Source organism: Defluviimonas sp. SAOS-178_SWC, from assembly GCF_039830135.1.
Classification (GTDB): Bacteria; Pseudomonadota; Alphaproteobacteria; order Rhodobacterales; family Rhodobacteraceae; genus Albidovulum.
Genome location: NZ_CP156081.1, coordinates 55,754 through 167,868 on the forward strand (window position 1 = coordinate 55,754; position 112,115 = coordinate 167,868).

A 112,115-nucleotide genomic window follows, 5' to 3' on the forward strand; every position below is an offset into this window, starting at 1 on the left:
CCGCGATTGCGTCCTCGCTGCTGGAGACCGGCGATGAGTTCGTGGTTCCGGCCGAGACTGAAGCGATTCTGAACGAAGCCCGGCATGTTCTCCGTTCTTCTTCCATGGCGGCCTTGCTGGTGCCGGGTGCGCTCAGCGAGGTTGAAGTCACGGCAGCTCTCGACGAACTCGGGGGGCGGGTCGTGCACGGGACGATCGACCGGCTGCTGATCGACGCGGACCGCATTCTGGCCGTTGACTACAAATCCAACGCGGTCGTTCCCGCGCGCGCCGAGGAGGTGCCCGACGGGCTTCTCCGGCAGATGGGCGCCTATGCGGCGGTGCTGGAACGGATCTATCCGGGGCGCCGGGTCGAGACGGCGATCCTCTGGACGAAGACCGGCGATCTGATGCCGCTGCCTCGCGACATCGTGAGGGACGCCCTGTCGCGCACCACCATCCCTTGACGGCACCCTCGGCCGTTCATACGTTCTTGCCAACGCATCCCGAACCTGGAGAACTGATATGGCCACCGTTGCCGTAACCGACGCTACCTTTGACACTGAAGTCCGGCAATCCGACATTCCCGTCGTCGTCGATTTCTGGGCGGAATGGTGCGGCCCGTGCAAGCAGATCGGCCCCGCGCTTGAAGAGCTTTCGGCGCAGTATGAGGGCAAGGTGAAGATCGTGAAGGTGAACGTGGACGAAAATCCCGATTCGCCGGCGCAGATGGGTGTGCGCGGGATTCCGGCACTCTTCATGTTCAAGGGCGGCCAGATCATCTCCAACAAGGTCGGCGCCGCACCGAAGGCCGCGCTGCAAAACTGGATCGAATCGGCGATCTGATCCGGGCTGGGCCCGTTTGGAAGGGCGCCTCCGGGCGCCCTTTCGCATGTCCGGTTGCGGGCGGCGGCCCGCGCCGCCATATAGGACCGGACAAACGGAGGGTTTCATGGCGGACGACAGATTCCCCGGCTGGCATGGCACGACGATCATCGGCGTGCGGCGCGGCGGCGAGGTCGTGGTGGCGGGCGACGGGCAGGTGAGCCTCGGCCAGACCGTGATCAAGGGCACCGCGCGCAAGGTGCGCCGGCTTTCCCCCGGCGGGCGCGACGTGGTCTGCGGCTTCGCCGGATCGACGGCAGATGCCTTTACCCTGTTGGAACGGCTGGAGAAGAAGCTGGAAGCGGCGCCGGGGCAGCTGATGCGGGCCTGTGTGGAGCTTGCCAAGGACTGGCGCACCGACAAATACCTGCAAAAGCTCGAAGCGATGCTGATCGTGACCGACGGGACGACGCTGCTGGTCGTGACCGGCGCGGGCGACGTGCTGGAGCCGGAACACAACGTGGCCGCCATCGGATCGGGCGGGAATTTCGCGCTCGCCGCCGCACGGGGGTTGATGGAGACCGACCTTCCGGCCGAAGAGATTGCCCGGAAGGCGATGGCCATCGCCGCCGATATCTGTGTCTACACGAACGGGAACCTGACGGTGGAAACCATCCGTGCCTGACGAAGCGGCCATCTTCGGCCCCGCCGACTTGCGCGCGGCTGTCGCTGCCGGCCTCGTGACCGAGGCGCAGGCGGCGGGCATCATGGCGCTGGCGCATGACCGTTCGGGCAAACGCGCCGCGTTGCCGGGCGAGGACGAGCCATTTGAGTTCTTTCGCGGCTTCGCCGAGATCTTCATCGCGCTTGGCCTTGCCATCCTTCTTGGTGGCATCGCGCTTTTGCTGACGATCCTCGGCGGCGTCACGATGCTGATCGCAATTCCGGCGATCCTGGCGCTGATCGCATGGTGGATGGCCGGATATTTCACGCTGAAACGGCGGATGAACCTGCCTTCCATGCTGCTCGTCAGTGCCTATTCCGGCGGAATCTACGTCTCGGCCCTGACCTTCCTCGGGCAGTCGTCGATGGGGATCAAGGGCGTTGCCTTCGCCGCCGCCGCCCTTACCGTGGGTGCGACGGCGCTCTGGTTCCGGCGCTTCCGGCTGCCCTTCGCGATGTTCGTCCTTGGCCTCTTCGCGCTTCTCGCGACGTACGCTCTCTTCGTCCGCTACAATCCCGGCAGCGACCTGTCGTCCGTCGATGGCTGGGCCCGGACCTTCGTGCCCCGCGCCAATCTGTCGCTCGCCTCGCTAACCTTCGGCGTCGCCGCCTTTGTCGGCGCGATGTCCTTCGACCTGCGCGACCCGCACCGGATCGGGCGGCATTCCGCAACCGCCTTCTGGCTGCACCTTCTGGCGGGGGCCGCTCTGGTCAACACGATCGCCGGCAACCTCTATTCCGGCGGCGGGTCGCAGAACATCCTGCCGACGGCCGCTGCCCTTCTTGCCTTCGCGCTCATCGCGCTGATCATCGACCGCCGCTCGATGTTGACGGCCGGCGTCGCCTATATCGCCGCGCTGATCTACTGGGCCGTCGCCGGTGACGGCCAGGCGAGCCTGCGCGACTGGGCGACGATCATGATCATCCTCGGCACCTTCTTCACCGTCCTTGGCACCTGGTGGGTTCAGCTGCGGGCCGCATTGATGCGCGCCCTGCCAAACTTCCCCGGCAAGGACCGGCTTCCGCCCTATTCGGAGACCCCATGACCAATCTTACCCCGCGCGAAATCGTCTCGGAACTCGACCGTTTCATCATCGGCCAGAAGGACGCCAAGCGCGCCGTCGCCGTGGCCCTGCGCAACCGCTGGCGGCGCAAGCAGCTGCCCGACGACCTGCGGGAGGAGGTCTACCCGAAGAACATCCTGATGATCGGCCCGACCGGCGTCGGCAAGACCGAGATTTCGCGCCGTCTCGCCAAGCTCGCCAAGGCGCCGTTCATCAAGGTCGAGGCGACGAAGTTCACCGAGGTCGGCTATGTCGGCCGCGATGTGGAGCAGATCATCCGCGATCTGACCGACGCCGCGATGATCGAAACCCGCGAACGGATGCGCGAAGAGGTCAAGGCTCGCGCCCATCAGGCCGCCGAGGATCGCGTGATCGAGGCGATCGCCGGCACCGATGCCCGCGAACAGACGCGTGAGATGTTCCGCACACGGCTGAAGAAGGGCGAGCTCGACAAAACCGTGATCGAACTGGAGCTTGCCGATACTTCGAGCCCGATGCCGATGCTCGACATTCCCGGCCAGCCTGGCGGCATGGGGGCGATGAATCTCGGCGACATATTCGGCAAGGCCTTTGGCGGCCGGAAGATCCGCAAGAAGATGACCGTGGCCGAGAGTTACGAGGCGTTGATCTCGGAAGAGGCCGACAAGCTTCTCGACGACGAGGCGGTCAAGGCCGCCGCGCTGGATGCGGTGCAGGAAAACGGCATCGTCTTTCTCGACGAGATCGACAAGGTCTGCGCCCGGGCGGAGACGCGCGGCGCCGATGTCAGCCGCGAAGGTGTTCAGCGCGACCTCCTGCCGCTGATCGAGGGCACGACCGTCAGCACGAAATACGGGGCGGTGAGAACCGACCATATCCTTTTCATCGCCTCGGGCGCCTTCCACATCGCCAAACCCTCTGACCTCCTGCCCGAATTGCAGGGGCGTCTGCCGATCCGGGTCGAATTGCGCGCGCTGACGGAAGAGGATTTCGTCCGCATCCTCACTGAAACCGACAATGCCCTGACCCGGCAATACGCCGCCTTGATGGGAACCGAAGACGTCACGATCTCCTTCACCGAGGACGGCATCGCCGCGCTTGCGCATATCGCGGCCGAGGTGAATCGGAGCGTCGAGAATATCGGTGCAAGAAGACTCTATACCGTCATGGAACGCGTGTTCGAGGAGCTGTCCTTCGTCGCGCCTGATCGTGGCGGCGACAAGGTGACGGTCGATGCCGATTTCGTCGAAAAGAATCTCGGCGACCTGTCGCGTTCGACCGATCTCAGCCGATACGTGCTCTGACCCGCTGGCGTGCTCGCATCGGTTGCGGTATCCATGAGGTGGCAGTGAAGAGCGGGCGGGGAAATGGGACGGACCGTTGCGGCAATACTGATCGTCCTCGGCCTCGCCGCCTGTGAACCACGCGGCGAAATCGTCGTCGTCCCCGAGGCTGCACGCGCCAATGCGGTGGAAAGCGTTTACGTCGGCACCACGCGAGCGGCAGACCCGCAGACAGGCGACGCGTTCAGCAAGGACCGTAGCCAGGTCACCCGCTACGCCCGCCTCGACGTTGCGATTCCACCCGACCGGAAGCCCGGCGAGATCCGCTGGACCCCGCCGCGGCGAAAGCCGGATCCGCGGACCGATTTCCTGACGACGCACGAAGAACTCTATTCGGACGCCCCGACCTTTCGCGCCGACCTCGCCCGCGCGCTCGCGAAGGAGCGTCGCAATACACGCGAAGCGGTGATCTTCGTCCACGGCTTCAACACCACGTTCGCCGAAGGCGCCTACCGGCTCGCGCAACTCGGCCACGACCTCGGCCTGCATGGCGCTCTGGTGCACTATTCCTGGCCGTCGCTCGGCCATCCGCTGGGCTATGCCTACGACCGCGACAGCGCGCTTTTCGCCCGGGACGGACTCGAATCCCTTCTCGACGAGGTCGTCGCGGCCGGGGCGGAGCGGATGGTGATCGTCGCCCATTCGATGGGCTCGGCCCTGACGATGGAAACACTGAGGCAACTCGCAATCTCGCGAAATGCCGCGGTTCAGAGGCGGATTGCTGCTGTCGTCCTGATATCGCCCGATATCGACGTGGACGTATTCCGGGCCGAGGCTATGCGGATCGGGACGCTGCCGAAGCCATTCCTGATCTTTACGTCGAAGAAGGATCGCGCGCTGGCGCTTTCGGCACGGCTTTCGGGTCAACGGGACCGGTTGGGCAACGTCACGGATGTGACCGAAATCGCCGATCTCAACGTGACGCTTCTCGACACCACGGCCTTTTCCACCGGCACGGGCCACTTCAATGCCGGCAATTCGCCGGCGCTTCTCGCGATCCTCGGCCGCATCGCCGATGTCGATGCGGCCCTCGCGGCGAGTCAGGTCGGCCGGCCGGGGCTCCTTCCCGGTGCGGTCCTGACGGTGCAGAGCGCGACACAGATCGTCTTGTCGCCCGTGGCAGCGATATCGGGCATCACACCCTAACGCGCACGCCGCAGATAAACATAGAACGCGCCGCCGCCGCCGTGCTTCAGGTGCGCCGGCATTATCTGAAGCACCACCGCGCCAAGCGGCGGTTGCGTCAGCCATTGCGGCACCTGATGGCGCAGCACACCGACGCGCTGAGGGATCGGGCCTTGATCGTCACTGCGCTTGCCCTTGCCGGTGATGATAAGGACCAGCCGTTTGCCGGTGGCGTGGGCCGTCATGACGAAGCGGATCAGTTCGGGATGCGCCTCTGCCAGCGTCATTCCGTGCAGGTCGATCCGCGCCTCCGGGCGCAACTTGCCGCGTGTCAGCTGCTGATGGGTGCGCCGGTCGATCCGAACCGGCTGCGCGGCCAGCCTCTCCTCCAGCGCCGGCACCAGGTCGTGCGCCGCCGTCATCGGGCGGGCCATCTGTCCGATATGAAAGTCGGACGGAAGCGGCTTGGAATGAACCGGCTTCGGCTTCGGTCTGGATCCGGCATCGGGCGCGGGCGCATGAGCCGGCCGAATCGGCCGGGCGGAGGCCGCGACGCGCCCCCAAAGCTCCGCCTCTTCGGACGTCAGGCCCCGCTTGCGACGGCTCACGGGGCGATCCTTTCGGCGAGCGCACGCGGCAGAAACGTCACTAACCTGCCTGAAACGTGCATCGTTCCGGCACGCTCCCCCGCAGCCGGACCGGACCCGCAGAAGATATCCCCACGCTGCGCCCCCTTGATGGCGCTGCCCTGGTCCTGTGCCACCATCAAGGATCCCGACGCCCCGGCCTCGACCCAAACCGGGGCGCCGAGCGGGATGAATTCGGGATCCACCGCAAGGGTCCGTGCTTCGGTCACGGGGCGGCCCATGCAGCCGAGCGGACCGGAGCCGTCGGGCAAATCGAGCGCGCGGAAGAAGACGAACGACGGGTTGCATCGGAGGAGATCCTCGACCCTCTCGGGAAAGCGCGCGCACCAGTCGCGGATCGCATCCGCCGTCATCTCTGACGCCGCGATCTCGCCTCGCCGGATCAGTTCGGCACCGATCGACCGGTATTCGTGCCCGTTCCTGCCGGCAAAACCGAACCGCCGGATCCGCCCGTCCGAAAAATGGACGCGAACGGACCCCTGGACCTGTGCGAAAAACGCCTCAACCGGGCTATTCAGCCAGACCAATTCCCGCCCGCGCAGAAGGTCTCCGGCTTCGATTTCGGCGCGAGTGTGCCACGGGCGGTCGGCGGGCAGGTCGTCGGGCTGCGCATAAAGCGGATACTGAAACGCCCCTCCCAGTGCGTCGGCGCCCAGAATTTCGGGTTCGTAGTAGCCCGTCAGAAGCGCCGGGGGCGTGCCGGTCAGGATCGGGCAGAAATGCCGTTCGAAAAACGCGCGTGGGTCGCCCCCATCGGGGCGCGGCCAATCCGGCCCAAGCTGATCGGCCGTCACCGCATAGACCGCCAACGCCGCCGCGTGATCATCCACGGCCCAGCCAGCCAGCCGGGAAAATGCCAGCCGCCGCGCCGTCTCCATCACTCGCCGGTGGCGACGAGCTGCCAGTTCGGGTCATTCGACCCCATCTTGCGGGCAAAGGTCCAGACATCCCGCTGACGACGGACTTCCTTGGGATTGCCCTCGATCACCTCGCCGTCGGCATTGCGGGCGGAAGATACAAGCTCGCTCGCGAAACGGACGGTCACTTCGCCTTCGCGGCTGACCGGATCGAATTCGGCAGTCTGCAATGTCAGTTCGCGAATCCCCATGAATTCGGCGGTAACCGAAAGGCCGCGCGCGGAACGGGCGGCCACGACCTCTGCAAAGGTGTCATAGACCTCGTCGGACAGGAACGGCTTCACCCTGGTCAGATCGCCCTTCTCGAAGGCCATCAGGATCATCTCATAGGCACCGCGGGCACCGCCGAGGAATTCGGAGACGGAAAAGCTCGGCTCCACCTGCTTCATCGCCGCAAGCGCGCGCGCGGCATCGCTGCCCTCCGGAACATGATCCGTGATGTCGCGGTCCGGCCCTCCCTCGATCACCTCGAACTTGCCTTTGCGGGCATCGGGCAGGCGCGTGGGAACCGGCGGTTTTTCGAAACCCTCGCGCGTGCCGAGCACACTCTTCAGCCGCAGGATCAGGAATATTGCGATCCCGGCAAGGACGAGCAGCTGGATGACGGCATTGGACATTTGTCAGGGCCTTTGTTGTCGCGAGCGGATGGCGGCAGGGTTGGTATCTTTCCAACACTCCACTTATGTAAGTTACGGGTGGGGTCAAGTCCACTCCACGAGCCGGAAAGGGCATATCATGTGGCTTCTGATCGCGTTCATCGCGGTTCCGCTGATCGAAATCGGCCTCTTCATCAAGGTGGGCGGGGTGATTGGCCTATGGCCAACGCTCGCAATCGTCCTTCTCACCGCGATCGTCGGCAGCTGGCTGGTGCGGATGCAGGGCGCGCTCGCGCTGGCGCGGCTGCGCACCTCGCTGAACGAGCTTCGGGATCCGACGGAGCCCATCGCGCATGGCGCGATGATCCTGCTGGCCGGTGCGCTGCTGCTGACGCCGGGCTTCTTCACCGATGCGATAGGAATCCTGCTGTTGATCCCGCCAGTGCGATCGGCGGTGCTGCGCTATCTCGCCGCCCGGGTCCGGGTGGAACGGTTCACGGTCGGCGGCGGTCCGCCGCGGCAGGAGCCCTACAGGCCGGACGTCATTGACGGCGAGTTCTACGAGGTCGATCCGGAGGACACCCCGCCGCGTCGCCCCTCGGGCTGGACACGGCATTGAGGCGGCCACCGCAAGGTGCTACACCCACCGCCGACTTAGGTTTCCTTGGGAGAGCATGACATGGCCGAGAACGGCAACGGGGCCGCGCCCGAACAGGCGCCGCAGGTGAAGATGCACGTGCTGGGACAGTTCATCCGCGACTTGTCCTTTGAAAACATCGTGGCGCAGAAGGGCATTTCGAACCCGGAGGTCCAGCCGGACATCCAGGTTCAGGTCAGCCTCGATGCCCGCAAGCGCGCCGTCGATCATCAGTATGAGGTGGTGAGCAAATTCAAGGTCACGTCGACCAACAGCGCCGACAAGGCGCCGCTCTTCCTCCTCGAGCTTGATTACGGCGCGATCTTCCATGTCGAGGGCGTGCCGGAAGAGCAGATGCATCCGTTCCTTCTGATCGAATGTCCGCGCATGGTGTTCCCATTCGTGCGGCGGATCATTTCGGACGTGACGCGCGATGGCGGCTTCCCGCCGCTCAACATCGACACCGTCGATTTCGTCGCACTCTATCGCCAGGAACTCGCCCGCCGCGCGGCGGCGCAGAAGCCCGCCGAACAGGTGTCGTGACGACGTCTTCCGACCTGATTCCGGTCTGGATCGAGGGGCGGCTCGCGCCCTACGACAAGCTCGCCGCGCATCTGGAAGGCCGCCGCCACAAGGCGGTGTCGGTCTTCGTGCTTGACGGCGACAACGTGCTGATCCAGCGTCGCGCCCTTGGCAAGTACCATACGCCAGGGCTCTGGGCGAATACCTGCTGCACCCATCCGCATTGGGACGAGGCGCCCGAGGCGTGCGCCTTGCGGCGGCTCCGCGAAGAGCTGGGGATCGACGGGCTGACCCCCGTCTTCGCCGATCAGGTCGAGTACCGCGCCGATGTCGGCGGCGGCATGACCGAGCATGAGGTGGTGGACATCTTCACCGCCCGCGCGCCAGCCGACCTCGCCGTCGCCCCGAACCCCGCCGAAGTGATGGAGGTGCGCTGGATCGCGCTGTCAGCGCTGCTGGAGGAGGTCGCCACCGAACCCGAACGGTTCACGCCGTGGCTGCGGATCTACCTTGCCGATCACCGCGGCCGGATATTCGCTGCCTGACCTTGCGTCTTCCTGCATCGCGCAGGCAGGCCGGGGACCAGCCCCCGGACCCCCGGGATATTTTCGGCAAGATGAAGCAGTCAGCCGATTTCCAGTTCTTCCAGCAAGACGGCCCAGGCGGCGCCGTGCATGTCGCGATCGGCACGGGTGCCCTGCACGGCCGGGCGCGGGAGGGAGAACTTCACGACGTTCAGCTCGGCGATGTCGAAACGCTTGAGCTGGTCGGGGTCGAGATGGAACAGGGCGGCGACGCGGGCGCTGTCGAGGCCGGTCGAGATCCGCTCGAAAGCGGCTCTGTTCCCGCAGAAAATGTCGATTGTCAGCCAGAAGGGGCCGGCGTTTTTCGACCGGACCTTTTCGGCGATTTCGGCAAGTTCAACCATGTCCGACCTCGTCGGTAACCAGCCGGAACGCGTCCATCGGCGCATCGAGCGTCAGGACGTGGTGCAGGCAGAATTCGTAAAGCGCGCCACGGTTCATCTCTGCCGGCGAGAAGGGGAACGCGAAGGTTGGCATCGGTTCTTCCTCGGTCAGCGCGTGGTGGAGGAGGTAGGGGTTGAGAATCTTGCCGATCTCGCCCGCCTGCGCTTCGGTCGGCGCCGTCGCGATGGCAAGGACACCGATTTCCGACGGCAGCGCGCCACCGGTCTCCATCCGGCCGAGCGTCGCGTCGACGCCGATGAGCCGCAGTTCTATCGTGTAGTCGGTGTCGCCAAGGCCCATTCGCGCGGCCACGTCGGCCCGCGCGCGTGCGGCGACCTGCTCGGTCCAGGCCCGCGCTTCAGCGACATAGCGCCGGTCGCGCAGGAGGGTGAGGCTGACGGTCTGGTAGCCGGCGATCCGCGCGCCTTCGAGCTTGACCGTATAGGGGCCGGGCCGCCAGACCGAGCCTTCGACCCGCACCCGGCGGCCGTCGAGCGCTTCGTAGCGTGCGCCGGTCACGTCGAGGATGCCGCCCGGTTCGTGCAGCAGGAAGGGGTCGGAGTTCTCGTAAAGCATATGAGCCGAGACGGTGTAGGGCGTCGCGCGGGCGATGGCGCCAAGCGGTTCGACGGTAAATCCGGTCTCGTCGAAGTCGATCTGGATCGTGCCGGAAGCGGGGTTGGTGGTCGCCAGCGCGCCGCATTCGCCGATCTTGGCGCCGTGCCAGGCACCGCCCGGATGGCAGCCTTGGGCAAGCGGCAAGGCCGCGATGATGGCGGTGTCGGTGGTGCGGCCGGCGATGACGATATCGGCGCCGGTCGCGAGCGCCGCCTGCACCTGCTCGACCCCGGCGAGGGCGACGATGTTGGTGCAGGCGCGGATCGTATCGGTATCGATTCCGGGCGCCGCCGGCAGGCCGGAAATACGGCCGGCGGCGAAGTCTTCGGCGATCTTTTGCGGGTTCTGGCCGGAATAGAGCCTTGTCACCCGCACTTTTTGCCCAAGCTCCCGGGCAAGTTCGCACGTGATCTCGTACAGCCAATCCACGACGGAGTCCGCCCCGCAGGTGCCCGCCGTGCCGATCACCAGCTGCACCCCGGCCTCTGCCCGCGCCAACATCAGATCGCGCCATTCCGCCTTGGTGGTGGCGCGTGAATATTTCGACACGCCGCGCCCGAGATAGGCCGGCCCGCTATCGGTTGAGCCGCCATCGACAGCGATGATATCGGGGCCTGACGCGACCCCGCGGGCCAGCGCCGCGCGGTCATAGACCAGGCCGAGCGCGCCGGTGGGGATGAGGACACGTGTCACTTCAGTCCTCGACCAGTTGCGGCTTCTTCAGGAACCGCCGCAGGAAGATCGGCGCGAAGAAACCGAGGATCGCGGCGATCCAGAGGCCCGCGGCGATCGGCGACGAGAAGAGGTAGGTCCATTCACCCCCCGAAAGCGTCATCGCATGGCGCAGGTTGTTCTCCATCTGGTAGCCGAGGAGAATGCCGAGGATCACAGGCACCGTCGGAATGTCCATCTTTCGGAAGGCATAGCCCATGATGCCGAAGAGGATCATCAGCACCAGGTCGAAATAGCTTCCCGAAAGCGAGTAAATACCGACGAAGGAGATCATGGTCACTGCCGGCAGCAGGATCGCCGGCGGTACCATGAGAATCTTCACGAAGACCTTCACCATCGGCACGTTCATCGCCAGAAGCACGAAGTTCGCGAGGAGAAGCGAGGCGATGAGACCCCAGACCACGTCCGGCCGGTCGGCGAAAAGAGTCGGCCCCGGCGTGATGTTGAGCGTCATCAGAACCGCCAGCAGCACCGCCGTCGTCCCCGATCCCGGAACGCCGAGGGTCAGCATCGGCACCAGCGCGCCCCCGGCGGCGGCGTTGTTGCCGGCCTCGGGCGCGGCGACGCCTTTGGCGACGCCGGTGCCGAAGCCGGCCTTCTCTCCGGCAATGCCTTTTTCCATCATGTAGGTCATGAACGACCCGAGCGACGCCCCGGCCCCGGGCAACACGCCGGCCACGAAGCCGACGCCCGACGATCGGAGCATGGTCCACCGCGTCTCCCACAACTCCTTCCACGGCACCGTCACCTTGCCGAGCGTGACACCGACCGCGCTCGACTTGCCGTGGGTCTCGATGAAGACGAAAACCTCCGACACCGCGAAAAGCCCGACGATGGCGACAAGGAAATCCACCCCGTCCGCCAAGTGCAGGTTACCGCCGGTGAAGCGGGTGAAACCGGAATTGTTGTCGAGGCCAATGAGCGCGATCGCGAGCCCGATAAACGACGCGAGCGCCGCCTTGGCCTGGTTGTTCGACGCCATCCCGCCGAGCGTCGCGAAGGCGAGCGCGTAAAGCGCGAAATATTCCGCCGGGCCGAACTTGTAGGCGATCCGGGCAAGGTAGGGCGCAACTAGTGCCAGCGCCAACGTGGCGAGAAGCGCCCCCACGAACGACGCGACGCCGGAAATCACCAGCGCGTCGCCCGCGCGGCCGTTCTTGGCCATCGGATACCCGTCGAGCGTCGTCATCATCGCCGGCTCGTCACCGGGAATGTTGAGCAGGATCGAACTGATCCGTCCGCCATACATCGCGCCGTAATAGACCGAGGTCAGCAACACGAGCGCGGCAGTGGCATCGAGGCCGAGCGTGAAGGTGATCGGGATGAGGATCGCCACGCCGTTCGACGGCCCGAGTCCCGGAAGCGCGCCGATGATCGTGCCGAGAAAGCATCCCACGACCGCCAGAAACAGGGTGAGAGGCGAAAGCGCTACGCCGAAACCGAGCGCGAGGTTCGAAATAAGGTCCATGGATCTTCCCTCAGCCCATCAGGCTACGCGGCAATGCGAACAGGCTGAGCCCCAGCGCATATTTGAAGATGACGAAAAGGCCGACGGACAGGCCAACGCCCGTCAGAATGGCAGGCACGCGCTTTGGGCTGATCTGATAGCTCAGGACCGATGCGGCGATCGCCGTTGGAAACAGAAAGCCAAGCGGCTTCAGCGCATAGGCATATCCGATCAAAACCGCCGTCGCGAAACCGAGCGCGAGGAGCGTCGGCATGCCCGGCCAGTCCGGCTCGGGATCCGGCTTGATGACCAACATCGCGGCGCTCAGGATCATCCCTATCCCCACGATGATGGGAAAGGCCTTCGGGCCAAGCTTGTCGAAGATGTTTCCGGCCGGAAGGTTGTAGGCGCTCACGATGAAGGTGAGCGCCACAAGAATCACGACCACTCCGAAGACGCGGTCGGTTTTCATCACTGGATCACACCGATTTCACGGCTGAGGTCCGCGGTCTCGGCGATCACGCCATCGATCCAGGACTGGAAGTCGCCGCCGACTTTGGTGAAGGGCGCAAGACCGTTGGCGGCCATGGCTTCCTTCCACTCGGCGCTGTCCGCCACGGCCTGAAGCCGGTCGGCCCATTTCTGGAAATCAGCGTCCGAAATGCCTCCCGGAACGTAGAGCCCGCGCCAGTTCACCGCGACGACGTCGAAGCCCTGTTCCTTCGCGGTCGGGATGTCGTCGAAGCCCGGCACGCGCTCCTCGGTCAGAACCGCCAGCGCGCGGACCTCGCCCGACTTGATGAAGCCGACGATCTCGGACATGTCGCCGGTCATCGCTTGGGTGAAGCCGCCAACGGTCTGGGTAATCGCATCCGCGCCGCCATCGACGCCGATATACTTCACCGCGGTGATGTCGTCGAAGCCCGCGGCCTTCAGGACCTGCAGAGGTTTCATGTGGTCGAAGCCGCCGGCCGCAGAGCCCCCGGCGAAGGCGACGGATGCGGGATCTGCCTTGATCGCCTCGACCATGTCGCCCAGCGTCTGGAACGGGCTATCGGCGGCAACGACGATGACACCGGGATCGGCACCGATCGCGCCGACGAACCGGACCTGATCGGCCGTCGCGTCACCGAAGGCCTTCTGGGCCAGGCGGGTCGTCGTCGCGGACGAGGCCGCCACGATCAGGTCGGCATCGGTGTTGCGCTCGGCCACGACGGTCGAGAAGGCAAGGCCGCCACCGGCGCCCGCCATGTTCGTCACCTGGACCGGCGCGTCGACCTGACCGATGTCGAACAGGATCTTGCCGACCTGCCGGCAGGTGAAGTCCCAGCCGCCGCCGGGATTGGCGGGCGCGATGCACTCGGTCGACCAGGCCGACGAGGCTGCCATGAGGCTGATCGCGGCGCTGGTGCCCAGCGCCTTCAGAAGGGTGAATTTCATTGGTGTCCTCCCAGACAGTTCTTCGTGCCAGGCAGCCCCCGGCGGACAATTCCACCGTGACCGACCCCCTTGCATGCGCCACGATTCGCGGGAAAGCTGACAGGAACCTGTCATAGCCGTAGAGAAGGAAGCTCGTGCGGTTTCTCCTCGTCGAAGACAATCCCGATCTGGCGCAATCCGTCGCCGACCGGCTAAGCCTCGACGGTCATGCCGTCGATCCCGCCGCCTCGCTCGCCGAGGCGCGCGATTGCCTGGCGGCGGCGCCTTATGACTTGATCCTGCTCGATATTTCCCTTCCCGATGGCGACGGGCGCAGCTTCCTCGCCGCCGAGCGCCGCTCGGGCAGGGATACTCCGATCATCGTCATGACCGCGCGGGCCGAGGTCTCCGACCGGGTCGACGTCCTCGACCTCGGGGCGGACGACTACGTGACCAAGCCCTTCGACTTCGCCGAGCTGGAGGCCCGCTGCCGGGCCGTTCTGCGCCGCAAGGGCGCCGCGTTGCAGACCGTGCAGCATTTCGCCGGGCTGACCTTCAATCCGCTGAACGCCACCCTGTCCGTCGGCGGTGAGCTTCGCGAGTTGAGAAACCGGGAGCTTCGCCTTTTAGAGATTCTCCTCGCCGCGCCGGAGCGTATCTTCTCCAAGGGCCAGATCTGCGACCGGCTCTTTTCCTATGCCGAAAGCGTGACCGACAACGCGATCGAGGTTTATGTCGCGCGGCTCCGCAAGAAGCTTGAAGGATCGGGCGCGCGGATCGAAACGGTGCGCGGCATCGGTTACCGGCTGACATCGGGATGAGGCGCGCGCCTCTTTCCCTCCGTCTCCGGCTGGTGCTCCAGCTTCTCGGGATCGCGGCGGTTCTGGCGATCGTTCTCTATTTCACGGTCCGAACCGTCGCCGATCAAGCGGCCGAGGCGACCCAAGACGGCGTCCTTGGCGCGGCGACGCTTGCCATCGCCGAACGCCTTCAGGGTGGCGACGATGACGTCGACGTCGATCTTCCTTATGAGGCATTCTCAATCCTCGGTTCGATATCTGCCGACAGGGTGTTCTACCGGATCGACGCTGCCGGGCAGACCTTGACGGGTTACGACGACCTGCCCTTGCCGGACGCGGCAGGCGCGGCTGTGGCGCCGGTCTTCTACACGCGGGCCTACCGCGATACCGAAGTGCGCATAGCCGCCGTCAGCCGAATGGTTCTTGTGGCGCGCAAGCCCGTTCCCGTCCTCGTTCTGGTCGCCCAGACCCGGCAGGGGCAAGAGGCCATCGCCCAGCGTGTCGCGCAGCGCGCGGCGGCGCTCGGGCTCGGGTCTTTCGCTCTCGCCGCCGCGCTGTCGCTTCTGACTGCGGGCAGCGTGCTTCGCCCGATCAACCGGCTTGCGGATTCGGTGGGCCGGCGCGGTCCGCGCGACCTGCGCGCGGTCGATCACCCGACGCCTGCCGAACTTCGCCCTTTACTGACCGCGCTGAACGGATTCATCGCCCGCCTGCGGGGCGCGCTCAGCCGGACCGAAACCTTCATCGCCGAAGCCGCGCACCATATCCGCACACCCCTGGCAACCGTCCGGGCGCGCGCCGAGATCGCCATGCGGCAGAGCAATTCCGAAGAGACCCGGGACACGCTCCGCGCCGTCATCCGGGCGGTCGAGGAAAGCAGCCGCTCTGCGGGGCAGCTCCTTGACCACGCCACCGTCGTCTATCGCTCCGACCGGATGGCGGATGAAACGCTCGACCTTGCAAAACTCGTCGAGGCGCAGGCCGAGGCATTTCGGCCGACCGCCGACCTCAAGGATCTGACGATCCGCGTTACGGGCACCGACCGAGCGGTTGAAGTGCGCGGCGACAGGGCGTTGATCGAGGCGGCGCTCAGGAACCTTCTCGACAACGCCGTCAAGTATTCGCCCGACGAAACGACAGTGGACGTGTCCCTGACCACCGGCAGCGACGCGCGGATCGAGGTCGCCGACCGGGGGCGGGGCCTTTCCGGACAGGCGCAGGCGCGGCTCGCCAAGCGGTTCGCCAGGGGGGAAAACGTCGGCGACGTCATCGGCTCCGGCCTCGGTCTGACCATCGTGGAAGAGGTGGTGGCCGCGCATGGCGGGCGGTTCGAACTGACGGAACGAGAAGGAGGCGGCGCATGCGCGCGTTTGTTCTTGCCCTTGTCCTGATCCTCGATGCGGCCGTCGCCGCCGGCTTTCCGGTCGAAGAGGAAACTCTTTTCCCTTCAGCCGAGCCGGAACTCAGGGTGCTTTCGATCCTCTCGACCACCGACACGTCCGTCCTGCAACCCCTGATCGCCGACTTTCAGAGCCGCGAGCCCGGCGTAGCGGTGCGCTACACCGTTGCGAACTCACAGGCCGTCTTTTCTGCCATCCACGACGAGGGGCTGGCCTTCGACCTCGTCATCTCCTCGGCGATGGATTTGCAGATGAAGCTCGCGAATGACGGGTTCGCCGCGTCCTACGGCTCGGGCCCGACCGCCCAGCTTCCGGCGTGGGCGCACTGGCAAAACCGGCTTTTTGCCTTCGCACAGGAGAATGTCGTGCTGATCGCCTCCCGCTCGGGTTTCGGCGGCCTTCCTCTGCCGCAGACGCGCCGCGATCTGATTGAGGTCCTGCGCGATAATCCCGACCGGTTTCGAGGGCGGATCGGCACCTACAATCCGGAACTCTCGGGTGCCGGCTATCTTTTTGCCACTCAGGACGCGCGCCAGTCGGACAGTTTCTGGCGTCTGGCAGAGGTGATGGGCGGCCTCGCGCCGCGCCTCTACACCACGTCGAACGAAATGATTACCGATTTGAAACAGGGGCAGCTCGTCCTCGCCTATAACGTCCTGGGCAGTTACGCCGAGCCACGGCTTGACGGTGACCCGGACGCCGAGGTGATCGAACTGGAGGACTACACTCTGACGCTGTTGCGGACCGGGCTTATCCCGGTCTCGGCGCGGGCGCCCGATCTCGGCGGCCGGTTCCTCGATTTCCTGCTCGGTCCTGACGGGCAGAGGCTGCTTCGAGACAAGGCCGGACTTCCGCCGATCGACGAAGTGGCGCTGTCGCGTGGCCCGCATCTGCGACCGATGCGGCTTGAGCCGGGGCTGCTCGTCTTCCTCGACAGGCTCAAGCGGCGTGGCTTCCTCGATGAATGGACCGCCGCGCTCAGCCGGAACTGACATCACAATTTCGCGGTGGATCGGCCAAATGGTGCGTGAATTGTCTTTGAACTCTGGAAATCAGCGCCATTTGCTGCGACTTAGGAAATTGTAGGGAGTTTAGGGTGGGGAGTGTTGTGAGACTGGTGCAATCGGGTTTGCGGAAGACTGGCTGGGCCGCGCTCCTTTGCCCGTTTCTTGCTCTGCCTCTCGAACCTGCCTACGCGCTTGACCGGTTCGTTCTGACGACACCCGGCGCAGACAAGGACCTGACCGACCGGCTTCGTGCCGCCTCGCTCGTTGCCGACGCGGAACGAAGCGGCCAGACCGACAGTCAGAGTGTCTTCGCGGCCGCCCGCGCCGACTATGCACGGCTGATCGGAGCGCTTTACACCGAGGGATTCTATTCCGGCGTGATCCGGATCCGCATCGACGGGCGCGAGGCGGCCGAGATTCCGCCCCTCGACGCGCCCTCCACGATCAGCAAAGTGGAAATCAGCGTAACCCCGGGCCCGCGCTTCACGTTTTCGAAGGCGCGGATGAAACCCTATGCCAAGGGCACGAAACTGCCGCCCGCCTACGGCGATACCAAGATCGCGCGATCGGGCGCGATCGTGGATGCAGCGGATGCAGGCGTGGAAGGCTGGCGCAACATCGGCCATGCGAAAGCCGAAGTCGCGGATCAGATCATCGTCGCCGACCACCGGAACGCCACCCTGTCATCCGAAATCCTGCTCGACCCCGGACCGCGCTTGCGGTTCGGACAACTTTCGATGTCGGGCTACCAACGGATGAAGCCGACGCGGATCGCGAAGATCGCCGGGTTTCCGACCGGTGAGGTCTTCGATCCGAAAACGCTCGACAAGGTGGCGACGCGACTTCGCCGCACCGGCGCGTTCCGCTCCGTTGCTCTGACCGAGGCGGAACAGCCGAACCCCGATGGCACACTCGACATCGACCTTGTCGTGTCCGAGGAAAAGCTCCGCCGCTTCGGGTTCGGCGCCGAGGTATCGAATTCTGAAGGTCTGAGCCTGTCCGGCTACTGGCTGCATCGCGATCTTTTCGGCGGGGCGGAACGGCTTCGCGTCGACGGTGCGCTCGAGCGTATTGGCGGCCAGGATATCGACGGGGTCGGCTATGAAGTCGGCGTTCGCATCGACCGACCGGCGACGCCCGTCACCGATGCCTCGGCATTCGTCGAAGTGCGCGCGGCGCGGGCCGAGATCGTCGATCTGACGGTCGACGGGCTTGAGTTCAATTTCGGGCTGACCCGGCAGTTCGGCGACCATATCACCGCAGAGGCCGGGATCTCTTACATCACCGCGACCGCCAAGTTTGCGACGGGCAGCATTGATTACGAACTTGTCGCGCTGCCGCTTTCCCTGACCTGGGACAATCGCGACAAACCCCTCGATGCGCGCAAAGGCTATTACCTCGATGCCGACGTAACGCCGTTCTACGGCTTCGGCACGACCGGTTCCGGCGGTCAGATCAAGGCTGACGCGCGGGCCTACCGGGCGTTTGGCGCGGATGACCGCATCGTCCTGGCCGGCCGGCTTCACCTTGGCACCGTGATCGGATCCTCGCTGGGTCAAACGCCGCCCGACTACCTCTTCTGGTCTGGCGGCGGCGGGACGGTCCGGGGCCAGCCCTACCAATCGCTCGGCGTACCGCTGGCAAGGACCGCGACCATCACCGTCGAGACCGGGGGTCTAAGCTTTGCTGGCTTCTCGGGCGAACTCCGCGCCAACATCACCGAGAAGATCGGCGCTGTCGCATTCTACGACGCCGGCTTTGTCAGCGACGAGGAGCTTTTCGGCGGCAATGGCGAATGGCACTCGGGGGCGGGCCTGGGCCTTCGCTACAATACCGGGATCGGACCGATCCGGTTCGATGTCGGGATGCCGGTGTCGGGTTCCACCAATGACGGCGTGCAGCTTTATGTCGGCATCGGGCAGGCGTTCTGATGCCGCGCTTTCTCCTCAGCCTTCTCATCGGACTCCTGACCTTCGCCGCCCAAGCGCAGGATACGGCTGAAACGACGGAACGGGACCGCGATTTCCTGACCGCCTTTCTTGAAGACAACCTGTCGGCCCTCGGCCGGACTGTCCGGATTGATGGTTTTGCGGGCGCATTGTCGTCCCGGGCGACGTTCGACCAGTTGACCATCGCCGACGCGGACGGCGTCTGGCTGACGATCCGCGATGGCGCCATCGGCTGGAACCGCACCGCGCTCCTGTCCGGCCGTGTCGAGATCAGCGAGATGACGGCGGCCGAGATCGAGTTGCCCCGACGTCCCAGCGCCGGCAAACCCGCGGCCGAGGCGTCAGGCTTCAGCCTTCCTGAGCTGCCGGTCGCGGTGCAGATCGGGTCGATCCACGCGAACCGGGTGGTTCTTGGCGAGGCGCTTTTCGGTGCGGCGGCCGAGGTTACGCTTGACGGCACGATGCAGCTTGAACGCGGCGAAGGTTCGGCCGATCTCTCGGTCAGCCGGATCGACGGGCGCGACGGCCGGGTATCGCTGACCGGCAGCTACGCCAACGCGACGCGCAAGGCGACGCTCGACCTTCTCGTTGCGGAAGAGGCCGACGGGATCGCGGCCAACTTGATCGGCTTGCCCGGCACCCCGTCGATCGAGCTTGCCGTGCATGGTGCCGGCGTCATCGACGATTTCCGGACCGACATTGCGCTGACGACGGATGGCGCGCCAAGAATGAAGGGCACCGTCACACTGCTGGCCACTGCAACGGATGGTGCGGCACCGGAGCGGAGCTTCAGCGCGGTTCTCGGTGGCGATATCGCACCGCTGCTTCTGCCGGAGTATCAGGATTTCTTCGGGACCGATGTCACGCTCGAAGCCGACGGAAGGCGCGCACCCACGGGACAGCTCGACCTCACCCGGCTCGTCCTCGGATCACGGGGTGTCGACGTCACCGGGCGCCTCAGCCTCGCGCCCGGCGGGCTGCCGTTGCAGGCGGCGCTGACCACGCGGATCGGGTTGGCTGCCGGCGGGGACGTGCTGCTGCCGATTCCGGGCGAGAAGACCTATCTCAGGTCGGCCGAACTGACCTTCCGCTACGATCAGGCGCGAGGGGACGGCTGGAAGCTTGCGGGGACGATGCGTGGTCTCAGGCGCGCAGAAATTTCGATCGGCGCCGTGACGCTTGACGGGTCGGGCCGTATCGGGCGCCCCGGCGAAGGCGGCGTCGATGCGGCAAGGGTCGGTGGCACGATCACGTTTGCAGCCAACGGACTTGAACCGACCGACGCCAACCTTGCCGACGCGCTCGGGCCAGAATTATCCGGTCGTGCTGTTTTCCACTGGCAGCAGGGCGCGCCGCTCAGAGTACCGGTTTTCGATGTGACCGGACAGGGCTACGGCGCGAAGGGCGGGCTCACGCTTGCCGGCCTGGAGGACGGCGCCGTCCTCAGCGGCCAGGTCGAAGCCGACGTTGCCGACATGGGCCGGTTCTCCGGCCTCGCCGGCCGTCCGCTCGGCGGCAGCGCGGCGCTGGCGGTTTCAGGCTCGGGCGGCATCTTGTCGGGACTTTTCGACGTCGAGGCGACCGTAAAGGGCCGCGACCTAACCGTGGACCAGCCCGAACTCGACCGGCTTCTGCGCGACGAAACCAGCATCGTGACGTCCGTCCATCGCGATACGGAGGGGATCGAGATCCGGCAGCTCGACCTTGTCGCCGCGACTCTGGGCATGTCCGCCACCGGGCGGCTTCGCACCGGGGCGAGCGATCTGACGGCGACGCTCGATTTCGGCGACCTCTCGGTTCTTGGCGACCGCTACCGGGGCGCGATGACCGGGGAGGCACGGCTTTATGAAGACGGTCGCGTCAGGCACATAACCCTGAGCGCCGATGCCGCCGGTCTCGGTGTTGGCCAGGCCGAGGCGGACCGCCTTCTTGCTGGTGCCTCCGAGCTCCGGATCACCGCCGAAGAGCGCGACGGAAGGATCCGCCTCGACACGTTCCGGCTTTCGAACCCGCAACTTACACTGACGGCCGAAGGGCTGATCGAAGATGAGGTGCGCCGCATCGACCTTTCCGCCCGCCTCGCCGACATGGCACTTCTCGCACCCGGTTTCCCTGGCCCGCTGACCGCTGAAGGCCGGGTTACCGAGACGGCCGAGGGCTACACCGTTGATCTGAGCGGCGAAGGACCGGGCGCCACGTCGGCCCGTGTCTCCGGGACGCTCGCGCCCGATTTCGGAAGTGCCGACCTTTCGATCGCGGGTGGAGCGCAATCGGCGATCATCAACCCCTTCATCGCACCCCGCAACGTCGAGGGGCCGGTGTCTTTCGATCTTCGGCTTAACGGACCCCTGCGGCTTGCGTCCCTTTCCGGACGTGTCGGGTTGGACAATGCCCGGCTGGTCGCGCCAACCTTCGGGTTCGAGCTTGAGGCGATGGGGCTTGCCGCCGATCTCTCTGATGGACGGGCGACACTATCCGGCGGCGCCAATGTGCGCGGCGGCGGGCGGATCGACATTTCAGGCCCGGTGACCCTCTCCGCGCCGTTTGACGGCGATCTGTCGATCGGGATGAACGAGGTCCGTCTTCGCGATCCCGACCTTTACGACACCACCGTCAGCGGGGCGGTTTCGGTGCGCGGACCGTTCGTTGGCGGCGCGCTGATTTCGGGCGCAGTCGCGCTTGGCCGGGCCGAGGTCCGGGTCCCGTCGACCGGGCTCGGCGGCAACGCGGCGCTCACCGACATCCGCCATGTGAGCGAACCCGCCGCGGTCCACCAGACCCGCGTCCGTGCCGGCCTTGCGCAGGCCGATGGCGCCGCCCGCGACCGGGGGCCTGCCTACGGACTCGATCTGGCGATATCCGCGCCGGAGCGTATCTTTGTCCGTGGTCGCGGCCTCGACGCCGAAATGGGCGGCGCACTACGGCTGACCGGGACGACGGCGGACATCGTCCCTTCGGGCCGCTTCAGCCTGATCCGCGGCCGACTCGACATCCTTGGCAAGCGCTTCACCATCGACGAGGGATTGATCGAGCTTCAGGGTGCGCTCACCCCCTATATCCACTTCTCCGCCGCGACCAATACCGATGGCATCACCGCGACCATCGTGATCGAGGGCGAAGCCTTGGCGCCCGAGATCCGGTTCCTGTCCTCGCCCGAATTGCCGGAGGAAGAGGTCATCGCGCATCTGCTTTTCGGGCGTAGCCTGACGAGCCTGTCGCCGTTCCAGGCCGCGCAACTTGCCTCGGCCGTCGCGACTCTTGCGGGCAAAGGCGGCGAAGGGATCGTGTCGAAGCTGCGCAAGGGGTTCGGTCTCGATGATTTCGATGTAACGACGGATGAGGACGGGGGGGCCGGACTTCGGGCCGGCAAGTACCTTTCCGAAAAGGTCTACACCGATGTCACCATCGGTTCGGATGGCAAGAGCGAGATCAACCTCAACCTCGATATCCGCCCAGGCGTGAAGGCACGCGGAACGCTTGGATCGGATGGCGATACCGGAATCGGGATCTATTACGAGCGCGATTACTGAGCGCGCGACAGCCTCTCCCTCTCTGCGTTCAGCACTGCGCCGAACAGCACGATATAGGCCGAGATATAAAGCCACATCAGCAACGCGATCACTGCGCCGATGGAGCCATAGATACGGTTGTAGCTGCCGAAATTCGTGAGATAGGCGGAAAATGCCATGGATGCGCCCGCCCAAAGAAGCGCCGCAAGGATCGCACCGGGCGTAAGCCACGAATGGCGCTCATCCTCCATGTTCGGGCCCCAGCGGTAGAAGAGGCCCAGAACGATCATCAGCACGAGGAACATGACCACCCACGGCAGATAGCGGAGAATGAACCCTTCCGCCGGCCCCAGGGGGATCACATTCAGAAGGATCGGCACAAGCACCACGACGACGAGCGCCGAGAGGACCAGCGCGATCAGCGTCATCGTAAGAAGGATCGACCCCAGGATTCGCATCAGCCCCGGCCTATGACGGCGGGCGTGGATCGCGTTCAGCCCGGTCACCAGTGCCGCGACCCCGTTGTGGACGGAGTAAAGCGCCACGGCGAGCGATACGGCCGTCGTCCAGCCCAAGGTGCTCGAATTCGTCGCGAGGAGGGTGGTCAACTGGTTCTCGATAACGCCGTAGGCGGCGTCCGGGATCAGCCCATGTATCTGGTCGAGATAGTCGCGCATCACCACCGGGTCCGCGAAAAAGCCCCAGATCGCGATCGTCGCCGCCATCCCCGGGAAGATCGCGAACATCGTGTAGAAGGCCACCCCCGCCGCGATCAAGCCGAGGTTGCGTTCGTCCATCGCATGCCAGACCGCGTTGGCGAGTCTCAGGAGATATGCGGGATTGATCACGTTATCCTGACTCCGGTTGGTCGTGGCATGTTCGCCCGCCCGCCCCATCGCCGCAATCCGATTGTGGTCTTGGGTCCCGGCCGGCGCTATCACTGTCAACGGGAGGATTCGCCGTGCGGCTTGTATTCGCTCTTGTGGTGATCGCCGGGGCCGCGCGGGCAGAGGTGCCCGCGCCGGTGACGGACGCGGACTACATGCCGGTTTCGGAGGCGGAGGCGCGGCTTGGCCAGCTTCTCTTCTACGACCCGATCCTCTCCGGCAACCGCAACATATCCTGCGCGACCTGTCACCATCCGCGTTTCGCGACCTCGGACGGGTTATCCCTCGGCCTCGGTGAGGGCGGGATCGGTCTCGGGCCGGAGCGGCGGCCGGACCCCGCGAACCTGCCCGAGCAACGCATTCCCCGTAATGCGCCCGCGCTTTTCAACCTCGGTGCGCGCGAGTTCACCATCCTCTTCCATGACGGCCGGATCGAAACCGATCCATCGCGCCCCTCTGGCCTCAGGACTCCGCTGGAGGACGAGATGGTCACGGGCTTCGCCTCGGTGCTTTCGGCCCAGACGATGTTTCCGGTCCTGTCACCGGACGAGATGGCCGGGCACTATCAGGAAAACGATGTCTCGACGGCGGTGCGAGAGGGCTTGCTCACCGGACCCGGCGGCGCCTGGGACATCCTTTCGGCGCGGGTAGAGGCGATCCCGCAATACAAGGCGCTGTTCGATGCGGCCTATCCTGAGATCGCGGTCGGTCGGCCGATCGCCTTCACCGATCTTTCCAACGCCATCGCCGCCTTCATCGCCCTCGAATGGCGCGCCGACAACTCGCCCTTTGACCGGATGTTGCGTGGGGGCCCGGCGTTGACGGCCGATGCGCGTGAGGGCATGGACCTCTTCTATGGCGAAGCCGGTTGTGCAGCCTGCCATTCCGGAAAGTTCCAGACCGATCAGGGCTTTCACGCAATGGGGGAACCGCAGCTCGGACCGGGCAAGGCCGAGCGTTTCGAAAGCCATTCCCGCGATCTCGGCCGGATGCGTGTTACGAACCGGAAAGAAGACGCCTACGCATTTCGAACGCCCTCGCTCCGGAATGTGACGGCGACCGGGCCTTGGGGGCACAGCGGCGCCTGGTCCGATTTGTCTTCCTTCCTTTCTCATCATGCCGATCCGTCAGTGGGGCTTGGCGGGTATGACCGAAAGCTTGCCATCCTTCCGAAAGCTGACCTCGCCAAGCCCGACTGGGTGATCCTCGACTCCCCGGATGAAGTCGCGGCCATCGAGGCGACTGCCATTACGGGCAAGCCGCTCGATCCTGCCGAGATCGCCGCGATCATCGCCTTCCTGGAAAGCCTGCGCGATCAGGGCGCCATCGACGGCCGGCTCGGCGTGCCGGAGCGTGTGCCGAGCGGGTTGCCGGTCGACCGTTAGGGGGCGATCTTCAGTGCGGTTCCGTCCCGGCGCACTTCGGTGATCCGGTCTACGGGGATCGGCGTCCAGTCCGACGCGACGCCGTCTGGCCAGATCACGCGCAGTTCTGCCGCCGTTTCTGTGCCGAGCCCGAAGTGCACAGGCCCAGTTTGTCCGCCGGCATGCCCGCCCCCGACGGTGACTTCTTTCGCACTGACCCTGCCACCCGCCCTCAATTCGACCCAGACGCCGATGGCGCGGGTATTACCCTTCAGATGCGGGTCTATTTCCGCCCAATGACCAGTAACGGCAGTCTGGTTCTGCCAGATCTCCATCGGCGCCCGCCGGTTGATCACGACGATGTCGAGGCGCCCGTCACCGTCGAGATCCGTGAGCGCCGCGCCCCGCGACCGCTCCGTCGTGGCAATCCCGGCGGTATCGGCCTTTTCGGCGAAGGTCCCGTCCGGCTGCTGCATCAGAAGGTTGTTCGGGTCGCGGATCGCGTTCGAGGGCATTTGATCGACATTGCCCTTGGCGATGAATAGGTCGGCGCGCCCATCGTTGTCGATATCGCCAAACTCGGCATGCCAACCGGTCGACGGCCTGCCATCGTCGCCAAGGAATGGCCGCTGCGCATAAGTGCCGATGGAATAGGGTGCATTGCGGAAGCCGGACCCGGTGTTGAGCTGGAGAAGCTGGTCGCCCATCGAGGTCATCATCACGTCCGGCAGCCCGTCGTCATTGATATCCTGGCTGGCGATTCCCATTCCCCAGAGGGAGACGTGCGGCCAGTCGCTCGTCCGCTCCGACAGGGGGTTCAGGCGGAACATTTGCTCATAGCCGCCTCGCACATAGTAATGCCGGTCATTCGAGATGCGGAGTTCGGCTTCGCCCTTCCGCTGCCAATCGGTCATGAGCATAGACAGCGCGCAGAATCCGGGTGAAATGATTTCCGGGGCTCCGTAGTGCCGACCGTCCGGACGAAAGAGGTCGGATGTATCGCAAGCCTCGAACGGTCCGTCCGGATCCGCGCGGTCGACATAGTGGCCGAAGGCCAGGGTAGGCATGTCCTGCCCGGCTTCCCATGTTGCGGTGAAGGCGGTGGACCATGCGTCGCGCGGATGAAATCCCCAATCCTCCGAAGCATCCGAGAAGGTGCAGTCTGGTCCGCCACGCAAAAGCAGATCCTGACCGACCCGCAAAATCGCAAGGTCCAGCAAACCGTCGCCGTCGATGTCCAGCGGATAGGCACCCGTAACGTGAGTCAGGTCGGGCAGGCCGCCTTCGGTGAAACGGATCGCTGCACCAGGGGCCTCGGTGGCGTTGACAAAGAGATGTGTGGCGTTCGCTCCGCCGGCAGCGAGAAGGTCGGGCTTCCGGTCGCCATTGCAGTCAAAGACCGCAACGCCGCCGCCGACGAAATGCTCCCAGCCGCCGCCATAGACATGCGGGTCGGGCAGCCCCCCTGAGCGGTCCACAAAAACAGGGTCTGCGCATGCCGGATTTGTCAAAAGTGCGACGGCTGCCAGGATCCTCATTGCGCTGCCATTTCCCGCGTTGCGCCGAGGACCCGTTCCGTCACTTCCGAAAGCGCAAGTGCGGCCGCCCCATGCGCCCAAAGGAGATCGCCCCAAGCGTGGATCTCGATCTTCGGCACCGGTCTTCGGGTGTTGAGCGCCATTTCCTTGATCTCGGCAAGTGTCTCGTTGGCATAAAGGTAGTCGTAGCGCATCCGCTCCCCGGACAAGATGATCAGTTCGGGGTCGAAAAGATTGACGACGTTGGCGAGGCCCAGCGCCAGGTAGCGGCCGGCACGGTGGAAGATCGAGCGCGCTGCGGAATTGCCGGCCTTGGCATGATCAAAGAGACTTTCGAGCAGGATGTTGACGGACTGCGTCTCGCGATTGGTCAGGTTCAACGCCGTCGTCGCTTCGCGGACAAGCGCGTAATCCGCGACATAGGCTTCAAGACAGCCGCGCTGCCCACAACGGCAAAGCGCACCATCGAGCTTCACCTTTGTGTGGCCAAGCTCCATCCCCATCCCGTGCGCGCCGCGATAGATCCGGTGATTGAGGACGAAGCCCATGCCGACACCATGCTCGATGGTGACCACGGCGAAATTCGACAAGCCGCGCCCTGCGCCAAACCATTGTTCGGCCAGCGTCACGAGGTTGGCGTCGTTGTCGATATGGACCGGAACCTTCAACCGTTCGGTCGCGGCGGCAGCCAGTGGAACGTAGCGGGAGGAGAGCACCGGGGACCAGTGGACGTATCCGCTGTGGGAATCGACGAACCCCGGAACACCAAGGCCAATGGCGCTCAACTGCTCCACCGGGATGCCGGCGCGGGCACAGATGCGGTCGATCAGCGCCTCGGTGGCATCGACCAGATCCGACAGTTCCATGCTGCCCGGATTGCGCGGAATGGCCTCGTCCGCAACGAGGTTTCCGGCGAAGTCGACGATCACAGCCGTATGTTCCCGGTCCGACAGCTTGATGCCCGCGACCAGTCGCGCATCAGCCTTCACCCCGAGAGCGACCGCCGGACGGCCCCGGCCGGTATCGGCGGTATCGCGTCGCGCCGAAACTTCGATCAAAAGCCCCATTTCGATAAGCTCGGACGTAAGCGTGGTGACGGAGGCGGGGCTGACGCCCAGCTCCTTGGCCACCAGAACACGCGGCATCAGCCCTGCCGCCCGCACACGTTCGAAGATCTGCTGCCGCAGGGGCCGCGACGATTCCGAAAGGGACGGGATCAGCGGCCCGCAGCCGCGCGCCGCGGTCCCCATCCGCTGTATGTTGCTCAACTTCCGGTGGTTCATTATTTAGTCGACCTAATAAAAAGCGGGTTTTCTCTTGCGCGGCCTGAAAATATCGCAAGATATTTCGCCATTTTGCGCAGCTTTCGTGCCCTGCGCCAGTCTGATCCGGCTTTTTTAATTTGACAAGCGAAATTATTATCGGCAGCGTTGGTGTAGTTCGGCGAATCCGCCGATGCGGGCGGCAAAGCCCATCAAGGGAGGAACTTATGAACAAGTCCATTCTGGCGGCCGTCGCCCTGGCGGCCGGTTTCGTTGCCAATTCGTCCTGGGCGCAGACCATCGGCGTCAGCTGGTCCAACTTCCAGGAGGAGCGCTGGAAGACCGACGAAGCGGCGATGAAGGCGGCAATCGAGGCGGCGGCCGGCACCTACATTTCGTCCGACGCGCAGAACTCGGCGGCGAAGCAGCTTACCGATGTCGAAGCCCTGATCGCACAAGGCGCCGAAGCGCTTGTCATCCTGTCGGTCGACAAGGACGCCGTCGGCCCCGCCATCGACAAGGCCGCCGCAGAAGGCATCCCTGTTCTCGGCTACGACCGCCTGATCGAGGACAACCGCGCCTTTTACCTGACCTTCGACAACAAGGGCGTCGGCAAGATCATCGCCGAGCAGGTCAAGGCCGCGCAGCCCGAGGGCAATTACGCCATCATCAAGGGCGACAAAGGCGATCCGAACGCAGCCTTCCTTCTCGAAGGCATGATGGAAGTGATCGGCGCCGATGTTGACGCCGGCAAAATCAAGATCGTCGGCGAAACCTTCACCGACGGCTGGAAGCCGGACAACGCCCAGAAAAACATGGAGCAGATCCTGACCGCCAACAACAACGCGGTGGATGCGGTTCTGTGTGAGAATGACGGCATGGCCGGCGGTGCGATCGCGGCCCTTGCGGCGCAGGGCCTCAACGTTCCGGTCGGCGGGCAGGACGGCGATCTCGCCGCGATCAACCGGGTCGCGCGCGGCACGCAGACTGTGTCGGTCTGGAAGGATTCGCGCCAGCTTGGCAAGGCCGCGGGCGATATCGCCGTCGCCATGGCCAAGGGCACCGCGATGGATGCGGTCGAGGGCGCGGTAAAGTGGTCCGGCGGTGAGAAGGGCGTCGAGATGAACGCGATCTTCCTCGCGCCGACACCGATCACCAAGGACAACATCGGCGTCGCAATCGAAGCCGGCCACATCTCGAAAGAGCAGGCCTGCGAAGGCGCGATGGCTGGCGTGAACGGCTGCTGATGTCATGCGAGGCCCGGCGCCGATAGGTGCCGGGCCTTCCTGCGGGGCGCCGGCCCCCGATCCGGCATCCGAATTCCCGGCGCTGGCACCCATCGGCGCGAAGCGTCGCGATTCCACCCCTGACATGGCGGATGAGGACATGAACAAGCCCACCTCCACGACTTCCGGTATCCAGCCCGCCGGTTCGCGCTCCGACGACGGTCCCGTAACCCGCTTCCTGCGGGCCACCGAACTCGACACCCGACTTCTCGGCATGGTCGGCGCGCTCGTACTGATCTGGATCGGGTTCCATCTTTACGGGCAACTGGTGAACGGCTTCGGCGCGTTCCTGACGCCCCGCAACCTGTGGAACCTGTCGGTTCAGACGGCGTCCATCGGGATCATGGCGACCGGCATGGTGCTCGTGATCGTCACGCGCCACATCGACCTGTCGGTGGGCTCGATCCTCGGGTTCTGCGCGATCGTCATGGGTATGATGCAGGTCTATGTCCTGCCGAAATACCTTGGTCTCGGCCATCCGCTGATCTGGGCCATCGCCGTTTTCTGCGGTGTCGCGATCGGGGCCGCGATCGGAGCGTTCCACGGGTTTCTCATCGCCTTCGGCGGCATTCCCGCCTTCATCGTGACGCTGGGCGGTCTTCTGGTCTGGCGCGGCGCCGCCTTTCTCGTGGCTCGGGGCGAGACGATCTCGCCGGTCGACTCGACCTTCGCTCTGCTCGGCGGCGGGCCCTATGGCGCGGTCGGCGCAACCGGAAGCTGGATCGTTGGCCTCCTGGCCTGCGCGGGGATCGTGTTCCTCATCCTCAATGGGCGGAAGCAACGGCACAAGTTCGAGTTCCCGCTGCGCCCGGTCTGGGCCGAGGTCTTCCTGGCCGTGGTCGGCTGCGGGATCGTGATCGGCGCGGTACTTCTGGTGAACGCCTATCCCTGGCCCAAGGGGATCGTGAACCAGTACGCGCAGAGGAACGGGATCACTGTTCCCGAAGGCGGGCTCTTCATCAGCCACGGCTTTGCCATTCCGGTTCTTATCCTCATCGGCGTCGGCATCGCGATGACCTTCCTGATGACAAAGACCCGGTTCGGCCGCTACGTCTTCGCCATCGGCGGCAATCCCGAGGCGGCGGAACTCGCCGGGATCAACACGCGCTGGATGACGGTGAAGATCTTTGCGCTGATGGGGTTCCTCTGCGGGCTCTCCTCCGTGGTCGCCTCCGCGCGCCTGAACTCCGCGACCAACGCGCTCGGCACACTCGATGAGCTTTACGTCATCGCCTCGGCGGTCATCGGCGGCACCTCGCTTGGGGGCGGGATCGGCACGATCTACGGCGCGATCATCGGCGCTCTGGTGATGCAGAGCCTTCAGACCGGCATGGTGCTGATCGGTTTCGACGCCGCGATCCAGCAGGTGGTCGTCGGCTCGGTCCTCGTGCTCGCCGTCTATCTCGACAAGCTTTACCGCAGCCGCTCGAAGTGAGGGTGCCATGAACGCACATGACAGACAGACCCCGCTCGTCGAGATGCGCGACATCTCCATCGCCTTTGGTGGCATCAAGGCGGTCGATCACGTTACGGTCGATCTCTATCCCGGCGAGGTCGTCGGCCTTCTCGGCCACAACGGCGCGGGGAAATCGACGTTGATCAAGTGCCTTTCGGGCGCCTACCATGCCGACAGCGGCGAGATCTTTATCAGTGGTGAGAAAGCCACGATCGAGAACCCCCGTGACGCCCGACGCTACAACATCGAGACGATCTACCAGACGCTCGCCCTGGCCGACAATCTCGACGCCGCCTCGAACCTCTTTCTCGGGCGGGAGCTGACGACCCCGATGGGCCTTGTCGACGAGGTCCACATGGAGGCCGAGGCCCGCAAGATCATGGGGCGCCTCAATCCGAACTTCCGCAAGTTCAACGTGCCGGTCTCCGCGCTTTCGGGTGGCCAGCGCCAGTCGGTCGCCATCGCGCGTGCGGTCTATTTCAACGCCCGGATTCTCATCATGGACGAGCCGACCGCCGCGCTCGGCCCACACGAGACGCAGATGGTCGCGGAGCTGATCCAGGAGTTGAAGGCGCAAGGCCTCGGCATCTTCCTCATCGAGCATGATATCCACAACGTGATGAAACTTTGCGACCGGGCGAGCGTGATGAAGAACGGCCAGCTGGTCGGCACGGTGAATGTGAACGAAGTGACGGACGAGGACATCCTCGGGATGATCATACTTGGCAAGAAGCCCGAAATGGCGGCCTGACGATGTATCTCGGCCTCGATCTTGGCACATCCGGCCTGAAGGGCGTTCTCATCGACGACGGCCAGCGCGTCGTGGCGGAGGCGACGGCGCCGCTGTCCGTCTCGCGGCCGCAGGATGGTTGGTCGGAACAATCCCCCGCCGACTGGATCGCTGCGGCCGAGTCGGTGATCGGCGCGCTTCCCACCGAAGGGCGCGCCGCGATTCGGGGCATCGGCCTTTCCGGGCATATGCACGGGGCGGTGCTTCTCGACCGGTCGGACAACGTGCTTCGGCCGTGCATTCTCTGGAACGACATGCGAAGCCACGCCGAGGCTGCCGAGCTTGATGCCGATCCGCGCTTTCGCGCGATTACCGGCAACATCGTGTTCCCCGGCTTCACGGCGCCCAAGCTCGTCTGGCTGAAACGGCACGAACCGGAGGTCTTCGCCCGCGTGGCGAAAGTGTTGTTGCCCAAAGATTACCTGCGGCTCTGGCTCACCGGAGAGCGTGTGGCCGAGATGTCCGACGCCGCAGGGACAAGCTGGATGGATACCGGCAGACGCACCTGGTCGGAGGAGTTGCTCGCGGCGACCGGGCTGGGCCTAGGCGCAATGCCGCGTCTCGTCGAGGGGTCCGAGGTTTCGGGCCGGATTCGACCCGAGATCACTGCTCGGTTCGGCATTGCTGCGAAAGCCGTGGTGGCTGGCGGCGCGGGGGACAATGCGGCGGCAGCGATCGGCGTCGGCGTCGTTTCGGCCGGGCAGGCCTTTGTCTCTCTCGGGACGTCCGGCGTTCTTTTCGCCGCGAATGACGGGTATCAACCGGACCCGGCGACGGCGGTTCACACGTTCTGCCACGCGCTTCCTGGAAAATGGCACCAGATGGGGGTCATCCTCGCCGCAACCGACGCGCTCAACTGGTTCGCGCGGATCGCCGGAACGGATGCCGGGGCGCTGACCGACGGCCTTGGGGTGCTTCGGGCGCCCGGCAAGACCCGTTTCCTGCCCTATCTCGGCGGTGAGCGGACGCCCCTGAACGACGCGGCAATTCGCGGGGCGTTCATTGGCCTCGAACATGCGACCGATCGGGAAGCGGCAACCCGCGCCGTCCTCGAAGGCGTCGCATTTGCGATCCGCGACTGCCGCGACGCGCTCGCGGCAACCGGCACGAAGATCGAGCGGCTTCTCGCCGTCGGCGGAGGATCGAGATCCGCCTACTGGCTTTCGGCCATTGCGACGGCGCTCAGCACGCCGGTCTCGGTCCCGGTAGCCGGCGATTACGGCGGGGCGTTCGGGGCTGCGCGCCTCGGCCTGATGGCCGCGACCGGAGCGGCGGCAGAGATCGCGTCGGCCCCCCAGATCGACCGCACCTTCAACCCGGATCCCGCGCTGACCGCAGCCTTCGACGAAGGCCATGCCCGTTTCCGCGCCGCCCAAACCGCCATCAAGGGACTGACATGACCGATTTTTTCAAAGACATTCCACAGCTTCGCTACGAAGGGCCGGACAGTTCGAGCGACTTCGCCTTCCGCCACTACAATCCCGACGAATTGGTGATGGGTAAACGGCTTGAGGACCACCTGCGCTTCGGCGTCGCCTACTGGCACAGTTTCGCCTGGCCGGGGGGCGATCCCTTCGGCGGCCAGACCTTCGACCGGCCGTGGTTCGGCGACACGATGGCGCGCGCGAAACTGAAGGCGGACGTGGCGTTCAAGATGTTCGACATCCTGAACGCCCCGTTCTTCTGCTTCCACGATGCGGACGTTCGCCCGGAAGGGGAGAGCTTCGCGGAGAGTTTGAGGAACTTCGAAGAGATCGTCGATTACTTCGCCGCAAAGATGGAAACCCATCGCACCCGGCTGCTCTGGGGCACGGCGAACCTCTTCTCGCACCGCCGGTTCATGGCGGGCGCTGCAACCAACCCGGACCCGGATGTCTTCGCCTGGTCGGCCGCCACTGTGAAGGCTTGCATGGATGCGACGAAGAAGCTCGGTGGGCAGAATTATGTCCTTTGGGGCGGCCGCGAGGGGTACGAGACGCTTCTCAACACCGATCTTTCGCGCGAAGCCGAACAAGCCGGCCGCTTTCTTCAGATGGTTGTCGATTACAAGCACAAGATCGGGTTCGATGGGGCGATCCTGATCGAGCCGAAGCCGCAGGAGCCGTCGAAGCACCAGTACGACTATGACGTGGCGACCGTTTATGGTTTCCTCAAACGTTTCGGGCTTGAGACAGAAGTAAAGGTGAATATCGAACAGGGCCATGCGATCCTCGCCGGTCACTCGTTCGAACACGAACTCGCCCTTGCGTCGTCCCTCGGTCTCTTCGGGTCGATCGACATGAACCGCAACGACTACCAGTCGGGCTGGGATACCGACCAGTTCCCCGACAGCGTACCGGAAATGGCGCGCGCCTATTACGAGGTCATCCGCGCCGGCGGCTTCACGACCGGCGGCACCAACTTCGATGCCAAGCTCAGGCGGCAATCGCTGGATCCCGAGGACCTGATCCTCGCCCATGCCGGCGCGATGGATGTCTGCGCGCGCGCGTTCAAGGCGGCGGCTGCGTTGTTTGAGGACGGATCGCTCGAACGGGCGCGGGCCGAACGCTATGCGGGGTGGGATGATCCGGCGAATATTGCGATGCTGTCGTCTGGAACGCTGGACTCGATATCGGCCAGGGTTCTCGCAACCGATCTCGATCCGCAGCCGCGATCTGGTCGACAGGAGCGATTGGAGAACCTCTGGAATCGTTTCGTCTGAGAGCGAATCGGCCGGAATGGCCGTTTTAACGTTGTAAAGCGCCGTCCTTGAACCGATGAGTTTTTGCGCTCATTTCCCGCCGCTTAGGTGATTTCGGCGTTCAAACCGGCGTATTGGCACCGATTCCGCGAAGTTTGGCGGCATGAATCCGCCGTTCTTTGGCGTTCTCCGCGTTCGGAAAAAATTATGCTTAACGAATCTGTAACAAATCAACTCATAGTTTAACTCCTGTCACCGGAGAGTGGGGGTTTTCCGGAGCAACCTGGCAAGGAGAGTTCCGGAATGGCTGCCCCCCTGTTCGAGTTTGGCGACGATGTCGTACACGTTCAGTCGCGCCGACTTTACCCCGCTGCCGGAAAGCGCCTTCTAGACCTGACGCTTCTAGTCCTGATGATGCCGGTAGTGGTGCCGTTGATCGCGCTAATACTCGTGGTTTCGTCAGCCGGCGGGGGCCAGGCGCTGTATTCCCAGCCTCGTGTTGGCCGTCATGGGAAGTTGTTCCGGTGCTGGAAGGTTCGCACGATGATACCCGACGCCGATGCGGCGCTGGCGCGGATCCTGCACGACGATCCGGCTCTGGCCGAGGAATGGAGAACGACCCAGAAGCTCGTGTGCGACCCCCGAGTGACCCGGTTCGGGGCGCTCCTCCGACGTACCAGCCTCGACGAGTTGCCGCAGCTCTGGAATGTCCTGAATGGCACGATGAGCCTTGTCGGGCCACGGCCGTTCACGCCGGACCAGCGCGGGCTTTACCGAAACGGACGGGCCGATGCCGACTATTACCGCTTGCGTCCGGGCATTACCGGGCTCTGGCAAGTCAGCCGCCGCAATCGCGGGTCATTCTCGGAGCGGGCGACCTATGACAGCGTTTATCGAACGCAACTGGGCGTCTGGACCGACCTCGCGATCCTTGCCCGCACCCTCGTCGTTGTCTTTCGCGCCACCGGCGTCTGATCAGGCGAAGCGCTTCCAGATCGCCGCGTCGCCCAAACCCGCGACGAACGCCGCATGGGCTTCTGCCTCCTCGGCGCTCAGCCTCGGGGGCAATGGGTTCGGCCTCGGACCCGGACGCCAGCTTTCCGCCGCTGATTGTCCGGGACCGCCAACATCGACCGACAATCCGAAATCCGGCTGGCGACCCCCGATCAGCTCCAGGTAGACCTCCGCCAGAAGCTCGCTGTCGAGAAGGGCGCCGTGCTTCTCTCGCGCCGAATTGTCGATCGCGAAGCGCCGGCAGAGCGCATCGAGCGAGGCAGGGGACCCGGGGAATTTCCGCCGCGCGATCGCGACTGTGTCGAGGGCGCGGTCCATGGCGATGATCGGCAGGCTGGCCCAGCCAAGCTCGGCATTGAGGAACTTCATGTCGAAGGCGGCATTGTGGATCACCAGCCGGGAATCCGCGCCGATGAAGTCGAGGAATGCCGCAGCCACGGCGGCAAAGGGCGGCTTGTCGCGAAGGAACTCATCACCGAGGCCGTGGACGTCGAACGCCTCTTTCGGCATCGCGCGCTCAGGATTGATGTACTGGTGATAGACCCTGCCGGTCGGCATGTGGTTGAGGAGTTCGATGGCGCCGATCTCGACAATGCGGTGGCCTTCGGCGGGTTCGAATCCGGTGGTCTCGGTATCAAGGACGATTTCACGCATTTGGGCCTCCGATCTTCCTGATCACGTCTCGGACTGCGGCGCGGGCGGCGTCGAGGGTCAGAGTCTCGACCACGAATGTGGCGCGGGCACGCTTTTCGGCGTCGGGCATCTGGCGGGCGAGGATGGTGGCGAATTGCGGCTCTGTCATCCCGGGGCGGGCGAGAACCCGGGCGCGCTGGGTCTCCTCCGGCACGGTGACGACGAGGGTCGCATCAAGCTTTGCCTCGGCGCCGGTCTCGAACAGAAGGGGGATGTCTAGGACGACCAATCGGGCGCCTGCGGCGGCGGCCTTCGCGATGAAAGCGGCGCGATCGGCGGCAACAAGCGGATGGATCACGGCTTCGATCCGGGACAGGGCGGTTGAATCAGCGGATATCCATTCCTTGAGCCGCGCCCGGTCGACAGCCCCTTCATGAAGCGCTTCGGGACGCAGCGCCATGATCGCCTCCACCGCCGCACCGCCGGGCATATAGAGCCGATGGACGGCGGCGTCCGCGTCCCAGACGGGTACGCCTTCTTCGGCGAACATTGCCGCGGTCGTGGACTTGCCCATGCCGATCGAGCCGGTGAGGCCAAGCAGGAACGGACGTGTCATTCCGCCAGAACCGCGTCGCGCACCGACTGATCTACTTCGGGCCGGACACCGAACCAGCGCTCGAAGGCCGGGGCGGCCTGATGGATGAGCATGCCGAGCCCGTCGACGGTGACGCAGCCAATCTCTGCCGCTTCCTCGAGAAGCTTCGTGCGGAGAGGCGTATAGACGAGGTCGGTGACAACGGCGCTTGGCGACAGCGCATCTAGCGGCACCCGGAAATCGGGTTTCCCGGTCATGCCAAGCGAGGATGTGTTCACCACCGTCGCCGCGCCTTCCATCATGTTCCCGGCCTGGACCCAGTCATGGACGACGACCTTGGCGCCGAATTCCTGGCGAAGCGCCTCAGCCCGAGTGCGGGTGCGGTTTGCCAGACGGATCTCAGGGACGCCAACCTCGATCAGCGACGCGATCACGGCACGCGCGGCACCGCCCGCGCCGATGACGGCGGCGGGCCCGGCAGCGGGAGTCCAACCGGGGGCATTTTGCCGCAAATTGGCGATGAAACCGTAGCCGTCCGTGTTGTCGGCGTGGATTCGGCCATCCTTGCGGAAAATGAGGGTGTTCGCCGCCCCGATCAGCGCCGCGCGATCGGTCACGACGTCTGCCAGTGCGAGCACGCTTTCCTTGTGCGGAATGGTAACGTTGACGCCGACGAAGCCGGCCTTCGGCAGTGTCGCGATGACCTCCCGCAGGTCGGCCTGGGTGACATCCATCGGGATGTAGTAGCCGGCTATCCCGTAACTTTTCAGCCAATGGCCATGTAGCCGCGGCGATTTCGAATGCGCGACGGGTGAGCCGATGACGCCGGCGAGAGGAATGCGGGGATGATCGTTCATGAGGCGATGTCGCCCCGAATGCCGAGCCAGGTCAAGAGCTCGATCAGTGGCAAGCCGAGAATGGTGAAGTAATCGCCTTCGATGCGGGCGAAAAGCCGCACGCCTTCCTCCTCGAGCTTGTAGCAGCCGACGCTGTGGCGGATGCTTTCCCAGTTTCGCTCGACATAGTCATCAATGTAACTGTCCGATATGTGCCGCATCGTCAGCCGTGCCTGACCGACGTGGCGCCAGAGTGGCTCTCCTGCCTGAAAGACGACCGCGGCCGAATGAAGCCGATGAGTCCTGCCGGACAGTGCACGGAGCTGGGCGCGCGCCGCTTCCGGATCATCGGGTTTCGAAAAAACCTCGCCGCCGCAATCGAGGATCTGGTCACAGCCGAGAACGAGCGCTTCGGGATTTCGGTCACTTCCCTTGCGGGCCTTCATCTCTGCCAGGGCGTCGGCAAGATCGCGCAGCGATGCATTTTCTGCGGTGAAGGATGCCCGGATCGTCTCTTCGTCGATGCGGGCCGGGCGAGCCTCGAACGAAAGGCCGGCGTTCTTCAAAAGCGTGGCGCGAATTTCAGAGCCGGAGGCAAGGATGAGAAGCGGGGTCATGGATGACTCTGTGGGTAAGGCGCGGGGAAAGCAGCGTAAGGATGTCGGGATAGGTTTATGTCTGGCGGGAACTGGGGACAGAAGGGGAGGCCTGTCAAGAACCGCGGGAAATCCTGCTCATGTGCAAAGTGGAGTCCGCGTGGTGTGGAAAAGGAACTGTTCCCCGGTATTTTCCCATCAGTCATGCACAGCCGATCAGGATGGTTATGATAATTAACCATTTGTTTCGTATATGTATTTTTCATCAAGTTTAGAGTCAGACGAGTTCGCCACGAATTCATCCACAGGGGTTCGTGAGTGTGTGGCATTGACCGGGAAACCCGGAAATCCACATCATCCACAGGGCCAATAACATCATCCTCTCTTTCTTTTTTCTTTTCTTTTATAAGAGGAGAACCTGGCAACGTTGCGAAAGGACCTGTCGTGATCGGCGATTTTCTAGCCTCGGTCTATCCCTGGACCAAAGCGCTTCACGTGATGTCGGTGATCTCCTGGATGGCCGGTCTGTTCTATCTGCCGAGACTGTTCGTCTACCACGTCGAGCAGATCGAGCAGGGCAGCGAGACGGACAGGCTGTTTCAGGTGATGGAGAGGAAACTCCTTCGGCTGATCATGAACCCGGCGATGACGGCGACGTGGATCTTTGGGCTCGCGCTCGTTTTCACGCCCGGGATCGCGGATTGGTCGGAGGTCTGGCCCTGGACCAAGGCCGTGTCGGTCCTGACAATGACCTGGTTTCACCATTGGCTTGGCTACCGTCGAAAGGACTTCATGGCAGGCGCCAACACGCGAAGCGGCAGAACCTACCGGATGATGAACGAAGTTCCGACGGTCCTGATGATCATCATCGTCGCGTCCGTCATCGTGAAATTCTGACCCTCGGTTGACTCGGGGCTCTCCCCGGGTGTATTCGCGCCGAAAGCCCCGCCGTCCGGACCGGGGTTATTCCCCTGATGATATATCGCGCCAGCTTCCCGTTTGCGCCTGATCCGAGTGGTTTTTTCAAGATGACCCATGAACGCCTGAACCTTGCCGATCTCAAGGCCAAGAGCCCTGCCGACCTTCTGTCGATGGCGGAGGAGTTGGAGGTCGAGAACGCGTCGACCATGCGCAAGGGCGAGATGATGTTCTCGATCCTGAAGGAGCATGCCGAGGAAGGGTGGGAAATCGGCGGGGACGGGGTGCTGGAAGTGCTTCAGGACGGGTTCGGGTTCCTGCGCTCGCCGGAAGCGAACTACCTTCCGGGTCCGGACGATATCTATGTCAGCCCCGAGATGTTGAGGCAGTATTCGCTGCGCACCGGGGACACGGTGGAAGGCGTCATTCGCGCGCCGGGTGAAAATGAGCGCTATTTCGCGCTGACGAAGGTGACAGCGATAAACTTCGAGGTTCCGGAAAAGGCGCGTCACAAGGTGGCGTTCGACAACCTCACGCCCCTTTACCCGGATGAACGGCTGAAGATGGAGATCGAGGATCCGACGATCCGCGACCGTTCGGCCCGCATCATCGACCTTGTAGCGCCGATCGGGAAGGGCCAGCGCGGTCTGATCGTTGCGCCGCCGCGGACAGGCAAGACGGTGCTTCTTCAAAACATCGCGCATTCGATCGCATCGAACCATCCGGAATGCTACCTCATCGTTCTCCTGATCGACGAACGGCCGGAAGAAGTTACCGACATGCAGCGGAGCGTGAAGGGCGAGGTGGTGTCCTCGACCTTCGACGAACCGGCCACCCGGCACGTCGCGGTCGCGGAAATGGTCATCGAGAAGGCCAAGCGCCTCGTTGAGCACAAGCGCGATGTCGTGATCCTGCTCGACTCGATCACGCGTCTCGGCCGAGCGTTCAACACTGTCGTGCCGTCTTCGGGCAAGGTGCTGACGGGCGGTGTCGATGCCAACGCGCTTCAGCGGCCGAAGCGGTTCTTCGGGGCGGCGCGGAACATCGAGGAGGGCGGGTCGCTCACCATCATCGCTACCGCGCTGATCGATACCGGCAGCCGGATGGACGAGGTGATCTTCGAGGAATTCAAGGGGACGGGTAACTCCGAAATCGTCCTCGACCGCAAGGTGGCGGACAAGCGGGTCTTCCCGGCGATGGATATCCTCAAGTCGGGAACGCGGAAGGAGGACCTGCTGGTCGACAAGAACGACCTGCAGAAAACCTATGTCCTGCGCCGCATCCTGAACCCGATGGGGACAACGGACGCCATCGAATTCCTGATCTCCAAGCTCAAGCAGACGAAGACGAATTCGGAATTCTTCGACTCGATGAACGCCTGACTTGTTGTTTTAAAACAATAGGTTATTAGTATGGATACGATCTATGCCCTGGCCTCGGCGCGGGGGAAGGCAGGTGTTGGCGTCATCCGCATCTCGGGGCCTCAGGCATGGGAAGCGGTGATGGCTCTGGCCGGGCGCCTTCCCGGACCTCGGTATGCCGGGCTGCGCCGGTTGCGGCTTGGCGGCGAGGCATTGGACGATGCCCTTGTGCTGACCTTTGAGGCCGGTGCCAGCTTTACCGGAGACGAATCGGCGGAGCTTCATGTCCACGGAGCGACTGCGACCGTGCGGGCTGTGCTTTCAGCCCTTGGCGCGCAGCCGGGTTTGCGTCTGGCGGAAGCGGGAGAGTTCACCCGGCGGGCGCTGGAAAACGGACGACTGGACCTGGCGCAGGTGGAGGGGCTCGCCGATCTCATCGAGGCCGAGACGGAGGCGCAGCGCAAACAGGCGTTGAAGGTTTTGTCGGGCGCGATTGGGGCATGCGCGGAATCTTGGCGCCGCGACCTGATCCGCGCGGCGGCCCTTCTTGAGGCGACGATCGACTTTTCCGACGAGGATGTTCCCGTCGATGTGACCCCTGACGTCCTGAAGCTGATCGAAACGGTTGCCGACGGTCTGAACAGAGAACTGCGCGGCTTCGGAGCGGCGGAACGGATTCGCGACGGATTTGAGGTTGCGATCGTCGGGAGGCCGAATGCCGGCAAGTCGACGCTGTTGAACGCCCTGGCGGGGCGGGAGGCCGCGATAACGTCCGAGGTGGCGGGGACAACGCGGGATGTGATCGAGGTCCGGATGGATCTGGACGGTCTGTCGGTCGCGCTGCTGGACACGGCTGGTCTGCGCGAGGCGACGGACGCCATTGAGGAGATTGGTGTGCGACGCGCTTTGGAGCGGGCAAGGTCCGCCGACCTACGAATCTTTCTTCTCGATTCCGATGAGGCCGTTCCGATGCTCGACCCAAAGCCGGGGGACATTCTGGCACGGAGCAAGGTCGATCTTGGCTCGAATGGGGGGGAGGGCGTTCTCAGCCTTTCGGGTATTACCGGCGAAGGTCTCGCGGATCTGATCGAACGGGTTACTGGTGAGTTGGGTGCGCGCGCGGCATCCGCCGGGGTGATGACGCGGGAAAGGCACCAGCAAGCAATTCTGAACGCTATTTCATCTATGGAATCGGCCAAGGATGAAGTAAGGAACGGCGCAAACCGAACCGAGTTTGCTGCGGAACATTTGCGGCGAGCGATCCGGGCCCTTGATTCGCTGGTCGGCCGTGTCGATGTGGAGCATCTTCTGGACGATATCTTCGCCAGCTTCTGCATCGGCAAATGAGGAGTGTTTCACGTGAAACATCTTGATGTCATTGTCGTGGGCGGCGGTCATGCCGGCACCGAGGCCGCGCATGCAGCCGCGCGACTGGGCGCGAAAACGGCGCTTGTCACGTTACGGCGCGATGCGATTGGCGTCATGTCCTGCAACCCAGCGATTGGCGGTCTGGGCAAGGGGCATCTCGTGCGGGAGATTGATGCGCTTGATGGGGTCATGGGCCGCATCGCTGATCGCGGAGGTATCCAGTTCCGTCTTCTGAATCGGCGCAAAGGGCCGGCCGTTCAGGGTCCACGCGCGCAGATTGACCGCCGGATCTATCGCGATGCGATGCTGGCGGAAACCGAAGCGCGCGAGAATTTGAGCATTATCGAAGGTGAAGCCGTTGACTTTCTGATGGACGGACAGCGGGTTGGCGGGATTCGTCTCTCAGACGGGAGCGAAATCCGCGGCCGCTGTGTCGTCCTTACATCGGGAACGTTTCTGCGCGGCGTGATCCATATTGGCGATGTCCGCCAGCCCGGCGGACGCATGGGTGATCGGCCATCGGTTGCGCTGGCAGAGCGGATTGATGGATTTGGGCTGCCACTTGGCCGTTTGAAAACCGGCACACCGCCGCGGCTAGATGGGCGCACCATCAACTGGGACGAGTTGGACATGCAGCCCGGCGACGATGATCCGGCGATGTTTTCCTTCCTGAACGACCGGCCTTTTGTCCGTCAGATCAGTTGCGGGATCACGCATACCAACGAACGAACGCATGCGCTCATCCGCGATAATCTCGAGCGGTCTGCGATGTATGGCGGTCATATCGAAGGCGTCGGCCCGCGCTACTGCCCGTCGATCGAGGACAAGGTCGTCCGCTTCGCCGACAAGACCTCGCATCAGGTCTTCTTGGAACCCGAGGGGTTGGACGACCCCACGATCTATCCGAACGGGATTTCGACGTCGCTTCCGCAGGACGTCCAGGAGGCCTATGTGCGATCGATTGCGGGGCTCGAGAACGTGACGATCCTGCAACCCGGCTACGCGATCGAATACGATTATGTCGATCCGCGCGCCTTGCGTCCGACGCTGGAGCTCAAGGATGTTCCCGGCCTCTATCTTGCGGGTCAGATCAATGGAACTACAGGATATGAGGAAGCGGCAGCGCAAGGACTCGTCGCCGGCCTTAACGCGGCGCAATCCGCGCGGGCGGGCGAGGACGTGGTTTTCAGCCGATCGCAAAGCTACATTGGCGTGATGATCGATGATCTGGTGACGCGGGGAGTCTCGGAGCCCTACCGTATGTTTACGTCCCGCGCCGAGTTCCGACTGTCTCTGCGGGCCGATAATGCCGACCAACGTCTAACAGCGCTCGGGATCGACGTTGGTTGCGTCGGGGCGGAGCGGCGCCGGGCCTTCGATGTCAAAATGGAAGCACTCGACACCGGCCGTGCGGCGCTTGATGCCCTCTCTCTGACCCCAAGGGAGGCTGTGGCCTATGGGATCAACGTCGGCCAGGACGGTCAGCGTCGGTCCGGATTCCGGCTCCTTTCGTTTCCGGGGATCACCTTCGACGATCTGGAGAAAGCTGCGCCGGAACTGTCGTCAATCGCTTCCGATATCAAGGAACAACTCGCGCGCGACGCAACTTATGCGACCTATATCGACCGGCAAACGGCCGATGTCGAGGCCATGCGACGGGAAGAAGCGCACGAGATTCCCGACGATTTCGACTACACGGCCCTGACCGGCCTTTCGATTGAACTGAAGGGCAAGCTATCGCATGCCCGGCCGCGGACGCTCGCGCAGGCGGGGCGGATAGACGGGATGACGCCGGCGGCGTTGACGTTGATCCTCGCGTCGCTTCGGCGATCCGAAAGGCAGCGATCGGCAGGATGACGGAATCGACAGCGACCCTGCCCGGGCGGGATGTTTCACGTGAAACAGCAGAAAAACTGAGGCGGTTTGAAGCGCTGATCCGGAAATGGAACCCCGTTATCAATCTCGTGTCCCGGACCACCATTGAAGATCTGCGCACCCGCCACTTCCTTGATTCCACGCAGATTTTCGATCTTGCTCCGGCAGGTGCAAAACATTGGGTCGATCTTGGCAGCGGTGGCGGCTTCCCGGGCTTGATCGTCGCCATCCTTGCGGCGGATGAGCGGCCGGACCTTTCGGTGACGCTCATCGAAAGCGATCAGCGTAAGGCTGCGTTTCTGACGACCGCCGCGAGAGAATTGGGGATCTCCCCCAGGGTCATCACCGAGCGGATCGAAACTGTCGCGCCAATAGGCGCCGACGTTCTGTCCGCGCGCGCCCTCGCGCCGCTCGATACGCTGCTCTCCTTCGCGGAGCGTCATCTTGCCCCCGGCGGTACCGCGATCTTCCCGAAAGGGGCCAATCATCAAGCCGAGCTCGAACAGGCGCTTGAACATTGGCGGTTCTCCTATCAAAAGGTACCCAGCAAGACCGACGCGGCAGGCGTCATCCTGATCATCGGAGGTATTTCTCGTGTCTGACCCGACCCGTCCGCCGGGCCCGAGAATTATCGCTGTCGCAAATCAGAAGGGCGGCGTCGGCAAGACCACGACCGCGATCAACCTAGCTGCAGCCCTCACGGAGGACGGGTTGAGCGTCCTTCTTGTCGATCTTGACCCGCAGGGCAACGCGTCGACCGGCCTTGGGGTGGAGCCGGCACAGCGGGAAAAGACGACATACGATCTTTTGATCGAGGATGCGGCGCTCCTCGACGTCATCCGCCCGACCCAAGTGGAGGGGCTGTGGCTCTGCCCGGCAACGACCGATCTTTCGTCCGCGGATATCGAGCTCGTCGCCAATGAAAAACGCAGCTTTCTTCTCCACGATGCGCTCCGCCAGCCCGCGATCGACAGTTTCGAGTTCGACTACATCCTGATCGACTGCCCGCCCTCGCTTAGCCTTCTGACGGTCAACGCAATGGTGGCCGCGCACTCCGTTCTCGTTCCGCTTCAGGCGGAATTCTATGCGCTTGAAGGCTTGTCGCAGCTCATGCTGACGATTCGCGAAGTCCGACATTCCGCGAATCCCGATCTGAGGATCGAAGGCGTCATCCTCACGATGTACGACAGCCGCAACAACCTCTCGCAGCAGGTGGAGGCGGACGCCCGCGCCAATCTCGGCGATCTCGTCTACAGGACGGTGGTGCCACGCAACGTGCGCCTCAGCGAGGCGCCCTCCTATGCGGTGCCGGTCCTGAGTTATGATACGATGTCCAAAGGCAGCATCGCCTATCGCGCGCTCGCACAGGAGATTCTCGCGCGGCACAAGAGGAACTAGGGGGCATTCATGGCCGACAAGAAAATCGAACGGCGCGGACTTGGGCGCGGGTTGTCGGCCCTCATGGCCGATGTCCATCTGGGGGCGGGCGAAGATCGAAACAGCGACACGCTGCGGCGCGCCGATACCCGTCTCCCCGTCGAGAAGATTGAACCCAACCCCGATCAGCCCCGCCGCGATTTCGCCCCGGACGCACTGGCGGAACTGGCCGAATCCATCCGCGTCAAGGGCATTATCCAGCCGCTGATTGTTCGGGAAAATCCAAGAAAAACAGGAAGTTACGAAATCGTTGCCGGCGAACGCCGCTGGCGCGCCGCACAGTTGGCGCAGTTGCACGATGTTCCGGTCCTGATCCGGGATTTCGATGACACGGAGGTTCTCGAGGTCGCCATCATCGAGAACATCCAGCGCGCCGATCTCAACGCGATCGAAGAGGCGCTCGGCTATCGCCAGCTGATGGATCGCTTTGGCCACACCCAGGAAAAGCTCGCCGAGGGGCTCTCCAAAAGCCGCAGCCATATCGCGAACCTCCTGCGTCTTCTGACGCTGCCGGAAGATGTGCAGACCTGGCTCCGCGAAGGCCAACTATCCGCAGGCCATGCCCGGGCGCTTATCACCACCGCCGACCCGGTGGCGCTTGCCCGGCAGGTCATCGCCAAAGGCCTCTCCGTCCGCGAGACGGAACGGCTGGCCAAGGCGCCCCCAAAACCCGCCGCGCCCCGTACTGATCGCCGGCAGGAAAAGGATGCGGACACCCGGGTTCTCGAACAGGATCTGTCGGCCAATCTGAAAATGAAGGTCGTCATCGACCACAAGGGCCATGACGGCGGGCATCTCGTGATCACCTACAAGACGCTTGAGCAACTCGATGAACTCTGCCAGCTCCTGTCACAAACGAACTGACGGTCAGGTGTTCGGCCGAGTCCAGATGAAGACCGAGACCGCGAACAGCACCAGCGCCTGAACGCCGAGCACCCAGGCCTTCAGCCCGAGCGCGACGGAGACCAGAAACGCCGCCGCGATGGAGCCTGACGCCAGCCATTTCGCCCTCCGGTCAATCGCGCCGCGCTCCCGCCACGCCGAAGTCGGCGGACCAAAAACCGGATGCGCGAGGAGCCAGTGGTGCAGGCGTTCCGACGACCGGCTGAACGCAAAGGCCGACAGCAAGAGAAACGGCACCGTCGGCAAGAGTGGCAGGAAGATCCCGGCAGCGCCAAGCGCCAGGGACGACGCGCCGAGAATAAGCCAGGCCACCCGGATCACGGCATCAGTTCCCGAATGACGGCATTGAGGACAGCACGCCCCTCACGCGTCGCCACCAGACGCGACCCGGTCCGGCGGACCATCCCGATTTCATCCAGCCTGTCTATCGCGGCCTCGGAGAGCGGTTGGCCCGCCAACGCCGCATAGCGCTCAATATCTAGCCCCTCCGTCAACCGCATGCACATCATCAGGTATTCACTGGCTTGATCCGCCGCCGTCAGTGGTTCACGCGGCGACTCGCCGTGACCCGCCGTCTCCACCTGCCGCAACCAGGCGGACGGGGCCCTCGGCGTCTCTGTCGCAACCCGACGCCCATTCAGGGTCAACCGGCCATGCGCGCCCGGCCCGATACCGGCATAGTCGCCATAGCGCCAGTAGACGAGATTGTGCCGGCTCTCCGCCCCCTCTCGGGCGTGATTGGAGACCTCATAGGAAGGCATCCCGGCTTCTTCCAAAATTTCCTGCGTTTTCAGATACATATCTGCTGCGAGGTCGTCTTCCGGCAGCCCCTTCAACCCACCCGCGGCATGACGCGCACCAAAGGCGGTGCCATCTTCGATGGTCAATTGGTAGAGCGACAGATGATCCACAGCCATTGCCAGCGCTTCGCGCAGCTCCGTCTCCCAACCCGCCAGGGCCTGGTCCTGCCTTGCATAGATCAGGTCGAAACTTACCCGGTCGAACGCCCCTCGTGCCACATCAAACGCTGCCCGCGCTTCTGCCACCGAATGGAGCCGGCCAAGACGCCGAAGATCGGCGTCATTCAGCGCCTGAATGCCCATCGAGACGCGGTTGACCCCGGCCTCGGCATATCCCCGAAAGCGGCCGGCCTCGACGCTGCCCGGATTGGCCTCCAGCGTAATCTCGGCGTCGTTCGACATCGGCCAGGTGGCGCGGATCTTTTCGATGATCGCGGCGACAAGATCCGGATCCATCAGCGACGGCGTGCCGCCACCAAAGAAGACCGTGTTGAGAATCCGCCCTTGGGTCTCGTTGCCGACCCGTTCGATCTCGCTCAGATAGGCGTTTTGCCAACGGGATTGGTCGATCTCCGCCGCGACATGGGAGTTGAAGTCGCAATATGGGCATTTGGAGGCGCAGAACGGCCAATGCAGGTAAAGCCCGAACCCGCCGTGCCGCCAGTCCTCCACAGTCAGCCCTTGAACGCCGTGACTTCGATCTCGACGTTCATTTCCGGCCTGATCAGACCCGCTATGACCATTGTCGCGGCAGGACGAATCTCGGCGAAGGCTTCGCCCAAAGCGGGGACAAGCTCGTCGACCAGAGCCGGGTCGGTGACGGTGTACTGAACACGCACGATGTCCTCCATCTGGAAGCCCGCTTCGGTCAGAACGCTGCGAATCGTGTCGAAGCAATTGCGCGCCTGATCGGCGATCCCGTCCGGAATCACCATGGTCTTGTAATCATATCCGGTTACGCCCGAGACAAAGCACCAATCGCCCTTCACGATGGCCCGGCTGTAGCCCATCGTCGCCTCGAAAGGTGAGCCCGTGGAAATTCTCTTCATGCTTTTGCACCCTCGAAACAGGCAACCAGTTTTCCGAACGCATCCGCGCGGTGGCTGATCCGGTTCTTCTCGGCCGAGTCCATCTCCGCAAAGGTGATGTCGTAGCCGTCGGGCTGGAACATCGGATCATAGCCGTGGCCCTGCATGCCGCGCATCGGCCAGACGACCTGTCCCTCGACCTTACCGGCGAAGACCTCGTCATGCCCGTCCGGCCAGGCCAGTACCATTGTCGCGCGAAACCGCGCCGTTCGGGGGTAGGGGGCGTTCGCCGCTTCCAGTTCGCTCCACGTCCGGGTCATCGCCTGGACGAAATCCCGCCCCGTCTGTGTCACCGCCCAATCGGCAGTGTAGACGCCCGGCGCGCCGCCAAGCCCGTCCACCTCGATGCCGCTGTCGTCGGCGAGCGCCGGCAACCCCGTCGCCTTCGCCGCTGCATGGGCCTTGATCCGCGCATTGCCGGCGAAGGTGTCCTCGGTTTCTGCGGGCTCCGGCAACCCCATCTCGGCAGCACTCACGCAGGCAATGCCATAGGGCTTCAGAAGCTCGGCAATCTCTTCGAGCTTGCCTCTGTTGTGGGTCGCCACCAGAAGCCGCTTGCCCGAGAATGTCCGCATCAGACCGCCGCCTTTTGCGCCTCGACCAAGGTCGCGATACCACTCTCGGCGAGGTCGAGGAGCTTGTTCATTTCATCGCGGGAAAACGTGGCGCCCTCCGCTGACATCTGGACCTCGATCAGCCGGCCACGACCGGTCAGGATGAAATTCCCGTCCGTCCCGGCTTCGCTGTCCTCGGCGTAGTCAAGGTCAAGCACCGACTGCCCGGCGTAGATCCCGCAGGAGACGGCGGCAACGTGGTCGACGAGCGGATCGCTGATGACCGCGCCGGCCTTGATCAGCTTGTTGACCGCCAGACGCAAAGCCACCCAACCGCCGGTAATGGAGGCGCAGCGCGTGCCGCCATCGGCCTGGATCACATCGCAATCGACGACGATCTGCCGTTCGCCAAGCGCGACGCGGTCCACGCCGGCGCGCAGCGCGCGACCGATCAGCCGTTGAATTTCCTGCGTTCTACCGGATTGCTTGCCCGCCGCCGCCTCGCGCCGGTTGCGTGTGTTGGTAGCACGCGGCAACATCCCGTATTCGGCCGTTACCCAGCCGAGCCCGGTTCCCTTCAGGAACGACGGCGCCTTGTCCTCGACGGTCGCGGTGCACAAGACGTGCGTATCCCCGCAGCGGATCAGGCAAGATCCCTCGGCGTGTTTCGTCACGCCCGTTTCAATCGCGATCTCGCGCATCGCGTCGAGCTTCCGGCCAGAGGGTCTCATGTCTTGTCCTTTCGTCCGTTCGCCGCCAATTACAGGCCCCCCGCGCGCCGACGCAACCCCGATTGACGTCGCCACCACTGGCTCTTTTACTGGCGGGGACCATATAGATAGGGCGATGACCGACCGACCGAACATCCTTGCCGAATTGAACGACCGCTCGCGGGAGGTTTTCCGCCGGGTCGTCGAAGGCTACCTCGACAGCGGCGGACCGGTCGGATCGCGGACCCTCACCCGGTCGATGAGCGAGCAGATCTCTGCCGCGACGATCCGTAACGTCATGCAGGACCTTGAATACCTCGGCCTCCTCGACAGCCCGCACACCTCTGCGGGCCGCATTCCGACGCAACTCGGCCTTCGGATGTTCGTCGACGGATTGATGGAGGTTTCGACCCTGTCCCTGCAGGATCGAGAGGCGATCGACGCGACTGCGAGCGCGAATGAGCCCGGCATCGCGACCATGCTCGACCGCATCGGCCAGGCGCTTTCTGGCATCACACACGGGGCGAGCCTCGTCCTGACTCCCAAGCACGAAGCCCCGATCCGCCATATCGAGTTCGTCAGCCTCGCCCCGGATCGGGCGCTTGTGGTGCTTGTCTTCGCCGACGGTCATGTCGAAAATCGCGTCTTCGCGCCGCCTGCCGGTCAGACGCCGTCATCGATGCGCGAAGCCGCGAACTTTCTTAACGCGCTCGCTGAAGGCCGCACCTTTTCCGAACTCCGCGTTCAGATGAACACAGAAATCGCGCGGCGCCGGCAGGAGCTCGACAGTGCCGCCCGGGCGCTCGTCGAAAGCGGACTCGCGGTTTGGGAAAACCCCGGCGAATCCCATGAACGGCTCATCGTCCGCGGCCGTGCGAACCTGATCGACCAGGCCGACGAGGCCGATCTGGACCGCATCCGCACCCTCTTTGACGACCTCGAGCGCAAGCGCGACATCGCCGAATTCCTCGAACTTGCGGAGGCCGGGGAAGGCGTGCGCATTTTTATCGGGTCGGAGAACAAGTTATTCTCACTTTCGGGTTCCTCTCTGGTGGTGTCTCCCTATATGAACGCTGACCGTAAGATCATCGGCGCCGTGGGCGTGATCGGTCCGACGCGGCTCAATTACGGGCGCATCGTTCCGATCGTCGACTACACGGCGCAGCTTGTCGGGCGGATGCTGTCCGGCGAGCGAAAGGGATAGACCATGAGTGAGATGAAGAAAGACGAGATTGCCGAGGATCAGGCGCTGATGGGCGAAGAGGGGCTCGAGACCGAGGTGATGGCCGATGAGCTCGAGGCGCTCCGGGCCGAACGCGACGAGATGCGCGACCGATTCATGCGGGCGCTCGCTGACGCGGAGAATATCCGCAAGCGGGGCGAACGCGACCGTCGCGAGGCCGAGCAGTATGGCGGCTCGAAACTCGCCCGCGATCTCCTGCCGGTCTACGACAACCTCAAGCGCGCGCTGGATGCGGCGGGGGACGAGACGCGCAACATGGCCAAGGGGCTCGTGGAAGGTGTCGAGCTGACGATGAAGGAACTGATCGCGATCCTTGGCAAGCATGGCGTGCAGCCGGTCGCGCCGGCGGTCGGTGACGCCTTCGACCCGCAGGTTCATCAAGCAATGTTCGAAGCCCCCGTGCCGGGCACCAAGGCGGGCGACATCATCCAGGTGATGACCGAGGGCTTCATGCTGCACGAACGGCTTCTGCGCCCCGCGCAGGTCGGTGTTTCCTCGACGCCGAAATCGTGACCTTTCCGTAAGGTGGGTTTTTTGCCCACCTTACTTCGTCAGACATCCCCGCAGATCATAAAGCGCCGCGAGCGCCTCCAGCGGTGTCATCTCATCGGGATGCAGCGCGGCAAGGCGATCTTCCAGCTCCGACGGACCTTTCTCGGCGCGGGGTGGGGCAACCGGGGCCACGCTGAACAGGGGCAGGTCGTCGATCAGCGTGTGTTTGCGGGTGCCGCCCTCGCGTTCGCCTTTCTCAAGCGCCTCCAGAACCACCTTCGCCCGTTCGACGACCGCAGCGGGCAACCCGGCAAGGCGCGCGACCTGCACACCGTAGCTGCGGTCGGCGGCGCCCTTTCGGACCTCGTGCAGGAAGATCACTTCGCCTTCCCATTCCTTCACGGCGACCGTCGCGTTCTCCACGCCGCCGAGCTTCGCGGCAAGCGCCGTCATCTCGTGGTAATGCGTGGCGAAGAGCGCCCGCGCGCGGTTCACGTCGTGCAGGTGTTCAAGCGTCGCCCAGGCGATGGACAGACCGTCATAGGTCGCGGTGCCGCGACCGATCTCATCGAGGATGACCAGCGCGCGGTCGTCGGCCTGATTGAGGATCGCTGCGGTCTCCACCATCTCGACCATGAAGGTGGACCGCCCCCGGGCAAGGTCGTCGGCCGCACCGACCCGGCTGAAAAGCTGGCTGACGAGGCCGATATGCGCGCGGCGCGCCGGGACGAAGCTGCCGGCCTGTGCCAGGAGGGCGATGAGGGCGTTCTGGCGCAGGAAGGTGGATTTACCGGCCATGTTCGGTCCGGTCAGAAGCCAGATCGCCGGGGTGTCGCCCCCGGTCAGGTGGCAATCATTGGCGATGAAGGGCTCGCCTGTCCGTGTCAGCGCGCGTTCGACGACCGGGTGGCGGCCGCCGTCGATCACGAATGCGCGGCTATCGTCCACCTGCGGTTCGGACCAGTCCTCGCCCCGCGCGAGATCGGCGAAGGCCGCCGTCAGGTCGATCTCGGCAAGCGCCCGCGCGGCATCGGAAATCAGGGTGGACGCATCGAGGATCATGGCTTTCAGGCCGTCATAGAGCCTTTTTTCGATCTCGAGCGCGAGGTTCCCGGCATTCAGGATCCGGGTCTCCATCTCCGACAGCGGCACGGTGGTGAACCGCACCTGGTTGGCCGTCGTCTGCCGATGGATGAAGACTTCGTTCAGCGGCGCGGAGAGCATCTTTTCGGCATGGGCCGCCGTGGTTTCGATGAAATAGCCGAGCACGTTGTTGTGCTTGATCTTCAGGCTCTGGATTCCGGTCTGCTCGACGTAGTCCGCCTGCATCCGGGCGATGACGCCGCGTCCCTCGTCGCGGAGCTGGCGCGCCTCGTCGAGTTCCGCATTGTGGCCAGCCGCGATGAAGCCACCGTCCCGAACGAGAAGCGGCGGATCGGGAACGAGCGCCGCACCGAAATAGGCGACGAGGTCGTCATGCCCGGTGAGCGCACGGGCCGCTTCGGTAAATCGCGCCGGCACCTCGCCGGACAGCCGTCGTGCGACGGATCCGGCCTCGGCGAGGCCGGATCGGATCGCGACCAGATCGCGAGGCCCGCCGCGGTCGAGCGCCAGCCGTGAAAGCGCGCGGTCCATGTCCGGCGCTTTCCTCAGATCATCGCGCAGCGAAGCGCAAAGCCGCGACTCCTCCGTCAGGAACCGCACAGCGTCCAGCCGCGCGCGAATTTCCGTCAGATCGCGGGAGGGGGCGGAGAGCCTGCGTTCCAGAAGCCGCGCGCCGGCAGCCGTAACGGTGCGGTCGATGGCGGCGATCAGCGAGCCGTCGCGTCCGCCCGAAAGGCTTTGGGTGATCTCCAGGTTCCGCCGTGTCGAGGCGTCGATCTGGACCGAACCGCCGGGCAGTTCCCGGACCGGCGGGCGCAAAAGCGGCAGCTTCCCTCGCTGGGTCAGTTCCAGGTATTCGACGATGGCGCCCAGGGCCGATATCTCGGCCCGGCCGAAGCTGCCGAAAGCGTCGAGCGAAGCGACATCGTAAAGCGCGCAAAGCCGCTTTTCCGCCCCGGCGCTGTCGAAGGAGGCCCGCGACAGCGGCGTCATCGCGGCGCCGGAATCAGAGACGATTCCGGCCAGATCCGCCTCTTTCGTCTCACTCACCACGACCTCGCGCGGGGCGAGCCGCGCCAGTTCGGGGCCAAGCCGCGCAATCGGGCAGGGGATCACCCGCACCTCGCCCGTCGAAATGTCCGCCCAAGAGAGCGCGGCTTCGTCCCGCACCTCGGCCCAGGCGGCGAGGAAGTTGTGCCGCCGCGCCTCGAGGAGCGATTCCTCGGTCAGGGTCCCGGGCGTCACCAGCCGCACCACGTCGCGCGCGACCACGGATTTCGACCCACGCTTCTTCGCTTCGGCCGGGTCCTCCATCTGTTCGGCGATGGCGACGCGGAAGCCCTTGCGGATCAGCGTCAGCAGGTAGCCCTCGGCCGCATGCACGGGCACGCCGCACATCGGGATGTCCTGCCCCAGATGCTGGCCGCGCTTCGTCAGCGCGATGTCGAGCGCGGAGGCCGCCGCCTCGGCGTCGTCGAAGAACATCTCGTAGAAATCGCCCATCCGGTAGAAGAGAAGCGCGTCCGCGTAGCGCCCCTTGATCTCCAGATATTGCGCCATCATCGGCGTCACATTGGCGTCGGCAGACACGCACACCCCCTAGAACTGCTGGCGGACCCTACAAAACGCGACAACCGGGGAAAAGCGGCAAATCCTTTGGATTGTGACAACCGTGAAGGGACGCTATGACGACTGGGCTTCGAGGAGGATCAGGGCCCCATGCCGACGAAGAACCGCGTCACGCCGGAAGAGGCGCTCGCCTACCATTTGAATCCGGTGCCGGGGAAGTACGAGGTCGTGGCCTCGAAACCGATGGCGACACAGCGCGATCTGTCCCTGGCTTATTCCCCCGGTGTCGCGGTTCCGGTCCAGGCGATCGCCGATGCGCCGGAGACGGCCTATGACTACACGACCAAAGGCAACATGGTCGCCGTCGTGTCGAACGGAACCGCGATCCTTGGTATGGGCAACCTTGGGGCGTTGGCGTCCAAACCGGTGATGGAGGGCAAGGCGGTGCTCTTCAAGCGTTTTGCCGACGTGAACGCCATCGACATCGAACTGGATACTGAGGATCCAGACGAAATTATTCAAGCCGTGAAGCTCATGGGGCCGACTTTCGGGGGCATCAACCTCGAAGACATCAAGGCGCCTGAGTGCTTCATCATCGAAAGCCGGCTGAAGGAGATCATGGACATCCCGGTGTTCCATGACGACCAGCATGGAACGGCGGTAATCTGCGCGGCCGGCCTCATCAACGCGCTGGAAATTTCCGGCAAGAAGATCGAGGACTGCAAGATTGTCCTGAACGGCGCCGGCGCGGCCGGGATCGCCTGTCTTGAGCTTATCAAGACGATGGGGGCGAAGCACGACAACTGCCTCATGTGCGACACCAAGGGCGTCATCTATCAGGGCCGGACCGAGGGGATGAACCAGTGGAAATCGGCCCATGCGGTGAAGACCGGCGCCCGCACCCTTGAAGAGGCGATGAAGAATGCCGACGTCTTCCTCGGCGTCTCGGCCAAGGGCGCGGTGACACCCGAGATGGTGTCGTCGATGGCGCCGAACCCGGTCATTTTTGCGATGGCGAACCCGGATCCGGAGATCACGCCGGAAGAGGCGCATGCGGTGCGCGAAGATGCGATCGTCGCGACCGGCCGGTCTGACTACCCCAACCAGGTCAACAATGTCCTCGGCTTTCCGTATCTCTTCCGGGGCGCCCTCGATATCCACGCCCGCGCCATAAATGACGAGATGAAGATCGCCTGCGCCGAAGCGCTGGCGCGCCTCGCCCGCGAGGATGTGCCGGATGAGGTGGCGATGGCCTATGGCCGCAAGCTCAGCTTCGGTCGCGATTACATCATTCCAACACCCTTCGACCCGAGGCTGATCCACGTGATCCCACCAGCGGTCGCGAAGGCCGGGATGAAGACCGGCGTCGCCCGGCGGCCGATCATCGACATGACGGCCTATGAACTCAGCCTCAAGTCCCGCATGGACCCGACCGCGTCGATCCTGCAGGGCATCCATGCGCGTGCGCGCCAGGCCCAGGCCCGGATGATCTTCGCCGAGGGTGACGATCCGCGCGTCCTGCGCGCCGCGGTCGCCTATCAGCGCGCGGGGCTTGGCAAGGCGATTGTCGTGGGTCGCGAACAGGACGTGAAGGAGAAACTCGCCGCCGAAGGTCTTGGCGACGCGGTGAAAGAGCTTGAAGTCACGAATGCCGCCAATACGGCACATCTCAACACCTACAAGGATTTCCTGTACGCCCGTCTGCAACGGAAAGGCTTCGACCGGCATGATATCCACCGTCTCGCGGCACGTGACCGGCACGTCTTTTCGGCGCTGATGCTGGCGCACGGCCACGGCGACGGTCTGGTGACCGGGGCGACGCGGAAGTCGGCGCATGTGCTGGGGCTCATCAACCATGTCTTCGACGCGCGGGCGGAAGATGGGGCAGTTGGCATCACCGCCGTCCTGCATCGGGGACGCATCGTGTTCATCGGCGATACGCTGGTGCATGAATGGCCGGATGAAAATGACCTTGCCGATATCGCAGAACGTGGTGCCGCTGTCGCGCGGGGCCTCGGGATCGAGCCGCGCGCGGCGTTCCTGTCGTTCTCGACCTTCGGCTATCCGGTGTCGGAGCGTGCGACGAAGATGTACGAGGCCGCGCATGTGCTCGATAGGCGCGGGGTCGATTTCGAGTACGACGGCGAAATGACTGTCGACGTGGCGCTCAACCCAGCACAGATGGCGTATTATCCCTTCTGCCGGCTCACCGGCCCGGCGAACGTGCTTGTCGTTCCGGCACGACACTCGGCCTCGATATCGGTCAAGCTGATGCAGGAAATGGCGGGCGCCACGGTGATCGGGCCGATCCTGACCGGCATCGACAAGCCGATCCAGATCTGTTCGATGGGCTCGACCGTCAATGACATTCTGAACATGGCGGTCATCGCCGCCTGCAAGCTTGGGCGCTAGATCCCGACCGTCAGAATTGGGATGCCGCCCTCAATGCGTGAAAGCGGCCTGATCGCCCCACAATGCCCGCACGCGCTGATCGCGGCCACAGGCGTTGCGGTAGAACTTGTAGGCTGACGACTGCTTCTTCGGCCCGGCCCGGGTCAGGACGAGATTGCTGCCCTTATAGTAGTCCTGGTGGTAGTCCTCGGCGACCCAGAAAGTCGAGGCCGGGAGGATCGGCGTCACGATCTTCTTGCCAAGCGATTGCGCGGCTTCCTTCTTGGCGAGTTCGGCGATGCGCTTTTGTTCGTCATCCTGAACGAAGATCGCCGTGCGGTAGCTATCGCCCCGGTCGCAGAACTGCCCGCCCGCATCCGTCGGATTGACCGAGCGGAAAAAGAGGTAAAGCAGCATGTCGTAGCTAACCTTGCTGTCGTCGAACGTGATCTTGACGGCCTCGTAATGCCCGGTGCCGCCGGCGCTGACCTGCTTGTAGGTGGGGTTGTCGGTCTTGCCGCCGGTATAGCCCGACACCACGGACGTTACGCCCGGCACCTTTTCGAAATCCGCTTCCACACACCAGAAGCAGCCCCCGGCGACGATCGCGGTTTTCGTTGCGGCGAATGACGGCACCGCAAGAAGGCAGAGCGCCAGGATGAATTTCCACATCTCGATCCCCCCTTTCGCCCCAGAAAACGATGGGAAGGGCGGATGAGGCAACTCATCTTAGCGTGAGGTTTCGTGAACAGCCGCTTCGGAACCGGCGCGGCTCACCTCGTTGAACACCCGGCAGAAAAAGAAATCGGGGACCCAGAAGGCCCCTGATATCAATCGCTTGACTGGATGCGTGCGGTTGGGCCGCTCAGGATTTCACACGCTCGTTCCGGGTCGCGATCAGCTTCAGGCGCAGCGCGTTCAGGCGGATGAAGCCTTCGGCGTCCTTCTGATCGTAGGCGCCGGCATCTTCTTCGAAGGTGACGTGCTTTTCGGAATAGAGCGAATGGTCCGACCAGCGCGCGACGGTGCGCGCCGCGCCCTTGTAAAGTTTCACGCGGACGGTCCCCGAGACGTGCTCTTGCGACTTGTCGATCAGCGCCTGCAGCATCTCGCGCTCCGGGCTGAACCAGAAGCCGTTGTAAATCAGCTCCGCATAGCGCGGCATGATCGAGTCCTTCAGGTGGCCCGAACCGGCGTCGAGCGTGATCTGCTCGATCCCGCGATGCGCTTCCAACAGGACCGTGCCCCCCGGCGTCTCGTAGACGCCGCGCGACTTCATGCCGACGAAGCGGTTTTCCACGAGATCGAGGATGCCGACACCATGCTTGCCGCCAAGCTCATTGAGCCGCGTCAGGATCGTGGCGGGCGACAGCGCCTCGCCATTGATCGCGACGGCGTCGCCCTTGGCGAAGGTGATTTCCACGAATTCCGGCGCATCGGGCGCATCTTCGGGGCGGGTAATGCGTTGCAGGACATAATCCGGGGCCTCTTCGCCCGGGTTTTCCAGAACCTTGCCCTCCGACGAGGTGTGCAGAAGGTTTGCATCGACCGAGAACGGTGCCTCGCCGCGCTTGTCCCTAGCGATCGGGATCTGGTTCTGTTCGGCGAATTCCAGCAGGCGGGTGCGGCTGGTCAGATCCCATTCGCGCCAGGGCGCGATGACCTTGATATGCGGGTTGAGCGCATAGGCGCTAAGTTCGAACCGCACCTGGTCATTGCCCTTGCCGGTCGCGCCATGCGCCACCGCGTCGGCGCCGGTTTCGGCGGCGATCTCCACGAGGCGCTTGGAAATCAGCGGGCGTGCGATCGAGGTGCCAAGAAGATAGAGCCCCTCGTAAAGCGCGTTCGCACGGAACATTGGGAAGACGAAGTCGCGCACGAATTCTTCGCGCACATCCTCGATATAAATGTTTTCGGGTTTGATCCCGAGAAGCTCGGCCTTCTTGCGCGCCGGCTCCAGTTCCTCGCCCTGACCGAGGTCGGCCGTAAACGTCACGACTTCGCAGCCGTATTCGGTCTGCAGCCATTTCAGGATGATCGAGGTGTCGAGGCCGCCGGAATAGGCGAGGACGACTTTCTTCGGGGCGGACATGGGAAACTCCATCGGCCTGAGGCAATCGCGCCGCGATTAACGGAGTTTCCGGTCAAGGGCAAGAAGCGCCGGTTTGCCGGAAGGGCTCGGCGCGCGGACAGATGCCGCGCGCCGGCTTTCGTTCAGAGGCCAAGCTCGCCGCGCAGATAGTCAAACGCCGGCTCGGACAGGACGCGTCCGTTCGAGGCGCTCATCAGCGCTTCTTCCTCAACCGTTTCGGCTTCGGTCAGCGCGGTCTCCGCGTCGGTCACGCCGGTTTCGGCTTCCGTGACGGCGTCCGAAGCATCGGTGATCTCGGTCTCAAGCGCCGCGCGATCGGTCTCATAGGTTTCGGCGCCGAGCCGTTCTTCGTTCAGCGCATCGACCTGGTTCTGGTAGTCGGCGGCGGTGGGATCGAGACCAGCGATTTCCTCGTCAATTTCGGCGGTGGTGCGGCCCGTATATGCATCGTCGAGCGCCTGAAGCTCCGCCTCTTTCGCGCTGAGTGCTTCGGTCGCTTCGGTCAACGTGCCGTTTGCCTCTTCCAGCGCATCGGCGGCCTCGTAGGTTTCGAGCGCGGCGTCGCGATAGGTGGCGATACGGCCGACCTGGCTGTTCGGGCTGGCATTTGCGAATGCGGTTTCGCTTGCATGGTACGCGTTTAACCCCTTCAACTCAGAGGCCAGCTTGCCGTGGGCGTTCGCGGGCTGCGTGGTCGTCTCGGTCACGACGGTGTTCTTGGCCGACGCTTTCGGTTTCGAGGCGCCGGACGGTTTGCCGGATTTCCCGGCGCTCTTCCCTTTGCCGCCCTTCTGACCACCTTTGCCGCCGCCGTTCCCTCCGCCCTTGTCGTTCTTTGCGAAGGCCGGGGACGCGCCAAGCTCTGGCACGATCGGGGCGAGGGGGCCAAGGATCAGCGCCGAAAGCCCCAAGGCCGCAATCAGTGTATTCTTTCGCATCGTGTAAATCCCTCCGGAACGCCGCACCCGCGGGTGCGGAGAAAGTCGGGTCCCATTTGCCCGCGATTTCATGGCAGAAGTGTGGCAGATCAGTGGCTTTCCCCTGTGACTGCCCAACGCTTGCCTTGACAGAAGGCAGAGTTGGTGGCGCAACGGCCGTCGAATACCCGGAGGAAGCGAAATGACTGGATTTTCAGATGCGGCCCGTATGGCGTCCGAAGCGCTTCGGGATCTCTTTCCGCCGACGCCGCTTCAACGCAACGATCACCTCTCGGTGCGATACGGGGCTGATATCTGGCTGAAACGCGAAGACCTTACCCCTGTTCGCAGCTACAAGTTGCGCGGTGCGTTCGCCGCGATGCGGAAAGTGCTGGCCACGGATCCGGCGCACGGCCATTTCGTCTGTGCGAGTGCTGGCAACCACGCGCAGGGGATGGCCTATGCCTGCCGTCATTTCGGCGTGAAGGGCACGATCTTCATGCCGGTGACGACCCCTCAGCAAAAGATCGACAAAACCCGCGTTTTTGGGGGTGATAGTATCGAAATTCGTCTGGTAGGCGACTATTTCGACCAGACGCTGTCGGCGGCGCAGCGTTTCTGCGCCGAGGTTGATGCGCATTTCCTGTCGCCCTTCGACGACCCCGACGTGATCGAAGGGCAGGCCAGTGTGGGCGTCGAAATCCTCGATCAGCTCGGCACCCCGCCGGACCTGGTGATTCTGCCGGTCGGCGGCGGCGGCCTTGCCGCCGGGGTGACGGGCTTCATGGCCGAGGAAGCGCCCCGGTCCGGGTTTCGCTTCGTGGAGCCTGCCGGTGGTGCGAGCCTTGCGGCAGCCGTCGCCGCCGGGGAGCCGGTCACCTTGAAACGGGTGAACAGTTTCGTCGACGGCGCCGCGGTTGCCCGGATCGGGGCCGAACCCTTCGCACGGCTCCAGGGCGTCCGCGCGGAACACATTCTCGCCGCACCGGAAGACCGTGTCTGTATCACGATGCTCGAAATGCTGAACGTCGAGGGCATCGTATTGGAACCGGCCGGCGCGCTGTCGGTCGACGTCCTGCCGGAGTTGGCAGGGGACATTCGCGGCAAGACGGTCGTTTGCGTGACCTCCGGCGGCAACTTCGACTTCGAACGGCTGCCCGAGGTGAAGGAACGCGCACAGCGTTATGCGGGGTTGAAGAAATACTTCATTCTCCGGATGCCGCAGCGACCCGGCGCCTTGCGCGAATTCCTGTCGATGCTCGGTCCCGAAGACGACATCGCCCGGTTCGAATACCTGAAAAAGTCCGCCCGGAACTTCGGCTCGGTGCTGATCGGGATCGAAACCAAGGCGGCCGACAACTTTTCCGAACTGACGCGCAAACTCGACGAGGCTGCCTTTTCGTATCGCGATATCACGGACGACGAAGCTCTGGCTGAATTCCTTATCTGACGCCTATTGCGGGCACGGTCACGCGGCGAAGACGCCCGAACGGCCGCGATCCGTCAGACCGGCAAGGAAGATGTCGCGGGACGTGAAATAGACGTCCACGATCCGAGGGATGTCGATTCCGTCGCGATGCCCCAATGCCGCCTTGCGCTCGCCATCCTGGCACAGGGCCCCGAATTCGGCGAAGCCGAGATTCCAGGCTCCGCCCTTCAGGAAATGCAGATCGGACTCGAACCTTGCCGGGTTCGGCTGGGTTTTCAGCCGCATGACGACGCCTTCAACTTCGTCGAGAAACAGGTCCACAACCTCCGCGAAGCTGTCGCTTCCAATTTCGAACCGCAATTCGTCCACGCGCGCCCAATCAATCATCTTCATCTCCACCAAAAAAGCCCTTCAATGGGCAGAGATTACGAACTCGACCTTGCGGAGCGGTTAACTCCCGGCCGGAGCGGCAACGCGTTCAAGGCATCTTAACCCGTGTGCGGATAACTGGCCCGCACGACCGGATGAGGCCGGACGGAAGGTGTTGATGGTGCAGCCAATTGCGATTTCGGACGACTGCTCTCTGCCCGATGAGCCCGCGACCGGACCGCGCCGCGTTCTTGTGGTCGACGACAGCCGGATGCAGCGCAAGATCCTGTCCACGCAACTTGCCCGATCGGGCTACGCTGTGATCGAAGCCGGCAGCGCCGAAGAGGCGTTGCGGCTCCTCGAACATCAGGCACCGGACATCGTCATATCGGACTGGATGATGCCGGGCATGACCGGGATCGAGTTCTGTCAGGCACTCCGCAGCCGCGCGCAGGAAAGCTATGTTTATTTTATCCTGCTGACCTCAAAGACCGAATCGGCCGAGATTGCACGCGGATTGGATGGCGGCGCGGACGACTTCCTGACCAAGCCGGTCAGCGGGGATGAATTGCGTGCCCGCATCACGGCCGGGGAGCGAATCCTGAGGATGGAGCGCGAACTGACGGACAAGAACCGGCTCTTGTCCTCGACGCTAGGCGAATTGCAGGCGCTCTACGATTCGGTCAACCGCGACCTGATGGAAGCGAAGAAGCTCCAGCAAAGCCTCGTCCGCGAACGGCACCGGAGCTTCGGCAATGCCGAGGTCAGTCTCCTGTTGCGCCCGTCTGGCCATGTCGGGGGCGACCTCGTCGGCTTCTTTCCGATCAACGCGTGCCGGGTCGGGTTCTTCTCCATCGACGTATCGGGCCATGGTATTACCTCGGCGCTGATGACGGCGCGGTTGGCGGGGTATCTGTCAGGCAATTCGCCCGAGCAGAACATGGCGCTCGTCCTGACCGAGTTCGGTACCTACGACGCCCGCGATCCCGGCGACCTCGCCCGGCAACTGAACCGCGTCGTGCTGAAAGAGATGCAGACGGAGAACTACTTCACGCTGGCCTATGCGGATGTGGACCTCATTACCGGCCGTGCCTCGCTGGTGCAGGCGGGACACCCGCATCCGGCGGTCCAACGCGCCGACGGCCGCGTCGATTACCTCGGCTCCGGCGGATTGCCGATCGGGCTGATCGACGGCGCGGAATACGAAAGTTTCGACGTTCAGCTCGATCCCGGCGACAGGCTGTTTTTGATGTCGGACGGTATTACTGAAGCAGAGGATGCCGACGGAATCCAGCTTGGCGAGGAAGGTCTGACCCGCATCATGGACCGCTGCGCCAACCTGCGCGGCACCGGATTCCTCGAAGCGTTGGTCTGGCAGCTCAGCGACCATTCCGGGGCGGAATTCGGCGACGATGTGTCCGGTGTCTTGTTCGAGTTCCACCGCGCGAAGGGAGACGCCGGCTAGAGGCTCCGCCGCACCACGTCAAGGAAGTGCCGGTCGCCGTCATTGCCGAGAAGGGGCGCCGCAGCCTCGATCGGCATCCACACGGCTTGATGTCCGGGCTCCGTCGGCGGGCCTATCCGCCGGGTCGGGCGGGCCAGGTAGATCGTACAAAACTTTTCCGCCCATTTGTCATATTCGGGCATGTAGACGAACCGCCGGAACGCGCCAATGCGGCGCGGCGCGGCGATCGTCCAGCCGGTTTCTTCCCCGACTTCGCGATGAAGCGCGCGCAAAGGCGATTCGCCGGGATCGATACCGCCGCCGGGCAGCTGGAACTCCGGTTCCGGCTCCGCCTGGTGGGTCAAAAGCACGTTGCGGTCACGCAAAAGGACGGCATAGACGCCGTGCCGAATGCCGTATCGCTGCCCTCGCACAAGCGGTTCCCCAAACCGTCTGATCATCGCCGTCCCTTGGCCCCCGGGTTGTCGTCCCCATATTGTCGGGGTATGGCAGGGCGCAAGCCGCAAGGAAACCCCATGACACAACTGTCGCAGATCGCTTGGGACGATACCGTCCTCCCGTTTCAGCTCGACCGCTCGGACATCCGGGGTCGGGTGGCACGGCTTGACGGTGTGCTCGACAAGATTCTGTCGCAACACAACTATCCCGGCATGGTCGAAGCACTGGTCGCGGAGGCCGCGCTGCTGACGGCGCTGATCGGGCAGACGATCAAGCTGCGGTGGAAGCTGTCCCTGCAAATCCGTGGCGATGGACCGGTGCGGATCATCGCGACCGATTACTATGCCCCCGCGAAGGAGGGGGAGCCGGCGCGCATCCGCGCCTGGGCCTCCTACGATGCGGAGCGCGCGGATCCAGCGGCCCCTGGTTTCGGCCAGATCGGTCACGGCTATTTCGCGATCCTCATCGACCAGGGCGCCGGAACCACTCCTTATCAGGGGATTACACCCATTGCCGGCGGTTCGCTTTCCGCCTGTGCAGAGACGTATTTTGCCCAGTCCGAGCAGCTTCCCACCCGGTTCGCCCTGTCGTTTGGCCGCTCGCGCCTCCCCGGTGAGGGAGAGCGTTGGAGAGCGGGTGGGGTGATGCTTCAGCACATGCCCAAGGCATCGCCCTTCGTTGCGTCGGAAGGTGGCAGCGGGGAGGGCGGGCTTCTGGCGGCGGGCGACATGCTCGACGGCGATGAAAGCGAGAATTGGTCGCGCGCCAATCTTCTTCTCGACACGGTCGAGGAGCTGGAGCTTATCGGCCCGCAGGTCGCCCCGACCGATCTTCTCGTTCGGCTCTTCCACGAAGAGGGTCCGCGCGTCTTCGATGCCCAGTCGGTCAAGTTCGGATGCTCCTGCTCGCCGGAGAAGGTGCGCGAAAGCTTGTCGATCTACTCCGCCAAGGATATCGCGCACATGACGACGGACGAGGGCATCGTGACCGCCGACTGTCAGTTCTGCGGCGCGCATTACACCTTCGATCCGCAGACACTTGGCTTCGAAGCGAAGAAAACCCCAGATGACGACAACTGATCCGCTCGGACCGGTTTTGCAGGCGCTGAACCGTCCGGGGCGGGATACGTCGGACTACGACCTCAACCCCGGCACGGTGCTGGCCGAAGGCAGGACGCTGCGTCCGGCCGGGGTGCTCGTGCCGCTCATGCCGGGCCCGCGCGGGATGGAGGTGATCCTCACCAAGCGCTCTTCCCGGCTGAAGCATCATCCTGGCCAGATCGCCTTTCCGGGCGGCAAAGTTGACGAGGGTGATGCCGACCCCGTCGCCGCGGCCTTGCGCGAGGCGGAGGAAGAGATTGGCCTGCGGGCGAAAACCGTCGAGGTTCTCGGCACGACGGGCGCGCACGAAACGGTGACGGGGTTTCTCGTCACGCCCGTTTTCGGTCGGGTCAGAGACGATTTCAAGCCAGTTCCAGAAGCGGGCGAGGTCGATGAGGTGTTCTCGGTTCCGCTTGCCCATGTCGCGAACCCGGGTAACTTCCGGGTCGAAGGCCGGCAGTGGCGCGGGCAGGTCCGGCGCTACTATGTGGTGCCCTATGGGCCCTATTACATCTGGGGCGCAACAGCGCGTATCCTGAAGGCCCTGGCGGACCGGATGGCGGAATGAAGATCGAAGGCGAATGGATCGAGGCGGAGGGGGTGCAGCAGGTTCTCCACCTTCTGACCGATGCCGGCCATCAGGGATTGCTGGTGGGTGGCTGCGTCCGCAATGCGCTCCTCCATCAGCCGGTGGCCGATATCGACATCGCGACCGATGCCGTCCCGGAACGTGTCATCGCGCTCGCAAAGGCCGCCGGGCTAAAAGTCGTGCCGACCGGGATCGAGCATGGGACGGTGACAATCGTTGTCTTCGGCGAGCCGCATGAGGTGACGACCTTCCGGCGTGATGTGGAAACGCATGGCCGCCACGCCACCGTCGCGTTCTCGACGCGGGTTGAGGAGGACGCGGCAAGGCGCGATTTCACGATGAACGCTCTTTACGCTGATGCCGGTGGGCAGGTGGTCGATCCGCTTGGCGGGTTGCCGGATCTTGAGGCGCGGCGCGTCCGCTTTGTCGGCGATGCTTGCGCACGGATCCGCGAAGATTACCTGCGCATCTTGCGGTTCTTCCGTTTCCACGCCTGGTACGGCGATCCGGACGCCGGGATGGATGCCGAGGCGCTTGCGGCATGCGCTGATAATTCCGCCGGAACAGAGACGCTTTCGCGCGAACGGATCGGTCATGAAATGCGCCGGCTCCTCGCGGCCCAGGACCCGGCACCTTCGGTCGCGGCCATGCGGGCGACGGGAGTCCTCGGCCATGTCCTGCCGGGTGCCGACCCGCGTGCGCTGGCGCCGCTGGTGCATCTGGAACCGCCATATGCGCCCGACTGGCTGCGCCGGCTGGCCGCGCTGGGCGGCCCGGACCCGACCGATTCCCTTCGCCTGTCGCGCGATGAGGCACGAAAGCTTGCGGTGCTGGCCGACGGGGTCGGGTCGATGTCCGGCGCGGGGGAGCTTGCCTACCGGCACGGCGCGGAACTGGGCCGCGATATCCTCCTCTTGCGGGCGGCAGTCTTGGAGATGCCGATGCCGGCTGACTGGGAATCCGCGATTGCGCGGGGCGCCGTCGCCGAATTCCCGCTGAAGGCCGCCGATCTCATGCCTGGGCTGTCCGGCGCCGAACTCGGCGCGCGGTTGAAAGACCTCGAGGCGCGGTGGGTCGGGTCGGGCTTCGAATTGTCACGGGAACAATTGCTGTCTTGAATCCGGACGACGGCAGAGGGCAGGATGGCCCGCCGAACCGACGGACAGGGCAAAAATGACTTTCGATACTTTCCCCGCGCTTGTCGCGCTCGCGCTTGCCACGCTTTTCACGCCGGGGCCGAACAACGCAATGCTGGCCGCATCGGGCGCGAATTTCGGCTTTCGCCGCACCGTGGCGCATCTTCTGGGGGTGGCCACGGGTTTTCCACTGATGCTTCTGGTCGTCGGCCTCGTGCTGGGCGGGCTTTTCCAGACCAGTGCCATCCTGCGCGAAACCTTGCGCTGGGGCGGGGCGCTGCTGCTCCTCTGGATCGCTTGGAAAATCGCGACTTCAAGTGGAATAGGGTCGAAATCCAGCGGCGCACACCCGATGACCTACCTTCAGGCCGTGGGTTTTCAATGGATCAACCCCAAGGCCTGGTCGATGGCCATTGCCGCCACGTCGCAATTCATCCTGCCCTCTGCGCCCGTGATAACGGCGGCGGTCGTGGCCGTTACCTTTCTCACCCTCGGCATAGGATCCGGCGCGACCTGGACCTATGCGGGGCAGGCGATCGCGCGCTGGCTGACCACGGACAGGCGCCTGAAGATTTTCAACGTGATCATGGCCGGCCTGATCGTGCTCAGCATCGTGGAGCTTGTCCGGCACTGAGTTCCCCTTTTCGCCGGACCGCGCTATATCCGTTCGGCAACCCGAAAGGCGCCCGCGATGTTCCGGTTCTTCGAGAACCTCGTCGATCCCTATGTCCCTTATCAGGAGACGGACACGCCCCCGCGGCGTCTGCTGCCGTTCCTGATGGACTATGCCCGGCCCTTCCACCGCGTCTTCGCGGCAACCGCAGTGCTGACGACCGCGGTCGCGGCGATGGAGGTCGGCCTGATCTGGTATGTCGGGCGGATCGTCGATCTTTTGAACGACGGGACGCCGGCCGAGGTCATGCGCACCCACGGGATGGAGTTCCTGTTTGCGGCGCTGGCGGTCCTCTTGGTCCGTCCGATCATTTCGGGTGCCGATGTTGCGCTTCTGCACAATACGATCCTGCCGAATTTCGGGGCGCTGATCCGCTGGCGGTCGCACAAGCATGTGTTGCGACAGCCGGTCGGGTGGTTCGAGAACGACTTTGCCGGCCGGATCGCCAACCGGATCATGCAAACGCCGCCTGCCGCCGGGGACGCCGTCTTCCAGACCTTCGACGCGGTGGCCTTTGCGGTCACGACGCTTGTCGGGTCCGTGGCGCTCCTTCTGAATTCCGATCCGCGTCTCGTCGTTCCCTTGCTGATCTGGATCGTCCTTTACCTGGCACTTCTGCGCTGGACAGTGCGCCGCGCTGGTCCGGCCTCGACCGCCGCTTCGGACGCGCGTTCGCAGGTCACCGGCCGGGTTGTCGACAGCTATTCCAACATCCATTCGGTGAAGATGTTTGCCCATCACGACCGCGAAATGGCCTATGCTGGCGAGGCGATCGAGAATGCCCGGAAAACCTTCCAGCACGAGATGCAGATCGTCACGAGGATGGATATCGCGCTGACGATCCTGAACGGGATGCTGATCGTCTCCGTCACAGGGCTCGCGTTGAAACTCTGGTACGACGGCGAGGCGACGGTCGGGCTTGTCGCGGCGGCGACGGCATTGGTGCTGCGGCTCAACAACATGACCTATTGGATCATGTGGGCCACGACGAACCTCGTTCAGGCGCTCGGTGTCGTGGTCGAGGGTATGGAGACGATCGCTCAGCCGATCGCGCTCGTGGACCGGCCGGGCGCGAAACCTCTGGAGTTCAAGGCTGGTGAGATCGAGATCGACGGACTCAGCCACCATTACGGCCGTGGGTTCGGCGGTCTCAACCGTGTCGATCTGACGATCCGGCCGGGCGAGAAGATCGGGCTTGTCGGCCGCTCGGGTTCGGGCAAATCGACACTCGTGAAGCTCCTTCTGAGGTTCTACGACGCCGAGGCGGGGCATATCCGCATTGACGGTCAGGATATCGCCGACGTGACGCAGGACAGCCTGCGCCGCCGCGTCGGCATGGTGCAGCAAGACAGTTCGCTTCTCCACCGCTCGGTGCGCGACAACATCCTCTACGGCCGGCCTGACGCGACGGAAGCAGATGTCGTTCGCGCCGCGAAACGGGCAGAGGCGCATGACTTCATCCTCGATCTGACCGACCCCGAGGGTCGTAGGGGGTATGACGCCCAGGTCGGAGAACGCGGGGTGAAGCTGTCGGGCGGCCAGCGTCAGCGGATCGCCCTGGCCCGGGTCATCCTCAAGGACGCCCCCATCCTCGTTCTCGACGAGGCAACATCCGCGCTCGACAGCGAGGTCGAGGCGGCCATCCTAGACACGCTTTACGGCGTCATGGAGGGCAAGACCGTCATCGCCATTGCCCACCGGCTGTCGACCATCGCGCAGATGGACCGGATCGTCGTCCTTGACGACGGCAGCGTTGCAGAAATCGGAACGCATGCCCAACTTCTGGAACGGAAGGGCCTTTACGCCCGGTTCTGGGACCGGCAATCAGGCGGCTTTATCGGTACCGACGAGGCGGAGGCAGCGGAATGAAGGCTGGTGACATGATCGACGCCTTCCGTCCTGCCGAAGGCCCGCCGCCGCGAAACCTTGGCGGGTTCTTCCTGTGGTGTCTTTCCGGGGCCTGGTGGCCATTGATCCTCGCCGCGGTTCTGTCGGCTGTGGCAGGCACGATGGAAGTCGTGACCGCATGGTTCCTCGGCGCCATTGTCGATGCGGCAGAGGCCGGCAACCCGTCGGCAATCCTGTCCGACCACTGGATGCTTCTCGCCGGGTTTGCGGTCTTTCTGGTCATATTGCGCCCCGTCGCATTCGGGCTGTCCGCGGCGTCGAACTCGGTCATCGTCCAACCCAACGTCCTTCCGCTTGTCCTGTCGCGGCTTCACCGCTGGACGCTGGGGCAAGCGGTGACCTTCTTCGACAATGATTTCGCCGGGCGCATCGCGCAAAAGCAGATGCAGGCGGCGCGCGCCGTGACCGACGTCGCAAGCGAATCGATCAACACCATTGCGTTCGCGCTCGCCTCGCTGGCCGGGTCGGTCGTGTTCCTGATGACGATAGATGGCTGGATGGCCCTGGCGCTCGGCGTTTGGATCGTTGCCTACCTTCTTCTCATCCGGGCGTTCCTGCCCAAGGTGCGTGGCAAGTCAGCGGCACGGGCCGGTGCGCGGGCGATGGTGACGGGGCAGGTCGTCGACACGATCACGAATATCAAGACGGTGAAGCTCTTTGCCCATGCGGAGCACGAGGACAAGGCGGCCTTGCGGGCGATGTCCGGCTTTCGCGACACGGCGCTCGATTTCGGTGTGCTTTCGGCCTGGTTCCGGTTGGCGCTGATGACCATCGCGGGTCTCCTCCCGCTGATCCTGATCGGCGGTGCGCTCTTGCTCTGGACCAGGGGCACCGCGACCACCGGGGATATCGCCGCAGCCGGAACAATCTCCATCCGCATCGCGCAGATGACCGGGTGGGTTAGTTTCACGCTCATGTCGATCTATGCCTCGATCGGCGAGGTTGAGGACGGAATCCGCACCCTAACGCCGCCGCATACGCTCACCGACGCAGCGGGCGCCGAGGAGCTTGGCCGCATCAAGGGCGAGGTCCGGTTCGACGACGTCAGCTTTGCCTATGGCCGCGCGAACGGTGGGCTCGACCATGTCAACCTGACCATCCGGCCGGGCGAAAAACTGGGGATCGTCGGTGCGTCCGGGGCGGGGAAATCGACCCTCGTCGCGCTCCTGCTCAGGCTCTATGACGCCGAGAACGGGCGAATTCTGGTCGATGGGCACGATGTGCGCGCGGTGACGCAGGAAAGCCTCCGCCGCCAGATCGCGATGGTCACGCAGGAAACCGCGATGTTCAACCGTTCCGCACGGGACAACATCTATTACGGCCGGCCCGCCGCGACCGAGGAGGAGATGATCGCTGCGGCAAAGGCCGCCGAGGCGGACGAATTCATCCACCGACTTCAGGACCACAAGGGCCGTAAGGGATACGAGGCGTATCTCGGCGAGCGCGGCGTGAAGCTTTCGGGCGGACAGCGTCAGCGGATCGCACTGGCCCGCGCCTTCCTCAAGGACGCGCCGATCCTGGTGCTGGACGAGGCGACCTCGGCACTCGACAGCGAGGTCGAGGCGCAGGTTCAGGGTGCTTTGCATCGCGTGATGCAGGGAAAGACGGTTCTCGCCATCGCACACCGGCTGTCGACGATCGCCGAGATGGACCGGATCGTCGTCCTGGATCAGGGGCGGCTGGTCGAAGAAGGCTCCCACGCCGAGCTTCTGGCCAGGGGCGGGCTCTACGCGCGGTACTGGAACCGGCAATCGGGTGGATTCATCGGAACCGAAGAGGCGGCGGAGTGAAGCTGACGGTCGAACGCCTCGGCCATCTCGGCGACGGCATTGCGCCGGGGCCTGTCTTCGTGCCGATGGCGCTGCCGGGCGAGGTGGTGGAAGGTGATGTGACGGACGGTCGGATGGCCGACCCCAGGATCGTCACACCGTCGCCCGCGCGGGTGAGACCAGCCTGTCCGCACTACCGCGCCTGCGGAGGTTGCAGCCTGATGCATGCCTCGGAGGATTTCGTCGCCGATTGGAAGGCGGGCGTGGTGCGGACCGCTCTGGCCGCGCAGGGGCTGGAGGCGCCGTTCCGCCCGGTCATGACCTCACCACCGCAGTCGCGCCGCAGGGCGACGCTGTCGGGCCGGCGCACAAAGAAGGGCGCATTGGTCGGTTTCCACGGCCGCGCGTCCGGCACGATTGTCGAGATACCGGGTTGCCGGCTCTTGCATCCGGCCCTCATTGCGGCGCTGCCGCTTTTGAACGAGGTCACGATGCTTGGCGCCTCGCGCAAGGGCGAGGTCGCGCTGACGGTCACAGTGACAGAGGGCGGGCTCGACCTGGCGGTGTCGGACGGAAAACCGCTTGAACAGAGCCTGTTTTTGGTGCTTGCAGCGTTGACGGAGCGCGCCGGTCTCGCCCGCATCGTCTGGAACGGGGAACCGGTCGTCAGCCGGCATCCGGCGGCACAGCGTTTCGGCAATGCCCGCGTGGTGCCACCCGCCGGCGCGTTCCTCCAGGCGACGGAGGCCGGAGAGGCGGCGCTTGTGGCCGCGGTGCGCGATGCGGTTGGCGGCGCGAAACGGATTGCCGACCTTTTTGCCGGATCCGGCACGTTCAGCCTGCCACTCGCCGACCGTGCCGAGATTCATGCCGTCGAGGGCGAGGCGGCAATGCTCGCGGCGCTGGATGCCGGCTGGCGGCAGGCCCCTGGCCTTCACCGCGTCACCACCGAGACGCGTGACCTCTTCCGGCGCCCGCTGCTCCCGGACGAGCTGAAGCGCTTCGACGCCGTCGTGATCGACCCGCCCCGCGCGGGAGCGGAGGCGCAGGCGCGCGAGCTTGCCGGATCGTCGGTGGCGGTTATTGCTGCCGTGTCCTGCAACCCCGTCACCTTCGCCCGCGACGCGCGTCTTCTCGCGGACGGCGGATTCGCGATCGACTGGATTCAGGTCGTCGATCAGTTCCGCTGGTCGCCGCATGTGGAACTCGTGGCCCGGTTCAGCCGCTGACTCACCTTGACGTGAGCGAAAATTTGCCGACTTCCGGGAGGTTCGCGATGGGTGTAGAACGTTCAAAAAACCGGAACGAACGGGTCGGGGCAGTGAGCATGTTCAATCGCAGATCAATCGTGGCAATGGCGGCGACGGGGCTTCTCGCCGCCTGCGGCGGGTCGAAGTTCCGATCCTACAATGGCCCTGAGGTGACGCGCATCGTCGTCTACAAGGGCGAGCGCAAGATGCATCTCGTCAACGGGACGAAGGCGCTCAAAAGCTACAAGATCGGCCTTGGCGGCAATCCGGTTGGGGCCAAGCAGGTCGAAGGCGACGGCAAGACGCCTGAAGGCTTCTACCAGATCGACCGCCGCAATCCGAACAGCACCTATCACCTTTCCTTGGGCATTTCCTATCCGAGCGAGCGAGATATCGAAGAGGCGAAGGCGCTCGGCAAGGCGCCGGGCGGCGACATCTTCATTCACGGACGGGCCCGCAAGAACAAGGGTCGCGGCAAGGACTGGACGGCCGGTTGCATCGCCGTGAAGGACAAGGAGATGGAAGAAATCTATTCGATGGTCCGCACAGGCACCGAGATCGTCATCCTGCCCTGAGCGGGACGTAAACCCGTCGCATTCCGTTTCAGGTCAAACGGTTAGCCGCCGGTGACCAGTGTCCACCAGATCTTGCCGCCGGGTTCCTGGAACCAGGCGAAACCGACGTCGCGGGCGGCCGGGTCAAGGATCACAGCGCGGGTATCCGCCAGTTCCATCCAGGCCGAAAGCGTCTCAAGCTCGGTCTCGTAGGTCTCAGAGATATTCTCGCCCAGCATCTGCCCCTGATACCCCGTGCGCTGAACGCGCAGAAGCGGCGAAGACCCGTCGGAACCGAAGTGCCACGGCCGGTTCTGAACCGCCATGTCGCGCGAATGGGTCGCGGCAGCGGCGGTCAGCAGCGGGTTAGGTGACAAGGGCGCGGCACTGGCGGCGGCCCGGAGGGAGTTGATCGAGTCGATCATGGAATAGGTCACACGACTCTCGTCGCCGGGCTTGATGATGTAAGCCTTGGGCAGGGGTCTGCCGTCCGGGCCGAGTTGCGGAGGCGTGGTGACACATCCGGCCAGTGCCAGGACCGCCACAAGGCAGAAGGAAAGCAAACGTGTCATGCGGCGACCATCCCTGTTTACGCAGGCCCGTCCTTACAGCCTCGTCTGGTAAGGTTCAAACGCGATCTGTGGGGATCGGCGGGGTTCTGACACGAGAGTGAATTGAGATTGCGCGCCGCCCGGATTATTGTCGCGGCCATTCCGATCGCGCGATCCCGCGCCGACAAGAACCAAGGTACCTTGAGGATGAGCTCTCACAATTCCGTCAGAATGAACCGCCGGGCGGTGCTGGCGTCGGCTGCCGCTGCCAGCACCGTGTTGGCGATGCCGGCCTTTGCCCAGACCGGCGCAGACACGACCGAGATCGAGAACGATCTCAATTCAAACATCCGCCATAACATCTCCAGCTTCCGCTCGTTGCAGTGGCAGCCCTATTTCAGCGACACCAAGAAGGGCGCCATTCTCGTCGACACCACGTCGCGGGCGCTGCATTTCTGGTCCGAGGACCAGACGATCTATCGGCTCTACCCGACCAGCGTTCCCTTGACCGAAGACCTGACCCGTCGCGGCCGGACCGAGGTCGTCCGCAAGGTCGTCGGCCCGGAATGGCGACCGACCCCGGCGATGAAGATCCGCAATCCGGAATGGCCGGACTATGTCGGCCCTGGCCCGGACAACCCGCTTGGGACCCATGCCCTCTACCTGTCTTGGGAATTCTACCGCATCCACGGAACACACGATACGCGCAAGATCGGGCGCAGATCGTCCAATGGCTGCATCGGCTTGTATAACGAACACATCGCCGAACTGTTTTCCCTTACTCAGTCCGGCACCCAGGTGTTGCTGATCTGAAGCCCTGTCCAGCCCGGTGAAACCGCCGCGCCATCCTCGCCCGGCGGGGCGGCACGTCCGCCGCTGCCGGCAACGAATCGCAGGTCGGATAAAACGAACCGACAGGCGGTGGATTCCCACCGCCTTTTCGTTTCCCCCGGCTCAGGCGACCCAGCCGGCGAGGTTGTCGCCCAGAACCGCCATCAGCGCGGCGATGTGGGCGTCATCGTCATTGAGGCAGGGAATATAGGTGAAGCTTTCGCCGCCGGCATGCTCGAACGCTTCGCGGATCTCGCCCTGTATCTCCTCCAGCGTCTCGATACAGTCCGCCGAGAACGCGGGCGAGATCACCGCGATCCGCTTTTTTCCGGCCTTTGCAAGTTCGGCGACATGTTCGACGGTATAAGGCCGCAGCCATTCTTCCGGACCGAAGACGGACTGGAAGGTCGTGTCGATCGCTCCCTTGTCCCAGCCCAGCGCCTCACGCAAAAGCCGCGAGGTTTTCTGGCACTGGCAGTGATAGGGGTCGCCTTCCAACAAGTAGCGCTTCGGCATCCCGTGATAGGAGGCGACCAGAACATCCGGCCGGCGGTCGATCGCCGCATAGGCCCGTTCGACCGATTGCGCGAGCGCCTTGATATAGAGCGGGTGATCGAAATACTCCGGCACGATCCGCGCGGCAGGCTGGCGCTTTTCCTTCATCAGGGCGCGGAAGAGCTGATCGTTCGCCGTCGCCGAGGTGGCGCCCGCATAGTGAGGGTAAAGCGGCAGGAACACGATCTTCTCGCAGCCCGCCTCGACCATCCGGCGGACGACACTTTCGGTCGAGGGATTGCCGTAGCGCATGCAGAACTCCACCATCACGCCGTCGCCATACCGCTCCTCAACGGCCGTTCTCAGCTTTGCCGTTTGTGCCTTGGTGATGGTCATCAAGGGACTTTCGTTCAACTCGTGGTTCCAGATCGACTTGTAGTTGGCACCCGAACTGAACGGGCGCTTCGACAGGATGATGAGCTGCAGAAGCGGCTGCCACTTCCAGACTGGATAGTCGATCACCCGCTTGTCGGACAGGAATTCGCTCAGGTAGCGCCGCATTGGCCAGAAGTCGTAACCGTCCGGTGTGCCGAGATTGGCCAAAAGAATGCCGATCCGCGGGCGCGCAACCGGCGGATGGTCGGCGGGCGCATGGGCAAGGCGTCCCTCACCGGGGCGATCGGTCTGGTCTTTCATGGCGGCTCCCTTCGTCTCCGAGGGTTGAGATAGACGGAAATCGACGCGCGTCAATGTTCCCCGGACAATGGCTTGTCGCCGAGCGGCGTCTCCGTTGCGCCCAGCGCGTCGGCCAGACGCGCGGTCGCCGAACCGGGGCGGAGCGGCTTTTGCTGGCTTTCATCGGGGGCCCACCCGGTGAGATAGATCATCTCGAACGTCGCGGCGATGCGGTGCCCTTCGGCGGGAAATGACGCGGAATAGACACGAGCAGCTTCGGGAAAGAGCGCGCGGGGCGCGGTGCGCCGCGGCCTGAGAGACAGGGCGTTGCCTTCTCCCATCGCGCGGAGATCGGCGATGAGATGGAACATCGTCGCGTAAGTCACGGTCTTTTTCGCCGCATCGGCGACGGGCAGTGCGAACCCCGCCCGTTGCAGCAGAGCGCCAAGATCGCGGATCTCTGCCATCGGCAGCACCCGGGCCGAAAGCCCGCCGGCCAGGTGGCTTTCGGCCTCTGCCAGAGATGCACGCAGTTCCGACAGGGTGCGGCCGCCGAACAGAACCCCGATGAACAGCCCATCCGGCTTCAGCGCCCGCCGGCACTGGATGAGCTGGCCGACCGGATCGTTCGCCCAGTGCAGCGACAGCGCATGAATGACGAGATCATGAGAGCCGGGATCGAGGGCGAGGGTTTGCTCATCCGCGACGATCCGGGCGTCGGGCAGGATTTCGGCCCAGGGGCCCGGAAATCCCGTCACCACGGCAGGCGCCGTAAACGTTTTGTTAACCTCGCTCAGCCTCTCCTCGATCTCGGCGGCGGCGTCTTCGTGCAGGAAGAGGTCCGCGCCCTGTTTCAGGGCTCGGGCGCGATTGCGCAAAAGGGCGGCGTGGTCGGTGAGGGATGGAGCGGACATGATGGGCAAAACTAGGATGGTTCGTGCGGGAATGCAAAGCGCGCTGGCCCTCCTTTTCCCGCCCCAATGCATTTCCTGCGGCGAACCCACGATCAGCGACTTCGGTCTCTGCGGCGCCTGCTGGAGCGGCACACCCTTCATCTCGGGCCTCGTCTGCGATCGCTGCGGAACACCCCTGCCGGGGGAGGACGAAGGCCGGGCGGAATACTGCGATGATTGCATGACGCTGGCCCGGCCGTGGGAAAGGGGGCGTTCGGTCGTTCTTTACAAGGACAACGGGCGCAAGCTGGTGCTGGCGCTGAAGCATGGCGACAGGCTGGATCTTGCCCGGCCGGCGGGCGACTGGCTGTTGCGCGCGGCCCGGCCGATCCTGAAGGCCGACATGCTCGTGGCGCCGGTGCCGCTCCATTGGACACGACTGTTCCGCCGCAGGTTCAATCAGTCGGCGCTCTTGTCCCGCGCGCTGGCGCGGCGTGCCGCGTTCGAGCATTGCCCTGACCTTCTGGTCCGCGCGCGGCGCACCGAAAGCCAGGACGGCCGGGATCGTGACGGGCGTTTCGCCAACGTCTCCGGCGCGATCCAGCCCCATCCCCGCCGCCGCGACCGCATGCGCGGCCGTGACATCCTGCTTGTCGATGATGTGATGACCTCCGGCGCCACGCTTGCCGCCGCCGCCGATGCCTGTCTTGGCGCGGGTGCCGGTTCCGTTTCGGTTGTGACACTGGCGCGCGTTGCGAAGGATTCCTAAATCCCTATAGTCGCCCCGACTTCTGGATTTGGACCATCATGCCACGCATCGAAATCTACACCACGCCCTGGTGCCCCTACTGCGTCTCGGCCAGACGGCTACTGGAGACGAAGGGCGCCGCCTTCGAAGAAACCGACGTGTCGGGCAATCCCACGATGCGAGCCACGATGATGCAGCGCGCCAACGGTCGCCACACTGTGCCGCAGATCTTTATCGGCGGTCAGCATATCGGTGGGTCCGATGATCTCCATGCGCTCGACCGGGCGGGCAAACTCGACCCCCTGCTGGCGGCCTGAGAGATGAAAGCCGCCCTTCTTCAGCTTTCGGTGACCGACGATCCGGCAGAGAACCTGCCGGTGACGCTGTCGCTGGTGCGGGAAGCAGCGCTGAGCGGCGCGGGGATCGTCCTGACGCCGGAAGTCACGAATTGCCTTTCCTCCGACCGGGCGCATCAAAAGATCGTCCTGCGTCACGAGAGGGATGACCCGACGCTTGCCGCGCTTCGCGCGGAAGCGGCAGAGCGGGGCATCTGGCTCCTGATCGGGTCGCTCGCGCTCTTGACCGATGGCGCGGACGGGCGCTTTGCCAACCGGTCGTTCCTGATCGCGCCGGATGGCAAGATCGCGGCCCGCTACGACAAGATCCACATGTTCGACGTGAACGTGTCCGAGACGGAGCAATACCGCGAATCGGCCGGGTACCGGCCCGGCGGTGAAGCGGTTCTGGCCGAAACACCGTTCGCGCGAATCGGCATGAGCGTCTGCTACGATGTCCGGTTCCCGCATCTCTACCGCAAGCTCGCCAAGACAGGGGCAGAGGTCCTGACCGTGCCCGCCGCCTTCAACGACACGACCGGCGCGGCGCACTGGCATGTCCTTCTGCGCGCCCGCGCGATTGAGAATGGGGCCTATGTGCTCGCCCCGGCCCAGACCGGAACACATGCCGCCCATAACGGCCGCCCGCGCCGGACCTACGGACATTCGCTGGCGGTGTCGCCCTGGGGCGAGGTGTTGGTGGACGCCGGAACCGACATCGGTGTCAGCTATGTCGAGATCTCCCGCGACGAAATCGCGAAAGCCCGTGCCCGGGTGCCGTCGCTGACCCATGACCGGGATTTCGAGGGGCCATGAGCGTACCGGACCAGAACGATCCGCTCGCTGTCGCGCTCTTTTCAGAGGTCTTCATGGCGGATCAGCTGGCGCGAAACCGTATCAGCCGGGCGCTGCCGAAGGGGATGGAGCTTAGCCACTTCTCGGTTCTGAACCACCTGGCGCATCTGAATGACGAACGCTCTCCGGCGCAATTGGCCGATACCTTCCACGTGACGCGGGGGGCCATGACCAACACCTTGGCCAAGCTGGAATGGGCCGGCCATGTTCATATCCGTCCCGATTGGGACGACGCGCGGCGCAAGTTCGTGTCGATCAGTCCCGCAGGACGCGCGGCCCGCGACGCGGCGGTTGCGGCAATCACGCCCGTCATCGGCGATGTCGTTAGGGCGATCGGGCCCGAGAAAGTGCGCGCGGTATTGCCTATCCTGCGCGACATCCGGCTGCGGCTTGGCGAAAGCTAGGCGACGTCAGCGCTTCAGGCTCGCCGTGACGTAGTTGACCGAAAGGTCGCGATCCGAAATCGCCCACTGCCAACTGACCGGATTGAACACGAAGCCCTTGCGGTCGACCGGATCAAGCCCGGCCTGCGAGACAAGGTCTGCAAGTTCGTCCGGCGTGATGAACTTCGCCCAGTCATGCGTGCCCTTCGGCAGCCAGCGCATCACCCATTCGGCCCCGACGATCGCCGCCATGAAGCTCTTGGCGTTGCGGTTGATCGTCGAGGCGATGAAAAGGCCTCCGGGTCGCAGAAGCGCCTGACAGGTGGTCAGGAAACCCTGCGGGTCGGCCACATGCTCGACGATCTCCATCGCCAGAACGATGTCGAACACCTCTCCGCCAACGACCAGCGCTTCGGCGGTCGTGTGGCGGTAGTCGATATCAAGCCCCTGTTCCTCGGCATGCAGCCGGGCGACGGGAATGTTCCGCTCGGCCGCGTCGGCGCCGACGACGGTCGCGCCGAGCCGCGCCATCGGCTCAGACAACAGGCCCCCTCCGCAGCCGATATCGAGAAGGCGGAGCCCTTCGAACGGCTTCGGAGCCGTCAGGTCGCGCCCAAACTCGGCGGCGATCTGGCGGGTGATGTAGTCGAGCCGCACCGGGTTCATCATGTGGAGCGGCTTGAACTTCCCGTGCGGGTCCCACCATTCGGCGGCCATCGCCTCGAATTTCGCGACTTCGGCGGGATCGACGGTGTTGGTGGCGGCCTGCATCGTCATTCTCCGTTCTTTCCACTTGGACCCGTGGCGGCCCGGATGATTTGCGCTATATAGTCGATACATGGACCGGATCGCAGGGCAAAAGCGCGCGAGCGCCCATCTTTATCCGCAGATCGAGCCCTTCGATCAGCGCCTGATGGACGTGGGCGACGGACACCGCATCTATGTCGAGCAATGCGGCCGCCCAGACGGCCAGCCGGTGATCGTGCTTCATGGTGGCCCCGGCGGCGGATGTTCGCCCGCGATGCGACGCTATTTCGACCCCTCGGTCTACCGGATCATCCTTTTCGACCAGCGCGGCTGCGGCCGGTCCCGGCCCCATGCGAGCGTCGAGGCGAACACGACCTGGTATCTTGTCGCCGATATCGAGCGTATTCGCACGGCGTTGGACATCGCAGATTGGATCGTTTTCGGCGGCAGCTGGGGGGCGACGCTGGCGCTGGTTTACGCCCAGACTCATCCCGACCGCGCCCGTCACCTCGTGCTGCGCGGTGTGTTCCTGATGACCGAAGGGGAGCTCGCCTGGTTCTACGGCGGCGGGGCGGGGGCGTTCTGGCCGGACCGCTGGCACGAGTTCGCAAAGGTCATTCCCGAGGCCGAGCAGGACGACCTGATCGCCGCCTATCACCGCCGGCTCTTCTGCGGCGACATCCCCGTCGAGACCCGCTTCGCCCGGGCCTGGGCCGGTTGGGAGAACGCGCTGGCAAGTGTCGAGCATGACGGCATCGCCGGCGATGCGCCGGGCGACTATGCCCGCGCCTTCGCGCGGCTGGAGAATCATTACTTCCTCAACAAGGGTTTCCTTGAAGAGGACGGCCAGATCCTGCGCGACCTGCCGAAGCTGAAGGATGTGCCGGCGACGATCGTTCAGGGCCGTTACGATATGATCTGCCCGCCGGTTTCCGCTTGGACGCTCGCCCAGCACTGGAAGCGGGCGGATCTGAGGATGATTCCGGTTGCGGGTCACGCGCTGTCGGAACCGGGGATCTCGGCAGAACTGATCCGGGTGATGGACGGGCTCAGGGCGTGAATGAAACGCCACGAAAGATGAACGGAATTCCCGCCAAACTCATCCAAATGGATATTCACGCATCTGTCGGTTGACGTGGCCCCGCCCAGCCGACCAAGCTTCGCCCCGTGCAGGAACGCGAGGACACAATGAGCGAAGACACGAGGGTCACCATCGAGGCGCGCGAGAACGGGCCGCTGGTCGTGAAGGGGCTCGATACGTTGAAGGGTCCGGACGGGCAGACGCTTGCGGTCAAGCCGGTCCTGGCGCTCTGCCGGTGTGGTGGCAGCAAGTCCAAGCCCTTTTGCGACGGCAGCCACAAGACCAACGGCTTCGACAGTGCGTCAGGCACACCCGCCGGGCGGAACCGGGTGATCGACTACGAAGGTTCCGAGGTCACGGTGACATTCAACCCCCTGGTCTGCGCACATGCCGCCGAATGCGCCCGGATCGCACCGCATGCCTTCAACTCCGCCGAAAGGCCGTGGATCCAGCCGGACAAAGGCAGCCGCGCCGAGATCGAGGAGGTGATCGCCCATTGCCCCTCCGGCGCGCTGGGTCTGCGTTCGGGCGCCGGGGTCAGCCATCTTGTCGCCGACCGGGCCCGGATCGAGGTGATGCGCGACGGGCCCTACATGGTCCACGACGCCGACATGGCAGTGCCGCATCCGGGAGAGGCGACGACGCCCCGGAAATACGTCCTCTGCCGCTGCGGCAAGTCGGGGATCAAGCCCTATTGCGACGGGACGCACCGCGATCAGGGATGGAAAAGCGGGGATTGATCGCAGTCGCCGCCGGAGCGGCGGGCGGCATTGGCTTTCCCGGCACTCTTCTGCTTGCAGACTCGCCCGCCTTGGCCTATATCCGCCTCAACAGCGCGGCTACGGGGTCCAAACTCGCAGCCCACCGGGAAAGATCGACGGGCCGCTGGGCCCGTTTTTTGTTGTTTGGACGCATGACTGAACTGATCGCGAAAACCGCCATCGACCGGCGCCTGGCCGAGATCGTGACCCCGACCATCGAAGGCCTGGGGTTCGAACTGGTGCGCATCCGTCTGATGGGCGGGGTCTACAAGACCCTTCAGATCATGGCTGACCGGCCCGAGGGCGGGATCGACGTGGATGATTGCGGACGGATCTCGGTCGCGGTCTCGGCGGTTCTCGATGTGGAGGACCCGATCGAGGATCAGTATACGCTCGAAGTCTCGTCGCCTGGGATCGACCGGCCTCTGACGCGGCTGAAGGATTTCGACGTCTGGGAAGGCTACGAGGCGAAAATCGAGACCTCGGAGATGATCGACGGCCGCAAGCGCTTCAAGGGCAAGCTGGCCGGCACCGACGGCGACGAGGTGCTGATCGAGATCGAGGAAGGCACCATTGGCCTCAAGTTCGATTGGCTTGCCGATGCGAAACTCGTCCTCACCGACGAGCTGATCACTGAAATGCTGCGGCAGAAGAAGGCCACCGACACGGTGGACGAGGCCGCGTTTGACGATATCGAAGAAGAAAGTTCCGAGGAGGAATGAATGGCGATTACCTCTGCCAACCAGCTTGAGCTTCTGCAGACGGCTGAAGCCGTTGCGCGGGAAAAGATGATCGACCCGGTGCTGGTCATTGAGGCGATGGAGGAAAGCCTCGCCCGCGCCGCGAAGTCGCGCTACGGATCGGAAATGGACATCCGTGTGTCCATCGACCGCAAGACCGGCAAGGCGACCTTCACCCGCGTGCGCACGGTGGTCGAGGACGAGCTTCTGGAGAACTATCAGGCGGAGCTGACGGTCGCGCAGGCCAAGCAGTATCTCGACGACCCGAAGGTCGGCGACACGATCGTGGACGAGGTTCCGCCGGTCGACCTTGGCCGGATCGCGGCGCAGTCCGCCAAGCAGGTGATCCTGCAAAAGGTGCGCGAGGCAGAGCGCGACCGCCAGTTCGAGGAATTCAAGGACCGCAAGGGCACGATCATCAACGGCGTGGTCAAGCGCGAGGAATACGGCAACATCATCGTCGATATCGGCCGTGGCGAGGCGATCCTGCGCCGGAACGAGAAGATCGGCCGTGAAAGCTACCGCCCGAACGACCGCATCCGCTGCTACATCAAGGACGTCCGCCGCGAGGCGCGCGGCCCGCAGGTCTTCCTGAGCCGGACCGATCCGCAGTTCATGGCGGAACTCTTCAAGATGGAAGTGCCGGAGATCTACGACGGCATCATCGAGATCAAGGCCGTGGCCCGCGATCCGGGCAGCCGTGCCAAGATCGGCGTCATCTCCTATGACGGGTCGATCGACCCGGTCGGCGCCTGTGTCGGTATGCGCGGCAGCCGCGTTCAGGCCGTCGTGAACGAGCTTCAGGGCGAGAAGATCGACATCATCCCGTGGAACGAGGATCAGGCGACGTTCCTCGTGAACGCGCTTCAGCCCGCCGAGGTCTCCAAGGTCGTTATCGACGAGGAAGCCGGCAAGATCGAGGTCGTGGTGCCCGACGAGCAGCTTTCGCTCGCCATCGGCCGGCGCGGTCAGAACGTGCGGCTCGCCTCGCAGCTCACCGGGCTCGACATCGACATCCTCACCGAAGAGGAAGAGAGCCAGCGCCGCCAGGCCGAGTTCGCCGAGCGCACCAAGCTCTTCATGGAAGCGCTCGACCTTGACGAATTCTTCGCGCAGCTTCTGGTCTCGGAAGGCTTCACCAACCTCGAAGAGGTGGCCTATGTGGACCTTGACGAGCTTCTGAGCATAGAGGGCGTCGACGATGCGACGGCGTCGGAGCTTCAGGCCCGTGCCCGCGACGTGATCGAGGAGCAGAACCGCAAGGCGCTGGAGAACGCCCGGGCGCTGGGCATCGAGGACAGCCTCGTCGGTTTCGAAGGCCTGACCCCGCAGATGCTCGAGGCGCTGGCGCAAGACGGCGTCAAGACGCTCGAAGATTTCGCGACCTGTGCGGACTGGGAACTGGCCGGTGGCTGGACCACGGTCAACGGCGAGCGGGTGAAGGATGATGGTATCCTCGAGAAATTCGACATGAGCCTCGAAGAGGCGCAGCATCTTGTCATGACTGCGCGGATCCAGCTCGGCTGGGTCGATCCGGCAGAGCTTGAGGCAGAGGCCGAAGAGGGCGCCGAAGACGAGGAGGCCGAGGCCTGATATGGGCCTCGGAGGGAGCGCATATGACCCGAGGGGGACGCGACAAGGACAGGGATGAGCCCGAGCGGCGCTGCATCGTCACGGGTGACGTGCAGCCCAAGGCCGGGCTTGTCCGCTTTGTCGCCGGCCCCGAGGGTCAGATCGTTCCCGATCTGGCCGAGAAGCTACCGGGGCGCGGCATCTGGGTGACGGCCGACCGCGCCGCCATCGAGAAGGCGGCGAAGAAGGGGCTTTTCGCGAGAGCCGCGAAAACCTCCGTCACGGTGCCCGACGCCCTTGCGGATCTTGTCGAGGCGGGGTTGGCGCGGCGGGTTGTCGACCTTATTTCCCTTGCACGCAAGGCGGGCCTTGCCGTCGCCGGATTCGAGAAGGTCAAGGGCTGGCTCGCCGACGGAAAGGCGAAGGTTCTGTTCCAGGCCTCTGACGGGTCGGAGCGCGGCAAGGGCAAACTCTGGACCCCTGAAGGCGGGCGCTGGTTCGGTTGTCTCACGGCATCCGAGCTTGGTCTGGCCTTTGGGCGAGATAGTGTGGTACATGGCGCGCTTGCGGCTGGTGGACTCTCCAAGCGTGTTGTAGAGGAAGCTGCGAAGCTTACGGGCTTGCGGAAGAATGACGGCGGGACGTCCGCCGGGAAGGATACGAAGTCGGCATGAGCGATACAGACGGTAAGAAACCCCTCGGCCTTGGTGGCGGGCGTTCTGGCCAGGTGAAGCAGAGCTTCAGCCATGGCCGCACGAAAAGCGTCGTCGTCGAGACGAAACGCAAGCGCGTCGTCGTACCGAAGCCCGGTGGGGCGCCTGCCGCCACGGGCGGTGCCGGCTCTGCGAGCCGGGGCGATCCGTCGCGTCGTCCGGCCGGGATTTCCGATGCCGAGATGGAACGCCGTCTGAAGGCGTTGCAGGCCGCCAAGGCACGTGAGGCCGAAGAGGCCGAGGCACGCGCCGCCGATGAGCGTCAGCGCGAGGAAGAGCGTGAGCGCCGCCGCGCCGAGATCGAGGCCAAGGAGCGCGAGGACCGCGAGCGCGAGGAAGCGCTGAAGGCCAAGGCCGAGGAAGACGCGCGTCGCGCCGAAGAGGCCGAGGCGCGCGCTGCCCGCAAGGAAGACTTCAAGAAGCCGGCCGCGCCCGCGGCTGCGGCCACCGTCGATCCGGCGGCGGCCGAGGCCGCCGCATCCCGCGCAGAGACAAAGGGCGTATCCACTGCGGGGCCGCGCAAGACCGACCGTGAGCGTGACGATCGGGGCGGTGAGCGTGATCGCAGCGGCAAAGGCAGCCGCGATGAGGGCCGCCGGTCCGGCAAGCTGACCCTGAGCGAGGCGCTTTCTGGCGGCGGCGGGCGTCAGCGGTCGATGGCCGCGATGAAGCGCAAGCAGGAGCGGGCGCGGCAAAAGGCGCTCGGCATCAACGCCCGCGCCGAAAAGCTGGTGCGCGACGTGCAACTTCCCGAGACGATCGTCGTGCAGGAGCTTGCCAACCGCATGGCCGAGCGTGCCGCCGACGTGGTCAAGGCGCTCATGAAGATGGGCATGATGGTCAGCATGAACCAGACCATCGACGCCGATACCGCAGAGCTGATCATCGAGGAGTTCGGCCATCGGGTTGTCCGCGTGTCCGATTCCGACGTGGAACAGGTCATCGATACGGTCGACGACAAGGCCGAGGACCTCCAGCCGCGTCCGCCGATCATCACGATCATGGGCCATGTCGACCACGGCAAGACCTCGCTTCTCGATGCGATCCGCAAGACGAACGTCGTGTCCGGTGAAGCGGGTGGCATCACGCAGCATATCGGCGCCTATCAGGTGACGACGGAATCCGGGGCGGTTCTGACCTTCCTCGACACGCCGGGCCACGCCGCCTTCACCTCGATGCGGGCCCGCGGCGCGCAGGTCACGGATATCGTGGTCCTCGTCGTTGCCGCCGACGATGCGGTCATGCCGCAGACGGTCGAGGCGATCAATCACGCGAAGGCCGCCGGCGTTCCGATGATCGTCGCAATCAACAAGTGCGACAAGCCGACCGCAAATCCGCAGAAGGTCCGAACCGATCTTCTGCAGCACGAAGTCGTGGTCGAGGCGATGTCGGGCGATGTGCAGGATGTCGAAGTGTCGGCGACGACCGGCAAGGGGCTCGACAATCTTCTGGAAGCCATCGCGCTTCAGGCAGAGATCCTCGAACTCAAGGCCAACCCGAACCGTGCCGCCATGGGCGCCGTGATCGAAGCCAAGCTCGACGTGGGCCGGGGTCCGGTCGCGACGGTTCTCGTCCAGAACGGCACGCTTCGCCAGGGCGATATCTTCGTCGTTGGCGAACAGTGGGGCAAGGTGCGCGCGCTGATCAATGACCAGGGCGAGCGTGTGCCCGACGCCGGGCCGTCGGTCCCGGTCGAGGTTCTCGGCCTCAATGGCACGCCCGAGGCGGGCGACGTCCTGAACGTCGTCGAGACCGAAGCGCAGGCGCGCGAGATCGCCGACTACCGCGAGAAGGCCGCGAAGGACAAGCGCGCGGCCGCCGGTGCCGCGACGACGCTGGAACAGCTCATGGCCAAGGCCAAGGAAGACAAGGACATCGCCGAACTGCCGATCGTGGTGAAGGCCGATGTGCAGGGCTCCGCCGAGGCGATTGTTCAGGCTATGGAAAAAATCGGAAACGACGAAGTGCGCGTCCGGGTGCTGCATTACGGGGTCGGCGCGATTACCGAATCCGATATCGGCCTTGCCGAGGCGTCGGGATCGCCGGTCATCGGTTTCAACGTCCGTGCCAATGCGCCGGCACGGGCTGCCGCGAACCAGAAGGGTGTGGAAATCCGCTACTACTCGGTGATCTACGATCTGGTCGACGATGTGAAGGCGGCGGCGTCGGGGCTTCTCAAGGCCGAGGTGCGCGAGAACTTCATCGGATACGCCGAGATCAGAGAGGTCTTCAAGGTCTCCGGCGTCGGCAAGGTCGCGGGCTGTCTCGTCACCGAGGGCGTTGCCCGCCGCTCGGCCGGTGTTCGCCTGTTGCGTGACAACGTCGTGATCCACGAGGGAACGTTGAAAACCCTCAAGAGATTCAAGGACGAAGTCAAAGAGGTCCAATCCGGCCAGGAATGCGGCATGGCGTTCGAGAACTACGAGGACATCCGCCCTGGCGACGTCATCGAGATCTTCGAGCGTGAGGAAGTCGAGCGCCAGCTGGCATGAAAACGGGGCGCCTTCGCGCCCCGCGCTTCGTATCCGACAAAAAAGGCCGCCTGAACCTCAGGCGGCCTTCTTCACGACGGGATACCCTTCGAACAAGAGCTTTCCCACGCGGACGAGTATCATTCCGTTATCGAGCTGACGTTCGAACGTGCCCTGAACGGAGACACAGCTTCCAAGAGTGATGGTGCGCAGCATCGCTTAAACTCCCCCAACGGCGGGCTGCTTGGACTCTAGTTGGCAATCTTTAACAGACGGCAAATAGACACATTCGAAAGTTGCCATAGCTAGACCCGTTTGGAAACAATAATTACAGCCGGCGTCAAATCCGGCCATTAGTTGCTGCAACCTTTAGTTGTTTTATTTGACTTGTCTACAACCAATCACGCAAAATGGGAATCAGCGGCACATCGGCCGGAGGCATCGGATAGTCCCGCAGATCCTTCGCGCGCACCCAGGCAAGCTCCTGTCCCTCCCGCGCCCGCGGCACGCCCTGCCACCGCCTGCACGCAAAAAGCGGCATCAGAAGATGAAAGTCGTCATAGGTGTGGCTGGCGAAGGTCAGCGGGGCGAGGCAGCTTTTCCAGGTGTCGATCCCCAACTCCTCGTGCAGTTCGCGGATCAGTGCGGCTTCCGGTGTCTCCCCCGGCTCAACCTTGCCGCCGGGGAATTCCCACAGGCCCGCGAGCGACTTGCCCTCGGGCCGCCGGGCGAGAAGGACACGCCCGTCGGGGTCGATGAGTGCGACGGCAGAGACGAGGAGGGTTTTCAAGACCGGTAGTCAGCGTTGATGTCGATGTAGCGATGCGTGAGGTCGCAGGTCCAGACGCTCGTCGCGGCCTTGCCGACGCCGAGATCGACGGTGATCTTCAACTCATCGTTCTTCATGTAGGCCGCTGCCGCTTCCTCGCTGTAGGATGGGCTCCGCCAGCCGTTCTCGGCCAGAGTCAGGTCTCCGAACCGGATCGACATGGCGTCGCGGTCGGCTTTCGCGCCGGATTTGCCGACGGCCATGACGATGCGGCCCCAGTTCGGGTCCTCCCCGGCGATGGCGGTCTTGACCAGCGGGGAATTGGCGATGGCCATCGCCGCGCGGCGCGCATCGGACGCATCGCTGGCGCCCTCGACGCGGACCTCGACGAACTTCGTCGCCCCTTCGCCGTCGCGGACGACCTGATGCGCAAGATCCATCATCACGCCGCGCATGGCCGCCTCGAACTCCTTCGCGACCTTGCCGCGCAGATCGGCGATGGGCGCCGCCTTGGACTGGCCGGTTGCCGCAACGATCAGGGCGTCGGAGGTCGATGTGTCACTGTCCACGGTGATCGCGTTGAAGGTATCGCCGACCTGCCGCGAGACGATCTTCTGCAGCGCTGCGGGCGCGATGGCCGCGTCGGTGAAGACGTAGACCAACATCGTCGCCATGTCCGGCGCGATCATGCCCGACCCCTTGGCGATGCCTGCGATGCGGATCGTCCCGCCATCGCCCGCGACCTCGGCCTCGGCCCCTTTCGGGAAGGTATCGGTGGTCATGATCGCGCGGGCCGCCATCTCGATTGCATCTTCCGAAAGGGCGGTCTTCAACGCGCCCATTTTCGCGGTGATCTTGTCATGCGGAAAAGGCTCCCCGATCACGCCGGTGGAGGATGAAAAGACCCGCGACACAGGAATGCCCAGAGCTTCGGCGGCACTGGCGGTCACAGCGTCGACGGCCTCTTTCCCGAGTTTGCCGGTGAAGGCGTTGGCATTGCCGGAGTTGACCACGATCGCTGCACCGTCCTTCGGGCCGACCTTCGCCTTCAGCTTCGCCTCGCAGTCAAGCACACAGGCCGCGCGGGTGGCGGAGGTTGTGAAGGCGCCCGCTATGGCGGTTCCGGGTGCCAGGCGCACGAGCATCACGTCCTTGCGTCCGGCATAGCGGACGCCAGCCTCGATCGCGGCAAACTCGGCGCCAGCAATCCCGGGCAATGACGGGAAACCGCCCTTGGGAGCAAGCGGAGAGACCGGATTCAGCTTCTTCTTGGCCTCGGCGGTAACCTTTTCGGCGGCCTCGCCCACGGCGTCAACGACAGCCTCCACCCGCTCCTCGACTACCGGAAGAACGTCTTCTTCAAGCTTCTTGCGAAGCTTCTTGACCTTCACCTTCAGCTTCTTGGCCTCGTCCTTCCAGTCCGTCTTCTGCTTTGCCATGGGCCGTTCCTCCTCCGGGCGGGGGATATGTCAGTTGTCGATCAACGAGGAATTCTTGAGAATGGCGGGGTCGATTCCGTCAACCATCTTCTCAACCTTTGCGGCGTCGGTCAGCTCCGTCACTTTCGCTTCGACGGCATCGCCTTGCAGTTCTCCGGCGAGCTCATCGCGCACGTCCTCGATCTTCGGCGCGGCGGCGCTGCGGACCTCGTTGAGTTTGATCAGATGCCAGCCGAACTGGGTCTGGACCGGATCTGAAACCTGGCCCGGCTCCATCTTGACCACCGCATCCTCGAACGGCTTGACCATCATGCCGATCCCGAACCAACCGAGGTCCCCCCCGTTCGGTCCGGATGGGCCGGTGGACTTCTCCTTGGCGAGCGCGGCGAAATCGGCGCCACCGTCGACCTCGATCTTCAGCGCCTTCGCTTCGTCTTCGGTTTCGACGAGGATGTGGGCGGCGTTATATTCCTTGCCCGGCTCGGCCGCGGAGTACCGCTCATTGAACAGCGCCGCGATCGCCTCGTCGGTGACGGCGGCTTTTGCGGTGTCATCGAGGACGACGCCGGCGAGGTAGCCGCGTCTCTGGTTGTCGAGCGTCAGGTTGTTGCGTTTGCTCAGATTACCCTCGATCTCCTCCGACAATGCCACCTGCTGGATAATCTGGTCGAGAATACCGTCGAAAAGCGTTTGGTCGTCGAGCTGGAGGTACTGCGCCGGAAGGCTGTCACGCATCGCGATCATGTGGCCGAGCGTGATATCAGTCCCGTTGACCGTCGCAACGACCGTATCCGCCGTCGGATCGGCGGCACGGGCCGGTCCGGCGACCGCGATGGCCAGGGCGGCGGCGCCGATAAAGGCGGATTTCAGCATAGCGACAACTCCCGTAAAGGCCGCGACAGGGCACGGCGTTGACTATCGGACGGCAGCCCCTTACATCGCGATGGGTCTCGTGGAGGCCAAGCCGAACCTTGTTTCGCAGCCGTTCTAGGCATAGCGGAGAGCAGCGGCAAGGCCGCGTTTTTCACAGGGACGTCAGTCGAACCCGCGCGGAGAGAAAATGCTGGGCCTCGGAACAATCGCCAAGAAGGTCTTCGGCACGCCGAACGACCGCAAGGTCAAGTCGGTCCGCCCGCTGGTGGAAAAGATCAACGCACTGGAACCGGAGTTCCAGGCACTGACCGACCAGGGGATCAAGGAACGGACCGAGGCGCTGAAGGCGCGCGTAGCGAATGGTGAAAGCCTCGACGCAATCCTTCCCGAAGCCTTCGCCAATTGCCGCGAGGCCGCAAAACGGGCACTCGGCCTTCGCGCCTTCGACGTGCAGCTCTTGGGCGGGATCTTCCTTCATCAGGGCAATATCGCCGAGATGAAGACCGGCGAGGGCAAGACCCTGGTCGCGACCTTCCCGGCCTATCTGAACGCGCTCTCCGGCAACGGTGTTCATATCGTCACGGTGAACGACTACCTCGCCAAGCGCGACGCGGAATGGATGAGCAAGGTTTACGGCGCGCTCGGCCTCGCGACCGGCGTGGTCTACCCGTTCCAGGACGCCGAGGAAAAGCGCGCGGCCTACCGGGCCGACATCACCTATGCGACGAACAACGAACTGGGCTTCGATTATCTCCGCGACAATATGCGTGCGACCATCGACGACATGATGCAGCGCGACCATGCCTTCGCGATCGTCGACGAGGTGGACAGCATTCTGATCGACGAGGCGCGGACGCCGCTGATCATCTCCGGGCCGAGCCAGGACCGTTCTGAGCTTTACGTCACGCTCGACAAGTTCATTCCCGACTTGACGGAAGAGCATTTCAAGCTGGACGAAAAGCAGCGCAACGCCACATTTACCGAAGCCGGTAACGAGTTTGTGGAACAACGCCTCTGGTCGGCAGGAGTGCTTCCCGAGGGGCAGACGCTCTACGATCCGGAATCGACGACCATCGTCCATCACGTCACGCAGGCCCTGCGTGCCCACAAGCTTTTCCAGAAGGACCAGCACTATATCGTTCGCAATGGCGAAATCGTCCTGATCGACGAATTCACCGGTCGGATGATGCCGGGCCGGCGGTTGTCGGACGGGCTCCATCAGGCGATCGAGGCCAAGGAAGGCGTCCAGATCCAGCCGGAGAACGTCACGCTCGCTTCCGTCACGTTCCAGAACTACTTCCGCCTTTACGAAAAGCTCGCCGGGATGACTGGTACAGCCGCGACCGAGGCCGAGGAATTCATGGACATCTACCGTCTGGGCGTCGTCGAGGTGCCGACGAACAAGCCCATCGCCCGGAAGGACGACCACGATCAGGTCTACCGCACCCAGCGCGAGAAATACGAGGCGGTGCTGAAGCGCATCCAGAAGGCGCACGAAAAGGGTCAGCCGATCCTTGTCGGCACGACCTCCATCGAGAAGTCGGAAATGCTGTCCGAGATGCTGAAGAAGGAAGGCATCCCGCACAACGTCCTCAACGCCCGCCAGCATGAGCAAGAGGCGAAGATCGTCGCCGATGCCGGCAAGATCGGCGCCGTCACCATCGCCACGAACATGGCCGGCCGCGGTACCGACATCCAGCTGGGCGGCAACGTCGAGATGAAGGTGATGGAGGCACTGGCTGCCGATCCCGGGGCGCATCCCGACGAAGTCCGCGCCCGGATCGAGGCGGAGCACGCCGAGGAAAAGGCAAAGGTGCTGGAGGCTGGCGGCCTATTTGTCCTCGCCTCCGAGCGGCACGAAAGCCGGCGGATCGACAACCAGCTGCGCGGCCGTTCCGGCCGGCAGGGCGACCCGGGCCGGTCGTCGTTCTACCTCAGCCTCGAAGACGACCTGATGCGGATCTTCGGATCGGAGAAGCTGGACAAGGTACTCTCGACACTCGGCATGAAGGAAGGCGAGGCGATCATCCATCCTTGGGTGAACAAGTCGCTGGAACGCGCGCAGGCCAAGGTCGAGGGCCGCAACTTCGACATGCGCAAGCAGCTCCTGAAGTTCGACGACGTGATGAACGACCAGCGCAAGGTCATCTTCAGCCAGCGGCTGGAGATCATGGAGGCGGAGGATCTCGAGGAGATCGTCCAGGACATGCGCCATCAGGTCATCGACGACCTTGTCGACCAATACTTGCCGCCGAAGACCTATGCCGACCAGTGGAACGCGGAAGGCCTATATGCAGCGATGCTGGAAAAGCTGCTGCTCGACGTGCCGGTCATAGCCTGGGCGAAAGAGGATGGCGTCGATCAGGACGAGATGCGCGAACGGCTCTATGCGGCGTCCGAAGAATTCATGGCGAAGAAGGCCGAAGCCTTCGGTGCCGACACGATGCGGCAGATCGAGAAGCAGTTCCTGCTGCAAACGATCGACTCGAAATGGCGCGAGCATCTGGTGACGCTGGAGCATCTGCGCTCCGTCGTCGGGTTCCGCGGCTATGCCCAGCGCGACCCGCTGTCGGAATACAAGACCGAGGCATTCACCCTGTTCGAGCATCTTCTGGATGGTCTCAGGGAAGACGTGACGCAGAAGCTCGCCCAGGTCCGTCCGATGACGGAGGAGGAGCAGCAGGCCCTGTTCCAGCAGATGGAGGAGCGGCGGGCCGCACTGAACGCGCCGGTCGCCTCCGTCGCGACGGCAGTGACACCGTTGATCCAAGGGTTCGACGAAACGGATCCGACGACATGGGGCAATCCGGGGCGCAACGATCCCTGCCCTTGCGGGTCGGGCGAAAAGTTCAAGCATTGTCACGGAAAACTCGCCTGAGTCGGGCGGGCGACTAGATCGCGCCCGGCAAGGTTGTGGCGGAAATGTGGCGGGCGCACCGGCAGGTCGCCCGCCTCTTTCATGATTTGGCCCGGTGGCAGCGCTGCTTCGCAATATCCTGTGAGCTTGTCTAGGCAGGATACGCCGCCGATTGCCAAAGTCAGGCCATGCCCATGCCGCGTTCCAGCATTAGCCGTGGAGCGGGACGAATGTGGAGTGGATCATGCAGATCAAGCGCAGGGCGATCACCGTTGGCACGACCTTCTTTCTCGCGGCGGCGACCGGCCACGTGATGCAGAACGGCGATACGATCAGCGCCAGATTGCGCGGCGGTGACACTCCCGAACAGCCGGTGCTGGCGCGTGTCGAGGCGACTGCCGCGGTGCTTGCTCCTGCCCCGAACGCGGCGCCGGCCGTCACGGATCCCGATCCGGCGGTTGCTTCACCCCCGATCATCGCAGCCGCGCCTGCCGCCGTGCCGGAGCCGGAAACGCCCGATGCGATCGTCGAGGTGGCGGCCCTGCGGTCGGTTCCCGGTCTGCCGGACCTGCCCTCCGCAGAACCGAAGCCACTCGTTGCCGGTACGCTGCTCGCCGCTCGGGTCGAAGGACTCGACCGGGGCTATGTGCGGCCGAAGACGGCAGCCGATGCGACCTATAGCGTCTTCGGGATCGCCTGCGCCGACAACAGGCTGTCGCTCGATACGTCCGCACGGGCGATGCTGCGTGTGACGCTTTCAGCCCCGTGTTTTCCCAATGAGCGTGTTGTGATCAGCCATTCCGGCCTGATCTTCGCCACGGCGACGGACAAGGCCGGTGATCTCGACCTCATGTTGCCGGCGCTCGCCGCAGAGGCGCGGGTCGATCTTCACATCGGCGCCGACGAGGTGATGAGCGCCACCCATGAGGTCATGGGTCTCGACGCGCTGAACCGTGTTGCGATCCAGTGGCAGGGCGTCGAGGGTTTTCACCTCAGTGCATTCGAGAATGGCGCCGCGTTCGGCATGCCTGGCCACGTTTCCGATAGCCAGCCGCGCGACAGGGCGACGTCCGACGGCGGGTTCCTGACCCTGCTCGGCGATCCTTCGGTCGATCACCCGATGCTCGCCGAGGTCTACACGGCGCCGGTGGCGACGCGAGTTGACGACATCGTGGTCGAGGCTGAGGTGAGTGCAGCGACCTGCGGCCGCGCGCTGGACGGTGAGGCGCTGCGGATGGCGGCGGGCTCTCCGGCCGAGATCGAGCCGCTGAGTTTCGAGATGCCCGGCTGCGATGCGGTCGGCGATTTCCTGATGCTGAGCCTGGGCCCCGTCGCCGACTTGCCGGTCGCGGTCGCACAGGGCGGGAAGTAAACGGCCCAACCGTTGGCTTTTCAGGTGGCTTGAGGGCGGCCGCGAGCCCAGGGAAGGTGTCAGTTCTTCGGATCGGACAAGGCCCGAAGCGCGTCAAAGATAGCCTTCCGCGCGGAAGCTCAACTCGCATGACTTGCCGATGATCAGGTGGTCGTGGACCACGATCCCCATCACCTTTGCCGCGTCCTGAATCTGGCCGGTGACGGTGATGTCGGCCTCCGACGGGGTCGGATCGCCCGACGGGTGGTTATGGACGAGGATAAGCGCGCTCGCATTGTGCTCGAGCGCGCGTTTGACCACTTCGCGCGGATAGACCGGGACGTGATCGACGGTGCCGCGCGCCTGTTCCTCATCGGCGATGAGCACGTTCTTGCGGTCGAGATAGAGGACGCGGAACTGCTCGATCTCACGATGCGCCATCGAGGTGCGGCAATAGTCGAGAAGCTGGTCCCAAGATGACAGAACCGCGCGGTGCATGACCTTTGCCCGCGCAAGCCGGTGGGCGGCGGCCTCGACGATCTTCAGTTCCTGCACCACGGCGTCGCCGACACCTTGCACCTCGGTCAGCCGGTGCGCGGGAGCGGACAAGACCCGATTGAAGTCTCCGAACGCGTCGAGAAGCCGCCGCGCGAGCGGTTTTACATCCTGGCGCGGGATGGCACGGAAGAGAACAAGTTCGAGAAGCTCATAATCCGGCATCGCGACGGCGCCACCGTCCATGAACCGGGCCCGGAGCCGTTGCCGGTGATCCTTGATGTATGAGGGCAGACGACCGGGCGCGATCGCCACCTCCGGCGCTTCGTCGCCCGTGAAGAGCGGCAGCGGAGCTTCGTGAAAGGCGCGAGTCGGTTCCATGACCATAGGCTCGCGTGACATCGTGAAGGAATTGTTAACAGGGCTGCCGTGGGGGCGAGAACCGCCATATGAACGGCCCGTCATGGGCAGCGGAGGGCGTTCGGCGGGGAAACGCTCCATCGGAGCGTTTCCTGCTCCGCGTCACCCCTTCATGCCGTCCCAGAAGTTCCGGACCTTCGAGAAGAACGAAGAGCCTTCGGGGTTGTTGTCTTCGCTGAGCCGCTCGAACTCGCGCAGAAGTTCCTTCTGTTTGCTGGTCAGGTTTACCGGTGTCTCGACCGCCATCTCGATCAGCATGTCGCCGGTGCCTCCGCCCCGAAGGGCGGGCATGCCCTTGCCGCGAAGCCGCATCTGTTTGCCGGTCTGGGCGCCGGCCGGGATCTTCACGCGGCTGCGGCCGCCGTCGATGGTCGGTACTTCGACCTCGCCGCCGAGTGTCGCGGTGGTCATCGCCACGGGAACGCGGCAATAGAGGTTCACCCCGTCGCGCTGGAAGAGCGCATGTTCGCGGACTTCGATGAAGATGTAGAGATCGCCTGACGGCCCACCGCGCATGCCGGCCTCGCCCTCGCCGGCAAGGCGGATGCGGGTTCCCGTCTCTACCCCGGCGGGGATATTGACGGAGAGTTGCCGTTCCTTTTCCGTCCGGCCGGCGCCGTGGCAGGTCTTGCAGGGGTTCTTGATCGTCTGGCCGAGACCGGCGCAGGTCGGGCAAGTGCGTTCCACCGTAAAGAAGCCCTGTTGCGCGCGGACCTTGCCCATGCCCGAACAGGTCGGACAGGTCTGGGGCTCGGCCCCGCCTTCGGCCCCGGTGCCGTTGCAGGCTGTGCAGGCCACCGATGTCGGCACGGTGATCGACTTCTGGGCGCCTTTGAACGCTTCCTCGAGCGTCACGCGCATGTTGTAGCGCAGATCGGAGCCGCGCTGGGCGCGCTGCCGACCGCCGCCGCCGCCGCGACCGCCCATGAAATCGCCGAAGAGGTCCTCGAACACGTCGGAGAAGGCCGAGGCAAAGTCACCCTGGCCGTAAGCGCCTTGCGGCCCGCCACGCGGGCCGCCGCCCATCCCACCCTCGAACGCCGCGTGACCGAAGCGGTCATAAGCGGCCTTCTTCGTTTCGTCCTTCAAGATCTCGTAGGCCTCGTTCACTTCCTTGAACTGGGCCTCGGCCTCGGGTTTGTCCTTGTTGCGGTCGGGGTGGAGTTCTTTGGCCTTGCTGCGGTAGGCCTTCTTGATCTCATCGGCGGAAGCGCCGCGCGAGACACCCAGAACCTCGTAGAAATCGCGTTTCGCCATTCTTCGCCCTCTCGGGGAACGCGTGGGCCGGCCCGACTGCCGTCAGGCCGGCCCGCGTGGTTCCGGTCGCGTCAATTGCGCTTCTTGTCATCGCCGAGGTCTTCGAAGTCAGCGTCCACGATGTCGTCATCTACGCCGCGCGGGCCGTCTTCGTCAGCTTCTTCCGAAGCAGCGCCTTCTGCCTGGCTGGCCTTGTAGATCGCCTCGCCGAGCTTCATCGCCGCGTCGGTCACGTTCTGGATGCCGCCCTTGATCTTGCCGGCATCTTCGGACTTCAGCGTCTCTTCCAGCGCGCCGATCGCGAGTTCGATCGCCTCGACGGTAGAGCCGTCGACCTTGTCGCCATGCTCTTCGAGCGCCTTCTTGGTCGAGTGGATCAGGCTTTCGGCCTGGTTCTTGGCTTCCACCAGCTCCTTGCGCTTCTTGTCCCCTTCGGCATTGGCCTCGGCGTCCCTGACCATCTTCTCGATGTCCTCGTCGGAGAGACCGCCCGAGGCCTGGATCGTGATCTGCTGGGTCTTGCCGGTGCCCTTGTCCTTGGCGTTGACGCTGACGATGCCGTTGGCGTCGATGTCGAAGGTGACCTCGATCTGCGGCATGCCGCGCGGCGCGGGCGGGATTTCCTCGAGGTTGAACTGGCCGAGCAGCTTGTTGTCCGCGGCCATTTCGCGCTCGCCCTGGAAGACCCGGATCGTCACCGCGTTCTGGTTGTCCTCGGCGGTCGAGAAGATCTGGGACTTCTTGGTCGGAATCGTCGTGTTGCGGTCGATCAGGCGGGTGAAGACACCCCCAAGCGTCTCGATACCGAGCGAAAGCGGCGTCACGTCGAGAAGGACGACATCCTTCACGTCACCTTGCAGAACGCCAGCCTGAATGGCGGCGCCGAGCGCGACGACCTCGTCCGGGTTCACGCCCTTGTGGGGTTCCTTTCCGAAGAACGCGGTCACTTCCTGGATGACTTTCGGCATCCGGGTCATGCCCCCGACCAGAACCACCTCGTCGATATCGCCCTTCGACAGGCCCGCATCCTTCAGCGCGGCTTCGCAGGGTTTCATCGACTTCTTGATGAGGTCGTTGACCAGGCTTTCGAGCTTCGCGCGGGTCAGTTTCATGACCATGTGGAGCGGCGTGCCGGTGTTCTTGTCCATCGAGATGAACGGCTGGTTGATCTCGGTCTGCTGGCTGGAGCTGAGTTCGATCTTCGCCTTTTCAGCCGCTTCCTTCAGGCGCTGGAGCGCCATCTTGTCGCCGGTCAGGTCGACACCATGCTCCTTTTTGAACTCCTCCGCGAGGTAGTTCACGATGCGCATGTCGAAGTCTTCACCGCCAAGGAACGTGTCGCCGTTCGTCGACTTCACCTCGAAGAGGCCGTCGTCGATCTCAAGGATGGTGATGTCGAAGGTGCCGCCGCCGAGGTCATAGACCGCGATCGTCTTGGTTTCCTTCTTGTCGAGGCCGTAGGCGAGCGCGGCGGCCGTCGGTTCGTTGATGATCCGCAGCACTTCGAGGCCGGCGATCTTGCCGGCGTCCTTCGTCGCCTGACGCTGGGCGTCGTTGAAATAGGCCGGAACCGTGATGACGGCCTGCGTCACCGATTCCCCGAGATAGCTCTCGGCGGTTTCCTTCATCTTCTGCAGGATCACGGCGGAGATCTGCGCGGGCGAATACTTCTCGCCCTTCACCTCGACCCAGGCATCGCCGTTGCCGCCGTTGACGATGGAGTAGGGGACAAGTTTCTTGTCCTTCTCGACTTCCGCGTCGGTCATCCGGCGCCCGATCAGGCGCTTGACCGCGAAGACGGTGTTGGTGGGGTTGGTGACCGCCTGGCGCTTGGCGGGCTGGCCGACCAGACGCTCGCTGTCGGTGAAACCGACGACGGAGGGCGTCGTGCGGGCCCCTTCCGAGTTCTCGATGACGCGCGGCTGCGACCCGTCCATGATGGCGACGCAGGAGTTCGTGGTCCCGAGGTCGATACCGATGACTTTAGCCATGTGTTAAACCTTTCCTTCGGCGATGTTCTGGGGTCAGACCCGATTGCGGCCCCTGGCCCCGATCCCAAGATTTCAGCCGGGTCATCCCCGACCGGCTTCGTGGGGTATATAAGGAGGGGTCAGGGACGCTGCAAGCGCCCTTGGACGGTGAAAAACAGGGTAGTTCCGTGGAAAACCGCAAAGATTGTTCCGACCCGCTTCCGAACCCGGCGCCGTCGGCGATGATCGGTGGCGCCGCGCTCCATTCCGGCTATCTGGATGTGCGTGAGCAGGCGGCGATCGTGGAAGACATCCGCGCTGTCGTCGCCGCCGCGCCGCTCTTTTCTCCGCTCACGCCGTGGGGCAAGCCGATGTCGGTGCGGATGACTTCTGCCGGCAAATACGGATGGTATTCGGACCGCAAGGGATACCGCTATGCCGAGCGGCATCCCGCCGGGACGCAGTGGCCGCCGATCCCGGAGCGTGTTTTGGCGATCTGGCACCGTTTGGTGAGCCGGGCGCGCGACCCCGACTGCTGTCTGGTGAATTACTATGGCGAGAACGCGAAGATGGGTCTCCACCAGGATCGGGACGAGGCCGATTTCGGCTGGCCGGTCCTGTCGGTCAGTCTTGGCGACGACGCGCGGTTCCGCATCGGCGGCACCGAACGCGGCGGACCGACGGAAAGCGTCTGGCTGCGGTCGGGCGACGTCCTGATCCTCGGTGGCGCGGCGCGCCTTGCCCATCACGGGGTCGACCGGATAGCGGCGGGCACGTCGACTCTCCTGCCGAAGGGCGGGCGGATCAACCTGACGCTGCGGGTTGTCGATTAGGCACTTTCAGCGCCGGCCCGGTGCCGCCCCCCTCAGCGACCGGCCGTCCAGCTAATCGACGCATTCTTCCGTGCGTGGAACTCACCGATCAGGCCGATCATGATCAGCGCGAGGGTGACGTAGATCGGATAGGTCAGATTCGAATTGTGCGGGTTATAGTTGATGAACGCATATCCGCGCGCCTGGTCGATGATATGGAACAGCGGGTTCCAGTCGAACATTTTCAGCATCGTGTAATTGAGGGTATTGGCGACGAACATCTTTCCCGAGGCAATCATGTTGGCGCGAGAATAGATCGTCTGCGCGACATTGGCGAAGCCCGGCCACCACGGCTTGATGGCCAGAACCAGCATGCCGACGCCGACGCCGTTGAGCCAGGCGAGGAGGAACATGCCCATCGCGCCGACCGGGTCGTCGATATGAACCGGTTCGAAGGCCATGTGGTATACGCCGAGCACTACGATCATCGACAGGAGTTGCGTGTAAAGCGCGGCGAGTGCCGATGATCCGATGGCGATCGCGGTATTCATCGGTGCATGCAGCATCATGGCCGAGGTCGGACCTTCCGAGCGGACCACGGCCGACATCGACTTGGTGTTGGTCATGAAGAGAAAGATGCCCGACATGATGTAGACGATGAAATCCCCCCGGATCGAATTGCCCCGCAGTCCGAGGATGGTGAACATGACGTAGAAGACGCCGATGAAGATCACCGTTTGCAGGATATTGTAGAGCAGGCCGACCAACGCGTTGCGGTGCCCGCGCCGGATGGAGCGAACCGTGCTGTGATAGATCAGTTCCAGAATCACCAGAGATGAGTTCAGTCCGGAAGTGCGGGTTTCGACCCTGAACATGACGTTGTCGCTTCCGCTGGTGCTGCTGTGCCTCGTTGCCCTTTTTTGGCCGGGAAATCTTGCCGTTCCCTTAGCGGGCGATCATAAGGTTAACCGCCCCGCCGATCAACTCGGGCGCAACGAGGAGACCTGCCGTGGATTTCGATCACCTGACCCATGTCATGCGCCGCCTGGCGCTGGAGGCCGGAGACCGGATCATGGAGGTCTATAACGCGCCGGATTTCGAGGTGCGGTCGAAGTCCGACGACAGCCCGGTGACCGAGGCGGACGAGGCTGCGGACGCCCTCATCTCCGAAGGGCTCGCCGAGGCGTTTCCGCAAGTGGCGCTCGTGACCGAGGAGCAGGCGGCGAGCCATGCGCAGGTTGTCTCCACCTTCCTGATTGTCGATCCCCTCGACGGGACCAAGGAATTCGTCAAGCGGCGCGGCGATTTCACCGTGAACATCGCCTACGTCGAAGAGGGCGTACCCTCGCGTGGGGTCGTCTATGCGCCCGCGAAGGGGCGGCTGTTCTACACGCTCGCCGATGGCCGCGCGGTCGAGGAGGACGGCCCGTTCGACAAGGACCGGCCCGGCGCCCAGAAGCCGATCAGCGTCTCGGTGCCGGACAACCGGGGGCTCATGGTGGTGGCGTCGAAATCGCACCGCGATCAGGCGACCGACGACTATATCGCCCGCTACGCCGTCCGCGACATGACGAGCGCGGGATCGAGCCTGAAATTCTGCCTTGTCGCGACCGGAGAGGCCGATCTTTACCCACGTCTCGGCCGGACGATGGAATGGGATACGGCGGCCGGTGACGCGGTGCTGCGCGCGGCGGGGGGCGAGGTCGTGAACTTCGACGACCACACGCCCTTCACCTATGGAAAACCGGGCTTCGCCAATCCCTTCTTCATCGCCTATGCGCCGGGCGTTCTTCTGGTGAAGGAATGAGCGTTCTGATCGTCATTCCGGCGCGCTACGCGTCGTCGCGCTACCCCGGAAAACCATTGGTGGAGCTGCGCGGCGCCGACGGGCAGGCCCGCACCCTGATCCAACGCAGCTGGGAGGCGGCGATGCAGGTCGGCGGGGTCGACCGCGTTGTCGTGGCAACCGACGACGACCGCATACGCGACGTTTCGGAGGGCTTCGGCGCCGAGGTCGTGATGACTTCCGATACCTGCCGCAACGGGACCGAGCGCTGCGCCGAAGCCTATGACCGGCTGGGCGGCGGGTTCGAGATCGTCGTAAACCTCCAGGGCGACGCGCCGCTGACACCGCATTGGTTCGTCGAATCTCTTGTCGAGGGGCTGCGCGCCGATCCGGTCGCGGAGGTGGCAACGCCCGTCCTGCGCTGTGACGGTGCCGCGCTGAACGGCTTTCTTCAGGACCGCCGCGAGGGACGTGTCGGCGGCACGACGGCGGTCTTCGGGCGCGATCACAAGGCGCTCTACTTCTCGAAAGAGGTGATCCCCTATACCGGACAGCGCTACGCGGACGACGAGATGACGCCTGTCTTTCACCATGTCGGCGTCTACGCCTACCGCCCATCCGCCCTCGCGGCCTATCCGCGCTGGGAGGCCGGGCCGCTCGAACTTCTGGAGGGGTTGGAGCAGTTGCGATTCCTCGAGCGGGAGCGCCCGGTCCTCTGTGTCGAGGTGGAAGCGCGCGGGCGGCAGTTCTGGGAGCTGAACAATCCCGAGGATGTGTCGCGAATTGAGGCGATGCTGGAAACAATGGCGATGGCCTGACGGGCGCGCCGCAGCCGGTTTGGGGTTTCAGCCAAGATTCGTAAGGGCTTCGGGAAAACCTGACTACAATATGGCGGCACCTGCGCGTATCGTTGCCAAACGGACTCAATTTTTGGCATTTTTCTACCATAACAGGCCGTTAAACTGTCATATGGTTGTCCTATATAGCGCGGGCCGGATAATCTGTGGCTTGGGAACGGCAAACCGGTAGATACTGGCCGAACGGAACGGGATGGTGATTTCATGAAGCGTAAGGTGACGAAGGCGGTGTTCCCTGTTGCAGGTCTTGGGACCCGCTTCCTGCCGGCAACGAAGTCGATCCCGAAAGAGATCATGACGCTGGTCGACCGCCCCCTCATCCAATACGCCATCGACGAGGCGCGCGCCGCTGGCATCAAGGAATTCATCTTCGTGACCTCGCGCGGCAAGGGCGCGCTTGAGGACTATTTCGACCACGCGCACGAGCTTGAGGCGAACCTGCGCAAGGCCGGCAAGGAAGAGTTGCTGGAAGCGCTCAAGGACACCAACATGGAATCCGGCGCGATCGCCTATATCCGCCAGCACAAGGCGCTGGGCCTTGGCCATGCGGTCTGGTGCGCCCGCCGCCTGATCGGGAATGAACCTTTCGCCGTTATCCTGCCCGACGACGTGATCGCGGCCGAAAAGCCTTGCCTTCAGCAGATGGTCGAAGCCCATGCCGAGGTTGGCGGCAACATGGTCGCCGCGATGGAAGTACCGCCCGAAAAAGCTTCGGCCTATGGGGTGCTGGACATCAAGGACGACATGGGGTCGATGGTTTCGGTCAAGGGCATGGTTGAAAAACCGAAGCCGGACGAAGCGCCATCGAGCCTTGCGGTTATCGGGCGCTATATCCTGACGCCGAAGATCATGCAGAACCTCAACCGCATGAAGTCCGGCGCGGGCGGCGAGATCCAGCTGACGGATGCGATCGCCGACGAGATCAAGAAGTCCGGCAACGTTTACGGCTACCGCTTCCGCGGCCAGCGGTTCGACTGCGGCTCGAAAGCGGGGTTCCTTCAGGCGACCGTGGCCTTCGGCCTGGCGCGCGAAGAGCTGCACGACGAGTTCAAGCAGTTCCTCGTCGGTATGACGGCAATGCAGAAGGCGGCCGAGTAAGAGCGAATGACCAAGCACGTTCTGGTGACGGGCGGTGCCGGTTACATCGGTTCGCACGCCTGCAAGGCCCTGAAAGCAGCCGGCTATACTCCGGTGACCTTCGACAACCTGGCGACCGGTTGGCGCGATGCCGTGCGGTTCGGCCCGTTCGAGGAAGGCGATCTGGCCGACCGTGAACGGATTGATGAGGTCTTCGCCCGCTGGCGGCCCATCGCTGTCATGCATTTCGCGGCGATCAGCCTCGTTGGCGACGCCATGCGCGATCCGGGCACCTATTGGCGCGTCAACGTGCTTGGCGCGCTCAACCTGATCGAGGCTTCGGTTGCGGCCGGCTGCAAGGATTTCGTCTTCTCTTCCACCTGCGCTACATACGGCGACCAGGACGGCGTTGTGCTTGACGAAGACTCTCCGCAGCATCCGCTCAATGCCTACGGCAAGTCCAAGCTGGCCATCGAACAGATGCTCGGCGATTTCGGTGCAAGCCACGGGTTGAACTCGGTCATCTTCCGGTATTTCAACGTCGCGGGCGCGGATTCCGAGGGCGAGGTCGGGGAGTTCCATCGGCCGGAGACCCATCTGATTCCGCTGATGCTGGACGCGATCGACGGCAAGCGGCCGGCGCTGACCGTGTTCGGAACCGATTATCCGACCCGCGACGGCACCTGTGTCCGCGACTATGTTCACGTGATGGACCTTGTCGATGCCCATGTCGCCGGGCTGAAATGGCTGGAGGCCGGGCAGGGTTCCCGCGTCTTCTGTCTCGGCACCGGCCGGGGCTTTTCCGTCCGCGAGGTCATCGACCAGTCGCGCGTCGTGACCAACCGCGACGTGCCGGTGATCTTCGGCGAGCGGCGCGCAGGCGACGCCGTGAGCCTCGTTTCCGGGAGCGAACGCGCACGGCGCGACCTGGGATGGCAGCCCGACCGCTCGCATATGGCGCAGATGATTGCCGATGCCTGGCGATGGCACCAGTCGGGCCACTTCGAAAAGTAGACCTGTAACCTGCCGGAATCACCCTGCTTTCCGATGTGAACCGCAGTCGACTATCCAGTTTACGTGAAACGGGGCGCTCTGTATCCTCACCCGGCAACAAGGATTGAGGCAGGTCACACGCCCGGCGCGCCTACTCGCGTTCTGGCTTGGTTAGCGCAACCTCGTCTTAAGCCGTGTCGGTTAGGGACGGTCCCGAAAGGGCCGGAAACGAAGGATGCGAATGGGCCTTTGGGACAGATACCGCCTGCGGCTTCGGCGCAAGCGTCTGCGGGTCCGGGCGTTTCGCAAGCGGCGGGAGCTGTCGACCGTCGCTGACCGGACAGCCGACCTCGGTGCGGACGATATCCTGCTGGTGGCGGTGCTGCGCAACGAACGTGTCCGCCTGCCCTACTTCCTGCGCTACTACCGCGATCTTGGCATCAACCACTTCCTGATGGTCGACAACGGATCGGACGACGGATCGCGTGACTATCTCGCGGCGCAGCGGGACGTGTCGCTATGGACGACTGCGGCGAGCTACCGGGGGTCGCGCTACGGTGCGGACTGGATCAACTGGCTCTTGATGCGCCACGGCCGGGGGCACTGGATCCTCGCCGTCGATGTTGACGAGTTCTTTATCTACCCGTTCTGCGACACGCGGCCGATCCGGGCGCTGACCGACTGGCTCGACACCTATTCGGTCCGCGCGTTCCCCGCGATGGTTGTCGACATGTATCCCAAGGGGGCGATCGACGCGGAGCCTTACCGCGAAGGCAAGAACCCGTTCGAGACCGCGGGCTATTTCGACAGCGGGAACTACGCGATCGCCAAGAACCCGACCTTCGGGAACCTGTGGATCCAGGGCGGACCAAGGGCGCGGACGATGTTCGCCGACACGCCGAAAGACGCGCCGTCGCTGAACAAGATTCCGCTGGTGAAGTGGCACTGGTCTTACTGCTTTGCGAGTTCGACCCACATGCTGCTGCCGCGCGGGCTCAACCTGACCTATGACGAATGGGGGGGAGAGAGGGCCTCCGGTTGCCTTCTGCATGCGAAGTTTCTGTCGACCTTCAAGGACAAGGTCGCCGAAGAGCTGAACCGGCGAGAGCATTTCGCCGACAGCCGCGAATACATAGCCTATTCCGAGACGCTGAAGGACGACCCGGTCCTGTGGTGCAAGTGGTCCGAGAAATACATCAACTGGCGGCAACTCGAGATTCTCGGGATGATGTCGAAGGGAAACTGGGCGTGACCTCGACACTCGGCTTCATCATGATGTGTCACACCGCGCTCGACCGGGCCGCGCAGGTGGCGCGGTTCTGGGCCGAGGCGGGCTGCCCGATCGTGATCCATGTCGACCGGCGCGTGAGCCCGGTGAAGTATCATGGCCTTGTCGATGCGCTCGCCGATCTGGAGATCGTGAGTTTTTCCCGCCGCTATGCCTGCGAATGGGGCACCTGGTCGCTGGTCGCCGCCACGCAAGCGGCGGCGACGCAGATGCTGGCCCGCCATCCGCGCGTGCGCCATGTCTACCTTGCGTCCGGTTCGTGTCTCCCGCTCCGCCCGGTGGAGGAGTTGATAGACTACCTCGACGAACGGCCCAACACCGACTTCATCGAAAGCGTCACCACGTCCGATGTGAGCTGGACCATCGGCGGGTTCGATTCCGAGCGATTCACGCTGCGGTTTCCGTTTTCCTGGCGCAAGCAGCGGCCGCTCTTCGATGCCTACGTCAAGATCCAGCGGCGGCTTCGGGTGAAGCGGCGCGTTCCGAAGGGGATCGTGCCGCATCTTGGCAGCCAGTGGTGGTGCCTGACCCGGCAGACCCTGTCCGCGATCCTCGAAGACGCCGACCGGCAGCTGCACGACCGCTATTTCAGGATGGTCTGGATCCCGGATGAAAGCTATTTCCAGACGCTCTCAAGGCTCTATTCCACCCGGATCGAGAGCCGGTCGCTGACCCTGTCGAAGTTCGACGTGCAAGGCAAACCACATACGTTCTACGACGACCACCTTCAGCTTCTGCGCCGGTCGGACTGCTTCGTCGCGCGCAAGATCTGGCCGCATGCCGACCGGCTCTACCGCACCTTCCTTGCCCCCGCCGCGGAACAGGCCGCGCGGGCGGAGCCCAACCCGGGCAAGATCGACCGGCTCTTCGCCAAGGCGGTGGAGCGGCGCACACGCGGCCGCGCCGGGCTTTACATGCAAAGCCGGTTTCCGCGCAAGGACCACGAAAACGGCAAGACCAGCGCGCCCTATTCGGTCTTTCACGGCTTTTCCGACCTCTTCGCGAATTTCGACATCTGGCTGTCAAAGTCGATCGGCGGCCGGGTGCATGGCCATATTTTCGGCCCCGGACGTGCGGAATTCGCCGGAGGAGAGACGGTCTTCAACGGCGCGCTCTGCGACAGCGCCGCTTTGCGCGATTACAACCCGCGATCCTTCCTGACCAACCTGATCTGGAACACCCGGGGCGAGCGCCAGTGCTTCCAGTTCAGCCCGCGCGACAATCAGGATTGCAACTGGTTCATGGCGACCGACCCGAACGCGCAGATCTCGGTGATCTCGGGCACCTGGGCGGTGCCGCTCTTGCGGTCCAACATGAACTTCTCCGACATCCGCAAAGAGGCCGCGCGGCTGCAAAAGATCGAGACCCAGCATCTGGCGATCCTGCGAACCATGTTCGTGAAGGCGCGGGTGCGGATCTGGACGATGGCAGAGTTCATCGAGAATCCGATGGAATCGCTTCAGAGCATCGTCGATGAGATCCGGCCCCGCGCGCTGCGTCAGGTCGCCGAAGCGCCGAAGATGGTCGATCTGACCGGGTTTGGCCAGTTTCTTCAAAACCTCAAGAATCAGGGGATGCAGCCGACGCTGATGGGCGATTTCTCCGTTGGCGACGATCCGCGCCCTTCGGCGGCTGATCATGGTCGGCCCTTTCTGGTTCGTTAGGTGGTGATTGGCGTGACCCGTCCCTTCGACTACTTCGTCATCTTTGCCGAAATGCGCACCGGCTCGAACCTCCTTGAGGCGACGCTGGGTCAGGTCGAGGGGCTGACCTGTCACGGCGAGGTCTTCAACCCCGACCATATGGGCGGGCCGAACGTGTCCGAGGTGCTCGGCGTCTCGATGGCGGAGCGGATCGCCGATCCGGCCGGGTTGCTCTCCCGTATCCGCTCGGCGCCGGGCTTCAATGGCTTTCGGTTCTTCTTCGATCACGAACCGCGGGTGCTGGACGCGATCCTGAACGATCCGCGTTGTGCCAAGATCGTGCTGACCCGCAATCCCGTCGATTGCTACATCAGCCTCAAGATCGCCTACAACACCAAGCGCTGGCAGCTTGGCAACGTGAAGGACCGGATCGTCTGGAAGCCGCCCTTCAAGCCGGCGGAGTTCGCCGCATTTCTGGAAGAGCGTCAGGCCTTCCAGCTCCGCCTTCTCAACGCGTTGCAGGTGACGGGTCAGACGGCCTTCTATCTCGACTACGAGGATTCGCTTCGGGTCGAGGTCATCAACGGGCTGTTGCAATTCCTCGGCTTCGAAGATCGGATCGACAGCATCTCCGACGATCTGGTGCGGCAGAACCCCGAGGAAATGGCCGACAAGGTCCGCAATTTTACCGAGATGGAAGAGGCGCTGGCAAAGATCGACTGGTCGAACCTTGCGCGCACCCCGAATTTCGAGCCGCGCCGGGCGCCGGGCGTGCCGCGCATCGTTGCGGCCCGCGGGGCGCCGATCCTCTATCTGCCGTTGCCTCCCTATGACGACCGCCATATCCGGGACTGGCTGACCGGGCTCGGGGAGGGCGGGCTTGAGGAGGATTTCACCCAGAAAACGCTCAGGGCCTGGAAGCGCCGGGCACCCGGCCATCGGAGCTTTACGGTCCTTCGTCATCCGCTGACCCGCGCCAACGACGCGTTCGACGTGGTCATGACCCGCGACGGCTATGGCGATCTCCGCGCCACCCTGCGCGGCCACTATGGCGTGCCCATCCCGCCAAACGACGAAATCGCCGCGATGGGTCCGAACGAGTGGCGTGAGGCGCTGATCGGCTTCCTCGGCTTCGTGAAGGCCAACCTCGCCGGCCAGACCGGGCTGCGTCAGGACGCGCTTTGGGGCACGCAATGGTCGGTGCTGAACGGGTTCGCGAATTTCGCGCCGCCCGACCTTCTGTGCCGGGAAGACACGTTGCACGCCGATCTGTCCTACCTGGCCAAGTCGGCGCAGATCAAGGCGCCGGCGCTGACGGTCATTTCGAACGGTGGCGCACGTGTGCCGGTCAGCGCCATCCATGACCGCGAGTTGGAAAACCTCGTCCGCGACGTCTACCGCCGCGATCATATGTCCTTCGGGTTCGGCGCCTGGAAAGCGCCGAAGTAGGCTCAGGCCGCCTGGGTAGACCGCGCTTCGGTCAGGACCGCGTGCAGCGCCGCCGGATCGCTGTTGGCCCGGAGCTTGGCGCAAGTCGCCGCGTCCCGCATCGTGCGTGAAACGAGCGCCAGCGCTTTCAGATGGTCGACGCCGGAATCCTTCGGCGCAAAGAGCGCGAAGACCAGATCGACCGGCTGACGATCGACCGCGTCGAAGTCCAGCGGCTTTTCGAGCCTGAGGAACACGCCGACGACGCGATCCAACCCGTCTAACCGCGCATGTGGAAGGGCGACGCCGTGGCCCACACCTGTCGGCCCAAGGCTTTCACGTTCCTGCAGCGCGTCCACGGTCTCGGCAGCGTCGAGACCGTAGATTGATTGCGCTATCTCGCCGAGGTCCTGAAAGAGGCGCTTCTTGCTGGTCACATGTCCGAGCACCCGGACCGCCGCCGGCTTCAGAAGGCTTGTAAGTTCCATTTGCCTTACTTTTCCGCGCCGGCCGGACCGGCGCTTTATTTGCTGGCCGACGTATCGATCCAGCCGACGTTACCATCATCGCGACGGTGAACCACATTGACCCCGCCGCTCTTCTCGTTGCGAAAGACCAGAAGCGGGGCCCCTGCAAGCTCCATCTGCATCACCGCCTCGCCGACCGACAAAGACGGTATCTGCGTCTCCATCTCGGCGATGATCATCGGTTGCAGCGTGTCGGGCTCCGAATCCGCCGATCCTCCATTCGCGGCGAGCACATACATGGGTGCCCCGGCGAATTCAACTGGTTCGGTTCGGTCGCGGTGATGGTCCTTCAGGCGGCGCTTGTAGCGGCGCAACTGCTTGTCCATCTTCTCTCGGCAGGCCTCGAACGCCGCATAGACCTCGGTCGCGTTGCCCTTCGCCGTCGCCGTCAGGCCGGTCGACAGGTGCACGGTCGCCTCGCAGATGAACTCGTAAGCATCACGGGAAAAGATTACGGTGGCGTCGGTGGGCCGCTGGGAATACTTCTCGACCGTTTCGCCGAGTTCCGATTTCACATGCGTCTGTAAGGCGTCGCCAACATCGATCTGCTTGCCACTGATCCTGTATCGCATGACACCTCCTTCGGTTGATTACTCTGTGATTTATTCGTGCAAAAACGTTTCGCAAGAGGGGCTTGGGTATGCGGGATGATCATTTCCCCCTCAGGACAGTCTGCGGCCGGTCCGTTTCGGAAACCTTCCGACGCCTTCGCCCGAACGATGAGGGTATGCGCATGCATTTGCGATATTTGGCGACAGTTCTACGGGCGATGTCAACGCCTTCCTTCCGAAGCACTTCGCATATTTTTTCATCGGCGAGCGGCGCGTCGGCCGATTCCCCGCCAATCAGCGCCCGGATACGGCGTTGTATGTCGAAGGGCGAAATCGCACCGTCGGCGCCCGGAATTGCACGCGAAAAGAAAAGTGACAGCGGGTAGACCTTGTTATCCGCCAAAAGCGCCTTTCCGGCCAGTGCGCGGCCCAGCGTCGAGGCGTGCATCGCAAGCGCTGACGCCGCGTCCGCTCGGGTAACCGGAGTGAGTGTCTCGTGCTGCCCGAGAAAGAACGCGGACTGTGTCGCGGCGATATAGGTTCCGATTCGCAGAACCGTATCGCGCCGTGCGGTAAGGCCCTCGGACATGCGGCCCGCCCGGTCGAAAAGCGACCGCTGCTCCTCAGTTTCGAGGCTTCGGCGACTGACATCCATGGTCGATAGGCGCGGCAGCGCGCCGGTAAGAAGCGTGACCGTCACCTTTCCCTGCGGACCCGCTTCCACGACAAGTTCAGGAATAACGACATCAATGGGACTTGATGCGTCGGTAATGGGTGTTGAACCGAAGCCGCGCAACAGCGCTGCAATCCGCTCGAGAACTTCCGGCGCCTGGCCAAGGGTCCGGCCAAGCTTCGCCCAGTTCGCTTCGGCGAAATCGCCGAGGTGTTGGGTCGCGGCGTGGGCAAGGCTGCGGTCGATGCCGGCCTCGGCAAGCTGAAGCTCAAGACATTCGGAGAGGTTGCGGGCACCGATCCCCGTCGGCTCACAGCGCTGGAGCGCGTCAAGCCCGGCCTCGAGCACGTCAAGCGGCGCGCCGGTTTCGCCTGCGAGGTCGCCGAGCGCCATGTCGAGGTAGCCATCCTCCCGCAATTCGCCGATCAGGTAGAGCGCGGCCGCCTCGGTTGCGGGATCGAGCCGCTGCATGGCGATCTGTCGGTGCAGATTGTCGAGTAGGTTTTCGGGCGCCGCCGTCGTGGCCAACGCGTGATCATATGCGGCCGTTGTGCCGCCTTGAGGCTCTACCACGAGGAACGGGTTCTCCTCGGCCTCGCGCGCGATCTCGTCGGCAAGCGCATGCGTCGGCATCCGGAGTATGGACAGGGACTGACGCATCATCGGCGACAGCGCGATGCCCTGTCGCTGGACGAGGTTCATGCCGGATTTCATCGCCATGTCGTCCCCGTCAGAGGATGCGGAAGTTCTGGCCCAGATAGACCCGGCGGACATTCTCGTCGCGCACGACCTCGTCAGCGGTGCCGCTCATCAGAACGACGCCGTCGTGGAGGATGTAGGCCCGGTCGACGATCTCCAGCGTCTCGCGGACATTGTGGTCTGTGATCAGGACGCCGATCCCGCGGCTTTTCAGGTCTTGCACCAGATGCCGGATATCGCCGACCGAAATCGGATCGACGCCGGCGAACGGCTCGTCGAGAAGAAGATATTTCGGGTCCGCCGCGAGGCAGCGCGCGATCTCTACCCGCCGACGTTCGCCACCCGACAGGGCGAGCGCGGGCGCGCGGCGGAGATGCGTGATCGAGAACTCCGACAGAAGCTCCTCAAGTCGTTCGCGGCGCTTGTGCACGTCCGGCTCGGTGATCTCCAGCACGGCGAGGATGTTGTCCTCGACCGACAGGCCGCGGAAGATCGAGACTTCCTGCGGCAGGTAGCCGATGCCGAGCCGTGCGCGCCGGTACATCGGCAGGCCGGTGACGTCGCGGCCGTCGATCAGGACCTGGCCCGCATCCGGCGCGATGAGCCCCGCGATATTGTAAAAGCAGGTCGTCTTGCCCGACCCGTTGGGGCCGAGAAGCGCCACGACCTCGCCCCGCGCCAGGTCCAGTGACACGTCACGGATCACCGGACGGCGGCGATAGCTTTTTCGCAGGTGGAGGACGCGGAGACCGGCGCTTCCTTCGGCCAGTTTCAGGTCGGGCGGCGGGGTCATCAATTGTCCCCCGGTTGCAGGACCGTCTTCACCCGGCCTTCCATGCGGCCCGTCCCCGATTTCAGATCGACGGTCAGCCTCTGGCCGGCGACGGTGTTGGCACCCTGGGTCAGCAGGACGTTCCCCGTCATCACGACATCGCCGCTGTTGATCGTATAGACCGCCTCGGCGGCCTCGGCCGCGTCGGTGCCGCTGACCAGCGTCACGCCGCCAGTGGCGTGGAGCCGTTCGATCCGGGTCCGGTCGTCGTTCCCGTACTCGACCAGAACCTCCGCCGCCGACAAACGCATGTCGCCTTGCGCGACGAGCACGTTGCCGGTGAAGGTCGCGGTGCCGTCCGTCTGGTTGACCGCCAGTTGATCGGCCGTCACCTCGACCGGGAGCGACGGGTCCGCCCGGATGCCGCCAAAGGCAAGCTGGGCACCCTGAGAGAGGGCGGCGACCGGCGACAGGGTCGCCAGCACCAGTGCGGCGGTGAGGGCACGAAAGGTCATCGTCATTCGGGATCCTTCTCCGCCGGCTGGTATATCAGCTTCACACCTTCGTTGAACAGCAGGACGTAACCCGGGATTTCGGCATCCTCGTGGCGGATTTCCATGTTCCCCGCGTCGATCGTGCCATAGGGCGCCTCGGCACGGACAGCGCCGTTGGAATGAAGCTCTGTCCGGTCCAGCGCGCTGTCAAGACCGGGCGTGGCCATCCGGTAACCGGACGAGGTCACGATCCTGACATCGCCGGTCAGCGACATGCGCCCCGCGCCCTCGTCTATACGCCCTTCGGCGGCGCTGAGATCGATACGAAGGCCACCCGGCGCCTCGTATACCGCGACAAGGTTATCGGCTGTCGCGGCACCGGTGTCCGTTCCCGGCCGGGCGGTATGGGCCTGGATCATCAGGGCCGCCCCGTCGACCGTGACACCTGAATACTCCGGCGCCGTCAGTCGTTGGTCGCGGGCAAGCTCCTCGACATCCACCTCGGCATAGGGCAGCGCCTGATCGGTGTCGATCCGGCGCGAAAACAGGAAGAGAGTGGAGAGGATCGCGAGCGCCAGAAGCGGCATGATGATCTTCAGCCAGAAGACCACGCGCGAATGGACATTGTCGCGAACGACCATCGCCTCAGACCACGCCGGCGCGCAGGCAGTCGTGAATGTTGAGAATGCCCGCCGCGTGGCCGTCTCCATCAGGTTCGACCACGAAAAGGCAGGTGATCTTGCGCTCTTTCATCAGCGCGACGGCCTTCTCGGCGACCTGATCGGGTCCGATCGTTCGGGGACCTTCCGTCATGACTTCGGCCGCCGTGCGGTCAAGAAGTCCGGCCATATGCCGCCGGAGGTCGCCGTCGGTGACGATCCCGACAAGCTTGCCCTCCGCGCCCGTCACCCCGACCACGCCAAACCCCTTCTGGCTCATGATCAGCAGCGCCTCGCTCATCGGCGTATTGGTGGGGACGAGCGGTACGGCCTCTCCACTATGCATGAGGTCGCCCACCTTCAGGAGCTTCGCGCCAAGTTTTCCGCCCGGATGGAACGTCCGGAAATGTTCGGGTGTGAAGCGGCGATGCTCCATCAGCGCAACGGCAAGCGCGTCGCCGAGCGCCAGGGTCATCGTGGTGGAGGTCGTCGGAACGATGCCCGTGCCGCAGGCTTCCTCTGTGGCGGGCAGGACGATCGCCACGTCGGATTGGCGGAGCAGGGTCGAATCCGCCCGGCTCGCCACCCCGATGAGGGGGATCGAAAAGCGGCGGGTATGGGCGATGATGTCGGACAGTTCCGGCGTTTCGCCCGAGTTCGACAGGACCAGCGCGACGTCGGCCTCGGTCACCATGCCGAGATCCCCGTGGCTGGCTTCGGCAGGATGAACGTATTGCGCGGGCGTGCCGGTGGAGGCGAGGGTGGCGGCGATCTTGCGGCCGATATGACCGGACTTGCCCATCCCCGAGACGATCACCCGCCCCCTCGCCTTCAGGATCAGGTCGACGGCGGCCGAAAAGCTGTCACCAAGTGCCGCGGACAGCGCGTCGAGGCCGCGCGCCTCGATCTCGATGACGCGGCGGGCGGTGGCGAGGAAAGTCGCGGGATCGGTCATGTGGTCAATGCGTGAAGATGTCGGCGCTGTCGTCCCAGCCGAGAAGATCGAGTTCGGCGCGGACCGGCAGGAAGTCGAAACACGCCTGGGCGAGCGCGGCGCGGCCTTCACGCGCGAGCCGCGCGTCGAGTTCTTCTTTCAGCCGGTGCAGGTAGAGAACGTCGGATGCGGCATAGTCGAGTTGCGCCTCGGTCAGCGTCGCGGCGCCCCAGTCCGAGGTCTGCTGCTGCTTGGAGACATCGACGCCGACCAGTTCTTGCAGCAGGTATTTCAGCCCGTGGCGGTCGGTGAAGGTGCGGATCATCTTCGACGCGATCTTGGTGCAGTAAACAGGCGCGGTCGTGATGCCGAACGCGGTCTTCAGCGCGGCGATGTCGAAACGGCCGAAGTGAAACAGCTTCAGCACCGCCGGGTCGCCCAGCATCCGCGTCAGGTTCGGCGCCACCTTCTGCCCTTTCGCGATCTGCACCAGATGCGCGTCGCCGTCCCCGGCGGACAGTTGCACGACGCAAAGCCGGTCGCGGCGGGGATCAAGGCCCATGGTTTCGGTGTCGATCGCGACGATCGGGCCGAGATCGAGCCCATCGGGCAGGTCGTGCTTGTGAAGGTAGTTCGTCATCGCGGCCTCTTGCCATGCAGGCGCGTTCGATCCGGGACTGCCCGCACGCCGATCCTGGTTAGTTAAGCCATAAGGCGGCGGCGCTCAATGCCCGTGGGCGGAACGGGTCCGCGCACCGGCGGCATTCCGATGGCGGAACGCCGAATCCAGATCGTGTCCGAGACTGCCCAAAAACGCGACAACGGTTGCCCGGTACACCGGACAACCGTCGTCACCACGCCACGTAAGATCCTTGGGTCCGGTCACACCGGAGCAAAAATGGTTGTCTGGTTTCCCAGCATCGCCACGGATCTCGGCACATCCCGCGATTAGCGGCAATTCTGGAAACAAAGATGCGTCTTCGGAATTACTTTTC

General features: G+C 64.1%; 108 protein-coding genes (1 of these 108 cut by a window edge). 62 read left to right on the forward strand and 46 right to left on the reverse strand.

Translation table 11 applies throughout. From position 1 onward, the window contains the following. The 6 genes from addA to V5734_RS01155 all read left to right on the forward strand — a co-directional run. On the forward strand, positions 1-446 hold the 3' portion of the coding sequence (addA, locus tag V5734_RS01130) for a double-strand break repair helicase AddA (protein ID WP_347311701.1). Its footprint begins 2,920 nt before the window's first position; 446 of the gene's 3,366 nt are visible here — the last part of the coding sequence; its start codon lies beyond the left edge, outside the window; its stop codon occupies positions 444-446. Between the two features lie 58 nt (positions 447-504). Continuing rightward, positions 505-825, forward strand: coding sequence for a thioredoxin (gene trxA / locus V5734_RS01135; RefSeq protein ID WP_347311702.1), 321 nt, complete (start codon positions 505-507; stop codon positions 823-825). 106 nt (positions 826-931) lie between these two features. Beyond that, on the forward strand, positions 932-1,489 hold the full coding sequence (hslV, locus tag V5734_RS01140) for an ATP-dependent protease subunit HslV (RefSeq protein WP_347311703.1): 558 nt from the start codon (positions 932-934) through the stop codon (positions 1,487-1,489). Then, complete coding sequence (locus V5734_RS01145; RefSeq protein ID WP_347311704.1) at positions 1,482-2,573, forward strand: hypothetical protein; 1,092 nt, start codon at positions 1,482-1,484, stop codon at positions 2,571-2,573. Before hslV ends, V5734_RS01145 begins: the two co-directional genes overlap by 8 nt. Next, the gene (gene hslU, locus V5734_RS01150; protein WP_347311705.1) at positions 2,570-3,874 is read left to right on the forward strand and encodes an ATP-dependent protease ATPase subunit HslU; all 1,305 of its coding nucleotides are present in this window, start codon (positions 2,570-2,572) and stop codon (positions 3,872-3,874) included. Before V5734_RS01145 ends, hslU begins: the two co-directional genes overlap by 4 nt. A gap of 63 nt (positions 3,875-3,937) precedes the next feature. Beyond that, positions 3,938-5,059 (forward strand): alpha/beta hydrolase, encoded by a 1,122-nt coding sequence (locus V5734_RS01155; RefSeq protein ID WP_347311706.1) that lies wholly within the window; start codon positions 3,938-3,940, stop codon positions 5,057-5,059. Here the strand turns inward: V5734_RS01155 and V5734_RS01160 are convergent. From V5734_RS01160 to V5734_RS01170, 3 genes are read right to left on the reverse strand one after another with little or no spacing between them, the layout of a single operon-like run. Beyond that, complete coding sequence (locus V5734_RS01160) at positions 5,056-5,646, reverse strand: Smr/MutS family protein (RefSeq protein WP_347311707.1); 591 nt, start codon at positions 5,644-5,646, stop codon at positions 5,056-5,058. The two genes, V5734_RS01155 and V5734_RS01160, sit on opposite strands and share 4 nt — an antisense overlap. Beyond that, on the reverse strand, positions 5,643-6,563 hold the full coding sequence (gene mltA / locus V5734_RS01165; protein ID WP_347311708.1) for a murein transglycosylase A: 921 nt from the start codon (positions 6,561-6,563) through the stop codon (positions 5,643-5,645). The genes V5734_RS01160 and mltA overlap by 4 nt, the downstream gene beginning before the upstream one ends. Then, a complete protein-coding gene (locus tag V5734_RS01170; protein WP_347311709.1) occupies positions 6,563-7,219 on the reverse strand; it encodes a Tim44/TimA family putative adaptor protein in 657 nt (218 codons plus the stop codon). Before V5734_RS01170 ends, mltA begins: the two co-directional genes overlap by 1 nt. Before the next feature lie 118 nt (positions 7,220-7,337). Between V5734_RS01170 and V5734_RS01175 the strand changes: the two genes are divergently transcribed. Genes V5734_RS01175 through idi form a run of 3 tightly spaced genes read left to right on the forward strand, consistent with a single transcriptional unit; the run spans position 7,338 to position 8,902 of the window. Beyond that, complete coding sequence (locus V5734_RS01175; RefSeq protein WP_347311710.1) at positions 7,338-7,817, forward strand: FxsA family protein; 480 nt, start codon at positions 7,338-7,340, stop codon at positions 7,815-7,817. 60 nt (positions 7,818-7,877) lie between these two features. Then, complete coding sequence (gene secB / locus V5734_RS01180) at positions 7,878-8,378, forward strand: protein-export chaperone SecB (RefSeq protein ID WP_347311711.1); 501 nt, start codon at positions 7,878-7,880, stop codon at positions 8,376-8,378. Next, positions 8,375-8,902, forward strand: a complete 528-nt coding sequence (idi, locus tag V5734_RS01185; protein WP_347311712.1) for an isopentenyl-diphosphate Delta-isomerase — start codon at positions 8,375-8,377, stop codon at positions 8,900-8,902. Before secB ends, idi begins: the two co-directional genes overlap by 4 nt. A gap of 80 nt (positions 8,903-8,982) precedes the next feature. Here idi and V5734_RS01190 read toward each other — a convergent pair whose 3' ends face one another. Genes V5734_RS01190 through V5734_RS01210 form a run of 5 tightly spaced genes read right to left on the reverse strand, consistent with a single transcriptional unit; the run spans position 8,983 to position 13,562 of the window. Further along, positions 8,983-9,285 (reverse strand): DUF4387 family protein, encoded by a 303-nt coding sequence (locus V5734_RS01190; RefSeq protein ID WP_347311713.1) that lies wholly within the window; start codon positions 9,283-9,285, stop codon positions 8,983-8,985. Then, positions 9,278-10,636 (reverse strand): acyclic terpene utilization AtuA family protein, encoded by a 1,359-nt coding sequence (locus V5734_RS01195; protein WP_347311714.1) that lies wholly within the window; start codon positions 10,634-10,636, stop codon positions 9,278-9,280. Before V5734_RS01195 ends, V5734_RS01190 begins: the two co-directional genes overlap by 8 nt. 1 nt (position 10,637) lies before the next feature. After that, positions 10,638-12,143, reverse strand: coding sequence for a tripartite tricarboxylate transporter permease (locus V5734_RS01200; protein WP_347311715.1), 1,506 nt, complete (start codon positions 12,141-12,143; stop codon positions 10,638-10,640). Between the two features lie 10 nt (positions 12,144-12,153). Continuing rightward, positions 12,154-12,594, reverse strand: coding sequence for a tripartite tricarboxylate transporter TctB family protein (locus V5734_RS01205; RefSeq protein WP_347311716.1), 441 nt, complete (start codon positions 12,592-12,594; stop codon positions 12,154-12,156). Further along, positions 12,594-13,562: a Bug family tripartite tricarboxylate transporter substrate binding protein gene (locus tag V5734_RS01210; protein ID WP_347311717.1), complete on the reverse strand. Its 969-nt coding sequence runs from the start codon at positions 13,560-13,562 to the stop codon at positions 12,594-12,596. Before V5734_RS01210 ends, V5734_RS01205 begins: the two co-directional genes overlap by 1 nt. A 134-nt stretch (positions 13,563-13,696) precedes the next feature. Here V5734_RS01210 and V5734_RS01215 point away from each other — a divergent pair, with 134 nt between their 5' ends. The 5 genes from V5734_RS01215 to V5734_RS01235 all read left to right on the forward strand — a co-directional run bounded on the left by V5734_RS01215 (position 13,697) and on the right by V5734_RS01235 (position 22,227). Next, positions 13,697-14,362 carry a response regulator transcription factor gene (locus tag V5734_RS01215; protein WP_347311718.1) on the forward strand — a complete coding sequence of 222 codons (666 nt, stop codon included), beginning with the start codon at positions 13,697-13,699 and terminating at the stop codon, positions 14,360-14,362. Beyond that, a complete protein-coding gene (locus tag V5734_RS01220) occupies positions 14,359-15,732 on the forward strand; it encodes a sensor histidine kinase N-terminal domain-containing protein (RefSeq protein ID WP_347311719.1) in 1,374 nt (457 codons plus the stop codon). Before V5734_RS01215 ends, V5734_RS01220 begins: the two co-directional genes overlap by 4 nt. Beyond that, positions 15,702-16,733, forward strand: a complete 1,032-nt coding sequence (locus V5734_RS01225) for an ABC transporter substrate-binding protein (RefSeq protein WP_347311720.1) — start codon at positions 15,702-15,704, stop codon at positions 16,731-16,733. Before V5734_RS01220 ends, V5734_RS01225 begins: the two co-directional genes overlap by 31 nt. Positions 16,734-16,837: 104 nt before the next feature. Beyond that, positions 16,838-18,679, forward strand: a complete 1,842-nt coding sequence (locus V5734_RS01230) for an autotransporter assembly complex protein TamA (protein ID WP_347311721.1) — start codon at positions 16,838-16,840, stop codon at positions 18,677-18,679. Beyond that, on the forward strand, positions 18,679-22,227 hold the full coding sequence (locus V5734_RS01235; RefSeq protein ID WP_347311722.1) for a translocation/assembly module TamB domain-containing protein: 3,549 nt from the start codon (positions 18,679-18,681) through the stop codon (positions 22,225-22,227). The genes V5734_RS01230 and V5734_RS01235 overlap by 1 nt, the downstream gene beginning before the upstream one ends. On the opposite strand, the gene V5734_RS01240 is transcribed toward V5734_RS01235, so the two are convergent. Next, complete coding sequence (locus V5734_RS01240; protein WP_347311723.1) at positions 22,221-23,054, reverse strand: YihY/virulence factor BrkB family protein; 834 nt, start codon at positions 23,052-23,054, stop codon at positions 22,221-22,223. The two genes, V5734_RS01235 and V5734_RS01240, sit on opposite strands and share 7 nt — an antisense overlap. A gap of 113 nt (positions 23,055-23,167) precedes the next feature. On the opposite strand from V5734_RS01240, the gene V5734_RS01245 reads away from it, so the two are divergent. Continuing rightward, positions 23,168-24,478 (forward strand): cytochrome-c peroxidase, encoded by a 1,311-nt coding sequence (locus tag V5734_RS01245; RefSeq protein WP_347311724.1) that lies wholly within the window; start codon positions 23,168-23,170, stop codon positions 24,476-24,478. On the opposite strand, the gene V5734_RS01250 is transcribed toward V5734_RS01245, so the two are convergent. Next, positions 24,475-25,995, reverse strand: a complete 1,521-nt coding sequence (locus V5734_RS01250; RefSeq protein WP_432759654.1) for a CRTAC1 family protein — start codon at positions 25,993-25,995, stop codon at positions 24,475-24,477. The two genes, V5734_RS01245 and V5734_RS01250, sit on opposite strands and share 4 nt — an antisense overlap. Continuing rightward, positions 25,992-27,245, reverse strand: a complete 1,254-nt coding sequence (locus V5734_RS01255) for an ROK family protein (protein WP_347313692.1) — start codon at positions 27,243-27,245, stop codon at positions 25,992-25,994. Before V5734_RS01255 ends, V5734_RS01250 begins: the two co-directional genes overlap by 4 nt. A gap of 239 nt (positions 27,246-27,484) precedes the next feature. Between V5734_RS01255 and V5734_RS01260 the strand changes: the two genes are divergently transcribed. From V5734_RS01260 to V5734_RS01285, 6 genes are all read left to right on the forward strand, one after another. Beyond that, a complete protein-coding gene (locus tag V5734_RS01260) occupies positions 27,485-28,504 on the forward strand; it encodes a substrate-binding domain-containing protein (RefSeq protein ID WP_347311726.1) in 1,020 nt (339 codons plus the stop codon). A 139-nt stretch (positions 28,505-28,643) separates the two neighbouring features. Then, positions 28,644-29,978: a sugar ABC transporter permease gene (locus tag V5734_RS01265; RefSeq protein ID WP_432759655.1), complete on the forward strand. Its 1,335-nt coding sequence runs from the start codon at positions 28,644-28,646 to the stop codon at positions 29,976-29,978. 7 nt (positions 29,979-29,985) lie between these two features. Continuing rightward, positions 29,986-30,750, forward strand: a complete 765-nt coding sequence (locus tag V5734_RS01270; protein ID WP_347311727.1) for an ATP-binding cassette domain-containing protein — start codon at positions 29,986-29,988, stop codon at positions 30,748-30,750. A gap of 2 nt (positions 30,751-30,752) precedes the next feature. Beyond that, a complete protein-coding gene (gene xylB / locus V5734_RS01275) occupies positions 30,753-32,189 on the forward strand; it encodes a xylulokinase (RefSeq protein ID WP_347311728.1) in 1,437 nt (478 codons plus the stop codon). Continuing rightward, positions 32,186-33,490, forward strand: a complete 1,305-nt coding sequence (gene xylA, locus V5734_RS01280) for a xylose isomerase (RefSeq protein WP_347311729.1) — start codon at positions 32,186-32,188, stop codon at positions 33,488-33,490. Before xylB ends, xylA begins: the two co-directional genes overlap by 4 nt. A 393-nt stretch (positions 33,491-33,883) precedes the next feature. Further along, positions 33,884-34,444, forward strand: a complete 561-nt coding sequence (locus V5734_RS01285) for a sugar transferase (protein WP_347313694.1) — start codon at positions 33,884-33,886, stop codon at positions 34,442-34,444. On the opposite strand, the gene dnaQ is transcribed toward V5734_RS01285, so the two are convergent. The 4 genes from dnaQ to V5734_RS01305 are packed head-to-tail and all read right to left on the reverse strand — an operon-like array spanning position 34,445 to position 37,164. Beyond that, complete coding sequence (dnaQ, locus tag V5734_RS01290) at positions 34,445-35,137, reverse strand: DNA polymerase III subunit epsilon (RefSeq protein ID WP_347311730.1); 693 nt, start codon at positions 35,135-35,137, stop codon at positions 34,445-34,447. It lies immediately after the preceding gene. Beyond that, positions 35,130-35,732, reverse strand: a complete 603-nt coding sequence (coaE, locus tag V5734_RS01295; protein ID WP_347311731.1) for a dephospho-CoA kinase — start codon at positions 35,730-35,732, stop codon at positions 35,130-35,132. Before coaE ends, dnaQ begins: the two co-directional genes overlap by 8 nt. Further along, entirely contained in the window at positions 35,729-36,568 is an 840-nt protein-coding gene (locus tag V5734_RS01300; RefSeq protein WP_347311732.1) for a shikimate dehydrogenase, read from the reverse strand. The genes coaE and V5734_RS01300 overlap by 4 nt, the downstream gene beginning before the upstream one ends. Next, positions 36,565-37,164 (reverse strand): Maf family protein, encoded by a 600-nt coding sequence (locus V5734_RS01305; RefSeq protein WP_347311733.1) that lies wholly within the window; start codon positions 37,162-37,164, stop codon positions 36,565-36,567. The genes V5734_RS01300 and V5734_RS01305 overlap by 4 nt, the downstream gene beginning before the upstream one ends. A gap of 477 nt (positions 37,165-37,641) precedes the next feature. Here V5734_RS01305 and V5734_RS01310 point away from each other — a divergent pair, with 477 nt between their 5' ends. The 7 genes from V5734_RS01310 (at position 37,642) to V5734_RS01340 (ending at position 44,966) form a co-directional block, all read left to right on the forward strand. Further along, on the forward strand, positions 37,642-38,040 hold the full coding sequence (locus tag V5734_RS01310) for a CopD family protein (protein ID WP_347313695.1): 399 nt from the start codon (positions 37,642-37,644) through the stop codon (positions 38,038-38,040). 131 nt (positions 38,041-38,171) lie between these two features. Continuing rightward, positions 38,172-39,443, forward strand: a complete 1,272-nt coding sequence (gene rho, locus V5734_RS01315) for a transcription termination factor Rho (RefSeq protein ID WP_347311734.1) — start codon at positions 38,172-38,174, stop codon at positions 39,441-39,443. A 30-nt stretch (positions 39,444-39,473) separates the two neighbouring features. Beyond that, positions 39,474-40,769: a tRNA uridine-5-carboxymethylaminomethyl(34) synthesis GTPase MnmE gene (gene mnmE, locus V5734_RS01320; protein WP_347311735.1), complete on the forward strand. Its 1,296-nt coding sequence runs from the start codon at positions 39,474-39,476 to the stop codon at positions 40,767-40,769. Positions 40,770-40,772: 3 nt separating this feature from the next. Next, entirely contained in the window at positions 40,773-42,647 is a 1,875-nt protein-coding gene (gene mnmG / locus V5734_RS01325) for a tRNA uridine-5-carboxymethylaminomethyl(34) synthesis enzyme MnmG (RefSeq protein WP_347311736.1), read from the forward strand. After that, on the forward strand, positions 42,644-43,267 hold the full coding sequence (gene rsmG / locus V5734_RS01330; RefSeq protein ID WP_347311737.1) for a 16S rRNA (guanine(527)-N(7))-methyltransferase RsmG: 624 nt from the start codon (positions 42,644-42,646) through the stop codon (positions 43,265-43,267). The genes mnmG and rsmG overlap by 4 nt, the downstream gene beginning before the upstream one ends. Next, positions 43,260-44,063 carry a ParA family protein gene (locus V5734_RS01335; protein WP_347311738.1) on the forward strand — a complete coding sequence of 268 codons (804 nt, stop codon included), beginning with the start codon at positions 43,260-43,262 and terminating at the stop codon, positions 44,061-44,063. The genes rsmG and V5734_RS01335 overlap by 8 nt, the downstream gene beginning before the upstream one ends. A gap of 9 nt (positions 44,064-44,072) precedes the next feature. Further along, positions 44,073-44,966, forward strand: a complete 894-nt coding sequence (locus V5734_RS01340) for a ParB/RepB/Spo0J family partition protein (protein ID WP_347311739.1) — start codon at positions 44,073-44,075, stop codon at positions 44,964-44,966. A gap of 3 nt (positions 44,967-44,969) precedes the next feature. Here the strand turns inward: V5734_RS01340 and V5734_RS01345 are convergent, their stop codons facing one another. Genes V5734_RS01345 through rph form a run of 5 tightly spaced genes read right to left on the reverse strand, consistent with a single transcriptional unit; the run spans position 44,970 to position 48,178 of the window. After that, the gene (locus V5734_RS01345) at positions 44,970-45,323 is read right to left on the reverse strand and encodes a YbaN family protein (RefSeq protein ID WP_347313696.1); all 354 of its coding nucleotides are present in this window, start codon (positions 45,321-45,323) and stop codon (positions 44,970-44,972) included. Then, positions 45,323-46,477 carry a radical SAM family heme chaperone HemW gene (gene hemW, locus V5734_RS01350; RefSeq protein ID WP_347311740.1) on the reverse strand — a complete coding sequence of 385 codons (1,155 nt, stop codon included), beginning with the start codon at positions 46,475-46,477 and terminating at the stop codon, positions 45,323-45,325. Before hemW ends, V5734_RS01345 begins: the two co-directional genes overlap by 1 nt. A gap of 2 nt (positions 46,478-46,479) precedes the next feature. Further along, on the reverse strand, positions 46,480-46,854 hold the full coding sequence (locus V5734_RS01355) for a RidA family protein (protein WP_347311741.1): 375 nt from the start codon (positions 46,852-46,854) through the stop codon (positions 46,480-46,482). After that, a complete protein-coding gene (gene rdgB / locus V5734_RS01360) occupies positions 46,851-47,468 on the reverse strand; it encodes an RdgB/HAM1 family non-canonical purine NTP pyrophosphatase (protein ID WP_347311742.1) in 618 nt (205 codons plus the stop codon). The genes V5734_RS01355 and rdgB overlap by 4 nt, the downstream gene beginning before the upstream one ends. Beyond that, complete coding sequence (rph, locus tag V5734_RS01365; RefSeq protein ID WP_347311743.1) at positions 47,468-48,178, reverse strand: ribonuclease PH; 711 nt, start codon at positions 48,176-48,178, stop codon at positions 47,468-47,470. Before rph ends, rdgB begins: the two co-directional genes overlap by 1 nt. A 115-nt stretch (positions 48,179-48,293) precedes the next feature. Here rph and hrcA point away from each other — a divergent pair, with 115 nt between their 5' ends. Together hrcA and V5734_RS01375 are read left to right on the forward strand one after the other, a co-directional pair. Next, positions 48,294-49,361, forward strand: coding sequence for a heat-inducible transcriptional repressor HrcA (hrcA, locus tag V5734_RS01370; RefSeq protein ID WP_347311744.1), 1,068 nt, complete (start codon positions 48,294-48,296; stop codon positions 49,359-49,361). A 3-nt stretch (positions 49,362-49,364) separates the two neighbouring features. Then, the gene (locus V5734_RS01375) at positions 49,365-49,913 is read left to right on the forward strand and encodes a nucleotide exchange factor GrpE (protein WP_347311745.1); all 549 of its coding nucleotides are present in this window, start codon (positions 49,365-49,367) and stop codon (positions 49,911-49,913) included. Between the two features lie 30 nt (positions 49,914-49,943). Here V5734_RS01375 and mutS read toward each other — a convergent pair whose 3' ends face one another. Then, the gene (mutS, locus tag V5734_RS01380; RefSeq protein ID WP_347313697.1) at positions 49,944-52,559 is read right to left on the reverse strand and encodes a DNA mismatch repair protein MutS; all 2,616 of its coding nucleotides are present in this window, start codon (positions 52,557-52,559) and stop codon (positions 49,944-49,946) included. A 156-nt stretch (positions 52,560-52,715) separates the two neighbouring features. Between mutS and V5734_RS01385 the strand changes: the two genes are divergently transcribed. Then, positions 52,716-54,977, forward strand: a complete 2,262-nt coding sequence (locus V5734_RS01385) for an NADP-dependent malic enzyme (RefSeq protein ID WP_347311746.1) — start codon at positions 52,716-52,718, stop codon at positions 54,975-54,977. Positions 54,978-55,007: 30 nt separating this feature from the next. Here V5734_RS01385 and msrA read toward each other — a convergent pair whose 3' ends face one another. The 3 genes from msrA to V5734_RS01400 form a co-directional block, all read right to left on the reverse strand. Then, entirely contained in the window at positions 55,008-55,628 is a 621-nt protein-coding gene (gene msrA / locus V5734_RS01390; protein WP_347311747.1) for a peptide-methionine (S)-S-oxide reductase MsrA, read from the reverse strand. Positions 55,629-55,821: 193 nt separating this feature from the next. Then, positions 55,822-57,048, reverse strand: coding sequence for an argininosuccinate synthase (locus V5734_RS01395; RefSeq protein ID WP_347311748.1), 1,227 nt, complete (start codon positions 57,046-57,048; stop codon positions 55,822-55,824). Between the two features lie 122 nt (positions 57,049-57,170). Continuing rightward, the gene (locus tag V5734_RS01400) at positions 57,171-57,986 is read right to left on the reverse strand and encodes a hypothetical protein (RefSeq protein ID WP_347311749.1); all 816 of its coding nucleotides are present in this window, start codon (positions 57,984-57,986) and stop codon (positions 57,171-57,173) included. A 181-nt stretch (positions 57,987-58,167) separates the two neighbouring features. Here V5734_RS01400 and ilvA point away from each other — a divergent pair, with 181 nt between their 5' ends. Next, positions 58,168-59,415 carry a threonine ammonia-lyase IlvA gene (ilvA, locus tag V5734_RS01405; protein ID WP_347311750.1) on the forward strand — a complete coding sequence of 416 codons (1,248 nt, stop codon included), beginning with the start codon at positions 58,168-58,170 and terminating at the stop codon, positions 59,413-59,415. An 18-nt stretch (positions 59,416-59,433) separates the two neighbouring features. Here the strand turns inward: ilvA and V5734_RS01410 are convergent, their stop codons facing one another. Continuing rightward, a complete protein-coding gene (locus V5734_RS01410; protein ID WP_347311751.1) occupies positions 59,434-59,781 on the reverse strand; it encodes an Hpt domain-containing protein in 348 nt (115 codons plus the stop codon). Between the two features lie 160 nt (positions 59,782-59,941). Between V5734_RS01410 and V5734_RS01415 the strand changes: the two genes are divergently transcribed. Further along, positions 59,942-61,228 (forward strand): PP2C family protein-serine/threonine phosphatase, encoded by a 1,287-nt coding sequence (locus V5734_RS01415; protein WP_347311752.1) that lies wholly within the window; start codon positions 59,942-59,944, stop codon positions 61,226-61,228. Here the strand turns inward: V5734_RS01415 and V5734_RS01420 are convergent. Continuing rightward, entirely contained in the window at positions 61,225-61,668 is a 444-nt protein-coding gene (locus V5734_RS01420) for an NUDIX hydrolase (RefSeq protein ID WP_347311753.1), read from the reverse strand. The genes V5734_RS01415 and V5734_RS01420 overlap by 4 nt on opposite strands. Before the next feature lie 75 nt (positions 61,669-61,743). On the opposite strand from V5734_RS01420, the gene V5734_RS01425 reads away from it, so the two are divergent. From V5734_RS01425 to V5734_RS01460, 8 genes are all read left to right on the forward strand, one after another. Beyond that, positions 61,744-62,745 (forward strand): Hsp33 family molecular chaperone HslO, encoded by a 1,002-nt coding sequence (locus tag V5734_RS01425; RefSeq protein ID WP_347311754.1) that lies wholly within the window; start codon positions 61,744-61,746, stop codon positions 62,743-62,745. Further along, positions 62,732-63,334 (forward strand): CoA pyrophosphatase, encoded by a 603-nt coding sequence (locus tag V5734_RS01430; RefSeq protein WP_347311755.1) that lies wholly within the window; start codon positions 62,732-62,734, stop codon positions 63,332-63,334. The genes V5734_RS01425 and V5734_RS01430 overlap by 14 nt, the downstream gene beginning before the upstream one ends. After that, the gene (locus V5734_RS01435; RefSeq protein WP_347311756.1) at positions 63,331-64,473 is read left to right on the forward strand and encodes a CCA tRNA nucleotidyltransferase; all 1,143 of its coding nucleotides are present in this window, start codon (positions 63,331-63,333) and stop codon (positions 64,471-64,473) included. Before V5734_RS01430 ends, V5734_RS01435 begins: the two co-directional genes overlap by 4 nt. 55 nt (positions 64,474-64,528) lie before the next feature. Then, complete coding sequence (locus V5734_RS01440) at positions 64,529-65,125, forward strand: LysE family translocator (protein ID WP_347311757.1); 597 nt, start codon at positions 64,529-64,531, stop codon at positions 65,123-65,125. A gap of 57 nt (positions 65,126-65,182) precedes the next feature. Then, positions 65,183-67,033 (forward strand): ABC transporter ATP-binding protein, encoded by a 1,851-nt coding sequence (locus V5734_RS01445; RefSeq protein ID WP_347311758.1) that lies wholly within the window; start codon positions 65,183-65,185, stop codon positions 67,031-67,033. Further along, positions 67,030-68,862: an ABC transporter ATP-binding protein gene (locus tag V5734_RS01450; protein WP_347311759.1), complete on the forward strand. Its 1,833-nt coding sequence runs from the start codon at positions 67,030-67,032 to the stop codon at positions 68,860-68,862. Before V5734_RS01445 ends, V5734_RS01450 begins: the two co-directional genes overlap by 4 nt. Beyond that, positions 68,859-70,070: a class I SAM-dependent RNA methyltransferase gene (locus V5734_RS01455; RefSeq protein WP_347311760.1), complete on the forward strand. Its 1,212-nt coding sequence runs from the start codon at positions 68,859-68,861 to the stop codon at positions 70,068-70,070. The genes V5734_RS01450 and V5734_RS01455 overlap by 4 nt, the downstream gene beginning before the upstream one ends. Before the next feature lie 98 nt (positions 70,071-70,168). Beyond that, on the forward strand, positions 70,169-70,666 hold the full coding sequence (locus tag V5734_RS01460; protein WP_347311761.1) for a L,D-transpeptidase family protein: 498 nt from the start codon (positions 70,169-70,171) through the stop codon (positions 70,664-70,666). Positions 70,667-70,707: 41 nt separating this feature from the next. Here V5734_RS01460 and V5734_RS01465 read toward each other — a convergent pair whose 3' ends face one another. Then, positions 70,708-71,217 carry a CAP domain-containing protein gene (locus V5734_RS01465; RefSeq protein WP_347311762.1) on the reverse strand — a complete coding sequence of 170 codons (510 nt, stop codon included), beginning with the start codon at positions 71,215-71,217 and terminating at the stop codon, positions 70,708-70,710. Positions 71,218-71,403: 186 nt separating this feature from the next. Between V5734_RS01465 and V5734_RS01470 the strand changes: the two genes are divergently transcribed. Next, entirely contained in the window at positions 71,404-72,009 is a 606-nt protein-coding gene (locus V5734_RS01470; RefSeq protein WP_347313698.1) for a L,D-transpeptidase, read from the forward strand. A gap of 141 nt (positions 72,010-72,150) precedes the next feature. Here the strand turns inward: V5734_RS01470 and hemH are convergent, their stop codons facing one another. Next, positions 72,151-73,218: a ferrochelatase gene (gene hemH / locus V5734_RS01475; protein WP_347311763.1), complete on the reverse strand. Its 1,068-nt coding sequence runs from the start codon at positions 73,216-73,218 to the stop codon at positions 72,151-72,153. 50 nt (positions 73,219-73,268) lie between these two features. Then, positions 73,269-74,111: a methyltransferase domain-containing protein gene (locus V5734_RS01480; RefSeq protein WP_347311764.1), complete on the reverse strand. Its 843-nt coding sequence runs from the start codon at positions 74,109-74,111 to the stop codon at positions 73,269-73,271. 31 nt (positions 74,112-74,142) lie between these two features. On the opposite strand from V5734_RS01480, the gene V5734_RS01485 reads away from it, so the two are divergent. Genes V5734_RS01485 through V5734_RS01500 form a run of 4 tightly spaced genes read left to right on the forward strand, consistent with a single transcriptional unit; the run spans position 74,143 to position 76,432 of the window. After that, complete coding sequence (locus V5734_RS01485; RefSeq protein WP_347311765.1) at positions 74,143-74,859, forward strand: double zinc ribbon domain-containing protein; 717 nt, start codon at positions 74,143-74,145, stop codon at positions 74,857-74,859. Positions 74,860-74,897: 38 nt separating this feature from the next. Beyond that, on the forward strand, positions 74,898-75,155 hold the full coding sequence (gene grxC / locus V5734_RS01490; RefSeq protein ID WP_347311766.1) for a glutaredoxin 3: 258 nt from the start codon (positions 74,898-74,900) through the stop codon (positions 75,153-75,155). 3 nt (positions 75,156-75,158) lie between these two features. Further along, positions 75,159-75,989, forward strand: coding sequence for a carbon-nitrogen hydrolase family protein (locus V5734_RS01495; protein WP_347311767.1), 831 nt, complete (start codon positions 75,159-75,161; stop codon positions 75,987-75,989). Next, the gene (locus V5734_RS01500) at positions 75,986-76,432 is read left to right on the forward strand and encodes a MarR family winged helix-turn-helix transcriptional regulator (protein WP_347311768.1); all 447 of its coding nucleotides are present in this window, start codon (positions 75,986-75,988) and stop codon (positions 76,430-76,432) included. The genes V5734_RS01495 and V5734_RS01500 overlap by 4 nt, the downstream gene beginning before the upstream one ends. Positions 76,433-76,438: 6 nt before the next feature. On the opposite strand, the gene ubiG is transcribed toward V5734_RS01500, so the two are convergent. Further along, a complete protein-coding gene (ubiG, locus tag V5734_RS01505; protein WP_347313699.1) occupies positions 76,439-77,182 on the reverse strand; it encodes a bifunctional 2-polyprenyl-6-hydroxyphenol methylase/3-demethylubiquinol 3-O-methyltransferase UbiG in 744 nt (247 codons plus the stop codon). Between the two features lie 67 nt (positions 77,183-77,249). Here ubiG and pip point away from each other — a divergent pair, with 67 nt between their 5' ends. The 6 genes from pip (at position 77,250) to infB (ending at position 84,517) form a co-directional block, all read left to right on the forward strand. Next, on the forward strand, positions 77,250-78,218 hold the full coding sequence (pip, locus tag V5734_RS01510) for a prolyl aminopeptidase (protein ID WP_347311769.1): 969 nt from the start codon (positions 77,250-77,252) through the stop codon (positions 78,216-78,218). Between the two features lie 128 nt (positions 78,219-78,346). Beyond that, complete coding sequence (locus tag V5734_RS01515; RefSeq protein WP_347311770.1) at positions 78,347-78,979, forward strand: CDGSH iron-sulfur domain-containing protein; 633 nt, start codon at positions 78,347-78,349, stop codon at positions 78,977-78,979. Between the two features lie 173 nt (positions 78,980-79,152). Next, positions 79,153-79,722: a ribosome maturation factor RimP gene (gene rimP / locus V5734_RS01520; protein ID WP_347311771.1), complete on the forward strand. Its 570-nt coding sequence runs from the start codon at positions 79,153-79,155 to the stop codon at positions 79,720-79,722. Continuing rightward, positions 79,723-81,333 (forward strand): transcription termination factor NusA, encoded by a 1,611-nt coding sequence (gene nusA, locus V5734_RS01525; RefSeq protein ID WP_347311772.1) that lies wholly within the window; start codon positions 79,723-79,725, stop codon positions 81,331-81,333. Between the two features lie 23 nt (positions 81,334-81,356). Then, positions 81,357-81,986, forward strand: a complete 630-nt coding sequence (locus tag V5734_RS01530) for an RNA-binding protein (RefSeq protein ID WP_347311773.1) — start codon at positions 81,357-81,359, stop codon at positions 81,984-81,986. Further along, complete coding sequence (infB, locus tag V5734_RS01535) at positions 81,983-84,517, forward strand: translation initiation factor IF-2 (protein WP_347311774.1); 2,535 nt, start codon at positions 81,983-81,985, stop codon at positions 84,515-84,517. The genes V5734_RS01530 and infB overlap by 4 nt, the downstream gene beginning before the upstream one ends. Before the next feature lie 57 nt (positions 84,518-84,574). Here the strand turns inward: infB and V5734_RS01540 are convergent, their stop codons facing one another. The 4 genes from V5734_RS01540 to V5734_RS01555 form a co-directional block, all read right to left on the reverse strand. Then, complete coding sequence (locus tag V5734_RS01540) at positions 84,575-84,712, reverse strand: hypothetical protein (RefSeq protein WP_347311775.1); 138 nt, start codon at positions 84,710-84,712, stop codon at positions 84,575-84,577. A gap of 175 nt (positions 84,713-84,887) precedes the next feature. Beyond that, the gene (gene mutT, locus V5734_RS01545) at positions 84,888-85,286 is read right to left on the reverse strand and encodes an 8-oxo-dGTP diphosphatase MutT (RefSeq protein WP_347311776.1); all 399 of its coding nucleotides are present in this window, start codon (positions 85,284-85,286) and stop codon (positions 84,888-84,890) included. Next, the gene (gene argJ / locus V5734_RS01550) at positions 85,283-86,704 is read right to left on the reverse strand and encodes a bifunctional glutamate N-acetyltransferase/amino-acid acetyltransferase ArgJ (protein WP_347311777.1); all 1,422 of its coding nucleotides are present in this window, start codon (positions 86,702-86,704) and stop codon (positions 85,283-85,285) included. Before argJ ends, mutT begins: the two co-directional genes overlap by 4 nt. A 30-nt stretch (positions 86,705-86,734) precedes the next feature. Further along, positions 86,735-87,577, reverse strand: a complete 843-nt coding sequence (locus tag V5734_RS01555; protein WP_347311778.1) for a peptidylprolyl isomerase — start codon at positions 87,575-87,577, stop codon at positions 86,735-86,737. Positions 87,578-87,764: 187 nt separating this feature from the next. On the opposite strand from V5734_RS01555, the gene secA reads away from it, so the two are divergent. Both secA and V5734_RS01565 read left to right on the forward strand, forming a co-directional pair. Then, positions 87,765-90,455 (forward strand): preprotein translocase subunit SecA, encoded by a 2,691-nt coding sequence (gene secA, locus V5734_RS01560; protein ID WP_347311779.1) that lies wholly within the window; start codon positions 87,765-87,767, stop codon positions 90,453-90,455. Positions 90,456-90,678: 223 nt separating this feature from the next. Further along, positions 90,679-91,806 carry a hypothetical protein gene (locus V5734_RS01565; protein ID WP_347311780.1) on the forward strand — a complete coding sequence of 376 codons (1,128 nt, stop codon included), beginning with the start codon at positions 90,679-90,681 and terminating at the stop codon, positions 91,804-91,806. Between the two features lie 93 nt (positions 91,807-91,899). Here the strand turns inward: V5734_RS01565 and radC are convergent, their stop codons facing one another. The 3 genes from radC to dnaK all read right to left on the reverse strand — a co-directional run bounded on the left by radC (position 91,900) and on the right by dnaK (position 95,948). Then, on the reverse strand, positions 91,900-92,661 hold the full coding sequence (gene radC, locus V5734_RS01570) for a RadC family protein (RefSeq protein ID WP_347311781.1): 762 nt from the start codon (positions 92,659-92,661) through the stop codon (positions 91,900-91,902). Between the two features lie 141 nt (positions 92,662-92,802). After that, positions 92,803-93,957, reverse strand: coding sequence for a molecular chaperone DnaJ (gene dnaJ / locus V5734_RS01575; RefSeq protein WP_347311782.1), 1,155 nt, complete (start codon positions 93,955-93,957; stop codon positions 92,803-92,805). A 71-nt stretch (positions 93,958-94,028) separates the two neighbouring features. Then, a complete protein-coding gene (gene dnaK, locus V5734_RS01580; protein ID WP_347311783.1) occupies positions 94,029-95,948 on the reverse strand; it encodes a molecular chaperone DnaK in 1,920 nt (639 codons plus the stop codon). A 221-nt stretch (positions 95,949-96,169) separates the two neighbouring features. On the opposite strand from dnaK, the gene V5734_RS01585 reads away from it, so the two are divergent. Next, a complete protein-coding gene (locus tag V5734_RS01585) occupies positions 96,170-96,760 on the forward strand; it encodes an alpha-ketoglutarate-dependent dioxygenase AlkB family protein (RefSeq protein WP_347313700.1) in 591 nt (196 codons plus the stop codon). 32 nt (positions 96,761-96,792) lie between these two features. On the opposite strand, the gene V5734_RS01590 is transcribed toward V5734_RS01585, so the two are convergent. Beyond that, a complete protein-coding gene (locus V5734_RS01590) occupies positions 96,793-97,614 on the reverse strand; it encodes an ABC transporter permease (protein WP_347311784.1) in 822 nt (273 codons plus the stop codon). A 134-nt stretch (positions 97,615-97,748) separates the two neighbouring features. On the opposite strand from V5734_RS01590, the gene cysQ reads away from it, so the two are divergent. The 7 genes from cysQ (at position 97,749) to V5734_RS01625 (ending at position 105,832) form a co-directional block, all read left to right on the forward strand. Further along, the gene (cysQ, locus tag V5734_RS01595) at positions 97,749-98,546 is read left to right on the forward strand and encodes a 3'(2'),5'-bisphosphate nucleotidase CysQ (RefSeq protein ID WP_347311785.1); all 798 of its coding nucleotides are present in this window, start codon (positions 97,749-97,751) and stop codon (positions 98,544-98,546) included. Then, positions 98,543-99,343: a 3-deoxy-manno-octulosonate cytidylyltransferase gene (locus V5734_RS01600; protein ID WP_347311786.1), complete on the forward strand. Its 801-nt coding sequence runs from the start codon at positions 98,543-98,545 to the stop codon at positions 99,341-99,343. The genes cysQ and V5734_RS01600 overlap by 4 nt, the downstream gene beginning before the upstream one ends. A gap of 243 nt (positions 99,344-99,586) precedes the next feature. Beyond that, a complete protein-coding gene (galU, locus tag V5734_RS01605; RefSeq protein WP_347311787.1) occupies positions 99,587-100,480 on the forward strand; it encodes a UTP--glucose-1-phosphate uridylyltransferase GalU in 894 nt (297 codons plus the stop codon). 6 nt (positions 100,481-100,486) lie between these two features. Next, positions 100,487-101,473, forward strand: a complete 987-nt coding sequence (galE, locus tag V5734_RS01610; RefSeq protein WP_347311788.1) for a UDP-glucose 4-epimerase GalE — start codon at positions 100,487-100,489, stop codon at positions 101,471-101,473. A gap of 220 nt (positions 101,474-101,693) precedes the next feature. Then, the gene (locus V5734_RS01615) at positions 101,694-102,704 is read left to right on the forward strand and encodes a glycosyltransferase family 2 protein (RefSeq protein WP_347311789.1); all 1,011 of its coding nucleotides are present in this window, start codon (positions 101,694-101,696) and stop codon (positions 102,702-102,704) included. Positions 102,705-102,724: 20 nt separating this feature from the next. Continuing rightward, on the forward strand, positions 102,725-104,404 hold the full coding sequence (locus V5734_RS01620) for a beta-1,6-N-acetylglucosaminyltransferase (protein WP_347313701.1): 1,680 nt from the start codon (positions 102,725-102,727) through the stop codon (positions 104,402-104,404). A 12-nt stretch (positions 104,405-104,416) separates the two neighbouring features. Continuing rightward, on the forward strand, positions 104,417-105,832 hold the full coding sequence (locus tag V5734_RS01625; protein WP_347311790.1) for a nodulation protein NodH: 1,416 nt from the start codon (positions 104,417-104,419) through the stop codon (positions 105,830-105,832). Between the two features lie 2 nt (positions 105,833-105,834). Here V5734_RS01625 and V5734_RS01630 read toward each other — a convergent pair whose 3' ends face one another. The 8 genes from V5734_RS01630 to V5734_RS01665 form a co-directional block, all read right to left on the reverse strand. After that, positions 105,835-106,299: a PTS sugar transporter subunit IIA gene (locus tag V5734_RS01630; protein WP_347311791.1), complete on the reverse strand. Its 465-nt coding sequence runs from the start codon at positions 106,297-106,299 to the stop codon at positions 105,835-105,837. Between the two features lie 35 nt (positions 106,300-106,334). Continuing rightward, positions 106,335-106,910 carry a ribosome hibernation-promoting factor, HPF/YfiA family gene (hpf, locus tag V5734_RS01635; RefSeq protein WP_347311792.1) on the reverse strand — a complete coding sequence of 192 codons (576 nt, stop codon included), beginning with the start codon at positions 106,908-106,910 and terminating at the stop codon, positions 106,335-106,337. Positions 106,911-106,989: 79 nt separating this feature from the next. After that, positions 106,990-108,282 (reverse strand): RNA polymerase factor sigma-54, encoded by a 1,293-nt coding sequence (locus V5734_RS01640; RefSeq protein WP_347311793.1) that lies wholly within the window; start codon positions 108,280-108,282, stop codon positions 106,990-106,992. Between the two features lie 10 nt (positions 108,283-108,292). Then, on the reverse strand, positions 108,293-109,054 hold the full coding sequence (lptB, locus tag V5734_RS01645) for an LPS export ABC transporter ATP-binding protein (protein WP_347311794.1): 762 nt from the start codon (positions 109,052-109,054) through the stop codon (positions 108,293-108,295). Then, complete coding sequence (gene lptA / locus V5734_RS01650; RefSeq protein WP_347311795.1) at positions 109,054-109,554, reverse strand: lipopolysaccharide transport periplasmic protein LptA; 501 nt, start codon at positions 109,552-109,554, stop codon at positions 109,054-109,056. Before lptA ends, lptB begins: the two co-directional genes overlap by 1 nt. Further along, positions 109,551-110,168, reverse strand: coding sequence for a hypothetical protein (locus tag V5734_RS01655; protein ID WP_347311796.1), 618 nt, complete (start codon positions 110,166-110,168; stop codon positions 109,551-109,553). The genes lptA and V5734_RS01655 overlap by 4 nt, the downstream gene beginning before the upstream one ends. A gap of 4 nt (positions 110,169-110,172) precedes the next feature. Next, a complete protein-coding gene (locus V5734_RS01660; RefSeq protein WP_347311797.1) occupies positions 110,173-111,141 on the reverse strand; it encodes a KpsF/GutQ family sugar-phosphate isomerase in 969 nt (322 codons plus the stop codon). Between the two features lie 4 nt (positions 111,142-111,145). Continuing rightward, positions 111,146-111,760 carry a ribonuclease D gene (locus V5734_RS01665; RefSeq protein WP_347311798.1) on the reverse strand — a complete coding sequence of 205 codons (615 nt, stop codon included), beginning with the start codon at positions 111,758-111,760 and terminating at the stop codon, positions 111,146-111,148. Positions 111,761-112,115 lie beyond the last annotated feature (355 nt).

What these genes read in the sequence shown, in the direction of transcription:
- trxA (WP_347311702.1), top strand. Translation starts at nt 505, where the DNA reads ATGGCCACCGTTGCCGTAACCGACGCTACCTTTGACACTGAAGTCCGG.
- hslV (WP_347311703.1), top strand. Translation starts at nt 932, where the DNA reads ATGGCGGACGACAGATTCCCCGGCTGGCATGGCACGACGATCATCGGC.
- hslU (WP_347311705.1), top strand. Translation starts at nt 2,570, where the DNA reads ATGACCAATCTTACCCCGCGCGAAATCGTCTCGGAACTCGACCGTTTC.
- V5734_RS01155 (WP_347311706.1), top strand. Translation starts at nt 3,938, where the DNA reads ATGGGACGGACCGTTGCGGCAATACTGATCGTCCTCGGCCTCGCCGCC.
- mltA (WP_347311708.1), bottom strand. Translation starts at nt 6,563, where the DNA reads ATGGAGACGGCGCGGCGGCTGGCATTTTCCCGGCTGGCTGGCTGGGCC.
- V5734_RS01170 (WP_347311709.1), bottom strand. Translation starts at nt 7,219, where the DNA reads ATGTCCAATGCCGTCATCCAGCTGCTCGTCCTTGCCGGGATCGCAATA.
- V5734_RS01175 (WP_347311710.1), top strand. Translation starts at nt 7,338, where the DNA reads ATGTGGCTTCTGATCGCGTTCATCGCGGTTCCGCTGATCGAAATCGGC.
- secB (WP_347311711.1), top strand. Translation starts at nt 7,878, where the DNA reads ATGGCCGAGAACGGCAACGGGGCCGCGCCCGAACAGGCGCCGCAGGTG.
- V5734_RS01190 (WP_347311713.1), bottom strand. Translation starts at nt 9,285, where the DNA reads ATGGTTGAACTTGCCGAAATCGCCGAAAAGGTCCGGTCGAAAAACGCC.
- V5734_RS01200 (WP_347311715.1), bottom strand. Translation starts at nt 12,143, where the DNA reads ATGGACCTTATTTCGAACCTCGCGCTCGGTTTCGGCGTAGCGCTTTCG.
- V5734_RS01205 (WP_347311716.1), bottom strand. Translation starts at nt 12,594, where the DNA reads ATGAAAACCGACCGCGTCTTCGGAGTGGTCGTGATTCTTGTGGCGCTC.
- V5734_RS01210 (WP_347311717.1), bottom strand. Translation starts at nt 13,562, where the DNA reads ATGAAATTCACCCTTCTGAAGGCGCTGGGCACCAGCGCCGCGATCAGC.
- V5734_RS01220 (WP_347311719.1), top strand. Translation starts at nt 14,359, where the DNA reads ATGAGGCGCGCGCCTCTTTCCCTCCGTCTCCGGCTGGTGCTCCAGCTT.
- V5734_RS01225 (WP_347311720.1), top strand. Translation starts at nt 15,702, where the DNA reads ATGCGCGCGTTTGTTCTTGCCCTTGTCCTGATCCTCGATGCGGCCGTC.
- V5734_RS01235 (WP_347311722.1), top strand. Translation starts at nt 18,679, where the DNA reads ATGCCGCGCTTTCTCCTCAGCCTTCTCATCGGACTCCTGACCTTCGCC.
- V5734_RS01250 (WP_432759654.1), bottom strand. Translation starts at nt 25,995, where the DNA reads ATGAGGATCCTGGCAGCCGTCGCACTTTTGACAAATCCGGCATGCGCA.
- V5734_RS01255 (WP_347313692.1), bottom strand. Translation starts at nt 27,245, where the DNA reads ATGGGGACCGCGGCGCGCGGCTGCGGGCCGCTGATCCCGTCCCTTTCG.
- V5734_RS01260 (WP_347311726.1), top strand. Translation starts at nt 27,485, where the DNA reads ATGAACAAGTCCATTCTGGCGGCCGTCGCCCTGGCGGCCGGTTTCGTT.
- V5734_RS01265 (WP_432759655.1), top strand. Translation starts at nt 28,644, where the DNA reads ATGAACAAGCCCACCTCCACGACTTCCGGTATCCAGCCCGCCGGTTCG.
- V5734_RS01270 (WP_347311727.1), top strand. Translation starts at nt 29,986, where the DNA reads ATGAACGCACATGACAGACAGACCCCGCTCGTCGAGATGCGCGACATC.
- xylB (WP_347311728.1), top strand. Translation starts at nt 30,753, where the DNA reads ATGTATCTCGGCCTCGATCTTGGCACATCCGGCCTGAAGGGCGTTCTC.
- xylA (WP_347311729.1), top strand. Translation starts at nt 32,186, where the DNA reads ATGACCGATTTTTTCAAAGACATTCCACAGCTTCGCTACGAAGGGCCG.
- V5734_RS01285 (WP_347313694.1), top strand. Translation starts at nt 33,884, where the DNA reads ATGCCGGTAGTGGTGCCGTTGATCGCGCTAATACTCGTGGTTTCGTCA.
- dnaQ (WP_347311730.1), bottom strand. Translation starts at nt 35,137, where the DNA reads ATGCGTGAAATCGTCCTTGATACCGAGACCACCGGATTCGAACCCGCC.
- coaE (WP_347311731.1), bottom strand. Translation starts at nt 35,732, where the DNA reads ATGACACGTCCGTTCCTGCTTGGCCTCACCGGCTCGATCGGCATGGGC.
- V5734_RS01300 (WP_347311732.1), bottom strand. Translation starts at nt 36,568, where the DNA reads ATGAACGATCATCCCCGCATTCCTCTCGCCGGCGTCATCGGCTCACCC.
- V5734_RS01305 (WP_347311733.1), bottom strand. Translation starts at nt 37,164, where the DNA reads ATGACCCCGCTTCTCATCCTTGCCTCCGGCTCTGAAATTCGCGCCACG.
- V5734_RS01310 (WP_347313695.1), top strand. Translation starts at nt 37,642, where the DNA reads ATGTCGGTGATCTCCTGGATGGCCGGTCTGTTCTATCTGCCGAGACTG.
- rho (WP_347311734.1), top strand. Translation starts at nt 38,172, where the DNA reads ATGACCCATGAACGCCTGAACCTTGCCGATCTCAAGGCCAAGAGCCCT.
- mnmE (WP_347311735.1), top strand. Translation starts at nt 39,474, where the DNA reads ATGGATACGATCTATGCCCTGGCCTCGGCGCGGGGGAAGGCAGGTGTT.
- rsmG (WP_347311737.1), top strand. Translation starts at nt 42,644, where the DNA reads ATGACGGAATCGACAGCGACCCTGCCCGGGCGGGATGTTTCACGTGAA.
- V5734_RS01340 (WP_347311739.1), top strand. Translation starts at nt 44,073, where the DNA reads ATGGCCGACAAGAAAATCGAACGGCGCGGACTTGGGCGCGGGTTGTCG.
- V5734_RS01355 (WP_347311741.1), bottom strand. Translation starts at nt 46,854, where the DNA reads ATGAAGAGAATTTCCACGGGCTCACCTTTCGAGGCGACGATGGGCTAC.
- rdgB (WP_347311742.1), bottom strand. Translation starts at nt 47,468, where the DNA reads ATGCGGACATTCTCGGGCAAGCGGCTTCTGGTGGCGACCCACAACAGA.
- rph (WP_347311743.1), bottom strand. Translation starts at nt 48,178, where the DNA reads ATGAGACCCTCTGGCCGGAAGCTCGACGCGATGCGCGAGATCGCGATT.
- hrcA (WP_347311744.1), top strand. Translation starts at nt 48,294, where the DNA reads ATGACCGACCGACCGAACATCCTTGCCGAATTGAACGACCGCTCGCGG.
- V5734_RS01375 (WP_347311745.1), top strand. Translation starts at nt 49,365, where the DNA reads ATGAGTGAGATGAAGAAAGACGAGATTGCCGAGGATCAGGCGCTGATG.
- mutS (WP_347313697.1), bottom strand. Translation starts at nt 52,559, where the DNA reads ATGATGGCGCAATATCTGGAGATCAAGGGGCGCTACGCGGACGCGCTT.
- V5734_RS01385 (WP_347311746.1), top strand. Translation starts at nt 52,716, where the DNA reads ATGCCGACGAAGAACCGCGTCACGCCGGAAGAGGCGCTCGCCTACCAT.
- msrA (WP_347311747.1), bottom strand. Translation starts at nt 55,628, where the DNA reads ATGTGGAAATTCATCCTGGCGCTCTGCCTTCTTGCGGTGCCGTCATTC.
- V5734_RS01395 (WP_347311748.1), bottom strand. Translation starts at nt 57,048, where the DNA reads ATGTCCGCCCCGAAGAAAGTCGTCCTCGCCTATTCCGGCGGCCTCGAC.
- V5734_RS01400 (WP_347311749.1), bottom strand. Translation starts at nt 57,986, where the DNA reads ATGCGAAAGAATACACTGATTGCGGCCTTGGGGCTTTCGGCGCTGATC.
- ilvA (WP_347311750.1), top strand. Translation starts at nt 58,168, where the DNA reads ATGACTGGATTTTCAGATGCGGCCCGTATGGCGTCCGAAGCGCTTCGG.
- V5734_RS01410 (WP_347311751.1), bottom strand. Translation starts at nt 59,781, where the DNA reads ATGATTGATTGGGCGCGCGTGGACGAATTGCGGTTCGAAATTGGAAGC.
- V5734_RS01415 (WP_347311752.1), top strand. Translation starts at nt 59,942, where the DNA reads ATGGTGCAGCCAATTGCGATTTCGGACGACTGCTCTCTGCCCGATGAG.
- V5734_RS01420 (WP_347311753.1), bottom strand. Translation starts at nt 61,668, where the DNA reads ATGATCAGACGGTTTGGGGAACCGCTTGTGCGAGGGCAGCGATACGGC.
- V5734_RS01425 (WP_347311754.1), top strand. Translation starts at nt 61,744, where the DNA reads ATGACACAACTGTCGCAGATCGCTTGGGACGATACCGTCCTCCCGTTT.
- V5734_RS01430 (WP_347311755.1), top strand. Translation starts at nt 62,732, where the DNA reads ATGACGACAACTGATCCGCTCGGACCGGTTTTGCAGGCGCTGAACCGT.
- V5734_RS01435 (WP_347311756.1), top strand. Translation starts at nt 63,331, where the DNA reads ATGAAGATCGAAGGCGAATGGATCGAGGCGGAGGGGGTGCAGCAGGTT.
- V5734_RS01440 (WP_347311757.1), top strand. Translation starts at nt 64,529, where the DNA reads ATGACTTTCGATACTTTCCCCGCGCTTGTCGCGCTCGCGCTTGCCACG.
- V5734_RS01445 (WP_347311758.1), top strand. Translation starts at nt 65,183, where the DNA reads ATGTTCCGGTTCTTCGAGAACCTCGTCGATCCCTATGTCCCTTATCAG.
- V5734_RS01450 (WP_347311759.1), top strand. Translation starts at nt 67,030, where the DNA reads ATGAAGGCTGGTGACATGATCGACGCCTTCCGTCCTGCCGAAGGCCCG.
- V5734_RS01460 (WP_347311761.1), top strand. Translation starts at nt 70,169, where the DNA reads ATGTTCAATCGCAGATCAATCGTGGCAATGGCGGCGACGGGGCTTCTC.
- V5734_RS01465 (WP_347311762.1), bottom strand. Translation starts at nt 71,217, where the DNA reads ATGACACGTTTGCTTTCCTTCTGCCTTGTGGCGGTCCTGGCACTGGCC.
- V5734_RS01470 (WP_347313698.1), top strand. Translation starts at nt 71,404, where the DNA reads ATGAGCTCTCACAATTCCGTCAGAATGAACCGCCGGGCGGTGCTGGCG.
- hemH (WP_347311763.1), bottom strand. Translation starts at nt 73,218, where the DNA reads ATGAAAGACCAGACCGATCGCCCCGGTGAGGGACGCCTTGCCCATGCG.
- V5734_RS01480 (WP_347311764.1), bottom strand. Translation starts at nt 74,111, where the DNA reads ATGTCCGCTCCATCCCTCACCGACCACGCCGCCCTTTTGCGCAATCGC.
- V5734_RS01485 (WP_347311765.1), top strand. Translation starts at nt 74,143, where the DNA reads ATGCAAAGCGCGCTGGCCCTCCTTTTCCCGCCCCAATGCATTTCCTGC.
- grxC (WP_347311766.1), top strand. Translation starts at nt 74,898, where the DNA reads ATGCCACGCATCGAAATCTACACCACGCCCTGGTGCCCCTACTGCGTC.
- V5734_RS01495 (WP_347311767.1), top strand. Translation starts at nt 75,159, where the DNA reads ATGAAAGCCGCCCTTCTTCAGCTTTCGGTGACCGACGATCCGGCAGAG.
- V5734_RS01500 (WP_347311768.1), top strand. Translation starts at nt 75,986, where the DNA reads ATGAGCGTACCGGACCAGAACGATCCGCTCGCTGTCGCGCTCTTTTCA.
- ubiG (WP_347313699.1), bottom strand. Translation starts at nt 77,182, where the DNA reads ATGCAGGCCGCCACCAACACCGTCGATCCCGCCGAAGTCGCGAAATTC.
- pip (WP_347311769.1), top strand. Translation starts at nt 77,250, where the DNA reads ATGGACCGGATCGCAGGGCAAAAGCGCGCGAGCGCCCATCTTTATCCG.
- V5734_RS01515 (WP_347311770.1), top strand. Translation starts at nt 78,347, where the DNA reads ATGAGCGAAGACACGAGGGTCACCATCGAGGCGCGCGAGAACGGGCCG.
- rimP (WP_347311771.1), top strand. Translation starts at nt 79,153, where the DNA reads ATGACTGAACTGATCGCGAAAACCGCCATCGACCGGCGCCTGGCCGAG.
- nusA (WP_347311772.1), top strand. Translation starts at nt 79,723, where the DNA reads ATGGCGATTACCTCTGCCAACCAGCTTGAGCTTCTGCAGACGGCTGAA.
- V5734_RS01530 (WP_347311773.1), top strand. Translation starts at nt 81,357, where the DNA reads ATGACCCGAGGGGGACGCGACAAGGACAGGGATGAGCCCGAGCGGCGC.
- infB (WP_347311774.1), top strand. Translation starts at nt 81,983, where the DNA reads ATGAGCGATACAGACGGTAAGAAACCCCTCGGCCTTGGTGGCGGGCGT.
- V5734_RS01540 (WP_347311775.1), bottom strand. Translation starts at nt 84,712, where the DNA reads ATGCTGCGCACCATCACTCTTGGAAGCTGTGTCTCCGTTCAGGGCACG.
- argJ (WP_347311777.1), bottom strand. Translation starts at nt 86,704, where the DNA reads ATGGCAAAGCAGAAGACGGACTGGAAGGACGAGGCCAAGAAGCTGAAG.
- V5734_RS01555 (WP_347311778.1), bottom strand. Translation starts at nt 87,577, where the DNA reads ATGCTGAAATCCGCCTTTATCGGCGCCGCCGCCCTGGCCATCGCGGTC.
- secA (WP_347311779.1), top strand. Translation starts at nt 87,765, where the DNA reads ATGCTGGGCCTCGGAACAATCGCCAAGAAGGTCTTCGGCACGCCGAAC.
- V5734_RS01565 (WP_347311780.1), top strand. Translation starts at nt 90,679, where the DNA reads ATGCAGATCAAGCGCAGGGCGATCACCGTTGGCACGACCTTCTTTCTC.
- radC (WP_347311781.1), bottom strand. Translation starts at nt 92,661, where the DNA reads ATGGAACCGACTCGCGCCTTTCACGAAGCTCCGCTGCCGCTCTTCACG.
- dnaJ (WP_347311782.1), bottom strand. Translation starts at nt 93,957, where the DNA reads ATGGCGAAACGCGATTTCTACGAGGTTCTGGGTGTCTCGCGCGGCGCT.
- dnaK (WP_347311783.1), bottom strand. Translation starts at nt 95,948, where the DNA reads ATGGCTAAAGTCATCGGTATCGACCTCGGGACCACGAACTCCTGCGTC.
- V5734_RS01585 (WP_347313700.1), top strand. Translation starts at nt 96,170, where the DNA reads ATGATCGGTGGCGCCGCGCTCCATTCCGGCTATCTGGATGTGCGTGAG.
- V5734_RS01590 (WP_347311784.1), bottom strand. Translation starts at nt 97,614, where the DNA reads ATGTTCAGGGTCGAAACCCGCACTTCCGGACTGAACTCATCTCTGGTG.
- V5734_RS01600 (WP_347311786.1), top strand. Translation starts at nt 98,543, where the DNA reads ATGAGCGTTCTGATCGTCATTCCGGCGCGCTACGCGTCGTCGCGCTAC.
- galU (WP_347311787.1), top strand. Translation starts at nt 99,587, where the DNA reads ATGAAGCGTAAGGTGACGAAGGCGGTGTTCCCTGTTGCAGGTCTTGGG.
- galE (WP_347311788.1), top strand. Translation starts at nt 100,487, where the DNA reads ATGACCAAGCACGTTCTGGTGACGGGCGGTGCCGGTTACATCGGTTCG.
- V5734_RS01615 (WP_347311789.1), top strand. Translation starts at nt 101,694, where the DNA reads ATGGGCCTTTGGGACAGATACCGCCTGCGGCTTCGGCGCAAGCGTCTG.
- V5734_RS01620 (WP_347313701.1), top strand. Translation starts at nt 102,725, where the DNA reads ATGATGTGTCACACCGCGCTCGACCGGGCCGCGCAGGTGGCGCGGTTC.
- V5734_RS01630 (WP_347311791.1), bottom strand. Translation starts at nt 106,299, where the DNA reads ATGGAACTTACAAGCCTTCTGAAGCCGGCGGCGGTCCGGGTGCTCGGA.
- hpf (WP_347311792.1), bottom strand. Translation starts at nt 106,910, where the DNA reads ATGCGATACAGGATCAGTGGCAAGCAGATCGATGTTGGCGACGCCTTA.
- V5734_RS01640 (WP_347311793.1), bottom strand. Translation starts at nt 108,282, where the DNA reads ATGGCGATGAAATCCGGCATGAACCTCGTCCAGCGACAGGGCATCGCG.
- lptB (WP_347311794.1), bottom strand. Translation starts at nt 109,054, where the DNA reads ATGACCCCGCCGCCCGACCTGAAACTGGCCGAAGGAAGCGCCGGTCTC.
- lptA (WP_347311795.1), bottom strand. Translation starts at nt 109,554, where the DNA reads ATGACGATGACCTTTCGTGCCCTCACCGCCGCACTGGTGCTGGCGACC.
- V5734_RS01655 (WP_347311796.1), bottom strand. Translation starts at nt 110,168, where the DNA reads ATGGTCGTTCGCGACAATGTCCATTCGCGCGTGGTCTTCTGGCTGAAG.
- V5734_RS01660 (WP_347311797.1), bottom strand. Translation starts at nt 111,141, where the DNA reads ATGACCGATCCCGCGACTTTCCTCGCCACCGCCCGCCGCGTCATCGAG.
- V5734_RS01665 (WP_347311798.1), bottom strand. Translation starts at nt 111,760, where the DNA reads ATGACGAACTACCTTCACAAGCACGACCTGCCCGATGGGCTCGATCTC.